General features: G+C 62.0%; 115 protein-coding genes and 1 other RNA gene (1 of these 116 running past the window's edge). 49 read left to right on the plus strand and 67 right to left on the minus strand.

The window, feature by feature from the left end; genetic code table 11:
• Both H147_RS0110235 and H147_RS0110240 read right to left on the minus strand, forming a co-directional pair.
• Window positions 1-139, minus strand: a 139-nt coding sequence (locus tag H147_RS0110235) for a helix-turn-helix domain-containing protein (protein ID WP_169379860.1), incomplete at its 3' end; no start/stop codon positions are given.
• Between the two features lie 81 nt (window positions 140-220).
• On the minus strand, window positions 221-2260 hold the full coding sequence (locus H147_RS0110240) for an AAA family ATPase (RefSeq protein ID WP_162561655.1): 2040 nt from the start codon (window positions 2258-2260) through the stop codon (window positions 221-223).
• Between the two features lie 392 nt (window positions 2261-2652).
• On the opposite strand from H147_RS0110240, the gene H147_RS0110250 reads away from it, so the two are divergent.
• Together H147_RS0110250 and H147_RS0110255 are read left to right on the plus strand one after the other, a co-directional pair.
• The gene (locus tag H147_RS0110250; protein ID WP_019955276.1) at window positions 2653-3081 is read left to right on the plus strand and encodes a VOC family protein; all 429 of its coding nucleotides are present in this window, start codon (window positions 2653-2655) and stop codon (window positions 3079-3081) included.
• The gene (locus H147_RS0110255; RefSeq protein WP_026352426.1) at window positions 3075-3800 is read left to right on the plus strand and encodes a DUF1194 domain-containing protein; all 726 of its coding nucleotides are present in this window, start codon (window positions 3075-3077) and stop codon (window positions 3798-3800) included. The genes H147_RS0110250 and H147_RS0110255 overlap by 7 nt, the downstream gene beginning before the upstream one ends.
• Here the strand turns inward: H147_RS0110255 and H147_RS0110260 are convergent.
• The 3 genes from H147_RS0110260 to H147_RS0110270 all read right to left on the minus strand — a co-directional run bounded on the left by H147_RS0110260 (window position 3794) and on the right by H147_RS0110270 (window position 5046).
• Window positions 3794-4315: a MarR family winged helix-turn-helix transcriptional regulator gene (locus H147_RS0110260; RefSeq protein ID WP_019955278.1), complete on the minus strand. Its 522-nt coding sequence runs from the start codon at window positions 4313-4315 to the stop codon at window positions 3794-3796. The genes H147_RS0110255 and H147_RS0110260 overlap by 7 nt on opposite strands.
• Before the next feature lie 66 nt (window positions 4316-4381).
• Window positions 4382-4654 (minus strand): succinate dehydrogenase assembly factor 2, encoded by a 273-nt coding sequence (locus H147_RS0110265; RefSeq protein WP_019955279.1) that lies wholly within the window; start codon window positions 4652-4654, stop codon window positions 4382-4384.
• Window positions 4651-5046, minus strand: coding sequence for a helix-turn-helix domain-containing protein (locus H147_RS0110270; protein WP_019955280.1), 396 nt, complete (start codon window positions 5044-5046; stop codon window positions 4651-4653). Before H147_RS0110270 ends, H147_RS0110265 begins: the two co-directional genes overlap by 4 nt.
• Before the next feature lie 81 nt (window positions 5047-5127).
• Between H147_RS0110270 and H147_RS0110275 the strand changes: the two genes are divergently transcribed.
• Genes H147_RS0110275 through H147_RS0110285 form a run of 3 tightly spaced genes read left to right on the plus strand, consistent with a single transcriptional unit; the run spans window position 5128 to window position 7163 of the window.
• Complete coding sequence (locus tag H147_RS0110275; RefSeq protein WP_019955281.1) at window positions 5128-6330, plus strand: pyridoxal phosphate-dependent aminotransferase; 1203 nt, start codon at window positions 5128-5130, stop codon at window positions 6328-6330.
• Window positions 6327-6752, plus strand: coding sequence for a hypothetical protein (locus tag H147_RS0110280; RefSeq protein ID WP_019955282.1), 426 nt, complete (start codon window positions 6327-6329; stop codon window positions 6750-6752). Before H147_RS0110275 ends, H147_RS0110280 begins: the two co-directional genes overlap by 4 nt.
• A 36-nt stretch (window positions 6753-6788) precedes the next feature.
• On the plus strand, window positions 6789-7163 hold the full coding sequence (locus tag H147_RS0110285) for a hypothetical protein (RefSeq protein ID WP_211216552.1): 375 nt from the start codon (window positions 6789-6791) through the stop codon (window positions 7161-7163).
• On the opposite strand, the gene H147_RS0110290 is transcribed toward H147_RS0110285, so the two are convergent.
• From H147_RS0110290 to H147_RS0110305, 4 genes are all read right to left on the minus strand, one after another.
• Window positions 7160-8107, minus strand: a complete 948-nt coding sequence (locus H147_RS0110290) for a 2-hydroxyacid dehydrogenase (RefSeq protein ID WP_019955284.1) — start codon at window positions 8105-8107, stop codon at window positions 7160-7162. The genes H147_RS0110285 and H147_RS0110290 overlap by 4 nt on opposite strands.
• On the minus strand, window positions 8104-8442 hold the full coding sequence (locus H147_RS0110295; RefSeq protein WP_019955285.1) for a tRNA-binding protein: 339 nt from the start codon (window positions 8440-8442) through the stop codon (window positions 8104-8106). The genes H147_RS0110290 and H147_RS0110295 overlap by 4 nt, the downstream gene beginning before the upstream one ends.
• Window positions 8435-9250, minus strand: coding sequence for a pyrroline-5-carboxylate reductase (gene proC / locus H147_RS0110300; RefSeq protein WP_019955286.1), 816 nt, complete (start codon window positions 9248-9250; stop codon window positions 8435-8437). Before proC ends, H147_RS0110295 begins: the two co-directional genes overlap by 8 nt.
• Before the next feature lie 75 nt (window positions 9251-9325).
• Window positions 9326-9829 carry a type III secretion system chaperone family protein gene (locus tag H147_RS0110305; protein ID WP_019955287.1) on the minus strand — a complete coding sequence of 168 codons (504 nt, stop codon included), beginning with the start codon at window positions 9827-9829 and terminating at the stop codon, window positions 9326-9328.
• A 230-nt stretch (window positions 9830-10059) separates the two neighbouring features.
• On the opposite strand from H147_RS0110305, the gene H147_RS0110310 reads away from it, so the two are divergent.
• Window positions 10060-11091, plus strand: a complete 1032-nt coding sequence (locus tag H147_RS0110310) for a M42 family metallopeptidase (RefSeq protein WP_019955288.1) — start codon at window positions 10060-10062, stop codon at window positions 11089-11091.
• 41 nt (window positions 11092-11132) lie between these two features.
• Here the strand turns inward: H147_RS0110310 and H147_RS0110315 are convergent, their stop codons facing one another.
• Window positions 11133-11357: a hypothetical protein gene (locus H147_RS0110315; RefSeq protein WP_019955289.1), complete on the minus strand. Its 225-nt coding sequence runs from the start codon at window positions 11355-11357 to the stop codon at window positions 11133-11135.
• Window positions 11358-11487: 130 nt separating this feature from the next.
• Here H147_RS0110315 and H147_RS21000 point away from each other — a divergent pair, with 130 nt between their 5' ends.
• Window positions 11488-11739 (plus strand): hypothetical protein, encoded by a 252-nt coding sequence (locus tag H147_RS21000; RefSeq protein WP_211216554.1) that lies wholly within the window; start codon window positions 11488-11490, stop codon window positions 11737-11739.
• A 163-nt stretch (window positions 11740-11902) separates the two neighbouring features.
• Here H147_RS21000 and H147_RS0110320 read toward each other — a convergent pair whose 3' ends face one another.
• Entirely contained in the window at window positions 11903-12145 is a 243-nt protein-coding gene (locus H147_RS0110320) for an accessory factor UbiK family protein (RefSeq protein ID WP_019955290.1), read from the minus strand.
• Between the two features lie 104 nt (window positions 12146-12249).
• Here H147_RS0110320 and lgt point away from each other — a divergent pair, with 104 nt between their 5' ends.
• The 4 genes from lgt (at window position 12250) to H147_RS0110340 (ending at window position 16180) form a co-directional block, all read left to right on the plus strand.
• A complete protein-coding gene (lgt, locus tag H147_RS0110325; protein WP_019955291.1) occupies window positions 12250-13131 on the plus strand; it encodes a prolipoprotein diacylglyceryl transferase in 882 nt (293 codons plus the stop codon).
• Window positions 13128-14186 carry a class I SAM-dependent methyltransferase gene (locus H147_RS0110330; protein ID WP_019955292.1) on the plus strand — a complete coding sequence of 353 codons (1059 nt, stop codon included), beginning with the start codon at window positions 13128-13130 and terminating at the stop codon, window positions 14184-14186. The genes lgt and H147_RS0110330 overlap by 4 nt, the downstream gene beginning before the upstream one ends.
• Window positions 14183-14938 (plus strand): peptidoglycan editing factor PgeF, encoded by a 756-nt coding sequence (gene pgeF / locus H147_RS0110335; RefSeq protein WP_019955293.1) that lies wholly within the window; start codon window positions 14183-14185, stop codon window positions 14936-14938. The genes H147_RS0110330 and pgeF overlap by 4 nt, the downstream gene beginning before the upstream one ends.
• Before the next feature lie 468 nt (window positions 14939-15406).
• On the plus strand, window positions 15407-16180 hold the full coding sequence (locus H147_RS0110340; RefSeq protein ID WP_019955294.1) for a Hint domain-containing protein: 774 nt from the start codon (window positions 15407-15409) through the stop codon (window positions 16178-16180).
• Here H147_RS0110340 and H147_RS0110345 read toward each other — a convergent pair.
• From H147_RS0110345 to H147_RS0110380, 8 genes are all read right to left on the minus strand, one after another.
• The gene (locus tag H147_RS0110345) at window positions 16177-17490 is read right to left on the minus strand and encodes an MATE family efflux transporter (protein ID WP_311135594.1); all 1314 of its coding nucleotides are present in this window, start codon (window positions 17488-17490) and stop codon (window positions 16177-16179) included. The two genes, H147_RS0110340 and H147_RS0110345, sit on opposite strands and share 4 nt — an antisense overlap.
• Before the next feature lie 93 nt (window positions 17491-17583).
• Window positions 17584-18468: a nickel/cobalt transporter gene (locus H147_RS0110350; RefSeq protein WP_019955296.1), complete on the minus strand. Its 885-nt coding sequence runs from the start codon at window positions 18466-18468 to the stop codon at window positions 17584-17586.
• Window positions 18450-19097: a DUF1007 family protein gene (locus H147_RS0110355; protein WP_019955297.1), complete on the minus strand. Its 648-nt coding sequence runs from the start codon at window positions 19095-19097 to the stop codon at window positions 18450-18452. The genes H147_RS0110350 and H147_RS0110355 overlap by 19 nt, the downstream gene beginning before the upstream one ends.
• A gap of 68 nt (window positions 19098-19165) precedes the next feature.
• A complete protein-coding gene (locus tag H147_RS0110360; RefSeq protein ID WP_019955298.1) occupies window positions 19166-19690 on the minus strand; it encodes a DUF4166 domain-containing protein in 525 nt (174 codons plus the stop codon).
• Window positions 19687-20091 carry a thiol-disulfide oxidoreductase DCC family protein gene (locus H147_RS0110365; protein WP_019955299.1) on the minus strand — a complete coding sequence of 135 codons (405 nt, stop codon included), beginning with the start codon at window positions 20089-20091 and terminating at the stop codon, window positions 19687-19689. The genes H147_RS0110360 and H147_RS0110365 overlap by 4 nt, the downstream gene beginning before the upstream one ends.
• 73 nt (window positions 20092-20164) lie before the next feature.
• Window positions 20165-21121, minus strand: a complete 957-nt coding sequence (locus H147_RS0110370; RefSeq protein WP_019955300.1) for an isopenicillin N synthase family dioxygenase — start codon at window positions 21119-21121, stop codon at window positions 20165-20167.
• Complete coding sequence (locus tag H147_RS0110375) at window positions 21100-21984, minus strand: NAD-dependent epimerase/dehydratase family protein (protein ID WP_019955301.1); 885 nt, start codon at window positions 21982-21984, stop codon at window positions 21100-21102. Before H147_RS0110375 ends, H147_RS0110370 begins: the two co-directional genes overlap by 22 nt.
• A 33-nt stretch (window positions 21985-22017) precedes the next feature.
• A complete protein-coding gene (locus H147_RS0110380) occupies window positions 22018-22680 on the minus strand; it encodes a dimethylsulfonioproprionate lyase family protein (RefSeq protein WP_019955302.1) in 663 nt (220 codons plus the stop codon).
• A 131-nt stretch (window positions 22681-22811) separates the two neighbouring features.
• Between H147_RS0110380 and H147_RS0110385 the strand changes: the two genes are divergently transcribed.
• From H147_RS0110385 to H147_RS0110395, 4 genes are all read left to right on the plus strand, one after another.
• The gene (locus tag H147_RS0110385; protein ID WP_162561657.1) at window positions 22812-23906 is read left to right on the plus strand and encodes a Hint domain-containing protein; all 1095 of its coding nucleotides are present in this window, start codon (window positions 22812-22814) and stop codon (window positions 23904-23906) included.
• Between the two features lie 81 nt (window positions 23907-23987).
• Complete coding sequence (gene parE, locus H147_RS0110390; RefSeq protein ID WP_019955304.1) at window positions 23988-25946, plus strand: DNA topoisomerase IV subunit B; 1959 nt, start codon at window positions 23988-23990, stop codon at window positions 25944-25946.
• 174 nt (window positions 25947-26120) lie between these two features.
• A complete protein-coding gene (locus tag H147_RS21005; protein ID WP_162561658.1) occupies window positions 26121-26723 on the plus strand; it encodes a hypothetical protein in 603 nt (200 codons plus the stop codon).
• A gap of 87 nt (window positions 26724-26810) precedes the next feature.
• A complete protein-coding gene (locus tag H147_RS0110395) occupies window positions 26811-27527 on the plus strand; it encodes a DUF1194 domain-containing protein (protein WP_019955305.1) in 717 nt (238 codons plus the stop codon).
• 6 nt (window positions 27528-27533) lie between these two features.
• On the opposite strand, the gene H147_RS0110400 is transcribed toward H147_RS0110395, so the two are convergent.
• Together H147_RS0110400 and H147_RS0110405 are read right to left on the minus strand one after the other, a co-directional pair.
• Window positions 27534-28175: a DUF3047 domain-containing protein gene (locus H147_RS0110400; protein ID WP_019955306.1), complete on the minus strand. Its 642-nt coding sequence runs from the start codon at window positions 28173-28175 to the stop codon at window positions 27534-27536.
• A 92-nt stretch (window positions 28176-28267) separates the two neighbouring features.
• Entirely contained in the window at window positions 28268-28654 is a 387-nt protein-coding gene (locus H147_RS0110405; protein WP_019955307.1) for a c-type cytochrome, read from the minus strand.
• 98 nt (window positions 28655-28752) lie between these two features.
• On the opposite strand from H147_RS0110405, the gene H147_RS0110410 reads away from it, so the two are divergent.
• A complete protein-coding gene (locus H147_RS0110410) occupies window positions 28753-29187 on the plus strand; it encodes a DMT family transporter (RefSeq protein ID WP_019955308.1) in 435 nt (144 codons plus the stop codon).
• Here the strand turns inward: H147_RS0110410 and H147_RS0110415 are convergent.
• The 4 genes from H147_RS0110415 to proS all read right to left on the minus strand — a co-directional run bounded on the left by H147_RS0110415 (window position 29184) and on the right by proS (window position 33218).
• Window positions 29184-29864 carry an ABC transporter ATP-binding protein gene (locus H147_RS0110415; protein WP_019955309.1) on the minus strand — a complete coding sequence of 227 codons (681 nt, stop codon included), beginning with the start codon at window positions 29862-29864 and terminating at the stop codon, window positions 29184-29186. The two genes, H147_RS0110410 and H147_RS0110415, sit on opposite strands and share 4 nt — an antisense overlap.
• Window positions 29857-31113, minus strand: a complete 1257-nt coding sequence (locus H147_RS0110420) for an ABC transporter permease (RefSeq protein WP_019955310.1) — start codon at window positions 31111-31113, stop codon at window positions 29857-29859. Before H147_RS0110420 ends, H147_RS0110415 begins: the two co-directional genes overlap by 8 nt.
• Window positions 31114-31154: 41 nt before the next feature.
• Window positions 31155-31766 (minus strand): DUF2937 family protein, encoded by a 612-nt coding sequence (locus tag H147_RS0110425; protein WP_019955311.1) that lies wholly within the window; start codon window positions 31764-31766, stop codon window positions 31155-31157.
• A gap of 111 nt (window positions 31767-31877) precedes the next feature.
• The gene (gene proS / locus H147_RS0110435) at window positions 31878-33218 is read right to left on the minus strand and encodes a proline--tRNA ligase (RefSeq protein WP_019955312.1); all 1341 of its coding nucleotides are present in this window, start codon (window positions 33216-33218) and stop codon (window positions 31878-31880) included.
• A 157-nt stretch (window positions 33219-33375) separates the two neighbouring features.
• On the opposite strand from proS, the gene H147_RS0110440 reads away from it, so the two are divergent.
• The 5 genes from H147_RS0110440 (at window position 33376) to H147_RS19610 (ending at window position 40054) form a co-directional block, all read left to right on the plus strand.
• Window positions 33376-34479: an AI-2E family transporter gene (locus tag H147_RS0110440; protein WP_019955313.1), complete on the plus strand. Its 1104-nt coding sequence runs from the start codon at window positions 33376-33378 to the stop codon at window positions 34477-34479.
• Window positions 34476-35138, plus strand: a complete 663-nt coding sequence (locus tag H147_RS0110445) for a P-loop NTPase family protein (RefSeq protein ID WP_019955314.1) — start codon at window positions 34476-34478, stop codon at window positions 35136-35138. Before H147_RS0110440 ends, H147_RS0110445 begins: the two co-directional genes overlap by 4 nt.
• Window positions 35139-35188: 50 nt before the next feature.
• The gene (locus H147_RS0110450; RefSeq protein ID WP_019955315.1) at window positions 35189-37357 is read left to right on the plus strand and encodes an RNA degradosome polyphosphate kinase; all 2169 of its coding nucleotides are present in this window, start codon (window positions 35189-35191) and stop codon (window positions 37355-37357) included.
• 34 nt (window positions 37358-37391) lie between these two features.
• A complete protein-coding gene (locus H147_RS0110455) occupies window positions 37392-38939 on the plus strand; it encodes a Ppx/GppA family phosphatase (RefSeq protein ID WP_019955316.1) in 1548 nt (515 codons plus the stop codon).
• Between the two features lie 155 nt (window positions 38940-39094).
• On the plus strand, window positions 39095-40054 hold the full coding sequence (locus tag H147_RS19610) for a PP2C family protein-serine/threonine phosphatase (RefSeq protein WP_019955317.1): 960 nt from the start codon (window positions 39095-39097) through the stop codon (window positions 40052-40054).
• A gap of 9 nt (window positions 40055-40063) precedes the next feature.
• Here the strand turns inward: H147_RS19610 and H147_RS0110465 are convergent, their stop codons facing one another.
• The 6 genes from H147_RS0110465 to scpA all read right to left on the minus strand — a co-directional run bounded on the left by H147_RS0110465 (window position 40064) and on the right by scpA (window position 45809).
• Window positions 40064-40444: a hypothetical protein gene (locus H147_RS0110465; RefSeq protein ID WP_019955318.1), complete on the minus strand. Its 381-nt coding sequence runs from the start codon at window positions 40442-40444 to the stop codon at window positions 40064-40066.
• A 45-nt stretch (window positions 40445-40489) separates the two neighbouring features.
• Window positions 40490-41488, minus strand: a complete 999-nt coding sequence (locus tag H147_RS0110470) for an endonuclease/exonuclease/phosphatase family protein (RefSeq protein WP_019955319.1) — start codon at window positions 41486-41488, stop codon at window positions 40490-40492.
• Window positions 41488-42165 (minus strand): molecular chaperone DjiA, encoded by a 678-nt coding sequence (locus H147_RS0110475; RefSeq protein ID WP_026352428.1) that lies wholly within the window; start codon window positions 42163-42165, stop codon window positions 41488-41490. The genes H147_RS0110470 and H147_RS0110475 overlap by 1 nt, the downstream gene beginning before the upstream one ends.
• Before the next feature lie 90 nt (window positions 42166-42255).
• Window positions 42256-42867, minus strand: coding sequence for a VOC family protein (locus H147_RS0110480; protein ID WP_019955321.1), 612 nt, complete (start codon window positions 42865-42867; stop codon window positions 42256-42258).
• A 102-nt stretch (window positions 42868-42969) separates the two neighbouring features.
• The gene (locus H147_RS21010) at window positions 42970-43599 is read right to left on the minus strand and encodes an imm11 family protein (RefSeq protein WP_162561659.1); all 630 of its coding nucleotides are present in this window, start codon (window positions 43597-43599) and stop codon (window positions 42970-42972) included.
• A gap of 83 nt (window positions 43600-43682) precedes the next feature.
• Window positions 43683-45809 carry a methylmalonyl-CoA mutase gene (gene scpA, locus H147_RS0110490; RefSeq protein WP_019955323.1) on the minus strand — a complete coding sequence of 709 codons (2127 nt, stop codon included), beginning with the start codon at window positions 45807-45809 and terminating at the stop codon, window positions 43683-43685.
• A 102-nt stretch (window positions 45810-45911) separates the two neighbouring features.
• Between scpA and H147_RS0110495 the strand changes: the two genes are divergently transcribed.
• Window positions 45912-46391 (plus strand): DUF4174 domain-containing protein, encoded by a 480-nt coding sequence (locus tag H147_RS0110495; protein WP_019955324.1) that lies wholly within the window; start codon window positions 45912-45914, stop codon window positions 46389-46391.
• A 4-nt stretch (window positions 46392-46395) separates the two neighbouring features.
• On the opposite strand, the gene H147_RS0110500 is transcribed toward H147_RS0110495, so the two are convergent.
• The 4 genes from H147_RS0110500 to H147_RS0110520 form a co-directional block, all read right to left on the minus strand.
• Window positions 46396-48393 (minus strand): acetyl-CoA carboxylase biotin carboxylase subunit, encoded by a 1998-nt coding sequence (locus H147_RS0110500; RefSeq protein ID WP_019955325.1) that lies wholly within the window; start codon window positions 48391-48393, stop codon window positions 46396-46398.
• Between the two features lie 90 nt (window positions 48394-48483).
• Entirely contained in the window at window positions 48484-48696 is a 213-nt protein-coding gene (locus H147_RS0110505) for a hypothetical protein (RefSeq protein ID WP_019955326.1), read from the minus strand.
• Window positions 48697-49021: 325 nt separating this feature from the next.
• The gene (locus H147_RS0110515) at window positions 49022-49375 is read right to left on the minus strand and encodes a hypothetical protein (RefSeq protein ID WP_026352429.1); all 354 of its coding nucleotides are present in this window, start codon (window positions 49373-49375) and stop codon (window positions 49022-49024) included.
• A 31-nt stretch (window positions 49376-49406) separates the two neighbouring features.
• The gene (locus H147_RS0110520; RefSeq protein ID WP_019955329.1) at window positions 49407-50930 is read right to left on the minus strand and encodes an acyl-CoA carboxylase subunit beta; all 1524 of its coding nucleotides are present in this window, start codon (window positions 50928-50930) and stop codon (window positions 49407-49409) included.
• Window positions 50931-51136: 206 nt separating this feature from the next.
• On the opposite strand from H147_RS0110520, the gene H147_RS0110525 reads away from it, so the two are divergent.
• From H147_RS0110525 to H147_RS0110535, 3 genes are all read left to right on the plus strand, one after another.
• Window positions 51137-52348, plus strand: a complete 1212-nt coding sequence (locus H147_RS0110525; protein WP_019955330.1) for a multidrug effflux MFS transporter — start codon at window positions 51137-51139, stop codon at window positions 52346-52348.
• 51 nt (window positions 52349-52399) lie between these two features.
• On the plus strand, window positions 52400-53800 hold the full coding sequence (locus tag H147_RS0110530; RefSeq protein ID WP_019955331.1) for a helix-turn-helix domain-containing protein: 1401 nt from the start codon (window positions 52400-52402) through the stop codon (window positions 53798-53800).
• Window positions 53801-53967: 167 nt separating this feature from the next.
• Window positions 53968-54417, plus strand: a complete 450-nt coding sequence (locus tag H147_RS0110535; protein ID WP_019955332.1) for an SRPBCC family protein — start codon at window positions 53968-53970, stop codon at window positions 54415-54417.
• On the opposite strand, the gene H147_RS0110540 is transcribed toward H147_RS0110535, so the two are convergent.
• From H147_RS0110540 to betI, 6 genes are all read right to left on the minus strand, one after another.
• Entirely contained in the window at window positions 54418-54657 is a 240-nt protein-coding gene (locus H147_RS0110540) for an HP1242/YdcH family protein (RefSeq protein ID WP_019955333.1), read from the minus strand.
• Between the two features lie 66 nt (window positions 54658-54723).
• Window positions 54724-55368, minus strand: a complete 645-nt coding sequence (locus tag H147_RS0110545; protein ID WP_019955334.1) for a thermonuclease family protein — start codon at window positions 55366-55368, stop codon at window positions 54724-54726.
• A gap of 72 nt (window positions 55369-55440) precedes the next feature.
• Window positions 55441-57099 (minus strand): choline dehydrogenase, encoded by a 1659-nt coding sequence (gene betA / locus H147_RS0110550; RefSeq protein WP_019955335.1) that lies wholly within the window; start codon window positions 57097-57099, stop codon window positions 55441-55443.
• Window positions 57099-58550 carry a betaine-aldehyde dehydrogenase gene (gene betB / locus H147_RS0110555; protein ID WP_019955336.1) on the minus strand — a complete coding sequence of 484 codons (1452 nt, stop codon included), beginning with the start codon at window positions 58548-58550 and terminating at the stop codon, window positions 57099-57101. Before betB ends, betA begins: the two co-directional genes overlap by 1 nt.
• A gap of 43 nt (window positions 58551-58593) precedes the next feature.
• Window positions 58594-60102, minus strand: a complete 1509-nt coding sequence (gene betC, locus H147_RS0110560; RefSeq protein ID WP_019955337.1) for a choline-sulfatase — start codon at window positions 60100-60102, stop codon at window positions 58594-58596.
• Complete coding sequence (gene betI, locus H147_RS0110565) at window positions 60099-60683, minus strand: choline-binding transcriptional repressor BetI (protein WP_110570956.1); 585 nt, start codon at window positions 60681-60683, stop codon at window positions 60099-60101. Before betI ends, betC begins: the two co-directional genes overlap by 4 nt.
• 83 nt (window positions 60684-60766) lie before the next feature.
• Here betI and H147_RS0110570 point away from each other — a divergent pair, with 83 nt between their 5' ends.
• From H147_RS0110570 to choV, 3 genes are read left to right on the plus strand one after another with little or no spacing between them, the layout of a single operon-like run.
• Window positions 60767-61690: a choline ABC transporter substrate-binding protein gene (locus H147_RS0110570; RefSeq protein ID WP_019955339.1), complete on the plus strand. Its 924-nt coding sequence runs from the start codon at window positions 60767-60769 to the stop codon at window positions 61688-61690.
• A 54-nt stretch (window positions 61691-61744) separates the two neighbouring features.
• Window positions 61745-62578, plus strand: coding sequence for a choline ABC transporter permease subunit (gene choW / locus H147_RS0110575; RefSeq protein WP_019955340.1), 834 nt, complete (start codon window positions 61745-61747; stop codon window positions 62576-62578).
• Entirely contained in the window at window positions 62575-63582 is a 1008-nt protein-coding gene (gene choV, locus H147_RS0110580) for a choline ABC transporter ATP-binding protein (protein ID WP_019955341.1), read from the plus strand. The genes choW and choV overlap by 4 nt, the downstream gene beginning before the upstream one ends.
• A 64-nt stretch (window positions 63583-63646) precedes the next feature.
• Here choV and H147_RS0110585 read toward each other — a convergent pair whose 3' ends face one another.
• Entirely contained in the window at window positions 63647-64561 is a 915-nt protein-coding gene (locus tag H147_RS0110585) for a DMT family transporter (protein WP_019955342.1), read from the minus strand.
• Between the two features lie 84 nt (window positions 64562-64645).
• Here H147_RS0110585 and H147_RS0110590 point away from each other — a divergent pair, with 84 nt between their 5' ends.
• The 4 genes from H147_RS0110590 (at window position 64646) to H147_RS0110605 (ending at window position 68975) form a co-directional block, all read left to right on the plus strand.
• Window positions 64646-65461 carry a TIGR00282 family metallophosphoesterase gene (locus H147_RS0110590; protein WP_019955343.1) on the plus strand — a complete coding sequence of 272 codons (816 nt, stop codon included), beginning with the start codon at window positions 64646-64648 and terminating at the stop codon, window positions 65459-65461.
• Window positions 65458-66378: a DMT family transporter gene (locus H147_RS19615; RefSeq protein ID WP_019955344.1), complete on the plus strand. Its 921-nt coding sequence runs from the start codon at window positions 65458-65460 to the stop codon at window positions 66376-66378. Before H147_RS0110590 ends, H147_RS19615 begins: the two co-directional genes overlap by 4 nt.
• Window positions 66371-68152 carry an SLC13 family permease gene (locus H147_RS0110600; RefSeq protein WP_019955345.1) on the plus strand — a complete coding sequence of 594 codons (1782 nt, stop codon included), beginning with the start codon at window positions 66371-66373 and terminating at the stop codon, window positions 68150-68152. Before H147_RS19615 ends, H147_RS0110600 begins: the two co-directional genes overlap by 8 nt.
• A 73-nt stretch (window positions 68153-68225) precedes the next feature.
• The gene (locus tag H147_RS0110605) at window positions 68226-68975 is read left to right on the plus strand and encodes a YebC/PmpR family DNA-binding transcriptional regulator (protein WP_019955346.1); all 750 of its coding nucleotides are present in this window, start codon (window positions 68226-68228) and stop codon (window positions 68973-68975) included.
• A gap of 64 nt (window positions 68976-69039) precedes the next feature.
• On the opposite strand, the gene H147_RS0110610 is transcribed toward H147_RS0110605, so the two are convergent.
• The 3 genes from H147_RS0110610 to mgtE are packed head-to-tail and all read right to left on the minus strand — an operon-like array spanning window position 69040 to window position 71403.
• Entirely contained in the window at window positions 69040-69453 is a 414-nt protein-coding gene (locus tag H147_RS0110610) for a VOC family protein (RefSeq protein ID WP_019955347.1), read from the minus strand.
• Between the two features lie 37 nt (window positions 69454-69490).
• Window positions 69491-70033: a 5-formyltetrahydrofolate cyclo-ligase gene (locus tag H147_RS0110615; protein WP_019955348.1), complete on the minus strand. Its 543-nt coding sequence runs from the start codon at window positions 70031-70033 to the stop codon at window positions 69491-69493.
• A complete protein-coding gene (gene mgtE, locus H147_RS0110620) occupies window positions 70030-71403 on the minus strand; it encodes a magnesium transporter (RefSeq protein WP_019955349.1) in 1374 nt (457 codons plus the stop codon). The genes H147_RS0110615 and mgtE overlap by 4 nt, the downstream gene beginning before the upstream one ends.
• Before the next feature lie 99 nt (window positions 71404-71502).
• On the opposite strand from mgtE, the gene guaD reads away from it, so the two are divergent.
• Complete coding sequence (guaD, locus tag H147_RS0110625; RefSeq protein ID WP_019955350.1) at window positions 71503-72798, plus strand: guanine deaminase; 1296 nt, start codon at window positions 71503-71505, stop codon at window positions 72796-72798.
• A gap of 14 nt (window positions 72799-72812) precedes the next feature.
• On the opposite strand, the gene H147_RS0110630 is transcribed toward guaD, so the two are convergent.
• On the minus strand, window positions 72813-73589 hold the full coding sequence (locus H147_RS0110630) for a hypothetical protein (RefSeq protein ID WP_019955351.1): 777 nt from the start codon (window positions 73587-73589) through the stop codon (window positions 72813-72815).
• 245 nt (window positions 73590-73834) lie between these two features.
• Here H147_RS0110630 and H147_RS0110635 point away from each other — a divergent pair, with 245 nt between their 5' ends.
• From H147_RS0110635 to H147_RS0110655, 5 genes are all read left to right on the plus strand, one after another.
• On the plus strand, window positions 73835-74137 hold the full coding sequence (locus H147_RS0110635; protein WP_019955352.1) for a hypothetical protein: 303 nt from the start codon (window positions 73835-73837) through the stop codon (window positions 74135-74137).
• A 6-nt stretch (window positions 74138-74143) separates the two neighbouring features.
• Window positions 74144-74281 (plus strand): HTH domain-containing protein, encoded by a 138-nt coding sequence (locus H147_RS21355; protein WP_019955353.1) that lies wholly within the window; start codon window positions 74144-74146, stop codon window positions 74279-74281.
• Between the two features lie 3 nt (window positions 74282-74284).
• Entirely contained in the window at window positions 74285-74845 is a 561-nt protein-coding gene (locus tag H147_RS19620) for a helix-turn-helix transcriptional regulator (protein ID WP_019955354.1), read from the plus strand.
• Window positions 74846-74857: 12 nt separating this feature from the next.
• Window positions 74858-75010, plus strand: a complete 153-nt coding sequence (locus H147_RS21255; protein WP_019955355.1) for a hypothetical protein — start codon at window positions 74858-74860, stop codon at window positions 75008-75010.
• A 474-nt stretch (window positions 75011-75484) separates the two neighbouring features.
• Window positions 75485-76990: a winged helix-turn-helix domain-containing tetratricopeptide repeat protein gene (locus tag H147_RS0110655; protein ID WP_019955357.1), complete on the plus strand. Its 1506-nt coding sequence runs from the start codon at window positions 75485-75487 to the stop codon at window positions 76988-76990.
• Between the two features lie 21 nt (window positions 76991-77011).
• Here H147_RS0110655 and H147_RS0110660 read toward each other — a convergent pair whose 3' ends face one another.
• The 3 genes from H147_RS0110660 to H147_RS0110670 all read right to left on the minus strand — a co-directional run bounded on the left by H147_RS0110660 (window position 77012) and on the right by H147_RS0110670 (window position 78823).
• Window positions 77012-77494, minus strand: coding sequence for a CAP domain-containing protein (locus tag H147_RS0110660; RefSeq protein ID WP_019955358.1), 483 nt, complete (start codon window positions 77492-77494; stop codon window positions 77012-77014).
• 90 nt (window positions 77495-77584) lie between these two features.
• On the minus strand, window positions 77585-78382 hold the full coding sequence (locus H147_RS0110665; protein ID WP_019955359.1) for an inositol monophosphatase family protein: 798 nt from the start codon (window positions 78380-78382) through the stop codon (window positions 77585-77587).
• Window positions 78383-78451: 69 nt separating this feature from the next.
• Window positions 78452-78823: a helix-turn-helix domain-containing protein gene (locus tag H147_RS0110670; protein ID WP_019955360.1), complete on the minus strand. Its 372-nt coding sequence runs from the start codon at window positions 78821-78823 to the stop codon at window positions 78452-78454.
• Between the two features lie 266 nt (window positions 78824-79089).
• Between H147_RS0110670 and H147_RS0110675 the strand changes: the two genes are divergently transcribed.
• Window positions 79090-80049, plus strand: coding sequence for an NADPH:quinone oxidoreductase family protein (locus H147_RS0110675; protein WP_026352431.1), 960 nt, complete (start codon window positions 79090-79092; stop codon window positions 80047-80049).
• On the opposite strand, the gene H147_RS0110680 is transcribed toward H147_RS0110675, so the two are convergent.
• Window positions 80036-80908: a LysR family transcriptional regulator gene (locus tag H147_RS0110680; RefSeq protein WP_019955362.1), complete on the minus strand. Its 873-nt coding sequence runs from the start codon at window positions 80906-80908 to the stop codon at window positions 80036-80038. The genes H147_RS0110675 and H147_RS0110680 overlap by 14 nt on opposite strands.
• Before the next feature lie 114 nt (window positions 80909-81022).
• On the opposite strand from H147_RS0110680, the gene H147_RS20525 reads away from it, so the two are divergent.
• The 3 genes from H147_RS20525 to H147_RS0110695 all read left to right on the plus strand — a co-directional run bounded on the left by H147_RS20525 (window position 81023) and on the right by H147_RS0110695 (window position 82699).
• Window positions 81023-81244 carry a DUF1127 domain-containing protein gene (locus H147_RS20525; protein WP_081625850.1) on the plus strand — a complete coding sequence of 74 codons (222 nt, stop codon included), beginning with the start codon at window positions 81023-81025 and terminating at the stop codon, window positions 81242-81244.
• A gap of 148 nt (window positions 81245-81392) precedes the next feature.
• Window positions 81393-82130, plus strand: coding sequence for a Bax inhibitor-1/YccA family protein (locus H147_RS0110690; protein ID WP_019955364.1), 738 nt, complete (start codon window positions 81393-81395; stop codon window positions 82128-82130).
• Between the two features lie 104 nt (window positions 82131-82234).
• Window positions 82235-82699 (plus strand): cupin domain-containing protein, encoded by a 465-nt coding sequence (locus tag H147_RS0110695; protein ID WP_043699767.1) that lies wholly within the window; start codon window positions 82235-82237, stop codon window positions 82697-82699.
• Window positions 82700-82771: 72 nt separating this feature from the next.
• Here the strand turns inward: H147_RS0110695 and H147_RS20350 are convergent, their stop codons facing one another.
• The 8 genes from H147_RS20350 to H147_RS0110735 form a co-directional block, all read right to left on the minus strand.
• A complete protein-coding gene (locus H147_RS20350; protein WP_019955366.1) occupies window positions 82772-84523 on the minus strand; it encodes a glycosyltransferase family 4 protein in 1752 nt (583 codons plus the stop codon).
• Complete coding sequence (locus H147_RS0110705) at window positions 84520-86118, minus strand: asparagine synthase-related protein (protein WP_019955367.1); 1599 nt, start codon at window positions 86116-86118, stop codon at window positions 84520-84522. The genes H147_RS20350 and H147_RS0110705 overlap by 4 nt, the downstream gene beginning before the upstream one ends.
• Window positions 86112-87185 carry a hypothetical protein gene (locus tag H147_RS0110710; RefSeq protein ID WP_162561661.1) on the minus strand — a complete coding sequence of 358 codons (1074 nt, stop codon included), beginning with the start codon at window positions 87183-87185 and terminating at the stop codon, window positions 86112-86114. Before H147_RS0110710 ends, H147_RS0110705 begins: the two co-directional genes overlap by 7 nt.
• 67 nt (window positions 87186-87252) lie before the next feature.
• On the minus strand, window positions 87253-89073 hold the full coding sequence (locus tag H147_RS0110715; protein ID WP_043699773.1) for a hypothetical protein: 1821 nt from the start codon (window positions 89071-89073) through the stop codon (window positions 87253-87255).
• 1 nt (window position 89074) lies between these two features.
• On the minus strand, window positions 89075-89653 hold the full coding sequence (locus H147_RS0110720) for a hypothetical protein (RefSeq protein ID WP_019955370.1): 579 nt from the start codon (window positions 89651-89653) through the stop codon (window positions 89075-89077).
• Complete coding sequence (locus H147_RS0110725; protein ID WP_019955371.1) at window positions 89653-95907, minus strand: LamG-like jellyroll fold domain-containing protein; 6255 nt, start codon at window positions 95905-95907, stop codon at window positions 89653-89655. The genes H147_RS0110720 and H147_RS0110725 overlap by 1 nt, the downstream gene beginning before the upstream one ends.
• A 263-nt stretch (window positions 95908-96170) precedes the next feature.
• Window positions 96171-97025 (minus strand): histidine decarboxylase, pyruvoyl type, encoded by an 855-nt coding sequence (locus H147_RS0110730; protein WP_019955372.1) that lies wholly within the window; start codon window positions 97023-97025, stop codon window positions 96171-96173.
• Between the two features lie 75 nt (window positions 97026-97100).
• Entirely contained in the window at window positions 97101-98342 is a 1242-nt protein-coding gene (locus H147_RS0110735; protein ID WP_019955373.1) for a TGL-type protein-glutamine gamma-glutamyltransferase, read from the minus strand.
• A 282-nt stretch (window positions 98343-98624) separates the two neighbouring features.
• Between H147_RS0110735 and H147_RS0110740 the strand changes: the two genes are divergently transcribed.
• Window positions 98625-102281 carry an ATP-binding protein gene (locus tag H147_RS0110740; RefSeq protein WP_162561663.1) on the plus strand — a complete coding sequence of 1219 codons (3657 nt, stop codon included), beginning with the start codon at window positions 98625-98627 and terminating at the stop codon, window positions 102279-102281.
• A 559-nt stretch (window positions 102282-102840) separates the two neighbouring features.
• Here H147_RS0110740 and rpmG read toward each other — a convergent pair.
• Window positions 102841-103008: a 50S ribosomal protein L33 gene (rpmG, locus tag H147_RS0110745; protein ID WP_007204264.1), complete on the minus strand. Its 168-nt coding sequence runs from the start codon at window positions 103006-103008 to the stop codon at window positions 102841-102843.
• A 249-nt stretch (window positions 103009-103257) separates the two neighbouring features.
• On the opposite strand from rpmG, the gene H147_RS0110750 reads away from it, so the two are divergent.
• The 3 genes from H147_RS0110750 to H147_RS0110760 all read left to right on the plus strand — a co-directional run bounded on the left by H147_RS0110750 (window position 103258) and on the right by H147_RS0110760 (window position 105535).
• Entirely contained in the window at window positions 103258-103674 is a 417-nt protein-coding gene (locus H147_RS0110750) for a BLUF domain-containing protein (protein ID WP_019955376.1), read from the plus strand.
• Window positions 103675-103803: 129 nt separating this feature from the next.
• Window positions 103804-105048, plus strand: a complete 1245-nt coding sequence (locus H147_RS0110755; protein WP_019955377.1) for an MFS transporter — start codon at window positions 103804-103806, stop codon at window positions 105046-105048.
• Between the two features lie 19 nt (window positions 105049-105067).
• Entirely contained in the window at window positions 105068-105535 is a 468-nt protein-coding gene (locus tag H147_RS0110760) for an AAC(3)-I family aminoglycoside N-acetyltransferase (protein WP_019955378.1), read from the plus strand.
• A 53-nt stretch (window positions 105536-105588) separates the two neighbouring features.
• Here the strand turns inward: H147_RS0110760 and H147_RS0110765 are convergent, their stop codons facing one another.
• The 8 genes from H147_RS0110765 to H147_RS0110795 form a co-directional block, all read right to left on the minus strand.
• On the minus strand, window positions 105589-105981 hold the full coding sequence (locus H147_RS0110765) for a GFA family protein (RefSeq protein ID WP_019955379.1): 393 nt from the start codon (window positions 105979-105981) through the stop codon (window positions 105589-105591).
• A gap of 72 nt (window positions 105982-106053) precedes the next feature.
• Window positions 106054-106454: RNase P RNA component class A (gene rnpB / locus H147_RS20355), an RNA gene on the minus strand.
• A gap of 10 nt (window positions 106455-106464) precedes the next feature.
• Window positions 106465-107082 (minus strand): N-acetylmuramoyl-L-alanine amidase, encoded by a 618-nt coding sequence (locus tag H147_RS0110770; RefSeq protein WP_019955380.1) that lies wholly within the window; start codon window positions 107080-107082, stop codon window positions 106465-106467.
• Between the two features lie 59 nt (window positions 107083-107141).
• Window positions 107142-107891, minus strand: coding sequence for a hypothetical protein (locus tag H147_RS0110775; RefSeq protein WP_019955381.1), 750 nt, complete (start codon window positions 107889-107891; stop codon window positions 107142-107144).
• Between the two features lie 40 nt (window positions 107892-107931).
• Window positions 107932-109413, minus strand: coding sequence for an Asp-tRNA(Asn)/Glu-tRNA(Gln) amidotransferase subunit GatA (gene gatA / locus H147_RS0110780; protein ID WP_019955382.1), 1482 nt, complete (start codon window positions 109411-109413; stop codon window positions 107932-107934).
• Entirely contained in the window at window positions 109413-109700 is a 288-nt protein-coding gene (gene gatC, locus H147_RS0110785) for an Asp-tRNA(Asn)/Glu-tRNA(Gln) amidotransferase subunit GatC (RefSeq protein WP_019955383.1), read from the minus strand. The genes gatA and gatC overlap by 1 nt, the downstream gene beginning before the upstream one ends.
• A gap of 34 nt (window positions 109701-109734) precedes the next feature.
• Window positions 109735-110388 carry a membrane protein gene (locus H147_RS0110790; RefSeq protein WP_019955384.1) on the minus strand — a complete coding sequence of 218 codons (654 nt, stop codon included), beginning with the start codon at window positions 110386-110388 and terminating at the stop codon, window positions 109735-109737.
• A 76-nt stretch (window positions 110389-110464) separates the two neighbouring features.
• Complete coding sequence (locus H147_RS0110795) at window positions 110465-110911, minus strand: nucleoside deaminase (protein ID WP_019955385.1); 447 nt, start codon at window positions 110909-110911, stop codon at window positions 110465-110467.
• Window positions 110912-110975: 64 nt separating this feature from the next.
• On the opposite strand from H147_RS0110795, the gene H147_RS0110800 reads away from it, so the two are divergent.
• The 3 genes from H147_RS0110800 to H147_RS0110810 form a co-directional block, all read left to right on the plus strand.
• Window positions 110976-111800 carry a pseudouridine synthase gene (locus H147_RS0110800; RefSeq protein ID WP_019955386.1) on the plus strand — a complete coding sequence of 275 codons (825 nt, stop codon included), beginning with the start codon at window positions 110976-110978 and terminating at the stop codon, window positions 111798-111800.
• Between the two features lie 90 nt (window positions 111801-111890).
• Window positions 111891-112094 carry a hypothetical protein gene (locus H147_RS0110805; RefSeq protein ID WP_019955387.1) on the plus strand — a complete coding sequence of 68 codons (204 nt, stop codon included), beginning with the start codon at window positions 111891-111893 and terminating at the stop codon, window positions 112092-112094.
• Window positions 112094-112151 carry the start of a 5-bromo-4-chloroindolyl phosphate hydrolysis family protein gene (locus H147_RS0110810; protein ID WP_019955388.1) on the plus strand. Its footprint extends 836 nt past the window's final position, so 58 of the gene's 894 nt are visible here — the first part of the coding sequence; its start codon is at window positions 112094-112096; the stop codon falls past the right edge of the window. Before H147_RS0110805 ends, H147_RS0110810 begins: the two co-directional genes overlap by 1 nt.

Genomic DNA, 112151 nt, shown 5'->3' on the forward strand with positions numbered 1-112151 from the left:
CAGGTTCAACAATCCCCTCCCGCAAATACTTCTTGATCGTGTTGCGAGACACGCCCGTCCGCCGCGCGATCTCGCGAATGGGCATCTTGTCACGCAGCGCCCATTTCCGGATAACTTTTAAAAATCCCATGTCTATCACTCCAAGTGCTCCCAGCTGATTCAAGCCGGGGTAAGGTTGCACATGGGTCAATTCTCGATGACAATTTCTGCTGCTGCCGGGTCAGTTCTCAGTGACAATCAACACACCCTTGTCGATCAGACCTCGCAAAGCATTGTCTAGCGTCCGACGCCGGCTGTCCGGATTGTCAGCGGATGACACGCCGCGCCCGTCTACGCAAACCTGTCGCAGTTCCCTTTCATCCGCTTCAAACCCGTCACCCGCCAGATCTTCAAAATGGGCCATGACAGCCTTTTCACTGCGACTGAGCTTTGGCGCTGCGCTTTCCACAAAGGCGCACGGCGCGGCATAGGGCAGCCGGATCGTGTCGCCGTCCTCATCGTGCCCCGCGTCGATCGTGCCGATGGTGAACGCTATTTCCAGATCACAAGGCCCGTTGCGGTTTTTCGTGAGTCGGCCTTTCACTACGCCGTTATCATCCCTCTTGATGTGCAACGCCACGTCCAGCGCACCATTCAAGAGGCTATGCCCGCGGGGCAGACCTTGCTGCCCGTCCTTGGTGTCGTGATGGATCAGGACAACAGCCGCGCCCCATTTAGTCAGTGATCGGGCAGCGGCGACAACGCGCCCCATGCCTTCGGCGGAGTTTTCCTCAAGTGCCGGAAACGCCATTGCCAGAGTGTCGATCACGATCAGAGTCGGGCGTTGCTGTTCCACCGCCTCAAGCAATGCGGCAAGGTCGGGTGACTGATCGATCAGCAGGTTTGACACGCCTTCCACCAGCCGGAAAGCCGGTGCATCGCCATACGTCGCCCGCAACGCCTTGATCCTGCCCCGCATGCCGTGCGGATCTTCAGCCGCGACATAGAGCACGCCGCCGGCTTTGGATCGCATGCTGAATGCTTCAGAGCCTTGCGCCACCATGTAGGCCAGGTACGGCGCCAGCAGCGACTTGCCTGCACCGGGTGCGCCCACGATGCATGCCACGTCGCCGGGTGCGACCATGCCCTTGAGGATGTATCCGCGTGCCGGGGCAGCCTCACAATCGGCAGGGCTCAGGAATGACAAGCGTGAGGGCTGCATTGGATCAGCGCCGGTCCAGCCTTCAGCCTTGGCGATATGGTAGAGGCTGCCAATCCCGATGACTTCGCCCTTGCGGCTGCCGAATGATGCCCAGGTGCGCAGCTGGTCGGACTCACTATACTTGGCTGAGCGTTTGGACCAAACAGACCACAACCGGAGTCCCTCGGGGCTGCCTTGTGAATCATGGTGCAAGGCCTGCCCTATCGTCAGCCATCTGTCGCGGTCATCTGCGTTCTTGATTGCCTTCAGCGCACCCTTGATCCTATCCCAATCCGGCTGCATCGCTGCAAACAGGTCATCGTCATCGGCCGGTGCGGGCGTAGCTGGTCCCAATAGATTGGCAAGCAAGTCACCTTGCGATGCAACTTTCCCAATGCGGGGCAGCTCGGGCGCCTTGTCGATCGGGCGCCCGTCGATCAGATGCACCTCGGAGGCAGCCGTGCCGACGCTGCCGTAGAAGTAGCAGCGGGCGGGATCGAATGACTCACGGCCTGCGATGCCACCCAATGCCCCGTTTACACGTTCCACCAGTACAGCTGACTCTGCCACGCTGATCGGCGCTGATGTCGGGACCAGGACACGCCAGCGGGGCGCGTCGGGTGCGTGACTGGAGCTGGTGACCACCACGGCCGCGACATTGGCAGCGCGGAGTCGGGCGGCCGCCTCAGCGGGCTGCACCTCGCCGGCGTCATAGTCGATCTCGATACCGTGGCGCGTGTGCAAGTGCTCAGCCTTGCGGCCGCCGGTGAACGTGCCCAGTTTGACCAATGGCAATGTGCCTTTGTCTGCAGCCGTCACCGATGCAGCCCGATCGACAAACTGGCGTAGGCTCAGTGTGTCATGGGTCGGGTGCGTGTCAGTTTTCGATCGGAACAGACTGATCGGCAACGGAAGGTCTAGCCAGCTGACGGCTTGATTCGCTTGGCCGGATGCGCTATCTTTCTTCACATAGTTCGTGGCTGTTCTATGTCTCTTTTCAACGCCGCTCAGGTCTGCATCCTGAGCGGCGTTTATTTTTTCAATTCCCAGTAATTCGTCTAGCGTCTGTTGAAGGCCCACGGGCTATTCCTCTTGCTGAGGCCCCGCAAAAGTTTGACGATATGACGGAATTTTCAGCAATTTCAGTGCAGTGAAACCGGCCTGTTTTACAGGCTAAGCGATTGTTTCCGCTTGTTTTCACTACATCCCTAGGGACTGCCATTGGTTTCCCCCGTTTTTTTTGGCATGACCCCGATGCGCGGGGCGTTCGAGCGAGGCGATTGCGCGCGCGGGCGCCAGAATGGCCAGATGTCGGGGGCGGATTTTTGCAAGATTGCCTGACAAGTGCCGCACCGCGACCTCTGCGTGGCAGGGTGGCAGCCGCAAATGTCGTCGATGTGATGGCTTCTGCCGTTTCGTCCGCGACTTTGGCAGGTTAGGCTGGCGTCGATCATGACAAAAGGATTTCAAGGATGACCCTGACCTACCTGCACACGATGGTGCGCGTCAAAGACCTCGAAAAATCGATGGCATTTTACGCATTGCTGGGCCTGCGCGAGACGCGGCGCATCGACAATGACAAGGGCCGGTTCTCGCTCGTGTTCATGGCGCCTCCGGGGCAGGAGGAATGTCCGGTCGAACTGACCTATAACTGGGATGGCGACGACGGCCTGCCGTCGGACAGCCGCCATTTCGGGCATCTGGCCTATCGCACCAGCGACATCTATGCGCTGTGCCAGCATCTGATGGACAATGGCGTGACGATCAACCGCCCGCCCCGCGACGGGCATATGGCCTTTGTGCGGTCGCCCGACAACATTTCCATCGAATTGCTACAGGAAGGCGACAACCTGCCGCCCGCTGAACCCTGGTCGAGCATGGAAAACACCGGCCATTGGTGAAGGCTGGGTTCATCGCAGCAGGCTGCCTTTTGGCGGCGTCACCGGCGCAGGCTTGCAGGCTTGCGCTGGTTCTGGCGATGGATGTGTCGTCTTCCGTCGACACGGATGAAGACCGGCTGCAACGCGGTGGGCTTGCCGCAGCGCTCATCGCGCCCGACGTGCAAGAGGCGTTTTTTGCAAGCCCCGATCCCGTCGCGCTGTTCGTGTTTGAATGGAGCGGGCGCTATAACCAGCATGACCTTGCGGGCTGGCGGATCATCAACTCGGCCGCGGACCTGTTTGACGTGGCCGAAACGATCGCGCAAAGCAGGCGCAGCCACAATGATTTCCCTACGGCAATGGGCTTTGCGCTTGGGTATGCGGCGGTCAAACTACAGGAAGGGCCGTCCTGCCTATACCGCACGATCGACGTTGCCGGTGACGGCGAAAACAACGAAGGATTCGGCCCGCAGGACGCCTATGCCGCGTTTCCGTTCGAGAATGTCACCGTCAATGGCCTTGTCGTCAACGCGGGCGAGTTCGAGGCCGAAACCGAGTTGATCCCCTATTTTCGCGATCAGGTGATCCGCGGGCCGGGTGCCTTTGTCGAGATCGCCAACGGGTTCGACGATTATGAAGACAGCATGCGCCGCAAGTTGATCCGCGAGCTTTCTTTGCCGGTCCTGGGTGCATCGACCGTCGCAGGCGCACCCCCACGGCTGACCCCGCAGCGTCAGTAGATATACCTGATCTGATCGCTCCAATACCGCTCCACCCGGCGCAGCGCGCCGGTGATTTCGTCCAGACCGGCATGGTCCAGCACTTGCCGGTCAATCAGACCGTCGGCATGCGTGGCGAAAAGTTTTGCCACGACCTGCCGCACATTGCGCCCCTTTTCGGTCAGGCGAACCCGCACGGACCGGCGGTCGATTTCACTGCGCTGATGGTGCATATAGCCAAGGTCGACCAGTTTCTTGAGATTGTAGGACACATTCGATCCCTGATAATACCCGCGCGATTTCAATTCGCCCGCCGTCACCTCGTTGTCGGCGACGTTGAACAAAAGCAGCGCCTGCACCGCGTTGATTTCTAGGATGCCGACACGTTCGAATTCATCCTTGATGACGTCAAGCAGCAGCCTGTGCAACCGTTCCACCAGGGTCAGCGCATCCAGATAGGATGCCATGAAAGAGGCGCTGCGCGCCGCCGACATGCCGGATTTGTCCCGCTTGCCAAGGTCCGTGTGGATGCTCATCCCGAAACTCCGTCTATTGTGGTGGGACGGGTCTAAGGCAAACAAGACAACATAGGGTTAAGGCGGTCAGGCCGGCCGCGTGACCCCATGCGCGCCTGCAGCGATCCTGCCGATCAGATCGGCATAGACATCGGGCACAGCGAATTGCCCGCCGACCCAGCCGTAAAGATCGTGGTCATTTTCCGACAAAAGCGCATCGTAAAGCGCCAGTTCCGCGTCGGTCATGCCTGCCAGATTGTCGGCGGCAAAGGCCGACAGGATCAGGTCCATTTCCTTGATCCCGCGCCGCATGGACCGCATGTGCAACCGCTTGCGGGTATGTTCGATCGTTTCTGTCATAGGGTCCTGCGCAATACTGTCTGAAGCTGTTTTTCGACCTGCCCCATCTTGTCGAGGGTCTGCACCATCTGCGCGCGCAAGCGCCGCAATTCCTGCATCAAGGCCGCGACATCGGCAGGCATTTCGGTCGCATCATCGGGGGCGGACAAACCGTCGCCCTGCCCCGTCATCAGCCAGCCCAGCGACACCCCCAGCATGCCTGCCAGCATCTGCAAACGGTTGGCGCGCGGCTCGCCGGTGTCGTTTTCCCACGACACCAGCGTCGCAAACTTGACGCCCAGCGCCTTGGCAAGGTCTTTCTGGCTCAGCCCCGCGGCTTCACGTGCGCCTGCCAGCCTGTCGCCAAAGGTTGCAGCCTCTGGGCTGTACCAATCACTGTCTGTTTCGGTCACGTGGGACTCCTTGGTTCTTGCCATGCTCGGTCGGGTCGTCTTATGTCACGGATAGTGCAATTTGACCACCGGACATCCTTGATGACTTTTCTGTCTGCGACGCTTGATCGCGTGAAACCCTCGCCCACCATCGCCGTGACCACCAAGGCCGCAGAGCTCAAGGCAGCGGGGCGCGACATCATCGGCCTCGGCGCGGGAGAGCCGGATTTCGACACGCCGGACAATATCAAGGCCGCCGCCGTGCAGGCGATTGCCGAGGGCAAGACGAAATACACCGCCGTCGATGGCATCCCCGAACTGAAACAGGCGATCTGCGCCAAGTTCAAACGCGACAACGCGCTGACCTATGAACCCGCGCAGATCACGGTCGGCACGGGTGGCAAGCAGGTGCTTTACAACGCCTTCATGGCGACGCTGAACGCGGGCGACGAGGTCATCATCCCCGCGCCCTATTGGGTCAGCTACCCTGACATGGTGCTGCTGGCAGGCGGCACGCCCGTCACGGTCGAGGCGACGCTGGAGGCGAATTTCAAGATCACCGCCGACCAGTTGGAGGCCGCGATCACGCCCAACACCAAATGGTTCCTGTTCAACTCGCCATCCAACCCCACCGGCGCGGGGTATTCTTGGGACGAGTTGAAGGCGCTGACCGATGTGCTTGTGCGCCACAGCCATGTCTGGGTGATGACGGACGACATGTACGAACATCTGGCTTACGGCAATTTCAAGTTCTGCACGCCCGCTCAGGTCGAACCGCGCCTTTATGACCGCACGCTGACTGTCAACGGGGTCAGTAAGGCCTATGCGATGACAGGCTGGCGGATCGGCTATGCGGCAGGGCCGGAGGTTCTGATCAAGGCGATGCGCAAGGTACAGTCGCAATCCACCTCGAACCCCTGTTCGGTCAGCCAGTATGCGGCGGTCGAGGCGTTGAACGGCACGCAGGATTTCCTTGCGCCCAACAACGCGCTCTTTGAACGCCGCCGCGATCTGGTCGTCGATATGCTCAATCAGGCACCCGGCGTGGTCTGCCCACGCCCCGAAGGCGCGTTCTATGTCTATCCCTCCATCGCGGGCTGTATCGGCAAGACCAGCGCGGGCGGTGTGCTGATCGACAATGACGAAACCTTTGCATCCGCCTTGCTGGAGGAAACCGGCGTTGCGGTCGTGTTCGGTGCGGCCTTTGGCCTGTCGCCCAATTTCCGCGTCAGCTATGCCACCTCGGATGCCGCGCTGAAAGAAGCCTGCCAGCGCATCATCACCTTCTGCAAAAGCCTGTCATGACCGCCCTGCCGCCCTATTATTTTCGCATCCGCGACAATGGGGCGGCGGTGTTTCGCGTCGACGTCGAAGACCGGCACCGCCGGATCGATATGGACCAGATCGCCGTGGTCAACATCAACCGGGGTGATTTCAAGGCGCATGGCGATCATGTCCTGACCCCAGCGGACGAGGCCGTGATCCGCGACTGGATCACCGATCGCAAGGCGCTGCTGGCGCGGCGCGATCTGGACGATATCCACCGCACCATCGACCATCTGAACCTGACCGCCCATTGGGTACAAGCCCGCGCAGGTGATGCCGAACTGGACGAGGTCACGGACAAGCTTTTGCTGGCCATGCATGATCTGCGCAGCGTTCTGGTGCGCAAGAAAGCCGACAGGCTTGCGCGCGACAACGACAGCGGGCACCTACCTGACAGGTAATTGCACCCCTTTGCCCCGCCGGTCTAGGACGGCGACATGCCAATGTCGAAAGGGCCGATGATGACCGCATTCCGTATTCTGCTTTCCCTGATGTTCGCGGTGATGGCCGCGTATACCGCCATCGTCGTGTCGCGCGAAGGCTGGGGGCTGGTGCCGGTCTTTATCGGGGATATCGCAGGGCTCACATGGCGCGGGCAGTTCAATCTGGACTTCGCGACCTATCTGATCCTTTCGGCGCTCTGGGTCTGCTGGCGCGGCGGGTTCACGCCTCTGGCGCTGGCTTTGGGTGCGGCGGCATCGGTCCTCGGGATCATGTTTCTGGCGCCCTATCTGCTGGTGGCGTTGCAGCGCAGCGGCGGCGATATCCGGCTGTGGCTGCTGGGTGTCCAGGCGCAACGCCGGGCGGATTAAACCGCCTGCGGCAGCGCGCGCCCTTCGTCCCAGGCGATGATATTGTCGAGCGCCATCTGCCCCATCGCCTCGCGCACTTCGAGGGCGGCAGTGCCCAGATGCGGCAGGATCACGACGTTTTCCAAAGCACGCAACGCCTCTGGCACAAAGGGTTCCTTGGCGAAAACATCCAAGCCCGCGCCTGCGATCCGCCCCTGTTGCAAGGCTGCAATCAACGCATCCTCATCCACCACATCGCCGCGCGCGATATTGACGAAAATGCCCGTCGGTTTCATTGCGGCCAAGGCAGCAGCGTCGATCAGCCCGGTGTTGGCACCGCCCCCCGGCACCGTCACCACGATGATATCCGCCTGTTCCATCAGGTCATGCAGGCTTTCCACCTGACGCGCTGGCATGTCCACCATCTTGGGCGAGCGGTTGAAATACAGAACCGGCATGTTGAAGCCGTAAAGACAGCGCCGCGCGACGGCCTGCCCGATCCGGCCCATGCCGACGATGCCGACAGTCTTGCCGGTGACATGGGTTCCAAGCATCTGCGTCGGCTGCCAGCCGGTCCATTTGCCCGCGCGCACCAGCCGTTCGCCTTCGCCCGCGCGGCGGCAGGCGGACAGGATCAGCGTCATGCCGATATCGGCGGTCGCGTCGGTCACGGCATCGGGCGTGTTGGACACAGCGACGCCGGCGGCACGGGCGGCGGCCACGTCGATATGGTTGTAGCCGACCCCGAAATTCGCCAGCACGCCACAGCGAATCTCGCCTTTGAAGGCTTCGGCGGTAAAGCCGTCGCCCAAGGTCGGCAGGATCGCGTCATAGTCCCGCAGGGCGGCGGCGGCCTCGGCCACGCTTAGCCCTGTTGTTTCCGCGCGCAGGGTCACGTCAAACCGCGCGCGGGCGGCGGCAAGGACAGCCTCTGGCAAGGCGCGGGTGATGAGGATCTTTTTCAATGCAATCGCCCTCCCAAAGGCACGTGCTGATCGGGGCCGACCAGCACAACCGCGCCATCCGCGTCGGGCATACCCAGCACCAGCACTTCGGACATGAATTTGCCGATCTGGCGGGGGGGAAAGTTCACGACCGCAAGCACCTGTTTGCCGACCAGCGTATCGGGCGCGTAATGCACGGTGATCTGGGCGGATGTCTTTTTCTCGCCGATCTCGGGGCCGAAATCGATCCAGAGCTTGATCGCGGGCTTGCGCGCCTCTGGGAAAGGTTCCGCGCGGATCACGGTGCCGACGCGCACATCGACTTTCATAAAATCGTCAAAGCTGATCTCACTCATTGGCCAGTTCCCGCGCGCGATTGGCGGCAGCGGCGACAGAGCGGCGCATCAGGTCGGGCAGGCCCTTGTCCTTGTCCATCAGAACGTCAAGTGCTGCCTGCGTCGTGCCATTGGGCGAGGTCACGTTGATGCGCAGTTGCGCGGGGTCCTCGTCCGCGGTTTCGGCCAACTCGCCTGCCCCGCCCACGGTGGCCTTGGCCAGATCCATCGCCATCTGCGGCGTCAGCCCTTCGGCGACACCGGCGGCGGCGAGCGCCTCGATCATGTGAAAGACGTAGGCCGGACCGGACCCCGACACGGCGGTGACCGCATCCATCTGGGATTCTTCATCCAGCCGCACGGTCTGACCCACCGCCCAGAGCAGCGCCTCGGCCATGTCGAGATCGGCGTCGGTCGTCTTGGCATTGCCGATCAGCGCGGTGATTCCCCGGCCAATCGCGGCGGGCGTGTTCGGCATCGCGCGGATGATGGGGGTGTCGGGGCCAAAGGCCGCCTCGAACGTCGCAATCGGCGTGCCTGCGGCGATGGAGATGACCAGCGTCTTGCCGGTGCCCAGCGCCTTCACATCGGGCAAGGCGGTCGTCATCATCTGCGGCTTGACGGCAACCACGACTATTGCGGGGCTTTCGGGCAAGGTGCCACCGACATTGACGCCCTGCTGCTTGACCCAGTCGGACGGCTTGGGGTCGATCACCCAGACCGAGGCGGGCGGCAGACCATTGCGGAGCCACCCCGCCAGCATCGCCGACCCCATCTTGCCGCAGCCCAACAATACAAGACCACGGACGGCAACTTCGTTCATATTCATTCAATGGTCCTCTTGACGTAATCTCAAGAGGTTACGCCACGCCAAGGCGACTGAAAAGCCACCTTGGCGAAATTTTCATGCGCGCCCGTAGGCGCCGGCGATCGCGACTTCCAGCGCCTGTTTCGGGGTCTTGTCGGCCCATGTGACCAACTGGATCGCGGGGTAATATTGTTCGCAGGCATTCACCGCCGCGCCGATCATCGTGTCGATCTGGTCGGGTCCCGCCACCTGATCCCCCGCAAGCACCAGCCCGTAACGGTAGACCATCAAATTCTGTTCGTCCCACCATGTGAGCGAGCCCGCCCAAAGCCTGTCGTTGATCGCGTTCAGCGCCTCGTAAAGCGCGGGTTTGCGCGTGGCGGGGGGTTCCATCTCGAAGGTGCAGATCAGACGCAGGGTTTCGTCATAGGCTGACCAGGCCAGCGTGATCGAATAGGTGCGCCACTGGCCTTCGACGGCCATCGCGATCTGATCGTCGTGGATACGGTCGAATTCCCAGTCATGGTGTTCGGCAATATGTTCGACAAGGTCGATCGGGTGCAGATCATCGGCATCAAGGTAATGTTCGGACAACGCCATATGCTTGGCCTCACTGTGTTGGCGCGGGGGACTTGGCATGACCCTAGCGCTAGCTGCCTGCTCTAGGGGCGGTAGAGTTCTCGTTTAGCCCCTACAACATATCGTGTGGCAGGATCGGCCACCTGTAAAGCAGTTTCTTGGGGATAACCCTGCCGTCACGAATATTTCACGCGCGCCGATTGCCAAGCGCTGCGGCGCGGCCCAGATTACGTCCAACAAAGGAGCATCCGATGAACCTCGATCTGTTGAAAAGACTTTGCGAAATGCCCGGTGTGCCCGGCCACGAACACCGCGTGCGCGACCTGATCACATCCGAGATCAAGGGGATGTTCGACGCGGTGACGACCGACCCGATGGGGTCGCTCTTGTGCCGCCGCGACGCCAAGAAGAAAGGCGCGCCGCGCATCATGCTGCTGTGCCATATGGACGAGATCGGCTTTCTGGTCAGCCATATCACCAAGGACGGCTATCTGTATCTGCAACCCGTAGGCGGGTTCGATCCGCGCAACCTGTTTTCGCGCCGTGTGCTGGTCTGCACAGATCAGGGCGATTTCAAGGGCGTGATGAACCCCGGCGGCAAGCCGATCCACATCTCCTCCGCCGAAGACCGCAAAAAGGTGCCCGAAGTGACCGAGTTTTTCGTCGATCTTGGCATGGGCAAGGCTGCCTGCGACAAGGTCAAGATCGGCGATTTCGTCGTGATGGACGAACCTTTCATCGAGATGGGCAACAAGGTCGTGTCCAAGGCGCTGGACAACCGCATCGCCTGCTGGCTGGGGATCGAGGCGATCCGCGCCTTGGGCAAGAAAGGGCGCGGCGCAGAAATCCACGTGGCCTTCACCTGTCAGGAAGAGGTCGGATTGCGCGGCGCGCGCACGGCGGCCTATGCGATCAAGCCCGATATCGGGCTCGGCATCGACACAACGCTGGCCTGCGACACTCCCGGCATCCCCGAAAAGGACGCGACCACGACGCAGGGTGCGGGATTCGGGCTGCATGTGCGGGATTCATCGTTCATCGCCGACAAGGCGTTGGTCGGGGAAATCGAGGCTTTGGCGATCCGCAAAAAGATCCCGTATCAGCGCACGATGCTGGCCGCAGGCGGACAGGACGGGGCCGCCGCCCAACAGGCCGCCGCAGGCGCGCGCGCTGTCGGGATCGTCGTCGGCACACGCTATATCCACACGGTCACCGAAATGATCGACAGGGGCGATCTGCAGGCGGCATTGGATATTCTGGTCGCGTATCTGTCGGAATATTGAGACAAACTGCGGCAGGGCTTCAGCGCTGCCGCGACATATCCTCACACCAGCGCAACCTTGAGAAGCACAAGCCCAAGCGCGAGCAGAGCGGCAAGCCGGGCCTTGACGTAAAGGACCAGCCAGATCCCGACCAGAATAAGTGCGAAATAATAGGTCTGGTTGATCGCGCGAGAATCGCCCAGCGGTTGAAACAACACAGTAATTGCGGGGTTTACATCAAAAGGCATCCCGGACAGGCCGATCACGCCGATACAGAAAAGTAGCAATCCAGCAATAGACGCACATATATACGCGCAATAATCCACAAGAAAACCGTCGCAATTGGGCCAAGTACGCACACCCGACTATTCAGCGGTAGGGCTTATAGCCTGTGACGTCAACCCGCAGCGCCGGTTATTGAATGACCTGCCGCAGCGGAAAGGTCACTGCACGACGCAGCGGGCTCTGATCATTTTCATCGCGTCAAGCGCGGCGCGTCGGCCGGATATTCTGGCCGACGACGTCGAAGAACCGCAAACAACAACACCAACCAACAAGGTGATCAACAAAACATCCAACATACTCGTAACCTTCAACTCACACTGGCTAAACACTCTTTACCTGCCGCTTTTTTGCACACGAAAAGTGAGCGGAAAAAGGCAGTCGTGAGGTAGCATCAAGAAGCCCGCCGCAGAAACCTTCCCTTAAGTACAGGTTCTGACGACGGGCGTAACAAACAGCCAAAAAGTGGGGCTTTCAGGACATTTTCAGTCGTGACAAAGCCAGCACAGCCAGCGCCGCTTTCACGGGCCGATGCGTGGCGGAATTTTTGCTATTTCTTCGCTTCCAGCGCGGCGATCCGCGCCGCCAGCGCGTCGTTTTCTTCACGGGCCTTTTGCGCCATCGCGCGGACGGCGTCGAATTCTTCACGGGTCACGAAATCGCGGTCGGCCAGCCAGCGGTCCATCATGGATTTCATGGCGGTCTGCGCCTCGTCCCGCGCGCCTTGGGCCACGCCCATGGCATTGGTCATCAACTGGCTCAGATCGTCGAAAATCTTGTTACGGTTCTGCATGGCTCTCTCCAAGGCTGTTCGCATCTATATGGGGGCAAGCCGGGTGACAGACAAGCGGGTTGGCCTGCTTGACATCGCCGCACGCGCGCATCACGACTTGCGCCATGTTCGCAGCGATCCCCTTTCCCGATATCTCGCCAGAGATTTTCAGCATCGACGTGTTCGGCATCACGCTGGCGCTGCGGTGGTATGCGATGGGCTATATCGTCGGCATCGCTTTTGGCTGGATGATCATCAAGGCCGCATTGCGCCGTCCGCATCTGTGGCGCAACGGCGCGCCGATGGACCCCGCAAAGCTGGAAGACCTGCTGACCTATATCGTGCTGGGCGTCATCGGCGGCGGGCGTCTGGGGTATGCCTTCTTCTATCAACCCGCCGCGTTTCTTGCCGATCCGGTCGGCATCATCCGGATCTGGGAAGGCGGGTTGTCGTTTCATGGCGGTTTCATCGGCGTCGTGCTGGCGGTGTGGCTGTTCAGTCGCCGGCAGGGCGTGCCGCTGCCCGATCTGGGGGATATAATCGCCGTGGCGGCCACCCCCGCCATCCTGCTAGTGCGGATCGCCAATTTCATCAACGCCGAATTATGGGGCCGTCCGACGGATGTGCCGTGGGGCGTCATCTTTCCGGGCGCTGCCGCGCAATCCTGCGCCACGGCGACGGACCCCTGCGTACGCCATCCGTCCCAGCTATATGAAGCGGGGCTCGAAGGGCTGTTGCTGGGCAGCATCCTGCTGTTGCTGGCGTTCCGCTTTGGCGGCTTGAAAAAACCGTGGTTGCTGTCCGGTATCTTTTTTGCAGGCTACGGCATCGCGCGGTTCATCGTCGAATTCGTCCGCCAGCCTGATGCGCAATTCGTCAGCCCCGGCAATCCACTGGGCTGGGCGCTGCAATTCGGCGAGTATGGCCTGACGATGGGACAATTGCTGACGCTGCCGATGATCCTGACAGGGCTTGTCGTCGTGGTGGCGACCAGTCGCCGCAGATGACCGCGCTGGCCGACCTGCTGCTGGCCCGGATCGCGCGCGACGGGCCGGTCAGTGTCGCGAGCTTCATGGCCGAGGCGCTGATGCATCCTGTCCACGGCTATTACGCGACACGCGACCCTTTTGGTGCCGCGGGCGATTTCACCACCGCCCCCGAGATCAGCCAGATGTTTGGCGAATTGATCGGGCTGGCGCTTGCGCAGGCGTGGCTGGACCAAGGCGCGCCCGACCCTGTGACATTGGCAGAGCTTGGCCCCGGTCGCGGCACGCTGATGGCCGACGTGTTGCGCTCGACGGCCGCCGTGCCGGGGTTTCATGCCGCAGCCCGCGTGCATTTTGTCGAAACCTCACCGCATCTGCGCGCCTTGCAGGCCGCGCGTGTGCCGCAGGCGACATGGCACGACAGGGTCGACACGCTGCCCGAGGCACCGCTGCTGCTGGTCGCGAACGAATTCTTCGACGCCTTGCCGATCCGGCAATTCGTGCGCGCAAGTGCGGGCTGGCGCGAAAGGATGGTGGGCGCGCAGGACGGGCAGCTCTGCTTTGGCCTGTCAGAGGCGACATCTTTGGCGATGCTGGCGGATCGGCTGGGCGGCACGCAGGATGGGGACATGGTGGAGCATTGCCCCGCCCTGCCGGGCATCATCGGTACCATCGCGGACCGGATTGCGCGGCACGGTGGCGCGGCGCTGATCATCGACTATGGCGACTGGCAGTCGCTGGGTGATACGTTGCAGGCGCTGGCGGGGCATGCGCCCGCCGACCCGCTGGCCGCCCCCGGCCATGCCGATCTGACGGCGCATGTCGATTTTGCCGCCATCGCCGCCCATATCGGCAACACACGCCACACACGGCTGACATCGCAGGGGGTGTTTCTGGAACGGCTCGGTATCACGGCACGTGCGCGAAAACTCGCCACGGGGCTGACCGGCGCCGCGCTTGATGCGCATGTCGCGGCACATCGCCGCTTGACCCACCCCGCCGAAATGGGTGACCTGTTCAAAGTGATGGCGCTTTACCCCGCGACTGCCATGCCCCCGCCCGGACTGGACCCATGACGCTTGAAATCATCACCGATCCTGCACTCGGCACTGCACGCCACGGGTTCTTTACCCGCAAGGGTGGTGCGTCGTCTGGTGTGTTCGCTGGGCTGAACTGCGGTTTTGGCAGTTCGGACCAATCGGATATCGTGGCGATCAACCGCGACCGCGTAGCAGGCGCGCTCGATCTGACGGCCGACAGGCTGGTCGGCGTGCATCAGGTCCATTCCGCCGATGTGGTCACGGTCGAGGACGCAGGCCCGCTGGTGCAAAAGGCCGATGCGCTGGTCACGCGCACCAAGGGCATCGCGCTGTCGGTGCTGACTGCCGATTGCCAGCCCGTACTGTTCTGTGACGATCAGGCCGGCGTTATCGGGGCGGCCCATGCAGGCTGGAAAGGTGCGCTTGCGGGTGTGCTGGAACAGACGGTCCACGCGATGGAGGAATTGGGCGCCGCGCGCCGCAACATCGCCGCCGTCATCGGCCCGTCGATCAGCCAGCGCAGCTATGAGGTCGGGGCCGATTTCCGTGACCGCTTTGTTGCTGTTGATCCCGCCTATGACTGGTTTTTCATGGCAGGCGCTGCGGGACGGTTCCAGTTCGATCTGCCGGGCTTTGGGCTGATGCGCCTGCGCAAATGCGGGGTCGGGCGGGCGCATTGGACGCGGCATTGCACCTATGCCGATCCGGTCCGGTTTTTCAGCTACCGGCGCAGCGTGCATTTGCAAGAGGCCGATTACGGCCGCCTGATCGCGGCGATCCGTCTTTAATCAGGGCAGCAATACGGCGATGGATGGACGGCGCGGTGGCACGTTCATTTCCAGTTCACTCCGAGAAATCCCGCGCCCACAGGAAACGTCCTGATTTCATCGCTTTACACAGCGCAGCGCCGAATGACGATTTTGTAACGTTCGGCCCGTCTGCCGTCAAAGTCCTGCCAGTTTGATCGCGCATACTGATCAGACAAGGCCCGCCATAAGGGCCCGCAAATAAGAGGTATCGCCATGAAAAACCGTTGGCAAAGATCGCTTGACGCGGCAGAGGCCGCGATCGAAACACCCATGCCCTGGGCACGGGGTTCGCGACGGAGCGCCATGATCTCGCGGCGGCGTGCGCGTCTGGCAAACGTCAGCGCATAGCATCGCCCGATCACAGACCGTCCGATCCGGCGCTGCGCCGACCATAGCGTTGGCCAGCGACTGACGGTGCCATCGTCACCTCGCCACGAAGGTTTTCGCATGACTGCCCAATCAAACGCCGTCCCGACCTATGCCGCCACGCAAAGCACCAGCGCGCCGTCGCGGTTTGCAGGCCACCCGGGCCGCACGACACCGCAACGCAAGTACACGATTACCTATCTGCGCCCCAACGGCGAGATCGACGAGGTGAGCAGTATCGCCCCCGCAACCCCCGCTTTTGAAGATGCATTCGGTGCCTTGGGGCGCGGCACGATCCTGCAATCGCAGCACGGGCCGGTCGCGGTAGAAGATCTGTTGCCCGGCGACAGGTTGCGGCTGTCCGACGGCAACTTTGCCCCGCTCTTGTGGCGGGGGATGATGACGATCACACCCTCGCCAACCGACACCGGCCCGTCCCGGCTCAGCCTGACGCGGATCACCGCCGATGCATTGGGCATCGGACGGCCAATGCAGGATCTGATCCTCGGACCGTCGGCGCGCCTTTACCATTGCACCAACGGTGTGATGAAGCTGACCGGGAAAAGCGCCGCCTATATTCCGGCCCGTGATTTCGTGGACGGCAACCAATTCATCGAACTGCGCCCCGCGGCGGCTGTCCATGTCTATCAACTGGGCTTTGCCACGCATGAGACGTTGATGGTCAACGGGATCGGCGTGGAAAGCCTGCACCCCGGCACCGCCTTCAGCCTCGGGCTGCGGGGCGAGACGCTGGCGCAATATCTGGCACTGTTTCCACATCTGCGACGCTTGGATGATGTCGGGCTGTTCAAACATCCGCGCCTGCGGCTGCATGATCTGGACATGATCGACTAGCCCAACGCCGGGGTGATCTGCACGGATCGCCCCCAGAAGCGCCACATCATCAGGACCGCCGCGACCAGCAATCCCAAGACCAGCCCCAGCCAGATACCGATCCCACCCCAACCCCAGTAGAATGCCAGCAGATAGCTTGCAGGCAGCCCGATCACCCAATAGCTGAATGCCGCCATCACCATCGGCACTGTGGTATCCTGTACACCGCGCAACAGGCCCAGCACGACGACCTGCAACCCGTCAACCAGCTGGAAAAGGCCTGCGATCATCACCAGCGTGATGCCAACGTCGAGCAGGCGCAGCCTTTCGGGTTCGCTCGGGTCGATGAACAACGACACCAGCGTGGCGGGAATCAGCAAAAAGACAGCCGATGTCGCCGCCGCATAGAACGCCGACAGACCAATCGCGGTGATCCCGCCGCGCCGGAGCCCCTGTTCGTCGCGCCGCCCCAAGGCACGGCCCGCCCGCACCGTCGCCGCCTGCGAAAAGCCGATATGCACCATGAAAGTCAGGCTGGCCAGCTGGATCGCGATCCCGTGGGCCGCCAGCTCGATCGGCCCGATCCAGCCCATCATGATGGCCGAGGCGCTGAACAGCCCGCCTTCGGCCAGTGACGTCAGCCCGATGGGCCAGCCCAGCATAAAGACCCGGCGCATGATCTCGCTATCGGGGCGGTGGAAATTGCGGAAAAGTTCATAGCGCGGCAGCTTGCGCAGGATGTAACCCACCAGCAGCGCCACGGTCAGCAAGTTGACCATGACGGACGCGATGGCCGCCCCTTCGATCCCCAGTTCCGGCGCGCCCCAATTGCCGAAGATCAACGCATAATTGACCAGCCCGTTGAGCGCCGCCGTTCCGACCGTCGCCCAGAGGATAAAGGCGGTATGTTCAAGCGCCACCAGAAAGGATTTCAGCGCCATCACCAGCAAGGTGGGGATCATTCCCCAGATCACGATCTGCAGATAAAGATGCGCCTCGGCGGCGACAATGGGCGCTTGGCCGATGGCGATCAGGATCTCCTCGGCCCAGAAAAAGGGCAGCATGACGATCGCCCCATAGATGATCGACAGCCACAGTCCCATCCGCGTCACGCGCCGGACCTGCACATGGTCACGCTGTTCATTCGCCGCAGCCACCAGAGGCGTGATTGCCTGCGCGAAACCCGCACCCACGATGAAGACGACGAAAAACAGCGATGTCGCGATGGTGGCCGCCGCCAGTGCCGTGACATCATACCAGCCCAGCATCAGCGTATCGGTCATATGGATCGCGAATTGCGCCATATTGCTCAGGATGAGGGGGATGCCCAGCTTTCAGATCGCGCGCGCGTGTTCAGGATATGTGGTGGCGGCCTGTTGCATCTGGCTAGCTTTAGGCGCGAAGCGACGGGCCGTAAAGCGCAATCAGATGCTGCGCTGGACCAACTGCAAGGCGAGCACGAGCACAACCGCACCCGCCGCGATTTCAGCGCTGGCCATCATCCGCGCGGTGCCGCGGTTGCTGACCAATTGCAGCGCACTTTCGCGGAAACCGACAGCGGCAAAGGCCACAAGCATTGTGATGCTGGCGGTGCCCAGCCCCATGACAAAGGCGCCGATGATCCCCGCCCAATCGAGCCCGAACCGCCACGTCAGGATCAGCAGGAACACCGCCCCCGTGCAGGGGCGCACGGCAATCGCCGCGATGATGGCAGCGGCATCGCGCCAAGACCGGACCTCGGCCGCCTGTTCCACGCTGGGGCCATGGGCGTGACCGCAGCTGGCGCAGACTTTGTCATGCGTGTGGACAGGCTTGCGCAGGCCGCGCAGATGACGCATGCCGCGCAGCACCAGCCACAGCCCGACCCCCGCGATCAGCGCATAGCTGACAGGTTCCAGCACGTCATCGGCCAGCCCCGTCATCTGTTCGCGGCCCCAGCCCAGCACCCAGACAGCGGTATAGACCAGCACCACCGCCGTCGCCGCCTGCGCCAGCGACGAGGCCAGCGCGAGGCCCGCCAACCGCCCCACAGGCACCCGTGCGCCAAGGCCATAGCCGCCGATCACAAGCTTGCCATGCCCCGGCCCTGCGGCATGCACAAAGCCGTAGGCGAAACACAGCCCCCACAGCGTCAAAACGGCACCCGGATTGCCCTGTTGAAGCGCGCGCAAGGCCCCCGCCATCGCGTTCTGGACCTGCAACTGCGTCGCGGCGGCAGCCCGGGCGATCTGGTCGGCCCCGCCAAAGCCCCACAGCCAGAGTGCTGCCGCCCCGATCACGGCGAGCAATCCTACAGCTGTGCGGCGCATGTCACGACCACGGTATCGGCAAAGGACCGGCCGACTTCGGGGAATTCCTCATCGGGACCCACGTCGCTGGCGGGGCGGCCGTAAAGCAGTTCCTCGACCAGCGAATAGGCGGCGTCCAGATTGGCGGGGATGATGTCGACCGTGCAATCGTCGCGGCCTTCGACGGTGACGGGTCCGGCGACCGTATAGGCCACGTAATAGGTCGGATCATAAGGCAGGATCGTCAGCGCTGCGCTGCGGTCCGCGACCTGCGCCAGCGGGCGCAGGTGGGTTTCGCGCATGATCCCGTCCTGATAGACCATCGCATGGTCGCGTTTCGGTGCGAGCGGCAGCACGGTTTCGCCCTGCACGACCTCCAGGTCGCCGTTGAAATCGGCGGGCCATGCGGCGATTTGTTCATCGAGCATCTGTTGTTCGTCCGGCGTCAATTTCAAATCGCCATCCATGTCGATCCCCAGATCGGAGGTGACGAGCATGGAGAAGTAGGCGTCATAAACCCAGTCGAGCCGCACGCCGACGCTGCCATCCGCGTCGAACACGACGGCCATTTCGACCTCCACAAAGACATGCGGATGGGCCAGTGCCGGCATGGGCAGCAAAAGCGGGATCAGTGTCAGATTGCGCAACATGCGCCTTGCTACCGCGAAGCGCTGCGTGCCGCAATCGGGCTGTGGCGCGGCTGGCCGTGATCTGCCCATCACGCGAGCCAGCCTTTGTAATGCACGATCGGCGCCCCCGTCAGCGGCGCATGGATCGCCACATCGAACCGGAACCGCCCGTCCGCCGCATATTCGCGCGCGATGCTGATCGGTAAGGCGCGGCGCGGCAGGGGGATGGGGCCGATCCGGCCAGCGGTCACGGGAAAATGCAGCGCGTCTGCCGCGACATGCAGGTTCAGATCGAATGTGAACGGCCCGAAGCGTTCAGTGATCCGGTCCCCGTTCAGCCGCAGATGGGAGCGGAACCGGCTGGTGCCGAATTGCCTGACCCACACTTCGCCATCTGGCTGGGGGGTCATAGTGACGGTAACAGGCGTTTCCGCCACCGCTTTGGGAAAGCGGAACAGCGCCGCGATCAGCCGCGCCCATGGGCTTGTGCCGCGTGTCACGCTGGCCGTGCCGCGCCATGTCACCGTGCCGTCGATCCGGTGCAACGCCTGCACCTCGCCCGGCAATGCCGCAAAATCCGCCCCCAGATAGCGCGGGAACAGCGCATCGGTCATGGCAGCAGCCGCGCGCGGAACGCAGGGTCCGGCAAGGCGCACATGTCGCCACGCCCGAACACCGCATAGCGGTTGCGCGCCACGCGCCGGTACAGCCAGTTGCGCGCAGGGCGCGGCAGGACCCGCAACAGCGCGAACACCCTGCCCCAGCCGCCGCTGCGCTGGCCCACGCGGATCAGCGCGTCGAAATCGCGCCAGACCGTGCCGTTCTCGATAAACAGCCACGTGTCGGGGTCAGCGGGGTCCAGCCCGTTGGCGCGCATCAGCGCCGCCCCCGTCGCCGACTGGATCGGCGCGATGCGGATATCGCCCTGGCGGTCAATCCGGTGGATCACCCGCGCGCCCCAGCTGCAAACAGCACATTCGGCGTCCATCACCGCTATCGGCGGGTCATTGGTCATTGCTTTGCCTCGCACACTTACCCCTCAAGCTAAAATTTCGCGACTTGCCCGCAAGGGGCGTCCTTGTCGCAGGTCAGGTGCCGGTAGACCGGAACTTGTCCATCAGATAAGGCCCTGATTTCACGGGCGGATAGGCGTCCGATCCATCCAGTGGCACAATCTGCGCATCCCAGTCAGGCTGGTGGAAAAACGCCAGCGACTGCCGCGCGGGCTGATCGGGTTTCGCAACGACCCGGTGCAGGGTGCTGACCCAAACATCCGCCGTCCAGCGCGCCATCAAATCGCCGATGTTGATCACAAACGCCCCGTCGGGTGCCGGCACATCGACCCAAGTCTCGCCGATGCGCACCTGCAGCCCCTGACTGCCGGGCTGAGGCAGCAGGATGGTGAGCGAACCGTAATCCGTATGCGCCCCCGCCCGCTGCTGTTTGTCGCGCGGCACTCCTTGCGTTGCGGGATAATGCAGCGCGCGCAGGGCAGAGATGGGGTTGGCGATGAACGGATCGAAATGATCCTCGGGCAGATGCAGGGCGGCAGCGAAGGCGCGCATGATGCGCGCGGCCAGATCCTCCATCGCGGCATAATACGTCTCCCACGCGGGGCGGAACCCCGGCAGGTCGGGCCAGAGCGTCGGCTGATAGCAAAACGCCATCGCGTCAGGTGACGCATCCGCTGGGACACGCAAAGGGCCGCCGTTGAAGCTTTCCTTCAGATCGGGCGGCGTATCCTCGCCTTTGGAGCGTGCCAGCGCCTCGGTATCGGGGCCAAGATAGCCGTAGGGATAGCCCTGATAGGGCGGGCTGACCGTTTGTTTTGTCGCAGCATCCTGCGCGAGGAACGCCTGCGCTACCGCCCAGACGGCGGCGATCACGGCAGAGTCCACACCATGCCCGTCCAGCACCAGAAAGCCCGTGTCGCGGCAGATCCGGTCAAGCTCTGCCGCCTGCGCCGCGCGGTCATCTGCCGTCGCCGCCTCGAATGCGGCCAGATCGAAGCGCGCGAAATCCATCAGCCCAGCACCGCGCGCCATGAATGTTGCGGGGCGAAACCGACCATGCGCTTGGCCTTGGCATTGCTATACATTGTTTCGTTTTCAGACAAAGTGCCACGTACCTCGACCCCTTGGTAGAAGCGGTCGATCACTTCCTGCGCGGTGATCCCGACGCTGAGGTCGTCATTGCAGACGTTGAACACCTGATAGCCCAGCCCGTCGGTTTTCAGGCAGCAATCGACCATATGCCCCAGATCGCGCGCGTCGATATAGGCAAAAATGTTGCGGCGGCGGGTCGCAGGATCGGCGATGAAGGCAGGAAAGTTCGCCGCATATTCATGTGGTTCAATGACATTATTGATCCGCAGGCCATAGATATCTGTGCCGGACCGCGCCTGAAAGCTGCGCGCCGTCGCCTCGTTGCAGACCTTGGACATGGCGTAACTGTCCTGCGGCACGGTGGGGTGCTCCTCGTCCACGGGCACATAATCGGGCTTCACCTCGCCATGGGCAAAGCAGACGCCATAGGTGGTCTCGGAGCTGGCAAAGATCACCTTGGGCACGCCCAGTTTCACCGCCGCCTCGATCACGTTGTAGGTGGATTGTGTGTTGATCCGGAAACATTCGGCATCGGTGCCGATCATCACCCGCGGCACGGCGGCGAAATGCACCACGGCATCGAAACGCGGCACGCCGTCGCCTTCGTCCAGTTCGTGGAAATCGGTGTATTGCGACATGGCCCCGATCACCTGCCCCGCATCGGTCAGGTCTACCAGCAATGCGGACACGTCCAGACCGGACGGCACAAGGTCGATGTTCACGACAATATGCCCCTGTGCCTGCAGATGCCGGATCGCGTGTTTGCCTGCCTTGCCGCTGCCGCCGGTAAAGAAAATGCGCATTGGTGATCCTTTCACATGTCTGTTTGCGGCACCCTATTTGCGCGGGCGGGAAAAGACCATCTTTTGCCCCGCCAGATCGCCTGCCTTGCCCAGCCATGCATAGGCCAGCAACGCGGGTTCGCGGTCGCCCACGGTGATCCGGTGCAGGTGGTCGGGCGGGTTGAAGATCATCGAGCCCGGCACATAGACGCCCTGATGATTCTCGGACACGGCCCCCGACAGGCAGACATAGCTTTCGGTGATCCCCTGATGGGCATGGGCAGGATAGGTGCAGCCCGGCGCGAACAGCACGACGCCAAGGATGATTTCGGTGGTGACGACAGGTCCCTGTGGACCCGCAATTTCGGCATAGGCATAGGTGCCGGTCAGACCGGGCGGGACCTTTTCATAGCCATATTGCCAGGACAGGCTGTCCGCCACGCAATCAAGGCTGCGAATGATCGACGCCATCGTCCCCGACCGCCCCTGATCCAGCGCGCGGCGCAGATGGGCGGTGACAGGCTTTTGCGCGGCCGTTTGCAGGCGCAGTTCCGCGCCCGCCTTGATCACGCGGCTGATCGCCTCGCGTGCCTGGCGCTGATGGCTGCGGATACGTGGGCTGCCACCGGCAGGGATCTGGCGGTACAGCTCATAGAACTCGGCCAGCAGATACCGCCAGTCGGGCTGCGTCTTGATCGTCTGTGACACCTCGTCCATCGGCGCTCCTGTCGGTTTTGCGGTCACGCTGCCACAGCGCCATGGCCGACACAAACGCGATCTTGGCTTTGCGCAGGCAGAAATTCGCAGTATCCTGCCGTGACAAGAGTTTTGTCAGTCAGGGCCGTGTTATGGCAATCACATTCACCGTGTTTTCGCTCGGCCAGCTGCCGATCTGGGACCCGCAAGAGGGCAACAACACCCTTGCGACCGGCGCCGTCAATGCGGCGCTGGGGACATATGGGTCCACGGGCGACCCGCTTTTCAATGAACGCGTCACCTTTGCCCCGGCTGGAAACGGTTTTGGGGGTGGCTCGCCCGATTCCTACGACCTGGACAACAATAACTCCAACGACCAGTTCAGCATCAACGGCGGACCTGTCCAGACCTTTGACGCGTCGATGATCTTCAACGCGACGATCACCTATATCGACGGGACCACCGCGAATATCACCGCCGTCGTTTTTCAGGACAGTGCCGGCAATACCTATTGGGCGCCCGAGTTCGAGGAAGACCCCGATCAGCTGGCCATCGAGGCAAAGGCGATACGGGCGCTGACGCTGATCTCGCCCATCTACACGAACGGATTCGGAACGGGTTATAACCTTGCGGCCAACCGGTTCGACAGCCAGCCGTTATGCTTTACCCCCGGCACGCTGATTGATTGCCCAGGCGGGCCGCGCGACATTGACACACTGGCCGTGGGCGATCTGGTGCTGACGCGCGATCATGGCGCGCAGCCCATCCGCTGGATCGGGCGGCGCAGCTTCGCGGCCGTGGGCCGGATGGCGCCGATCCGCATCAGGGCGGGCCTTCTGAACGCGGGGCGCGATGTAGAATTCAGCCCGCAGCACCGTATCCTGATCGCCGATGCCACGGCGGAGTTGCTGTTCGGCGAACCCGAGGTTTTCGCCGCCGCGAAATCGCTTGTGGATGGCGATGCGATCAGCATCCGCACCGGCGGCGAGGTGGAGTATATCCACCTGCTGTGCGACCGGCACGAGATCATCAGCGCCAACGGCCTTGCCGCCGAGACGCTGTTTCTGGGCGAGGTGACGACCCAGACGCTCGACCCCGACAGCATCGCGGAAATCGACACGATCTTTCCGGGTCGCCGCAACACGGTCATGCCGCTGCACCGCATGGCGCGCCCCGCGCTGCGGCATTTCGAGCCCGCACTTTGGGTGCAGGCCACGGCGTCGCGCGGTTTGGCGCGCACGGGATAATCCCGCGCGGGGCGATCGCCGATTGCCCCGCACCGGCTGTCTCTGCCATAAAGGCGCAAACCACCAAGAAAAGAGCAGCCAATGGCCGACGACCTTTTGTCCACGACAGGACCCGACGATTACAACGCCTCCAGCATCGAAGTGCTCGAAGGGCTGGAACCCGTCCGCAAACGCCCCGGCATGTATATCGGCGGCACGGATGAACGGGCGCTGCATCATCTGGTGGCCGAGGTGCTCGACAACTCCATGGACGAGGCTGTGGCAGGCCATGCCAACAGGATCGAGGTGGAATTGCACGCCGATTATTCCGTCACAATCCGCGACAACGGGCGCGGCATTCCGGTCGATCCGCATCCCAAATTCCCCGACAAATCGGCGCTGGAGGTGATCCTGTGCACCCTGCACGCAGGCGGCAAGTTTTCGGGCAAGGCCTATCAGACATCGGGCGGTCTGCACGGGGTCGGTGCGTCGGTGGTGAACGCGCTGTCGGATTCGATGATCGTGCAGGTGGCGCGCAACAAGGAACTGTTCGAACAGCGGTTTTCACGCGGCCTGCCTTTGGGGCCGATCCAGAAACTGGGGCCAACGCAGAACCGGCGCGGCACGACCGTCACATTCCACGCGGACGAACAGATTTTCGGGTCGCAGCGGTTCAAACCCTCGCGGCTTTACAAATCCATCCAGTCCAAGGCCTACCTTTTCTCGGGCGTCGAAATCCGCTGGAAATCGGAAATCAACGACGGCGAAACCCCGCTTGAGGCGACGTTCCATTTCCCCGGCGGTCTGGCCGATTATCTCAAGGAAACATTGGGCAAATCCGCGACCTATGCGGACAAGCCCTTTGCGGGCAGCGTCGATTTTGCGGACAAATTCAACGAGCCCGGCAAGGTGGAATGGGCGATCAACTGGACGCCGGTGCGCGACGGGTTCATCCAGTCCTATTGCAACACGGTCCCCACGCCTGAAGGAGGCACCCATGTCGCGGGCTTCTGGAACGCGATCCTGAAAGGGATCAAGGGCTATGGCGAGCTGGCAAACAATAAAAAAGCCGGACTGATCACGCGCGAGGACCTGATGTCGGGCGGCTGCGCGCTGGTCTCCTGCTTCATCCGCGAACCGGCCTTCGTGGGCCAGACCAAGGATAGGCTGTCGTCCGAAATCGCCGCGCGCATGACCGAAGGGGCCGTGCGCGACCACTTCGACAACTGGCTGGCGGCGGATACGAAATCGGCGGGCGCGATCCTCGATTTCCTCGTTCTGCGGGCAGAGGAACGGCTGAAACGCCGTCAGGAAAAGGAAACCGCCCGCAAATCCGCGACCAAGAAACTGCGCCTGCCCGGCAAGCTGACCGATTGCACGTCCAAGGACCGCAAGGGCACGGAACTCTTCATCGTCGAGGGGGATTCCGCGGGCGGGTCCGGCAAGGGCGCGCGCAACCGCGTCAATCAGGCGCTGTTGCCGCTGAAAGGCAAGATCCTGAACGTGCTGGGGGCGGCGTCCAACAAGCTGACCACCAATCAGGAAATCAACGATCTTTGCGAGGCTTTGGGCGTCGGCATGGGCACCAAGTTCAACGTAGATGACCTGCGTTATGAAAAGATCATCATCATGACCGACGCCGATGTGGACGGAGCGCATATCGCCAGCCTGCTGATGACGTTCTTTTTCACCCAGATGCGCCCGCTGATCGACCACGGGCATCTTTATCTGGCCTGCCCGCCGCTCTATCGGCTGACCCAAGGCGCGCGGCGCATCTATGTGGCGGATGACGCCGAAAAGGAGCGGGTGCTGGCCAAGGGTCTGGGCGGCAAAGGCAAGATCGACGTGCAACGATTTAAAGGCTTGGGCGAGATGGACGCGAAAGACCTCAAGGAAACCACGATGGACCCCGCCACCCGCAAACTGATCCGCGTGACCGTGCACGACGAGGTGCCCGGCGACACCGCCGATCTGGTCGAGCGGCTGATGGGGAAGAAACCGGAACTGCGGTTCCAGTATATCCAGGAGAACGCGCGGTTCGTGGAGGAGTTGGATGTTTGAATGAAGCTATTTAGACGGCTAGAAAATTGGCTCAATAACCCCTCAAGTCTATTCACGATTTGTCCAAACGCATACTTCGTAATATACAACTTCTCATGGGACAAATGGATTTTTATTTTTGAGAACAGAATTTCTCGTGTAGCCCTATTGTTTACGGGGATAGGCTACTTCATATTGCTAAATGATTATGTTACTAGTGAAATCGGGTTTAAAAACATCACCGATGGGAAAAACTCGGTTTTGACTATTTCAAATGATGCAAAGTTAAGGTTCCTTTACTTTGGCAGCTTACTCATTGCGCTAGGTCGCCTAATCTATCTTTGGAAGCGTCCCTCATCCATAAAATTTGGTCCCGATTTGTCTAGTTGGGTTCACTATGGCTTCACTGAGCTAACTTACTCTGATCTGCATGCAATGAATGATCAAATTGATACGAAGGGACATCGTACTTTATACGGAAAGTACTACACAGATGATTGGGAAGCTTTCGCTGAAGAGGCACGGTGGCAACAAAGCGGCAAGTCTGAAAAGCTATCTGGGCTAGAAAAAAGAAAGAATAGGCAATATGTGAATTTTCGCGCAGCAAAGGAATGCCATGAGAATTTAATTAGATCTATTTTAATTGATAGATATTTTGAATATGCGGCATCAAGAAAATTCACTTTGCTAGTTGCCATAACGCTTAGTTCATTCGGCTTCGTGTTGTTCTTTATTCCCGCTTTAGATCTTTTTCTTACTATCCTTGCTGGAACACTCTTCGCTACTAGCCAGCCGTAGGGTGCGCATCCTGCGCACCACCCCGACCGCATTGGTGCGCAAAATGCGCACCCTACCCTTGCGTCAATCCCGCCCTATCTTCCCCTCATGCGCCATCTGATCCTCGCCCTCTTCCTCGCCTCGCCCGCCTTGGCCCAGCAGATCGAGACGGACCTTGAACTGGTCCTGCTCGCCGATGCCTCGGGGTCCATCGACGCGGATGAACTGCTGTTCCAGCGGCAATCCTATGCGACCGCGATCACCGATCCGGCGGTTGTGGCGGCGATCCAGAACACGCTTTATGGTTCCATCGCAGTCACTTACGTCGAATGGGCCAGCAATCAGGCGACGGTCGTGGACTGGACCATCATCGCGGATATGGACAGCGCCACCGCCTTTGCCGACGCGCTGATCGGCCCGCCACGGCAGGCGAGCGGCAGCAATGCGATCGGGGCCGCGCTGCTTTACGGGATGGACCAGATCGAAGGGAACGACATCCGGGGCTTTCGCCGGGTGATCGATTTTTCCGGCGACACGATGGCCAATACCCTCGGCCCCGCGATCACGACGTCACGCGATCAGGTCGTTGCCGCGGGTATCACGATCAACGCCTTGCCGATCCTGCGCAACAACGATTTCCGCAGCAACAGCGGGCTGGTCAATCTCTATGAACAGAACATCATCGGCGGCCCGAACGCCTTTGTCATGCCCGCGATGGACGGCGCGGAATTCACCGATGCCGTCCGCCGCAAGCTGATCTTGGAGATTGCGGGCACCGTGCCGGACACCGCCATCGCGACAGCGCTACTGGACCAGATCCCGTAGGCCACCTTAGCGCAGCACCAGATTGCCCAGCGCCGCACGGATCACGCTGTCGGTGTCGTCGCTGTCGCCTGACACAGCCAGCCCCACCAGCGCCCCCGGCGCACCACCGAAGGCGCGCGCATAATCCGCCGCTAGGTCCACGTTTTCAGTGAAAGACCCCGTGCCCGCCTGCCGCAAGGCGATGGTCACCCCCTGCCCCGACGGTCCATAGGGTGAGGGGATCACCTGCCCCGCCGCATGGTTGCCGCCCCAGGCATATTGCATGATCCGCACGTCGCTGTTGCCCAGCAGGCTGCGGATATTCGCGCCTTCGAGGCCAGGGGCGAGCTCTTCCGGCACGAACACGAAATAGAGCGAGATGTTGCGGTCATCCCCGCCCTTGCGGGCAAGGTCTGTCGCAGGCACCGATTGTTCCACCGTCCAGGACCAGGACGCGCCGCGCGTGCCCCATTCGGCACGCGGCACGCGGGTCCAGGCGATGGACACCGACCCATCGGACACCAACCCCATGTTCTGGCCAAAGTTGTAATCGTTCGAACTGAACAGCGACAGCCGCTGTTCCTGCCAGCCCGTGGCGAAACTGACGGGGCCCGCCAGCGCGGGGATGGTCGATGCCAGAAAAAGGGCGAAAGTAAGCGCGAAACGCATGTCTGATCCTCGGGTTGTTGCACAAAGCCTAAGGCAGACACGTCACCGGCGCACCAATCAGTGCAGCCGGTCACGACAATGTCAGCACGATGTCATCGTTGCAGCGTTTCGAGGTAATCGGTCAGCATCAGAAGCTTCCACGGCACCGGCGTGCCCAGCCCGTCGTTTTCCACGATCACCGTATCGCCCATGTCGCCCGCGCCGAATTCGGGCATCGCGCCCGATAGGTGCTGGCCGCGTTCATAGCCGTCGATCGTGCTCATGACCGCGTCGCGCGGGAAGGTGCCGCCGTTGCGCGCGGAAATCTGTGTGAGGTCGGGTGCCACGACGCCCAATTCTCGGGCCATCGGCCCGTTGCCGGTCGCATCGGCTCCGTGACAGGCGGCGCAATTGTCCAGATAGGCGGTGCGCCCATCGACGGGCTGTTCGTCGACACAGGCGGCAAGCACCAATACCGCGCCAAGCATGAATTTCTGCATCTTCTGCCTCCTTGTTTTTTGTGAGACTAGCAAAGTCGCAGACAGCAAGCCATGATCCAGATCATATACAGGCAAAGAACACCACAAAGGGCCACCCCATGTTCCAATATGCGCTGATCATGCTGGTGGCCGGCATCGGCATTCCGGTGCTGGCGGCCATGAACGCGGCCTTGGGCCGTCAGATCGGATCACCGGCGATGGCCGCGACGGTCCTGTTCATCGTTGCCTTCAGTGTGGCCCTCATCGCAGCCTTGCTGACCCAGCCGCAGGCGGCAGGCAAGCTTGCCGCGGCGCCCAAATATCTGTTTCTGGCAGGCACGCTGGTCGCGTTCTACATCCTGTCGATCACATGGATCGCGCCGGTCATCGGGGTCGGCAATGCCGTGTTCTTCGTCTTGCTGGGGCAATTGATCTCGGCGGCCGCCATCGACCATTTCGGGCTGTTTTCCGCACAGGTCACGCCGTTGACGGGCACCCGTGCGGCTGGCATCGCCCTGATGGCGGCAGGCGTGTTGCTGACACAAAAGGTCTAAAGCGGGACGAGAACGCCCGCGGTCAGCCGCACCTGCCGGTCCATGCGCGCGGCAAGCTCAAGGTTGTGCGTGGCGATCACCGCCGCAAGGCCAGTGTCCCGCACCAGCCCGATCAGCGTTTCGAACACGCGGTTGGATGTGTCGGGGTCAAGGTTGCCGGTCGGTTCATCCGCCAGCAACAGGGCCGGTTCATTCGCGAGCGCACGGCAGAAGGCAACGCGCTGCTGTTCGCCGCCCGACAGGGCCGCTGGCCGGTGCGCCGCGCGATCCGCGATCCCCACGCGGTCAAGCAGGGCCATCGCGCGGGTGTGGGCTGCCTTTTCGCTGACACCGTTGGCAAGCTGCGGCAGCACGATGTTTTCCAGCGCCGAAAACTCGGGCAGCAGATGGTGGAACTGATAGATGAACCCGACCTGGCTCCGGCGCACGCCCGTGCGTTTACGATCCGACAGGCGCGTCATGTCGGTGCCCGCGATGCTGACCGTGCCGGTGTCGGGGGTATCGAGCAGCCCCGCGATATGCAGCAAGGTCGATTTGCCCGCCCCTGATGGCGCGACAAGGGCCACGATTTCCCCCGCCCCGACCGTCAGGTCGACGCCTTGCAGCACGCGCACCTCGTTGGGTTTGCCTGCGTTATAGGTCTTGCGCAGGTCGTGCAGCGACAAAACATCATTCATAGCGCAGCGCCTCGACCGGGTTCATCCGCGCGGCGCGGCGGGCGGGAAAGATCGTGATGATCCACGACAGGCCCAGCGACAGCGACACGGCTTTGAGCACATCCGACAGATGCAATTCGGCGGGCACGTTGTAGATGCCGCGGATCGACGGGTCCCAGACGCCGCCGCCCGCGACATAGTTCACAAGGCTGAAAATCTGGTCGATATAGATTGCAAAAAGACACCCGAGGATGACACCCAGCGCCGTCCCAATGGTCCCGATTCCCGCCCCGCAGATGAAGAAAATCCGCAGGATCGACCCTTCGGTCAGGCCCATGGTGCGCAGGATGCCCACATCGCGGCCTTTGTTTTTCACCAGCATGATCAGCCCGCTGATGATGTTCATGGACGCGACCAGCACAAGGATCGACAGGATGATGAACATCACATTGTCCTCGATCGTCAGTGCGCGCAGGAAACGGCCCACGCGGTCCTGCCAGCTATAGGCCCAGATATTGGGGCCAGCGGCATTGGCGATGTCCTGTTTCAGCGCCTCGGACTGGTTGATGTCGTCCAGCCGCACATCGAGTTCATCCGCCACACCGTCGCGGTTGAAGATCGTCTGCGCCACCTCGAAGGGCAGATAGGCGCGCACCTCGTCGATCTGATAGCGCCCGGTGGAGAAGATATAGACCACCTCATAGGCGTTGCGCCGCGTCGATTGCCCCATGGGCGTGGCAGCCCCCGACCGTGTCGTGATCTCGATCCGGTCGCCAAGGCCAAGGCCAAGGTTCGCCGCCAAGGCAGAGCCAAGCGCGATTCCGTTCGGCAGATCGTCGATATTGCCGATGGTGCGTTCGCTGTCGACGATGGCCTCGGACGCCTTGAGATCATCCAGCTGGATGCCATAGATATCGGCTAAAGCGATCTGCCCAAAGGCCCCCGCCATTGCCTGCCCGCGCACCAGTGGGGCGACACTGGCGACACCCGGCACTTCCATGATCCGGTCGGACATGGCGGCGTAATCCTCGATCACCTCGCGCGGGCGCACGACGGTGACATGGGCATTGGCGCCAACGATCGTGTCGATGAATTCGGCGCGAAAGCCTGACCGGACGGCGAGCGTGGCGATCAGGGCGAACACGGCCAGCGTGACGCCGATCAGGCTGATCCATGTCATGACGCTGACGCCGCCTTCGGCGCGCTTGGCGCGGATATAGCGCCAGGCGATCATCCATTCGAATTTGGCAAAGGGGCGCGTTGTGTTCATGGCGGTCTTCTAGCGGGCAGGGCCGCGCATGGCCAGCGCCATCAGCGCTTGACCCCCGACAGGCGGGGAATATGCGATGGCGTTTCCGCCACCAGACGCGGTTTGGCGATGGGCGGCTCGCCTTTGATCGCGGGCGGTTTACGTTTGAAGGGCTGCGCGCGGGGCTTTTTGGTGGCCTTGAACGGAACGGCAACAAGGGCGGCCAGCAAGGCCAGCAGCGCCCAGCCTGCTCCGAATCCCGCGCCTGCGGCCACAGCGCCCGCCGCCGACAGCGGCATCGCAGGCTGGAAATCGGCCCAGACCGCGCGGGCGATGTCTGTATCGGCCACACGCTGCGGCATCGTCAGCCGCGCGACGGGGGATGCATTGCGCAAGGCGTCCAGATCGTCGGACAGTTGCGCGTGCCGCAGGATCGTGCGCCGCCACATCGCCGCCTGCCCGTCCATCGGCGGGGTCTGCGCCATTTGCAGCAACATTTCCTCGCGGCCGAAACCAGCCTCAAGCGCGGTTGCGTCGAAATCGACAAGTTGCGCTGTCAACGCATCCACATGCCCGCCCAGCCGTTGCAGGTATTGCTGCGAGAATTCAGGGAATTGCGACAGGCCAGCGGCCCCCGCCAGCCCACCGGCAAGGCCGATCACACGCAGGATCATGGTGTCGTGGTCCGATAAGTCATGGCCTGCCTCTTGCCCATTTTGCGCAGATCATAGCAAATCAGGCCGCTGCCGCGCATCATATCTGCGCGATCAGCGGGCTTTTGCGCGTCACGCGATCCCTTGATAGATTTTCGCGATCCGCGCCACGGCATCCGCAGGCGGCAATTCCTCACTTTCGCCCGTCCGGCGGCTGGTCAGTTCGACCACGCCGTTCTTGAGCCCGCGCGGCCCGACCGTGATCCGCCATGGCAGGCCGATCATGTCCATCGTGCCGAATTTCGCACCCGCCCGTTCGTCGCGGTCGTCGTAAAGCGGCTCCAGCCCCAGCGCGGTCAGGCTGTCATAGATCGCCTCACAAGCCGCATCAGCCTCTGCATCGCCTTGCTTGAGGTTGACGATCCCGCAATGGAAAGGCGTCACACCTTCGGGCCAGATGATGCCCTTGTCGTCGTGGCTCGCCTCGATGATGGCGCCCAGCAGACGCGACACGCCGATCCCGTGGCTGCCCATATGGACGGGGACCTTGCCACCCTTGCCGTCATCGACAAGCGCGCCCATGGCGTCGGAATATTTGGTGCCGAAATAGAAGATCTGCCCGACCTCGATGCCGCGCGCGGTGCGGCGGCGTTCCTCGGGGATCTGGTTGAACAGCGCTTCGTCATGGGTTTCATCGGTGCGGGCATAGCGGCTGGTAAATTCTTCCAGCACAGCAGCACAGGCGGCGTGGTCGTCAAAATCAATCGCACGGTCACCGAATTTCAGATCGGTGATCTCGCCGTCATAAAACACCTCTGATTCGCCGGTTTCGGCCAGAACAAGGAATTCGTGGGTGTCATCGCCGCCGATCGGGCCTGAATCCGCACGCATCGGGATCGCCTGCAGGCCCATGCGTTCATAGGTGCGCAGATAGCTGACCAGATGGCGGTTGTAGGCATGCAGCGCGTCCTCTTTCGTCAGATCGAAGTTATAGCCGTCCTTCATCAGGAATTCGCGGCCGCGCATCACCCCGAAACGAGGGCGCATCTCGTCCCGGAACTTCCATTGGATGTGATAGAGCGTCAGCGGCAAGTCCTTGTAGCTGGTGACGTAGGACCGGAAAATATCCGTGATCATTTCCTCGTTCGTGGGGCCGTACAGCATGTCGCGGTCCTGCCGGTCGCGGATGCGCAGCATTTCGGGGCCATAGGCGTCATAGCGTCCGCTTTCACGCCACAGATCGGCCGATTGCAGCGTCGGCATCAGCATCGGGATATGGCCTGCGCGCTGCTGCTCCTGATGCACGATCTCTTCGATCTTGCGCAGCACCTTGAAGCCGAGCGGCAGCCAAGAATAGATGCCCGCGCTGGCCTGCTTGATCATACCCGCCTGCAACATATAGCGGTGCGACACGATCTGCGCCTCGCGCGGGGTTTCTTTCAGGACGGGCAGGAAATAGCGGCTCAGACGCATGGCAGGGACCTTTATGGACGGCGAAATTGGCTTTGACGTGTAGTCCGCCAACCCAGCCCCCGCAAGCATTGTGATCAAGGCGGTCCGAAAATGCGCACGACCCTTGCAAGCAAGGCCCAATTGCCGCATCACAGCCAAAACCAAAGCGGAGTGACCGATGGCCCTGCCTGTCAAGGACCAGTTAAGATATTGGGGGATCGCGGCGGCCGTCTTCCTCGTCCTGCTATGGGCGCTGGGGGATGTGATCCTGCCCTTCGTGCTGGGCGGTGCCATCGCCTATCTGCTGGACCCTGTCGCGGACAGGTTGCAGCGCGCGGGGCTCAGCCGCGTGGTGTCGGTCAGCATCATCACGCTGGTTGCGGTTCTGGTGTTCATCCTGCTGATCCTGCTGGTGATCCCGACGCTGGTGAAACAGACGATCGCGCTGATCGAAACCGCCCCTGCCCTGTTCGAGCGTTTGCAGGCCGGGCTGACCGCGCGTTTCCCCGAATTGATCGAACCCGAAAGCACGATCCGCCAGCAATTGCAGGCCATCGGCGAGACGATCCAGTCGCGCGGGGGGGAATTGATCAACGGGTTGCTGAGCTCGGCGATGGGGTTGCTCAATATCCTCGTGCTGCTCGTCATCGTTCCGGTCGTGGCGTTCTACCTGCTGCTGGATTGGGACAACATGATCGCCAAGATCGACAGCCTGTTGCCGCGCGATCATGTGGCGACCGTCCGGCATCTGGGCCGCGAGATCGACCGCACGCTTGCGTCCTTTATTCGGGGGCAAGGCACGGTCTGCCTCATCCTTGGCACCTATTATGCCGCAGGGCTGATGCTGGCGGGGCTGAATTTCGGGCTGATCGTGGGCTTCATCGCCGGGCTGATCACCTTTATCCCCTATGTCGGCGCCCTTGTGGGCGGATTTCTGGCGCTCGGTCTGGCGCTGTTTCAGTTCTGGGGCTCGGTCGAGATCGCCGATGGCGACACCGTCACCTATGCAACGAATTGGCTGCGGATCGGGATCGTCGGCGCTGTATTTGCGCTGGGGCAGTTTCTGGAAGGGAATGTGCTCACGCCGAAACTGGTCGGCACGTCCGTCGGGCTGCATCCGGTCTGGCTGATCTTTGCGCTCTCGGTGTTCGGGTCGCTGTTCGGCTTTGTCGGGATGCTGGTTGCCGTGCCGGTTGCGGCCGTGATCGGCGTGCTGACCCGCTATGCGATGGGGCGCTATCGCAGCAGTTCGCTGTACCAAGGACAATCCAAAGACCCATGACCGCCCGGCAACTCAGTTTCGACTGGCCCAACGGAGTGGCGCTGGGGCCGGATGACTTTTTCGTCTCGACCGCCAATGCGACGGCCTTTGGAATGGTCACGGACCCTGACCGCTGGCCTTTGCGCAAACTGGTGATCGCGGGGCCTGCGGGCTGCGGCAAAAGCCATCTTGCTCGGATTTTCGCAGGCGCGCAGCCCACGCAGATCATCGCAGCCGCCGATCTGACCGCCGATTTTCTGCCAGAGGCGGCGGCACTGGTCATCGAGGATATGGACAGCCTGCCGCAAGCCGCCCAAGAGGCGATGTTCCACCTGCACAACCACCTGCAACACAGCGGCGGGCTGTTGCTGATGACCGCGCGCCAGACGCCGGGGCATTGGCCTGTGACCCTGCCCGACCTTGCCAGCCGAATGCAGGGCAGCGCCGTCGTGCAGGTCGCAGACCCCGATGACGCGCTGTTGCAAGCGGTGATGATGAAACTTTTCGCCGACCGCCAGTTGCTGCCGCCGCCCGACCTTGCGGCCTATCTGGCCCCCCGGATCGAACGGTCCTTTGCCGCCGCCGCCGCCATCGTGGCCGCGCTTGACAGCGCCGCTTTGGCAAGCGGTCACAAGATCAGCCAAAGGCTGGCCGCACGGCTGCTGGACAAGCCCGACTAGGCGCTGCATCATCGTCACAAAACCGCAACCTTCGCGGGACAAAAGGCTGCATGCTCAACGCAAATTTCCTTACCGGCGACTTTCCGGCTGCCACCTCTCTTGATGCGGATCTCGCAAGCTGCGCACGTTTCGTGAACCGCGAACTCAGCTGGGTCGGGTTCAACTGGCGCGTGCTGGAAGAGGCCGAGAACCCCCGCGTCCCGCTGCTGGAACGGCTCCGGTTCCTGTCGATTTCCGCGACCAATCTGGACGAATTCTATACCGTTCGCGTGGCAGGCCTGCGCGAATTGTCGATTGCGGGCAATGTCACGCCCGCGCTGGACGGGCTGACGCCTGCCGAACAGCTGGTCGAGATCGACCGCGAGGCGCGCGCCCTGATGACGCGCCAACAGGTCGTGTTCAGCGCGTTGGAAGCGGAATTGAAGGACAACGGCATCGCCATCCTTTCGCGCAAGGACGTGACCGAGGATGACCGCGAATTTCTGGACAATTATTTCCTCGATCAGGTGTTTCCGGTCCTGTCGCCGCTCGCGATCGACCCTGCGCATCCGTTCCCGTTCCTGCCCAACGAAGGTTTCGCACTGGCGCTGCAACTGGAACGCAGCGCCGACAAGCGCAGCCTGCGCGCGCTGCTGCCGATCCCCGCGCAGATCGCGCGGTTCATTTCGGTGCCCAGTGCGACGGGGCACAGGTTCCTGCCGCTGGAAGAACTGCTTTTGTTGCATATCCCGCGCCTGTTTCCGGGCTATCACGTCAAAGGCAATTGCGGGTTTAAGGTGCTGCGCGACAGTGATCTGGAACTCGAAGAAGAGGCCGAAGACCTCGTGCGCGAGTTTGAAACCGCCCTCAAACGCCGTCGCCGGGGCGAGGTTGTCCGGCTCAAGATTTCGGCCAATGCCCCGCCCGCGCTGCAATCGCTGATCATGTCCGAACTGCATGTGTCCAGCGATGCCGTGGTCGAGGTGGACGGGCTGATCGGTATCTCCGACCTTGGCGAACTGGTGCTGGACAGCCGGCCCGATCTGCTCTGGCCCACATTCACGCCGCGCGTGCCGGAACGGGTGCAGGACCACGACGGCGACATGTTCGCCGCGATCCGGAAAAAGGACATGCTGCTGCACCACCCTTATGAAACCTTCGACATGGTGGTACGGTTTCTCAATCAGGCGGCGCATGATCCCGATGTGGTCGCGATCAAACAGACGCTTTATCGCACGTCGCAAAAATCGCCCATCGTCACAGCGCTTTGCGAGGCGGCAGAGAACGGCAAATCCGTCACCGCACTTGTCGAACTCAAGGCCCGCTTTGACGAGGCCGCCAATATCCGCCAGTCGCGCAGGTTGGAACGGGCGGGCGCGCATGTGGTTTACGGCTTTGTCAACTACAAGACCCATGCCAAGATCAGCACGGTGGTGCGCCGCGAAGGCGACAGGCTGGTGACCTATACCCATTTCGGCACCGGCAATTACCATCCCATCACGGCACGCATTTATACCGACCTGAGCTTTTTCACCTGCGATCAGGATCTGGGGCGCGATGCGACCAAGGTGTTCAACTACCTGTCCGGCTATGCCCAGCCCGAGGGGCTGAAGAACCTGTCGATCTCGCCCATATCACTGAAACAGACCTTGCTGGACCGCATCGAGACCGAGGCGGACAACGCCCGTGCGGGCAAACCCGCAATGATCTGGGCCAAGATGAATTCGCTCGTTGAACCCGATGTGATCGACGCGCTTTATGCGGCCTCTGGCGCGGGGGTGAAAATCAGCCTTGTGATCCGTGGCATCTGCGGGCTGCGCCCCGGTGTGAAGGGCCTGTCCGACAATATCCGCGTCAAATCCATCGTGGGGCGGTTTCTGGAGCATTCGCGCATCGTCTGTTTCGGCAATGGCGCGGCACTGCCGTCGAAAAAGGCCAAGGTCTATATCAGCTCTGCCGATTGGATGGGGCGCAACCTGAACCGGCGGGTCGAGACGCTGGTCGATATCCAGAACCCGACCGTCAAGGCGCAGATCGTCAGCCAGATCATGGCCGCCAACATGGCTGACGTCGCGCAAAGCTGGGTGATGGCGCCAGACGGGCATTTCACCCGCGCCACGGTGCCCGAGGGCGAATTCGCGTTCAATTGCCACCGCTTTTTCATGGAGAACCCCTCGCTTTCGGGGCGCGGGTCAGCGGGGGCGTCGGATGTTCCGCAATTGACCCACACGGACGATTGACCGATACCTGTCAGGCGTCACACACGGGGACAGAATGACACAACAATCCGAGCCTGACAGCATCGATTGGGGCCCTTTCGGCCGACCCTTGTTCGAAGACCCGGCCGCACAGGCGCTGGCGCGGGTCGGTGTGGTCGATGTGGGATCAAACTCTGTCCGGCTGGTGGTGTTCGACGGAGCGGCGCGGTCGCCCGCCTATTTTTACAACGAAAAGATCATGTGCGCCTTGGGTGCGGGCATGTCGCAGACCGGGCATCTGAACCCCGAAGGACGCAAAAGGGCCGTGTCAGCGATCCGCCGGTTCGCTGCATTGGCCAAGGGCATGGGCATCCCCCCGCTGACCGCCGTGGCCACCGCCGCCGTGCGCGAGGCAACCGACGGGCAGGATTTCCGCGACGAGGTGCTGCGCGAAACCGGCATCAAGCTGTGGGTCATCGACGGCAAGGAAGAGGCGCGGCTGTCCGCGCAAGGTGTGCTGCTGGGCTGGCCAGGCAGCTATGGCCTTGTCTGCGACATCGGCGGGTCGTCGATGGAACTGGCCGATTTGGCCGACGGGCGCGTGGGCCAGCGGGTGACGTCAGCGCTGGGTCCGCTGAAACTGCGCGAAATTCCGGGCGGCAAAAAGGCGATCAAGGCCTATGTCCGCGCCACGATGCAGGACCTGCACAGGGAAATGAACCATGAAACGGGGATGCGCCTGTTTCTGGTCGGCGGGTCGTGGCGCGCGATCGCGCGGATCGACATGGAACGGCGCGGCTATCCTTTGACGGTGCTGCACGAATACCGGATGTCATCGCGCCAGATCAGCATGACCGCCGAATATATCCGCAAATCCGACCTGAACGACCTGCGCAATCGCTGCAATATCTCTGACAGCCGGATGTCGTTGGTCCCGCTTGCGTCCATCGTGCTGAAGGAATTGATGCGCACCTTCAAGCCCAAGGATGTCGCGGTCTCGTCTTATGGGATCCGCGAAGGGATGCTGTACGAACAGATGCCGCGCGCGCTGCGCGAACGCGACCCGTTGATCGAAAGCTGCCGTTTCGCCGAGGCCAAGGACGCCCGCCTGCCCGGCTTCGGGCGCATCCTGTATGATTTCGTCAAGCCGCTGTTTCCCCGCGCCAACTGGCAGCGCAAGCGGATCATCAAGGCCGCCTGCTTGCTGCATGACGTGAGTTGGCGCGCGCATCCCGATTACCGCGCCGAAGTGACCTTCGACAACGCAACCCGCGCCAACCTCGGTGGGCTGAAACATTATGAACGTGTGCTGCTGGGGCTTGCGCTGATGAACCGCTATTCCAGCAAGACCGCGAGCAGCCGGTTCGACCCTCTTTTCGCGATGCTGACGCCTGACCAGATCAAGGAAGCCGAGATATTGGGCAAGGCCATGCGCCTTGGCGCGATGCTCTGGCTGACGGCCGATGAACAGCCCGGCACGCTGAAATGGAACCGCAAGGCCGGTGAGCTGACACTGCGGCTGACCGAACACGCCCGCCCGCTTTATGGCGAGGTCGCCGAAATCAGGTTCAACGCGCTTGCGGCGGCCCTGAATGCGACAGCAACGGTCAAGTTCAGCGGCTGACCCTGACGCGCCCATGGTCGTTCCAAACCAGTCTCGCAAAAATTGCTGCCATTCGTCCAAGATTTGTCTTAATCTTCGGTTCACGTTTGAGGCGTGTCCTGTGACGTGATGCAAGTATCTTGCGTTGTCATGACCAGACACAGGGGAGAAGGGCGATGCTGGATTTGCAATCCACCGGTGGTGATGCCGTGCGGCTTGATGTCGCCATAGCGGCGATCAAAGGCAGCAGGGACTATCAGGAAGACACTGTCTTGTCGGGGTTCGCGCTGGGGCAATCGTCAGGCTTCGCGGTTGTGGCCGACGGTGTCGGCGGACACAGCGCGGGTGATGTGGCAAGCGCCATCGTCGCGACAGAGATGTTCTGCCAGATCAAACTGCACGAAAGCGCCCTGAACGTGGGCCTTGCACGGGCGGGCACGGTGCTGCGCGACGCCGCCGAGGCAGCGAACCGCAGGCTTGCCGCGCATGTGGCCGCGCATGAAGACACATTCGGCATGGCCTCCACCGTGCTGGTGCCGATGATCCGCAATCACAAGCTGACATGGCTGTCCATTGGCGATTCGCCCCTGTTCCTGTTCCGCGCCGGTGCGCTGCGGCAGTTGAACAAGGACCATTCGATGGCCCCGCAGATCGACATGATGGTCAAGGTCGGGTCTATGTCAGCAGAGGTCGGGCGCAATCATCCAGACCGCAACATGCTGACATCGGTTCTTGACGGCACAACAATCGCGGCCATCGATTGCCCGCAAGCGCCGCTGTCCCTGCTGCCCGGCGACACGATCATCGCGGCAACGGATGGTTTGCAATCGCTGCCCAACAGGACCATCGCAAATACGCTGATGCCGCTTCAGGACGCCAGCAGCGTAGAGGTCGGGGTGGCCTTGCTTGATGCGCTGACGACCATCGCGGACCCCGAACAGGACAATACCGCATTCGTTGTGATCAAGCTGCAACTGGTTGATGCAGAACCTGCGGCATTGGACGCCGACGCCCTGCCCATTCTGGCGATGGCGGATGACGGCCAAGACAGCATCGCTGACACCGAAGACCAAGCCGCCGCGCCGGACCAACGCAAAGCCTATTGGTATCGCGGCCAGAAATATTTTCGCGACTGAGGACGCGCGCTAAAGCTCGATTTCGCCGCCGTCGGTGTCGAGGTCAGGCACGAACAGCGGCGCATCGGGCTTGCGCCGCAGGATGATGTCGCCGTTAGGCAGGAATTCGGGCAATTCGTAATGCCGCACGTCATCGACGCGGTTCAGGAACGTGGCCAGGCCGGGGCCCATTTCGCGCAGGAAATCGCCAACGACCGGCCCCATCTCTTCCAATGTGTCGCGCAGGCTGTCGATCGTGGGCGACATTTCCTCCATCAGGCCACGCATGATCATGCGCGCCCCTTCCTCGACAAGGTTGAACCCGCCGGATGGCGCCTCCTCACCGCTTTGGGCAGACGCAGGGCCCGCCATCAGGGCGGTCAGGGCAAAGGCGGTCAGAGTGGCTTTCATACCGTTACCATATGCCTTTCCACCCCGATTTTCAATGTGGCCGGGTCAGATCCCCAGATCGAGCACGACCGGAAAATGATCCGACGCCAATAGCAGCGCATCGCGCAGAACCGGATCGTGGTAACAGGTCGGGTGGTCGAACGGGTGCCAGATCTGCCATTGCGGGGCCTTCACCCGCAACCCCGGCGACACCATGACATAATCCAGGAGCGCCTGCAGATACGGCTGATCCTTGCGCTTGAAACGCGCGGTCGTAGGCAGCGCGCCCACCTTGCGGCCCAAAGCCATGCGCCCGTGCGGATCATAAAGGCCCAAAGGCCCATCCTCGCCCAGCACGATCTCGACCCCGGACCGGCCGAACAGCTTTTCATATTCGTCCAGACCCGGCCCGTCGTTGAAATCGCCGAGCACGATCAGGTCGTCCCCCGCCGCCAGATGCGCATCCACGCGTTTGCGCAGCCAGACGCATTGCGCCAGCTGTTTGCGCCGGTTCTCGATCGCGATGCGCACGGCGGCGGCGCCGTCCTCGGCCCCATGCGGCGCTTTGGATTTGGCATGCACGCCGATCATCCGCAAAGGGCCCGCCGCCGTGATCACCGCCACCTCCAGCGGCGGTTTGGACCAGCGGATCGTTTCCGGTTGCGCATCGACATCCAGATCGACGCGGTATTTGCCGTCAAATGCGGGCGCATCGGGGCTGGATTTCGGGTCATGTCCGGCCTGCATCACAGCGGGGTCGAACATCAGCGCGATCTGCTGTTGGGTCTCGTTGGGAAATCCGGTCCGCACCGCCCGCGCCCGCAGGTCGAAATCCCGCGCGAATTGCGTCAGGGCGCGCACCGTGCTGCGCCTGCGATTGGTGTCGGGGGCTTCGATCACCATGACCGCATCGGCATCAAGGCTGCGAAACACATGGCCCAGCGCCGCCGTCTGCTGGCGCTTGGTCACATTCCAGCGCGACGACCAGCTGTCGTCATCAATCAACCGCCCCGCATCGTCGAACAGCGTATTGAACCATTCAACGTTATAGGTGACGATGCGCATCAGCGTTTCGCCCTGATCTCTTCCCAAGCGCGGTTGATCGCGACCATGCGCCGTTCGGCGAGCTTGACCGCCTCAGGCGGGACACCGCGCGCGATCATCCGGTCGGGGTGCGTGTCGCGGACAAGCTGCGCCCATGCAGCGCGCACCTGATCCATCGGCGCTTCGGCATCCACGCCCAGCACCGCATAGGGATCACGTTCTGCATCGGGAACGAATTGCGCGCGGATGCGCTGGAATCGGCGTTCGTCGAACCCGAAGATCGCGGCCACCTCTTGCAGGAACGCATCTTCGGTCTGGTGATAGCTGCCATCGGCCAGCGCGATATGGAACAACCCTTCGAGCAGGTCGCAAAGCGGGCCTTCGTGATCGCCGAACATCGCCTTGATGCGGCGCGCATAGATGTCGTAACCCGCAACATCCTGCCGCGCGAGATCGAAGACGCGGGCGGCGTTTTCCTCTTCTTCGGGCGCAATGACGAACACGTCGCGAAAGGCGCGGACCTCGTTGCGCGACACATGGCCGTCCGCCTTGGCCATCTTGGCCCCCAGCGCGATCACGGCGATGGTAAAGGCGACACTGCGGTCAGGCGGCGTGCGCAAGCGGTCAAAGACCGCAAGCAGGCCTTCGCCTTTCGCAAGTGCGGCCAGCGCCTCGCCGATGCGGGTCCAGATCGACATGGGGGTCCTTTGATCAAAACATTGCCCGATCTTGAACCCGACCTGTGCGGATGTTGCAACCTTTCGCTGCACCTGCACGGATGAAAAAGCCTAGCCGAGGCTGCGCCGTCCCTGTGGCGTGTCGAAAACGGCGGCAAATCCCGCAGGCCCCGTGTGGAACAGGACCCTGTCATCGGCCAGCGGCAGCATGGCGCGCAGATCATCCGCCTGCGGATGGCTGACATTCAGTTCCACCAGACGACACCCGCTGTCGGCCAGACGGCGCGCAGGGTGATGCGTGCCCGTCGCCCATTGGATCAGCGTCGGATAGGCCCCGTCATAAGGCTTGCTGCCATCACTCGGCACCGTAATCCGCCACGCCAGATCGCCGCGTGACAGATCGCGTGGCAATCCCACCGCAGCGGGCGCATCGCGCAACACGGCGTCCAGATCGTCCGTCTGGCAAATCCAGTTGCCCAGACGTGGCGCGCCGCTGAAATGATCCAGCCCGAACCATGTCGGCCCGTCATAGGGCGCGGCACCCGGATCCTTGGTGATGACCTCCAGATACAGATCATCCCCCAAGCCCAGCAGCGTGTTATGCGTGCCATAGCGGACATGCTTGCCGCCGGGCTGCATGGTGACGCCAAGTGCGGCCTCGACAAAGGCGGTCCCCGTGGCCAGATCCTCCGCCACAACGGCAAGATGGTCGAGTGTCAGCATGGTCTTTCCTTCATCGTTCGAGCCCAAATATCCCCGCCGGAGGCATCCGGTCCCGCAGGGGCCGGATCGGCATGGGTGCAAGCACCCATCCTACGCGGATAATCAATCGGCAATCCGGCAACGGACAAGCCCAAACGCCTTGGCCAAGTTTTCTTTTTTCAGGATTTGATACAGGCGGTCACTGACGAAATACGTCTTGCGCGGCAGCTTTGGGTCCACCCAGATATCAGGTCCCTCTGCTGCGTTCCGTTTCAAAACAACATCATCTGCCTTGATTGTGGACTTTATCGTGTAAGTGTAGGGCCGCGAAAATGGACGAAGCATGGTTGTCTGTTCATCATCCAGCGCCTCTTTGCAGACACCGATATTCAGGATGAAAACGGACTGATCGAAGGTGATATTCTTATCCCGCTGGTAAAGCGTGACCGGATAAAGGTTGGATGGCCCAAGATCAGCCTGGCGCAAGGCATCAGCCAGACGTTCGGATACCACAGGGCATATCCAACGGACGTAATCGCCAAGAACTTTTGGTACCCTATAAGGTTTTCCCTGTGTTTCCAGAACTCTGGGAAACCGCGAGCCCGGCAGGCTTTGCCCCGTTTCATTGTCAAGAATGAGTGCGTTGTCTCTCGCCACAAGTTCTTTCAGCTCTAGCCCGTCGTCAGGAAAACCAAACCCGTATTCATCGCCCGGACGTTTACCATCAATACTCACCCATGCATGCTTACTCATGCCGCATCTCCCTTACTCATCTTACGCCCCTCATCTTCTCCAACGTCGCCGCATCTACCAGCCGAGTCACGATGGGGTGCGGATCAGCCACGCGCGGCCCTGATCAGGTGCAGGATGTCTTCCGCTGCCTTGGGGATATTGGTGCCGGGGCCAAAGATCGCCTTGACGCCGCTGTCATAGAGAAACTGGTAATCCTGCTGCGGGATCACGCCGCCGCAGATGACGATGATGTCGTCGGCCCCCGCATCTTTCAGCGCCTGCACCAGTTTGGGGGCCAACGTCTTGTGTCCTGCGGCCTGCGACGAAATCCCGATCACATGCACGTCGTTGTCGATGGCGTCCTGTGCGGCCTCGGCGGGGGTCTGGAACAGGGGGCCGACATCCACGTCGAACCCGATATCGGCAAAGGCGGTGGCGATGACCTTGGCGCCGCGGTCATGCCCGTCCTGCCCCATCTTAACGACGAGCATGCGGGGGCGGCGCCCGTCTTCCTTGGCGAAGGCCTCCACACTGGCCTGAATGGCCGCGAAACCGGCATCGCCTTCGTAGGCGGCACCGTAAACCCCCGCGAGCGTCTTGACCTCGGCGCGGTGGCGGCCGAACACTTTTTCCATCGCCATGCTGATTTCCCCCACGGTGGCGCGTGCGCGCGCGGCGGTCACGGCCGCCTCCAACAGATTGCCGCCCTCGCCTGCGCGGCGGGTCAGTTCAGCCAGCGCCGCATTGCAGGCTGTGGCATCACGGGCGGCCTTGGTGCGTTCGATCCGCGCGATCTGCGACAGGCGCACGGCCTCGTTGTCGATATCAAGGATGTCGATCGGGTCCTCGTTGTCCTTGCGGTATTTGTTGACGCCGACGACGACCTCGGTGCCACGGTCGATGGCGGCCTGCCGTTTGGCGGCTGTTTCCTCGATCCGCAGTTTGGGCATGCCGGAGGCGACGGCCTTGGTCATGCCGCCCATTTCCTCGACCTCCTGGATCAATTCCCACGCCTTCTCGGCCAGCTCATGCGTCAGGCTTTCGACGTAATAGGACCCCGCCAATGGATCGACGACTTTCGTCACGCCGGTTTCTTCCTGCAAGATCAACTGGGTATTGCGCGCGATCCGCGCCGAAAACTCGGTCGGCAAGGCAATCGCCTCGTCGAGCGCATTGGTGTGCAAGGATTGCGTCCCGCCCAGCACCGCCGACATCGCCTCGTAGGCGGTGCGGATCACGTTGTTATAGGGATCCTGTTCCTGCAAGGACACGCCCGAGGTTTGGCAATGGGTGCGCAGCATGGACGATTTGGGGTCCTTGGGGTCGAATTCCGCCATGATCCGCGACCACAGCAGGCGTGCCGCGCGCAATTTGGCGGCCTCCATAAAGAAATTCATCCCGATGGCGAAGAAAAACGACAGCCGCCCTGCGAACTGGTCCACATCCATGCCGCGTGCGATGGCCGCACGCACATATTCGCGCCCATCGGCCAAAGTATAGGCCAGTTCCTGCACAAGGTTCGCGCCGGCCTCTTGCATGTGATAGCCGCTGATGCTGATCGAATTGAACTTCGGCATCTCGGCTGTGGTGTATTCGATGATATCCGCGATGATCCGCATCGAGGGTTCGGGCGGATAGACGTAAGTGTTCCGCACCATGAATTCCTTGAGGATGTCGTTCTGGATGGTGCCGGACAGCACATTGCGCGGATGGCCCTGTTCCTCGCCCGCGACGATGAAATTGGCCAAAATCGGGATTACCGCACCGTTCATCGTCATGGATACAGACACTTTGTCCAGCGGGATGCCGTCGAACAGGATCTTCATATCCTCGACAGAATCAGTGGCGACACCGGCCTTGCCCACGTCCCCTTCCACCCGTGGATGGTCGCTGTCATAGCCGCGATGCGTGGCCAGATCGAACGCGACAGAGACACCCTGCTGCCCTGCGGCCAGCGCCTTGCGGTAGAAATTGTTGGATTCCTCCGCCGTCGAAAACCCCGCATATTGCCGGATCGTCCAGGGGCGTCCCGCATACATCGTGGCCTTGACGCCGCGCGTATAGGGCGCCGCGCCGGGGATGCCGCCCAGATGCGGCAGGTCGGCGGTATCCTCGGCAGTATAAAGCGGCAGGACGGGGATGCCTTCCAGCGTGTGCCATGTCAGCGCATCCAGTGGCTTGCCGCGCAACTCGCTGGTGGCCAGCTTTTCCCATGTTTTCTTGTCGGTCATCGCAGGCTCCTGTTGGCTGTGTGACATCCCGTCGCAAAAAAGGTGTTGTCCTTGTGGCATTGGGACTTAGCTTTGCGGCATGGTCGGACTATATCGGTAAGTATGAAAAGATTATTAGCCATCGCGCTTGGCGCGCTTGTTGCCACCACCAGCCTGTCGGCTGATGAGGCGGCTGTCGAACAATCCGTAATCGAACGGTGGGAAACAGACCGGACGCAGGTTTTCGATGCGTCCGAGGTCACTTTGGCAGAACTGCAATGGCTGGCCCGCGCGGTCGTCGTTTTCGCGGACACGCCCAACGATCCAAGGTTCCGCCAGCAGATGGACATGTTGCTGGCCGATATCGACCGGCTTGTCGAACGCGACGTGATCCTGATCACCGACACAGATCCGGCGGCGCGCACATCGGTCAGGCTTGAACTGCGTCCGCGCGGATATGCGCTGACTGTCGTGGACAAGGACGGGCGCGTCCTGCAACGCAAGCCCGAACCATGGAGCGTGCGGGAACTGACGGGGTCCATCGACCGCACCCCGCTGCGCGCGCAGGAAATCGAGGACCGGCGCGGCGAAAGTATCCGCTGACCGGTCATTCGAATTCCATGATCACGTCATCGACGGCAAGGCTGTCACCGGCACTGGCGTTGTTCTTGGAAACCACGCCCTTGCGTTCGGCGCGCAGGATGTTTTCCATCTTCATCGCTTCGACGGTGCACAAAGCCTGACCTTCCTGCACGGTATCGCCCACGGCGACATCGACCTTGACGATCAGGCCGGGCATCGGACACAACAGCACCTTGGACGTATCGGGCGGCAATTTTTCCGGCATCAGCGCCGCCAGTTCCGCCTGACGCGGGCTGCGCACATGCACCTTCAGGTCCGCACCGCGATACCGCACGCGGAACCCCCCGGATATCTTGCCGATCTTCAACACCAAGGGCGCGCCATCAACGTCAAGCCGCGCAAGCGGTTGTCCCGGTGTCCAGTCGCTTGTCACGCGCAGCGTGTTGCCTGCGATCGTCACATCGGCACCTTTCTTGTCGGCGGCGATATGCACGCGGTGATGTGTGCCCTGGATCGAGACGACCCAATCCTCGCCCACGTGCCGTTCATGGTTGCCCATCCGCCCGCTGATCCGCGCACGCCGGATTTCCGACACGCGGTGCATCGCGGCAGCAGAGGCGGCAATTTGCAGACAGGTGGCATCAGGCAAGGTCGTGCCGTGGAACCCGTCGGGGAATTCCTCGGCGATGAAGGCGGTGGTCATATTGCCGCTGGTAAACTTCTCGTGGTCATAGACCGCCGCCAGAAACGGCAGGTTATGCCCGATGCCTTCGACCTCGAACGCGTCCAGCGCCAGTCGCATTTCTGCAATGGCCGACGCGCGGTCCGGCCCCCAGGTGCAGAGCTTGGCGATCATCGGGTCGTAATACATGCTGATCTCGCCGCCCTCGAACACGCCGGTGTCGTTGCGCACTGCGCGTGTCGGCGTCGCCTCTTCGACAGGCGGGCGATAGCGCGTCAGCCGCCCGATGGACGGCAGGAACCCGCGGTACGGGTCCTCGGCATAAAGGCGGCTTTCCATCGCCCAGCCGTTGATCTTGAGATCACTTTGCGCAAAGGGTAAGTGTTCGCCCGCAGCCACACGGATCATCTGTTCGACCAGATCAATGCCGGTGATCAGTTCGGTCACAGGATGTTCAACCTGCAAGCGTGTGTTCATTTCCAGGAAATAGAAATTCCGGTCGCCATCGACGATGAATTCCACCGTGCCCGCGCTGGTATAGCCCACCGCCTGCGCCAGCGCGACAGATTGTTCGCCCATCGCCTTGCGGGTGGCCTCGTCCAGAAACGGGCTGGGGGCTTCTTCGATGACCTTCTGGTTGCGGCGCTGGATCGAACATTCTCGTTCATGCAGATAGACCGCATTGCCATGCTGGTCGGCCAATACCTGAATTTCGATATGGCGCGGTTGTGTGACGAATTTCTCGATGAAAATCCGGTCGTCGCCGAAACTGCTGGCGGCTTCGTTCTTGGACGACTGGAACCCTTCGCGGGCTTCCTGATCATTCCAGGCGATGCGCATGCCCTTGCCACCGCCACCGGCACTGGCCTTGATCATCACAGGATAACCGACCTGATTGGCGATCTTCACCGCGTCATCGGCGTCTTCGATCAGCCCCATGTAGCCCGGCACGGTCGAGACATTCGCCTCCTGCGCCAGTTTCTTGGAGGTGATCTTGTCGCCCATCGCCTCGATCGCACGCTTGGGCGGGCCGATAAAGGCGACGCCCGCAGCCTCCAGCGCCTCGGCGAATTTGGCGTTTTCGGACAGAAAGCCGTAACCGGGATGTACGGCCTCGGCCCCTGTCGCCTTGATCGCGGCCATGACCTTGTCGATCACGATATAGGATTGGTTGGCGGGGGCAGGCCCGATATGCACCGCCTCATCCGCCATCTTGACGTGGAGCGCGTGACGGTCGGCGTCGGAATAAATCGCGACCGTCTTGATGCCCATCTTGCGGGCTGTCTTGATGACGCGACAGGCGATCTCGCCACGGTTGGCGATCAGAATTTTCTTGAACATCAAAGGTCCCCCCGGAAACGGAAAACCGCCGCCGGGGTCATCCCCCGACGGCGGCCAACAACAATATGATCGCGCCGAAGCGCTGCGGTGTTAGCGGCGCACCGGACGGCAGACGCCGACGTCGTCACAGAACACGCCTGCGGCTGCGCCTGCCAAAACGGTGCCCGTGCGATCGGTGCCGAGGATTTCAGCCGCGACCAGACCTGCGCCAGCGCCAGCGACGGCACGTTCGGTGTCGCTTTCCAGGCAAGCGGAAAGTGCGAAGGCTGCGAAGGCCGCGAGGATGATTGATTTTTTCTGCATGGTGTTCTGCCTTTATTCGGTTTCTCGAAGATAGCGTCAAAATCGACGTTATTGCCCGTCAACTCAATAGCGGTTTTGCCGTGATATCCAATATCAGCCGGAATTCCGCCGATTGCACGGTCAAAAAGGGAAACCGGCCCGCCTGTGCGACAGGCAGACCGGTGAGGGGAAGGGTAAACATGGTCAGACGATACGGAGGCACGCATGCCAATCCGCGCCGCCATGTCTGTGATCATGACGCAGGCCCGCGATAGCGCAAAGCGCGCAATCCGCGCAGCCCCGAAATCGGCGGTTTCCTGCCCCACCGCATGCGCGACCGATATGGTCATTCGTTCAATCCGGGGATGTCGGGGAAACTCTGGCGCGCGACCTTGACGTCGATCCGCAGCATCGCCTCGTAACTGGCGGGATCGAACGGGTCTTCGGCGGGGATGACCTCGCGCCCGAAAAGCCAGCTCAAACGGCCCGCGTCCAGATTGCCGCGCACAAAGGGTTCCTCGCCGAACGCCTCCCACAGGGCCTGCATGAATCCGGCGTCCGCGCGTTTGTCGGCGGGTCGGCGGTCGGGATAGCGGATACGCTCGGACAGGGGCGTCGCCCCGTCCTTGTTCGCACGGCGGATCACAAACTGGAAATCCGTCCCCGGCAGGCGGCCCGGAAAGCCGCGGTGTTTGTCCATATATGGCAGCGCCATCAGTCTGACCTTTGGTTCAAAGCGGAATGTTGTCGTGTTTCTTCCACGGCATCTGCGTTTTCTTGCTCCGCAGCGATGCAAAGGCGCGGCAGATCCGCTTGCGCGTGGAATGGGGCATGATCACCTCGTCGATGAACCCTTTTTCAGCGGCGACGAAAGGATTCGCGAACCGCGCCTCGTATTCGGCGGTGCGCGCGGCGATTTCCTCGGCGGATTTGCCGCGATGGATGATCTCGGTCGCGCCCTTTGCGCCCATCACGGCGATCTCGGATGTGGGCCAGGCATAGTTGAAATCGGCCTGAAGGTGTTTAGACGCCATCACGACATAGGCCCCGCCATAGGCTTTGCGGGTGATGACCGTGACCTTGGGCACGGTCGCCTCGCCATAGGCGTAAAGCAGTTTCGCGCCGTGCTTGATGACGCCGCCGTATTCCTGTGACGTGCCCGGCAGGAAGCCCGGCACATCGACCAGCGTCAGCACTGGAATTTCGAACGCATCGCAGAACCGCACGAACCGTGCGGCCTTGCGGCTGCTGTCGATATCCAGACACCCCGCCAGCACCATCGGCTGATTGGCGACAACGCCCACGGTGGACCCTTCCAGACGGATGAAGCCCGTGAGGATATTTTTCGCAAACTCGGCCTGAATCTCGTAAAAATCGCCTTCATCCGCGATTTTCAGGATCAGTTCCTTCATGTCGTAAGGCGTGTTCGGATTGGCGGGCACCAGCGTATCAAGGCTTTCCTCGATACGGTTCACATCGTCAAAGAACGGGCGCACAGGCGGCTGTTCGCGGTTGTTGAGCGGCAGAAAGTCGAACAGGCGACGGGTTTCGGCCAAAGCCTCCACATCATTTTCGAACGCACCATCGGCGACCGATGATTTGCGGGTATGGGTGGTGGCCCCGCCCAATTCCTCGGCCGTGACGATTTCATTGGTCACCGTCTTGGCCACATCGGGGCCGGTCACGAACATATAGCTGGACTCCTTCACCATGAAGATGAAGTCGGTCATCGCAGGGCTGTAAACCGCGCCACCGGCACACGGCCCCATGATCAGGCTGATCTGCGGGACGACACCCGATGCGGTGATATTGCGCTGGAACACGTCGCCATAAGCGGCAAGGCTGGCCACACCTTCCTGAATCCGCGCGCCACCGGAATCGTTGATCCCGATCACGGGCGCGCCGTTCTGCATCGCCAAATCCATGATCTTGCAGATTTTCTTGCCGTGGGTTTCCGACACCGACCCGCCCATGACGGTGAAATCCTGGCTGAACACATAGACCATGCGGCCATTGATCGTGCCCCAGCCCGTCACCACGCCGTCACCCGCAGGCCGGTCCTGTTCCATCCCGAAATCGGTGCAGCGATGCGCGACGAACATGTCGAATTCCTCGAAAGACCCTTCGTCCAGCAGCAGGTCGATCCTTTCGCGCGCGGTCAGCTTGCCTTTGCTGTGCTGCGCCGCGATCCGCTTTTCGCCACCGCCAAGACGTGCGTCAGCGCGCCGGTCTTCGAGTTCCTGCAGAATGTCCATGCCAGCCCCTCCCCTTCAGGTTTCAACCTGCATAGCATGTTCAGGGCACGAATGAAGCGGGATTGAGAAAATTTGCAAATAACGCATTTCGCAAAGTCATGTTTCTGCAAATCAGCAAATAGCACGCGACGTCGGTTCATGAATGCACAGACCGGTGGGCGGTCTTGCGCATGGACTTCCCCCGCAGCCAGTCCTAACTAATCGCAATGACAACCATGCCCGATATCCGGTTTCTGGACCGGACGACCCCGCCCCATATATTGACGCTGATCCTGATCACAGGCATCTCGGCGTTGAACATGTCGATCTTCCTGCCTTCGCTGGCGGCGATGACGGCCTATTTCGAGACCGAATACGCCGTCATGCAGGTGTCGCTGTCGGGCTATCTGGCGGCCACGGCCATCCTGCAAATCTTTGTCGGCCCTCTGTCCGACAGGTTCGGGCGGCGGCCGATCCTGATCGGGTCGCTGTCGATCTTCATCCTTGCCACCATCGGCGCGCTGTTCTCGACCACGGTCGAGATGTTCCTGTTCTTCCGCATCCTGCAAGCGGCCGTCGCCACCTGCATGGTGCTGGGCCGCGCCATCGTGCGCGATATCGTACCGGATGCAGAAGCCGCGTCGATGATCGGCTATGTCACGATGGGCATGGCGCTGGTGCCGATGGTCGGCCCGATGATCGGCGGCACATTGGAACAGGCCTTCGACTGGCACGCGACTTTCGTGTTTCTGGTGCTGGCCGGGATGGGCACGCTGGCGCTGGTGCATTACGATCTGGGCGAGACCCTGGCCCAAGGCGGCATCGGGTTTCGCGCGCAGGTGAAATCCTATCCCGAATTGCTGAAATCGCCCCGCTTCTGGGGTTATGTGATGTGCGCAGCCTTCGGGTCGGGGGCGTTCTTTGCGCTGCTGGGTGGTGCGTCCTTCGTCGGCACGACGATCTTCGGTCTCTCGCCGGTGTGGAACGGCGTCGCCCTTGGCGCACCCGCGATCGGCTACGCAATGGGCAATTTTCTGTCGGGGCGGTTTTCGGTCAGGCTGGGAATCAACAAGATGGCGCTGATCGGGACAGGTGTCACGATTGTCGGCCTTGGCATCTCTGTGCTGCTGACGCTTGCAGGGATCATCCATCCCCTGGTGTTCTTCGGGTTCTGCACCTTTCTGGGGCTGGGCAACGGGCTGACCTTGCCCAACGTCATGGCAGGCTCGATCTCTGTGCGCCCGCATCTGGCGGGCACGGCCAGCGGGCTGGGCGGTGCGATCATGATCGGCGGTGGGGCTGCCCTGTCGCAATTCGCAGGCAGCATCCTGACCGTGGAATCAGGCACCCTGCCCTTGCAGCTGATCATGCTCGGAACGTCCATTCTGGCCTTCCTGTCGGTCGTCTTTGTCGTGTGGCGGGAAAAGCGCATCGCTTGACGCAGGCTTTGCAGCGGCTAATCATGGGCCGCAAATTTGCAAAGGTGCGTCATGGCGATCCAGAAACTCTATGCCGGGGCCAAGCTGCGCGAATTGCGCGGACGGCTGGCGATGACGCAAAAGGCCTTTGCCGATAAACTCGGCGTCTCGCTGCCCTATCTCAACCAGATGGAAAACAACAACCGCCCCGTGTCGACGGCGGTGGTGTTGGGGCTGGCGCAGGAATTCGGCTTTGACGTCACCGAGCTGCAATCGGGCGACGAGGCGCGCCTTGTCGGTGACCTGCGCGAGGCGCTGGCCGATCCGGTATTCACCGGCAGCGCCCCCGCCTTGGCCGATCTGCGGCTGGTGGCGGCCAATGCCCCCACCCTCGCCCGCGCCTTTCTGGACCTGCACCGCGGATACCGGCAAACCCATGAACGGCTTGCGTCCCTCGACGAGGCATTAGGCCGCGAAGACGCGCGCCTGCGCCCCAGCCCGTGGGAAGAAGTGCGCGATTTCTTCCATTATTGCGACAATTACATCGATGCCGTGGACCGCAGCGCCGAGCGCATGGCGGGCCAGTGCCAGCCGGACGAGAGCATCGCGCAGGCCGCGATCCGGCTGCTCGCCAATGCGGGCATCGGCGTGCGCTATGCGCCCAGCGACACGCTCCGCGCCTTCGACCCCGCGACACGGCAGCTGACGCTGTCGGCTTCGGCCCATCCGGCGACGCAGACCTTTCAGCTTCTCTTGCAACTGGCGCTGGTCACACATGCCCCCTTGCTCGACGCCACGCTCGACCTTGCGCGGTTCCAGTCGGACGAGGCGCGCAGTATCGCCAAGGTCGGTCTGGCGAATTACTTCGCGGGGGCGGCGCTGATGCCCTATCACGCGTTCTTACAGGCCGCCCAAGACACGCGGCACGATCTGGAACTGCTCGCAGCGCGGTTCGGCGCGTCGCTGGAACAGGTGGCGCACCGGCTGTCCACCCTGCAACGCCCCGGTGCCAAGGGCATCCCGTTCTTCTTTGTCCGCGTCGATCAGGCGGGCACGATCACCAAACGCCATTCCGCGACGACCCTGCAATTCGCCCGCTTCGGGGGGGCCTGCCCGCTCTGGAACGTACATCAGGCGTTTGAACTGCCGGGGCAATTCCTGCGGCAGCTGGCCGAAACACCTGACGGTGCGCGCTATTTCTGTCTGGCCCGCGATGTCAGCAAATCGGGCGGGTCCTATCACGCGCCCACCCGCCGCTATGCGATCGGGCTGGGCTGCGAGGTGCGCCATGCAGGCGCCATCGTCTATGCCGATCACATGGATATCGCAGCACCTGACGCCTATGCGCCGATCGGGATTTCCTGCCGGATCTGCGAAAGGCGCAATTGCCACCAACGCTCGGTCCCGCCTTTGGAACGGCATCTGCGCGTCGATCCGAACACCCGCGGACTGCTGCCCTATCAGCTCGACTGAACACGACTTCTTATTTCCAAAAATACTCCGGTGCGAGGGGCAGCGCCCCTTTTTGCGGCAAAGCCGCAAACGCTCCGCGGGGGATATTTGGGCTCGGAAGATGCGAAAGATGGGGATTGCAAAATATGTGCCGCCCCCCGAAGATCGACCCAAACGGGAGGACCACCATGGAATTATCGGGCAGCCGCGTGATCGCGGCGGATATCGATGCCGTCTGGGCACATCTGAACAACCCGGACACCCTGCGCGCCTGCATTCCGGGCTGCGAGGATCTGACCGGATCGCCCGAAGACGGCTTCGCAGCGACCGTCAAGCAAAAGGTCGGTCCTGTTTCGGCCACCTTCAAAGGCGAGGTGACGTTGGAAAACGTCATCCCCGGCCAGAGCTATACCATCGTGGGCGAAGGCAAGGGCGGTGTCGCAGGTTTCGCCAAAGGCAGCGCCGATGTGGTGCTTGCCACCGTCGAAGGCGGCACGGAACTGACCTATAACGCGACGGCCAAGGTGGGCGGCAAGCTCGCGCAACTGGGCAACCGGATCATCGGCGGTTTCGCCAAGAAAATGGCCGACCAGTTTTTCGAACGGTTTCAGCAAACCGTCGAAGGCACGGACGCCTGATCAGGCGGCGCGCAGGGCTGCGGCGATCGCGTCTTTCAGCCCCAGACGGGTCTTGCGCATCGCGGTCATATGCGCGTCGTCGGTCGGTTCCAGATCGGTTTCGGCGCGGTGGATGGCACGGTTGATGTCGTGATAATCGTCGCAAAGCTTTGCAAAATGCACGTCGGATGTCTTGAGATCATGCAAGGCTTCGGTCTGGTCGGGAAATTCCTCGTGCAGTTCATGCGGGGTATGGGTCATGGGGCGTCCTTTCACTGTGACTGCCCCGACCATAGGCGCGCGGGCTGGCCCGCGCCTTGATCCCGATCAATTCCGCGCGGCGCGCCAGCCTGCGGCGCGGGCTTCGGCCTCGAAACAGAACCAGCGTTCACCGCTGCCTTCGTTGATCACGGTGCGGTCGTAGTCGCGGTTGCCGGGGCGGTGGTAAATCCGCCCGCTGTTGGAGATATTGCCCTTGATGTTGCAGGCGGCATCGGGGGCGGCGGGGCCCGCATTGCTGGTGGCGCGGAAGGATTCAGGGTTTTCCATCGTCGCGGACCAGAGCCCCCGCGCGGCAACGGCGGCGGCCTTTTCATCCAGATCATAAAGCATGGAATAGCGGCGATATGCGGTGGCCCAGCCTTCCGCGACGATCACCTGCCCCAGATCGACGCCACCGACATCGCAGGTCGCAACCTGCCGGCCATAGCGGTCCACGTCGCGGGTGGTGCAACGGGCGCGCTGCCCGTCGAAGCGCGCACGCACCTGATCGGCGGCCCAGCGCCCGCAGTCGATGGTCTGCCGACCGATTGTGCAGGGTTGCCCCAGTTCCGGCGCATCCACCCCGAACAGGCGCACCCGGTCGCCGCCGACATCGAACGTATCGGCGTCGATCACGCGGATCGCGCCGCTGGGGTTGGCATGGGCGGCACCCGCGAAAGCGAGGCCAAGCACGAGGACGATTTTCAACATATCCCCGACCTAGCGGCGGACGGGGGGACGGATCAATAGACTTTCTTAACCAAGGTTAAGATTTCGTTAAGATCACCTCTGGCTGGTCTGCCAATCGGGGTGAATCCACGGCTGGTCATTGGCAGGCGGCAGCGGATTGCGCCGCAGGATATGGTCCGCCGCCTTTTCGCCGACCATGATCGAGGGCGCGTTCAGGTTGCCGTTGGTGATGCGCGGAAAGATCGAACTGTCCGCGACGCGCAACCCGTCCACGCCGATCACGCGGGTTTGGGGGTCGACAACGGCCATCGGGTCATCGACCGCCCCCATCTTGCAGGTGCCGCAGGGATGATAGGCGCTTTCGGCATGGTCGCGGATGAAGGCGTCGAGGTCTTCGTCGGACTGCGCCGCCTCACCGGGCTGGATCTCGTGCCCGCGGTAATCATCAAAAGCCGGCTGTGCGAAAATCTCGCGCGTCAGCCGGATGCATTGGCGAAAATCGACCCAATCCTGCGGGTCGGACATATAGTTGAACGCGATGCGCGGATTGTCGTCGGGATTGGCCGACCGCAGCGTAACCTGCCCGCGTGACGCCGACCGCATCGGGCCGACATGGGCCTGAAAACCGTGGCCTTCCGGCGCGATCTTGCCATCGTAGCTGACGGCGATGGGCAGGAAATGGAACTGGATGTCGGGGTAGTCGACGCCCGCGCGCGAGCGGATGAAGCCCGCGCTTTCGAACTGGTTTGACGACCCCAGACCGGTTTTCCAAAGCAGCCATTCCGCCCCGATCCGCGCCTTGCCGCGCAGGTTCCAATAGGCGAAGAGCGTGACAGGCTTGGTTGCGGCCTGCTGGATGTAAAGCTCCAGATGGTCCTGCAGGTTCTGGCCCACGCCGGGGCGGTCGGCCACGACGGGAATACCATGTTCGGCCAGATGCGCGGCGGGGCCTATGCCGGACAGCATCAGCAGTTTGGGTGAATTCAGAGGCGAGGCGGCGATGATGACCTCGACATTGGCGCGGATGACCTCGATCTTCTTGCCGCGCGATACCTCGACGCCGACGACGCGGCCGTTCTCGATCACGATGCGGCGGGCAAAGGCGCGGGTCAGCGTGCAATTGGGCCGTGTCAGCGCGGGCCGCAGATAGGCGCTGGCGGCGGACCAGCGATGGCCTTTGTAGATCGTAGCGTCGAACGGGCCAAAGCCTTCCTGCTGTTCGCCGTTGTAATCGGCGGTCAGCGGATAACCTGCCTGCGCTCCTGCCTCGACAAAGGCGCGGGTCAGCGGGTTCTTGCGCGGACCACGGGTGATGTGCAGCGGGCCGTCCTTGCCGCGCCAGTCGGGATCGCCGCCATGGCCGCCGTCGTGCCAGTGTTCCATCCGTTTGAAATAGGGCAGCACATCGGCATAGCCCCAGCCCTGCGCGCCTGTCTCGGCCCAATAGTCGAAATCGCGGGCATGGCCGCGCACATAGATCATCCCGTTGATCGAGGACGACCCGCCGATCACCTTGCCGCGCGGCGTCACCAGTTGCCGCCCGCCCAGATGCGGTTCGGGTTCGGACTTCAGCCCCCAGTCGTACATTTTCATGTTCATCGGATAGGACAAAGCCGCGGGCATCTGGATGAACGGCCCACGATCCGACCCGCCATGTTCGATGACCAGAACGTTTTTGCCCGCCTCGGCCAGACGGTAGGCGATGGCACATCCGGCAGACCCGGCGCCGACGATGACGTAATCAGCCTGCATCAGAACGGTGCCTCAAGCTTGTCCATGCGCACATAGACGCTTTTGATCTGGCTGTAGTGGTTGATCGCCGCCTTGGAGTTTTCGCGTCCCACGCCGGACAGTTTCATGCCGCCGAAAGGGGCCTCGACCGGCGCGTCGTTGTAGGTGTTGATGTAACAGGTGCCTGCCTCGAACCCCGCCGCCATGCGATGCGCGCGGGCGAGGTCCGCGGTGAACACGCCAGCGGCGAGGCCATAGGGCGTGTCATTGGCGCGGGCCAGTGCTTCTTCCTCGGTGTCGAAATCGAGCACGGACATGACGGGGCCAAAGATTTCCTCTCGCGCGATGGTCATGTCGTCGGTGACATCGGCAAAGACCGTGGGGGTGAGGAAAAAGCCCGCCTTGTCCGGGATCGTGCCGCCGGTGACCAGCCGCGCGCCTTCGGCCTGCCCCTTGGCGATGAAGCCTGTGACGATGTCGCGCTGGCGGGCGCTGACCATCGGGCCGTAGTTTGTGGCGGGGTCCTGCGGGTCGCCCATGACGACGCCTTGCAGACGGTCGGTCAGGCGGGCCAGAAACGCCGCCTTGATGCCCTTTTGCACGAAGACCCGCGTGCCGTTGGAACAAACCTGCCCCGACGAATAGAAATTCCCGAGGATCGCGCCCGAGACGGCGGCATCCAGATCGGCATCATCAAAAATGACGAGCGGGGATTTGCCCCCCAGTTCCATCGTGACATGGCGCATCCCTTCGGCGGCGGCAGCATAGACCTTGCGCCCTGTTGCGACCGAGCCTGTCAGCGATACCTTGTCAACGCGGGCATCCGTGATCAGCGACGCGCCAACGGCGCCATAGCCTTGGATCACGTTATAGACGCCTGCGGGCGCGCCTGCCTCGTGCAATATCTCCGCGACTTTCAGCGCGCAAAGCGGGGTGACCTCGGACGGTTTGAACACCAGCGCATTTCCGCAGGCCAGCGCAGGCGCGCCTTTCCAGCAGGCGATCTGGGTGGGGTAGTTCCACGCGCCGATGCCCACGCAGACGCCCAAAGGTTCGCGGCGGGTATAGACGAAATTGTCACCCAAGGGGATATGTTCGCCGGTGATGCTGCCCGCCAAACCGCCGAAATATTCAAACGCATCGGCACCGGATGTGGCATCGGCGACGGATGTTTCCTGATAGGGTTTGCCGGTGTCATAGGTTTCCAGCACCGACAGTTCGTGGTTGCGATCCCGCATGATATCGGCGGCGCGGCGGAGCACGCGGCCACGCTGCGTGCCGGTCCAGCTGGCCCATTCCTTTTGCGCGCGCTTGGCGGCAGTCAGCGCTTGATCGACAATGGCGGGGGTTGCGGCGTGGAGCGTCGCGATCACCTTGCCCGTGTAGGGGTAGACCACCTCGATCACGTCACCGGCGGTGTCTTCGACGTAGGCGCCATCGATGAAATGGCTGGCTTTGGGTTGGGTTATCATGACTTTTATGCCTCCGGCGGGGATATTTTTACTCGGAAGATGATCATTCACCGCGCGGAAATCGCTGGTTATCTTCGAGCACGTTGATGTCCATATGGTTGCGCATGTAGCGTTCGGATGCCTTTTGCAGCGGCTGGTAGTCCCACGGGTAATAGCTGCCGTTGCGCAAAGCCTCGTAGACGACCCAGCGGCAGGCCTGAGACTGGCGCACATCGGCGTCGAAACGGGCGAGGTCCCAGCGGGCGTCAGCCTTGACGCGCAGTTGTGTCAGCGTGCCTTGGTGGGCGGGGTGGTCCGCCAGATTGGTCAGTTCCTGCGGGTCCGCGTCCATGTCGAAGAGCTGGTCAGGGTCCAGCGTGCAGCGATTGTATTTCCATTTGCCGTAGCGCAGGCTGACCAGCGGGGCCTGGCTCGCCTCGGCGGCATATTCCATCGCGACGGGGGTGTCGCGGGTGCCGCCCTGCCCCAAAGGCACAAGGCTTTCGCCGCTGGTCCATGGCATGACCTCGGACATATCCACGCCCGCCAGATCGCAGAGCGTCGGCGTCACGTCGATCGTGCTGACGGGGATGCTGTGCAGGCCAGGTGCCATCGCGGGGCTTGCGATCATCAGCGGCACGCGGGAGGACCCGTCGTAGAAACACATCTTGAACCAGAGGCCGCGTTCGCCCAGCATATCGCCATGGTCGGAGACAAAGACGATCGTGGCCTCTTGGCGCGTGTCGTCGAGCACTTGCAGGATGTCCCCGATCTTGTCGTCCAGATAGCTGATATTGGCGAAATAGGCGCGGCGCGACCGGCGGATATCGTCATCGGTGATGTTGAAATTGTCGCGGTCGTTGGCGTCCAGAATGCGCTGGCTGTGCGGGTCCTGATCGGCGTAAGGGATCGGGCCTGTCTGCGGCATCAGGTGATCGCAGTCTTCGTACAGATCCCAGTATTTGCGGCGCGCCACATAGGGGTCATGCGGATGGGTGAAACTGACCGTCAGGCACCAGGGCCGCGCGTCATGGCCGCGCCCCAGATCATAGAGCTTTCGGGTCGCGTGATAGGCGACCTCGTCGTCATATTCCATCTGGTTGGTGATCTCGGCCACGCCGGACCCCGTGACAGATCCCATGTTGTGATACCACCAGTCGATCCGTTCGCCCGGTTTGCGATAGTCCGGCGTCCAGCCGAAATCGGCGGGGTAGATATCGGTGGTCAGCCGTTCCTCGAAGCCGTGCATCTGATCTGGGCCGACGAAATGCATCTTGCCCGCAAGGCAGGTTTGATAACCCGCACGCCGCAGGTGATGCGCGTAAGTTGGAATGCTCGATGCGAATTCGGCGGCGTTGTCGTAGACACCATTGCGCGACGGCAACTGGCCCGACATGAACGCCGCCCGCGCGGGCGCACAAAGCGGCGACGCCGTGTAGCTGTTGGCGAAACGGGTGGATCGCGCCGCCAGCGCCTTGAGGTTGGGCGCGTGCAGCCATTCGACAGGGCCGTCTGGGAACAGCGTGCCGTTCAGCTGGTCGACCATGATAATCAGCATGTTCGGTTTCGTCATTGCGCGATCTCTTTCAATTCCATGGCAAGCAGCGCCAGCACCTGTTCCGTCGCATCCGAAGGGACCACCTGCCCGCGTGCCAGCCCCTGCCGCAGGTAAGACCCGTCGATCAGCCCCGCGATCCGCACGGCGGCATCGTCTGCGCGCGCGCCGATCAGGGGTCGCAGGTCATGCACCAGATTGCTGTGCAGCCGCCGCTGATAGACCCGCAACAGCCGGTTCGCATCTTCGGAGGTCTGGGCGAGGACGTAGAAATTCAGCCAGGCGGCGATCACATCGGTCTGGAAGTTCGTGGAACTGAACCCCGCCCGGATCACCGCCTCGACCCGGGCACGGGGGCCGCGCGCAGAGCGCAGCGCCGCACGGACCTCGGTTCCATAGACCCGCAGGACGTGCCGCATCGCCGCCAGAAAGATCTGTTCCTTGCCGCCGAAGTAATGATGCGCCAGCGCCGACGACATACCTGCCCTTTTGGCAATGGCACTGACGGTCACATCGAGGTTGCCCACAGCGCCGATTTCGTCAATCGTAGCCTGCAATAGTGCAGCGCGACGGATCGGTTCCATTCCTAGCTTGGGCATGTCATCCTCTTTCGGGTTGCGCGAGACACTTAATTCGTTCTTTATTGACTCGTCAATCAAGAAAAAACCACAGGGAGTTATCCATGAAACTGAAATCAAGCCTGTCGGCACTTGCAATCTTTGCCGCGATGCCGGCCTTCGCCGAATGCGAACTCGTCACTTTTTCGGACGTCGGCTGGACCGACATCACCGCCACCACCGCCGCGACGACCGTCGTGCTCGAGGCGCTGGGCTACGAGACGGAAACCAAGATCCTGTCGGTGCCGGTCACATACATTTCCTTGGCCGAAGGCGACATCGACGTCTTTCTCGGCAACTGGATGCCCACAATGGAGGCCGACATCGCCCCCTACCGTGAAGCGGGCACCGTCGAGACCGTGCGTACCAATCTGGAAGGCGCGAAATATACGCTGGCCGTGAACCGTGCCGCCGCCGAGCTGGGCATCGACAGCTTCGACGACATCGCCGCCAATGCCGACGCTTTGGACAACCGGATCTATGGGATCGAACCGGGCAATGACGGCAACCGCCTGATCATCGACATGATCGCCGCTGACGCCTTCGGCCTGTCCGGATTCGAAGTGCTCGAAAGCTCCGAACAGGGAATGCTGGCACAGGTGGACCGCGCGTCAAGCCGGGACGAACCCATCGTTTTTCTCGGCTGGGAACCGCATCCGATGAACGCCAACTTCGACATGGAATACCTCGAAGGCGGTGATGACTGGTTCGGCCCGAACCTCGGCGGCGCGACCGTCGCGACCAATACCCGTGCGGGTTACGTGGAAAGCTGCCCGAATGTGGGCCAGTTCCTGCAGAACCTCGAATTCACGCTGGCCATGGAAAACGAGATCATGGGCGCGATCCTGGATGACGGAGCCGATCCGGCAGAGGCGGCGACCGCATGGCTGACCGCCAACCCCGAGATCCTGACCGGCTGGCTGGACGGCGTCACAACGCGCGACGGTGGCGATGCAACAGCCGCCGTGAATGCGGCGCTGGGTCTTTGATCTGACGGGTGAGGCCCGCATCAGGGCCTCGCCCACCAAGCCGAAGGAAGCAGCGTGAACTGGCTGACCGACAACAAGATTCCGATCGGACCATGGGCGAAATCCGTGTTCGACTGGCTGAACGCCAACCTGGGCTTTGTGTTCGACCGGATTGCGGCGGCCCTCGAATGGTTGATCGACAGCATTCTGTGGGCGCTGGAAACACCGCATCCGCTGGTGGTGGTCGCGGTTTTCGCCGCACTCACCTGGGCCTTGCAGCGCAGCTGGAAAACCACATTGCTGATCATTCTGGGCTTCTTCTTCATTCTCAACCAAGGCTACTGGCGCGAGACGATGCAATCGCTGACGCTGGTGCTGTCGGCCTGCGTCGTCTGCATGGGGATCGGCGTGCCGATCGGCATCGCCGCTGCCCACCGCCCCCGGCTTTACCGCGCGATGGTGCCGGTGCTCGACCTGATGCAGACGCTGCCGACCTTCGTCTATCTGATCCCGGCCATCGTGTTCTTCGGCATCGGCATGGTGCCGGGGCTGATCGCCACGGTGATCTTCGTTCTGCCCGCGCCGATCCGGCTGACCTATCTGGGTGTGGCGTCCACGCCCACCGCCCTGCTCGAGGCGGCACAGGCCTTCGGCGCGACGAAACGGCAGGTCCTGATCAAGGTCGAACTGCCCTCGGCCATGCCGCAGATCATGGCGGGGCTGAACCAGACGATCATGCTGTCGCTGTCGATGGTGGTGATCGCGGCTCTTGTGGGGGCCAGCGGGCTGGGCGTGCCGGTGATCCGCGCACTGAATTCGGTGAATACCTCGCTGGGGTTTGAATCCGGCTTCGTCATCGTCGTCGTGGCGATCATGCTCGACCGGATGTTGCGGGTGAAACAGAAATGAATGCGGTCGAATTCGACAATGTCAGCATCGTCTTCGGATCGAAACCGCAAACGGCGCTCTCCCTGATGGACGAAGGTCTGGACCGGGCCGAGATCATGACCCGGACCGATCAGGTGCTGGGCGTGCATGATTGTTCGCTGAACGTGGCGCAGGGTGAAATCCTGGTGCTGATGGGGCTGTCAGGGTCGGGCAAATCGACGCTGCTGCGCGCGGTCAACGGGCTGAACCCTGTCGTGCGCGGCGCGGTGCGCGTCCATGACGGCGACCACAGCTATGACGTCACTCATTGCAGCGCGACCGATCTGCGGCGGCTGCGGCAGAAATCGGTATCGATGGTGTTCCAGCAATTCGGCCTGCTGCCATGGCGGACGGTGCGCGACAATGTGGGGCTGGGGCTGGAACTGGCCGGGATGGACAAAGGCAAATTGCACGCCCGCGTCGATCAGGAACTGGCCATGGTGGGCCTGTCCGAGCGCGCGGATGCGCTGGTGGGCGAGCTTTCGGGCGGCATGCAGCAGCGCGTGGGCCTTGCCCGCGCCTTCGCCACCGACGCGCCGATCCTGCTGATGGACGAACCCTTTTCGGCGCTTGACCCGCTGATCCGCACCAAGCTGCAGGACGAACTGCTCGACCTGCAAAAACAGCGCGGCCGCACGATCATCTTCGTCAGCCACGATCTGGACGAGGCGTTCAAGATCGGCAACCGCATCGCCATCATGGAAGGCGGGCGGATCGTGCAATGCGGCACGCCGCGCGACATCTACACCAACCCCGCGAACGGCTATGTGGCCGATTTCGTGGCCCACATGAACCCGCTCGGCGTGCTGACCGCGCGCGACGTGATGATCGCAGGTACCGCCGACGGGCCGCAGATCGACGTGGACACACCGGTGCAGGCGATCCTGCAAAAGATCGGCACACAGGCGCTGCAAGTCGTGGAAAACGGCCAGCCCGTCGGCCAGATTACCCAAAGTTCGCTGATCACGCGGCTCGCCCCCGCCTGACCCACCTCGTCCGACTTCTTTTTTCCAAAAATACTCCCGCCGGAGGCGCGCCGTCAGGCGCTCTCTAAACCTTGGTCTGCGTCACGACCGGCGTCACCTGCCTGCGCGCCACCGCCTCGCGCCATGTGATGAAACTGACAGAGGCCATGATGACCAGCCCGCCGAACACGACCCAGCCATCGACCGCCTCGCCAAAGACCACCGCGCCCAAGACCACCGCCCAGACCAGCTGCAAAAACGTCACCGGCTGCGTGACCGTCAGCGGTGCCGCGGCGAAGGCCAGCGTCATGGTGTAATGGCCGGCCGTGGCGAAACAGGCGACGAGAAACAGCCAGCCGACCTGCGCCAGCGTTGGTGTGACCCAGACAGCGTAGGCAAAGGGGGCCAGCCCGATCGTGACCGTGATCGACAGCATCCCCACAACGACCGCCGCCGATACCTCGCCCGACAGCCGCTTGGCCAGAAGATAGCCCACCGCGAACAGCACAGCCGTGCCCAGCATCGCGATATGGCCGCTTTCCACCGCCTTCACGCCGGGGCGCAGGATGATCGCCGCCCCCACGAGCGCCAGCAGCACCGCGATCAGGCGGCGCGGCGGCAGCTTTTCGCCCAGAAACAGCGCCGCCCCGATCGAGACATAGACCGGCGAAAGATAATTCATCGCCGTCACCTCTGCGATGGGAATGCGCGCCATCGCGTAGAACCACAAGATCACCGCCAGCGAATGCACGACGCCGCGCAGGCCGAACATCTTCATCTGCCGCGCTGTCAGGCGGGCCGACAGGATCGGCCGGATCATCGGCAACAGGAACACAAGCCCCAGAACGTAACGCAGGAACGCGGCCTGCGCGGCAGGAACATCATCGCCCACGTGTTTCACGATGGCCGTGACGGCGACAAACATGACGCCGGTCAGAACCATCCACAAGACACCCGCCACGGGGTTTGACGCAGGACGCATGGGCTGCAAATCACTCATGCCTTTGGGTCGCACCAATAAACGCCGGATGCCAGCGACATTTTCGCACTGGCACAGGCCGCGATCCGCCCTTACCAAAGGGGCATGAAGATACTTTTCCTCGGCGATGTCATGGGCCGCTCGGGCCGGACCGCGATCACCACCCACCTGCCCCGCCTGCGCGCCGACTGGCGGCTCGATTTCATCGTGGTCAACGGCGAGAACGCGACATCCGGCATGGGCCTGTCCGCGCCGCATGCAAAACTGCTGCTGGAAGCAGGCGCCGATGTCATCACGCTGGGCGATCACGCTTTCGATCAAAAGGACATGCTGGCCTTTGCCGCAGCAGAGCCGCGCATCATCCGGCCGCTGAACTTTTCCAAGGCCGCCCCCGGCGTCGGCGCGCGGGTGTTCAATGCCACCAATGGGCGCAAGGTTCTGGTCGCACAGGCGCTGGGTCAGGTGTTCATGAAACGTCCCTTCGACGATCCGTTCTCGGCGCTCGACACAGTGCTGCGACAATATCCGATGGGGGGGCAGGTGCAGGCCAGCCTGCTCGACATCCATTGCGAGGCGACATCCGAAAAGATGGCGCTGGGGCATTTCTGCGACGGGCGCGCCAGCATCGTCGTCGGCACCCATACCCACGTGCCCACGGGTGATGCGATGATCCTTGGCGGCGGCACCGCCTACCAGACCGATGCAGGCATGTGCGGCGACTACAATTCGGTCATCGGCATGGACAAGGCCGAACCCCTGCGCCGCTTCATCACCGGCATGCCCAAGGACCGCTTCACCCCTGCGGAATCCGAGGCGACGCTGTCGGGGCTTTACGTCGAAACCGACGACCGCACCGGCCGTGCCACCCGCGTCGTGATGGTCCGCCAAGGCGGCAAACTCGCGCAGAGCGGGCCCGCATGACGCGCGATCACGCGCTGCTGACGCTGGCGCTGGTGGCCCTTGGGGCAGGATGGGGGCTGACGCAACCGCTGACCAAGATTACCGTGACGGGCGGCTATGAACCGCTGGGCATGATCTTTTGGCAGATGCTGATCGGCATGGTGTTGCTGGGGGCCTGGCGCTGGCGGACATTGGGGCGCTTGCCTGTCACGCCGCGCACGATTGCCTTTTGGCTGATGATCGCGACGCTGGGCACGCTGATCCCCAATTCCGCCAGCTATCGCGCGGCTTTTGATCTGCCTGCGGGGGTCATGTCCATCGTGATCTCGACCATCCCGCTGATCGCATTTCCCATTGCACTGGCGCTGGGAAACGACCGGTTTTCGTGGCGGCGCATGGCGGGGCTGGCGCTCGGTCTGACAGGCGTCGCCCTGATCGCCCTGCCCGAAGCGAGCCTGCCGGACCGCGCGATGGTGGCCTTCCTGCCTTTGGCGCTGATCGCCCCGTTCTGCTATGCGCTTGAGGGCAATATCGTCGCGAAATGGGGGACGGCGGGGCTTGATCCGGTACAGGTGCTGTTCGGAGCCTCGGCCATCGGGGTTGTGATCGCGCTGCCCATGGCGCTGGCGACGGACCAATTGCGCGTGCCCGCAGCGCCTTTCATCCTTGCCGATCTGACGATGCTGCTGGGTGCGGTCATCCATGTCGTGGTCTATACCGGCTATATCTGGCTGGTCCGGCGCGGCGGGGCGGTTTTTGCCGGGCAGATCAGCTATCTTGTCACAGGATTCGGAGTCATCTGGGCCATGCTGCTTTTGCGCGAAAACTATAGCCTGTGGGTCTGGGCGGCCCTTGCGGCGATGGCCGTCGGCCTGACGCTGGTGCGACCGCGCGTTGCCGAAGAGCCCGCGCCGGCCCAGGCTTTGGCGCATGACTGAGCTGTTCGCGCTGACCCAGACCCAACAGGCGTGGCTGACCCTTGCCGTGCTTGTCGGCATGTTTGTGCTGTTCCTGCGCGAAATCTACCCGACCGAAGTCGTCGCGATGTGCGGTGTCAGCATCCTGCTTGTGACGGGCGTTCTGCCCTATCAGGCGGCGGTCGATGCGTTTTCCAACCCTGCGCCATGGACGATTGCGGCGATGTTCATCATCGTCGGTGCGCTTGTGCGCACGGGTGCGCTTGATGCAATGACACGGCTCGCGGAACGGCAGGCCAAGGTCAGCCCCGCACGGGCCATCGGCGGCGGGTTGCTGTTCGTGGCGCTGGCCAGTGCGATCATGAACAACACGCCGCTGGTCGTGGTGATGATCCCGGTCTTTATCCAGATGTCGCGGTCCTTGGGTGTCTCGGCCTCCAAGCTGCTGATCCCGCTCAGCTATGCCGCCATTGTGGGCGGCACGCTGACGCTGATCGGGACCTCGACGAACCTGTTGGTAGATGGTGTCGCGCGAGCGTCCGGCATGGAACCTTTCGGGATACTGGAGATCATGCCGGTCGGTCTCGTCGTCGTGGCATGGACCTTTACCTATATGTATTTCATGGCCCCGCGCCTGCTGCCCGACCGGCAAAGCATGGCGGGCATGCTGTCGGACAGGTCGAAGAAAAAGTTTTTCTCCGAAGCCGTGATCCCCCCCGACAGCAACCTGATCGGGCGTGATGTGACCGGCGTGCAATTGTTCAAGCGCGACGGCGTGCGCCTGATCGACGTGGTGCGCGGCGACCAATCGCTGCGGCGCGATCTGAAGAACGTGAGCTTGCAGGTCGGCGACCGCGTTGTGCTGCGCACCGAGATGACAGAGCTTTTGTCCCTGCAGGCCAACAAGGAACTGCGCCGCGTGGATCAGGTTTCCGCGGTTGAGACAACGACAGTCGAGGTGCTGATCACCCCCAATTGCAAGATGGCCGACCGCCGGTTGGGGTCGCTGCGGCTGCGGCGGCGCTATGCGGTCTATCCGCTGGCGGTCCACCGGCGCGACGCCAATATCAGCCAGCAGATCGACGATATGACCGTGCGCGTCGGCGATACATTGCTGCTGGAAGGTGCGCCTGCCGATATCGCGCGTCTGGCCGAGGATATGAACCTTGGCGATGTGTCCGCCCCATCGCAACGCGCCTACCGGCGGGGCCATGCACCGATAGCGATCGGAGTCCTGTTGGCCATCGTCGGACTTGCCGCGCTGAACGTGGCCCCGATCCTGATGCTGGCGATGATCGGGGTGACGGTGGTGCTGATGACCGGCTGCATCGACGCGGACGAGGCGTTTTCCTTTATCGAAGGCCGGTTGCTGGCGCTGATCTTTGCCATGCTGGGGATCGGATCTGCGCTGCAATCCTCGGGCGCGGTGGAGATGATCGCGACGGCGGCGGCCCCTTACATGATGGCGCTGCCCCCGTTTCTGGTCGTTCTCGCCGTCTACGCGCTGGCAAGCCTGCTGACGGAAGTGGTGTCCAACAATGCCGTCGCGGTCGTGATGACGCCCATCGCGATTGGCCTTGCCACAGCGCTGGGGGTGGACCCGCGCCCGCTGGTCGTGGCGGTGATGATCGCCGCCAGCGCCAGTTTCGCGACCCCCATCGGGTATCAGACCAACACGCTGGTGTTTGGGCCGGGCGGCTACAAGTTCGCGGATTTCCTGCGCTTCGGCATCCCGTTGAACATCACGCTGGCCCCCATCGTGTCTTTCGTGATCCCGCTGATCTGGCCTTTGTGAGCGGGCTTGCCCCTGCCCGTGCGCTTGTCTTATAGAGGCGCAGATTTACACTGGACATGACAAGAGGTTTCCCATGGCGGGCCATTCCAAATGGGCGAATATCCAGCACCGCAAGGGCCGGCAGGACAAGCTGCGCTCCAAGCTGTTTTCCAAGCTGGCCAAGGAAATCACCGTGGCCGCCAAGATGGGCGACCCCGACCCCGACAAGAACCCCCGCCTGCGGCTGGCCGTGAAAGAGGCCAAGTCGAATTCTGTCCCCAAGGACGTGATCGACCGCGCGATCAAGAAATCGCAAGGCGGCGATGCTGAAAATTACGACGAAATCCGCTATGAAGGTTACGGCCCCGGCGGGATCGCCGTGATCGTCGAGGCGATGACCGACAACCGCAACCGCACCGCATCGACCGTGCGCTCCACCTTTACCAAGAACGGCGGCAATCTGGGTGAGACCGGATCGGTCGCCTTCATGTTCGACCGCAAGGGCGAGATCGTCTATCCCGCATCCGTCGCGGATGCCGATGCGGTGATGATGGCCGCCATCGAAGCCGGTGCCGAGGATGTGCAAAGCGACGACGACAACCACGTCATCTATTGCGCGGATGTGGACCTTGCCGAAGTGTCGAACGCGCTGGAACCGGCCTTGGGCGAATCGATCTCGACCAAGCTGATCTGGAAGCCCAACATGACCACCGAGGTCGATGCCGAGGGTCTGGCCAAGCTGATGAAACTGCTCGACACGCTGGAAGACGACGACGACGTGCAGCGCGTGACCGCGAATTTCGAGGCGTCCGACGCCGTGATGGCGGCGTTTTCGGAAAGCTGAGGGTCGAAAGAACTTTCAGGCCTCCGGCGGGGATATTTGGGCTCGGAAGATGATCAGGGCGCGTTCACTCGGGACGCGTTTCATCGGGGTGAGTTGAGAACAGGGCGATCTTGTTGCCCTGCGGATCGCGTAGGTAGCCGACATAGAAATCCGGCCCGTAGGCCGCGCGAAACCCCGGCTGGCCTTCGTCGGTGCCGCCTGCGCCAAGGGCTGCGGCGTGCAGGTCGCGGACCTGTTTTTGGTTGCGCAGTTCGAACGCGACCATCGTGCCATTGCCTGCCGAGGCGGGACGCCCGTCGAACGTCGGCTTGACGTAAAAATCCGGTGGGGCGAAGGGCTGGCCCAGAGTGACGGGCAAAATATAGCTCAGCCCCTCGGGGCCTTCTTGGACGGTGTAGCCGATGGCCGACAGGAAGGCTGCGTAAAACCGTTCGACAGCCGCCATATCGTCAGCGCCGACTGTGACATAAGCGATCATGGGGCGTGGTCCTTTCGGGTTGGTGTGGCGATGATAGCTATGGGGTGATGATCCCCTGTTCGGTGACGATCAGGTCCAGCGGCTGGTCGGTGGGTTCAAGCGGCAGGGCGGGGTCTTCCTGCGCGGCATAGGCAAAGCCAATGGCCAGCACAGGGCCCTGTGCGCGCAGCTGTTCCAGCGTCCGGTCATAGAACCCGCCACCATAGCCCAGCCGCCCGCCCTTTCGGCTGAACGCCACCAGCGGCACGATCAGGATTTGCGGGGTCATCCAGTCCCCTGTGGCAGGGACCTGTGCGCCGAACGGGCCTGCGATGAGCGCGCAATCGGGGTCCCATAGACGGAATTGCAACGGCTGGCCTTTGGCAGAGATCACAGGCACGCCGACGGGGCCATGGGCGGACGCCTCGGCCATGGCGGGGGTCGGGTCGATTTCGGTGCGCATCGCCATGTAGCCAGCGAGTGGCACGCCACGGTAACCCGCCAGAACCTGGCTCAGATAGCCGGCACTGGCCGCATCGGGCCGGTGCGCAGCAGCGCGGCGGGCAAAGGCTGCGGTGCGGGCGGCGGATTTGTCGATCACAGCAGCATGATCGAGGCGAGCCCGAGGAAGGCGAAGAACCCCACGACGTCGGTGACGGTGGTCACAAACGTGCCCGAGGCCAGCGCGGGGTCGATCCCGAAACGGTCCATCACGACCGGCACGCCAATACCCGCCAGGCCCGCGACCAGCAGGTTGACCACCATCGCTGCGGCGATCACGACCCCCAGCATCGGCGCATCGAACCAGACCGTGCCCACTACGCCCATCACGACCGCAAAGGCCAGCCCGTTCAAAAGGCCGACCATCGCCTCGCGCCGGATCACCCGCCAGACGTTGGAAGGTGTGAGGTCACGTGTCGCCAGCGCGCGCACCGCCACGGTCAGCGATTGCGTGCCCGCATTGCCGCCCATGGACGCCACGATCGGCATCAGCACGGCCAAGGCCACCAGCCCCGCGATGGTTTCCTCGAACAGGGAAATGACCAGCGAGGCGAGGATCGCCGTCAACAGGTTGACCGCAAGCCACGGAAACCGCTGTTTCGTTGTCTCAATCACATTGTCCGACAGGCTGCCTTCGCCCACACCGGCAAGGCGCAGGATATCCTCCTCGGCCTCTTCTTCGAGGAAGGCCATCGCATCGTCGATGGTGATGACACCGACGACACGGTCGTCGTCATCGACCACGGGGGCGGTGATCAGGTGATAATGATTGATGGCCTGCGCCACCTCTTCCACGCCTTGCGCGACGTGGAAGGTGCGGAATGTCTCCTCGGTCAGATCGCGCAGGGGGGTGGTGCGCGGATGGCTCAGGATGCGCCCCAGCGTGACATAGCCCACCGCCTTGAGCCGCGGATCGACAAGGATGATGTGATAGAACTGGTCCGGCAGCACCACGTCCGAGCGCAGATAGTCGATGGCATCGCCCACGGTCCAGTGTTCGGGCGCGCGCACCAGTTCGGACTGCATGTGGCGGCCTGCCGATTCCTCGGGGTAGGACAGCGCCTGTTCCACCACGACCCGGTCGCTGGCGTCGAGCGCGTCGAGCACGGCCTCCTGCTGGTCCTCGCCCAGATATTCGACCAGATCGACCACGTCGTCGCTGTCTAGATCACGCAGGGCGGTGGCCAGTTCGGCGGGTGCCAGCTGCTGGATGATCTCTTCGCGCAGGTTTTCGTCCAACTCGGACAGGATGTCGCCGTCGATCCCGCCTTGCCACAGCGTCAGCAGGTCGCGCCGTTCCTTGCTGTCGATCAATTCGATCAGATGCGCGATATCGGCAGGGTGCAACGGGTCAAGAAGCGCATCAACCGCCGCCGCGTCGCCCTGCATCACGGCGTTCAGCACCTCGGCCACGGTCCGGTCTGTGATGCCGAAGGCCTCTGCGTCAACCTCGTCGTCGATATCCGCCATCTGGCACCTCCGTTGTCGCGCGCAGCATAGTCAAAGCGTCCACGGGGACAACGCCATTCCCCGATTTACGCAGGCTTTTGCGCAGCCTATAGGGGTCGGATGACAAAACATCTTCTTCTTGGCCAGACGCTTGGATTTTCCGGCAATCCCCTTAATGGCGACTGGGCCGATGCGGTGCGATACGATTCCGCAGGCGGTGTGCTGGTGGATGCAGGCCGGATCGTCGCCGTGGGTGACGGGGCGGCGTTGCGCAGCGCCCATCCCGATGCACAGGTCGTGGATTACGCGGGCAAGCTGATCAGCGCGGGCTTTATCGATGCGCATATGCATTATCCCCAGACCGCCATCATCGCGAGCTGGGGCAAGCAGCTGATCGACTGGCTGAACACCTATACGTTCCCCGAAGAGGCGCGCCTTGCCGACCCCGCCTATGCCGCCGAGATCGCGGTGCGCACGATCGATCTGGCCGTGGCCTATGGCACCACCACGCTGACGAGCTTCTGCACGATCCACCCTGCGAGCGTGGAGGCATTCTTTACCGCCGCCGCCGCGCGCGACATGGCCGTGGTCGCAGGCAAGACCTGCATGGACCGCAACGCGCCCGACAATCTGCGTGACACGGCGCAGGCGGCTTATGACGACAGCAAGGCGCTGATCGCGCGCTGGCACCGCAAGGGCCGCGCGACCTATGCGATCACGCCGCGGTTCTCGCCCACCTCGACGCCGGACCAGCTGGCCGCCCTTGGCGCGCTGTGGGCCGAGAACCCGACCTGCCTGATGCAGACCCATCTGAGCGAGCAATTGCCCGAAATCGCCTGGGTCCGCGATCTGTTTCCGGATGCCCGCGACTATCTGGATACCTACGAGACCTTTGGCCTGCTGGGCGCGCGCGGTCTTTACGGCCATGCGATCCATCTTGAGCCGCGCGAGATTGCGCGGCTGGCCGAAGTGGGCGCCGCCGTCGTGCATTGCCCGACGTCGAACACCTTCATCGGGTCGGGGCTGTTCGACCTGATGGGGCTGGCGCGCGCGGGGCTGACCATCGGGCTGGCCACGGACACAGGCGGCGGGTCGTCGTTTTCGATGCTGCGCACGATGGCTGCGGCCTATGAGATCGGGCAATTGCGCGGCGTGGCCCTGCATCCCGCGCAGCTGATGTGGCTGGCGACCGAAGGATCGGCGCAGGCGCTCCACATGACAGGCGAGATCGGGCATCTGGGCGTGGGGGCTGCGGCGGATATCACCGTGCTCGACCTTGCCGCGACCCCCGCCATCGCGCAGCGCAGCGCGCGGGCCGATGATATCTGGGACGCGCTGTTCCCGACGATCATGATGGGTGACGACCGCGCGATTGCCGATGTCTGGATCGCGGGGGTGCGGCAGGGCCGCGGATAGACCGGCGAACGAAGCTAAAGGCAATGATACGCCAGATACGACCCGGCACGGACCGTAAGGTCCGTGGTGGCGACCGGCACCGCGAAGGGCGCGACAAAGAACCGTTCCTCGCTGATCGCCGGGGCCAGCCTATGGTCCCTGATGCCAAGGGCGGCTTTTGCGAAAGGCCGCTTGCGTTGGGTTTGCGCTGGCGCGCTACGGACAACCCATGCATTCTCGTCCAGATCGACGGGTTCCGCAAAGTAAGTCCACAACCGCGAGCTGCGCACCGCCCACCACAGCAGATAATCCGCGCATGGCGGCAGAATGGCCTTCAGCCCGAAGGCGCGGTCGCGCCGGGGCTCATCACCAAGATTGGAAATTGCCAGCACGGCATCCGGAAAATCCTGGTTGATCAGGATGATCGTGCGCTCTTTGGACTGCCCAAAGTGTTTTTGATCGAGGCTTTTCAGAAAAAATGCAGCCTCGAATTCCGATAGCCCGGTGATCGGCCCCTGCGGCGCGATCAGCGCAAGATCATGATATTGCGCAAAAAGGTCCGGCGATGTACCGGAATCAATGTGCCACCCGTTTTCTGCAAAGACTTTCACCGCATCATCGCGGTCGATCTTGCGGGCAATCTTTCGCATGATGACGTCGATGATCAATGCCACAGCGCGGTCCGCCTGCGCCGCAAGATCAGGCCCGTATTCGCGCATGGTGCGATCACGCAAGGTAGCGTAGTCGCGTTTGATATGCGAGCGGACCAAGGAAAGGTCACGGTGCGACAAGACGGTTTGTTCGATGGTCATGGACCCACGCTGCGCCAAACCCGGTGAGAAGCGCAAGGCGTTCGTGCTGGTTGGTGCCGCAGAGACCCACGATTTCAGCGCACGAACGCTTTGCCTGACGCAGCCCAAAGGCGTGAACGTCCGCGCCAATCCCGTCAGCGGGCGATTGACAAAAGAGCGTAATCGGCAATTCTCAACTGACACGTTCTGTCAGTTGCGGGGGGCTATCCAGAGAAGGCTCAATCAACCGGCTTCAGGAGTATCCCATGCCCAACGTCATCGAAACCGTCACCTTCAAGATCAACGACACCACCAGCCCTGCCGCATTCGTCCGGCTTGCAGCCGCGATGAACAGCTATCTGACCACCTGTCCGGGCTTTCTGTCCCGCCGCCTGTCCGTTTCGGAAACCGGCGTCTGGATCGACCATGTCGCTTGGGCGGATATGGACGCCGCCAAGGCTGCCGCGGCCAGCATTGAAACAGCGCCGGAGGCTGCGGCCTTCATGGGTGCCATCGACGGGCCAAGTGTCACGATGCTGCACGGCACCGTCGCAGTCGCGGTGAACTGACTGCCCATGCCGCGCAGCGCGCGACTGGCGGACATTGTGGAGATCATCCGTGACGGACGGCTTCACCTTGCGCGCGACATCGCGGCTGCGCTGGATGTATCGGTGCGCACAATCTATCGCGACATCGACACGCTTGTCGCGTAAGGAGTGCCGATCGACGGCGAACGCGGGGTCGGTTATCTGCTGCGCGACCCCGTGTTCCTGCCACCGATGGCGCTGTCGCTGACGGAACTGGAGGCGCTGAATCTTGGCATGGCCATCGTGCGCGAGGTCGCGGACGCGGAATTGCAGGTGGCCGCGAAGACCCTGCTGGCAAAGGTGGGCGAACATGCGTCCAACAGACGCCGCGCACCGAAATCATGGGGCTTTGGCGTCTACGAATTCAAGCCCGCCCGCGCAGGGTTCCGGCACATGCCGCTGTTGCGCCGCGCGATCCGCGACAGGCTCAAACTGCGCATCACCTATCTGTCACTGGATGACATCCCGTCCACGCGGATCATCCGCCCGTTGCAGACCGAATACTGGGGGCAGGTCTGGACCGCTACGGCGTGGTGCGAATGGCGCGGGGATTTCCGCGCTTTTCGCATCGACCGCATCGAGGTCTGCGAAGCGACCGACAAAACGTTTCATCCCGAAACCGGCAAGACCTTGGATGATTATCTGGCGCTGGTCGCGGAGCGGATGGCAAAGGACGCCGGACAACCGTGACTATTGGTGCCAATGGACGATCTTGGTCGCGCGGCCGGATGTTTCCGGGCCAAACGGCGGATCAACATTTTCCACATCGCGCAGGACAGCACGACGCCGTCCGAAGGTGCGACAGACGCTTTCAAGCAGGCGGATGCAATCGCTTGCAAAATCAGTTCCGGTTGACATGGTTTCCACCTCTCTCGTGGCCATGAAATGCGCGGTGGGGGGTCATAAAATCTGCGGCCGGGGCGAAAACGCCGATCGCAGGCAGCTGATGCACGAGGCTGTCAGCCAAGGGGGGAATTGATGCGCTGACGACGCGCCTGCTGTCGGCCTGATCTTGCTGCCGCGTGTGCTTTGCGGTGATGACGCAAGCCGCGCTGATCGCCCGAAACGGCACCGGTGGCCTTGCCCAAACGTCGGATGCAATCGCGTTCTGGATGAAATGCATTCTTGTCCCTCCGGCAGGTCACAGGATATGCTGTGCCTGTGATCAGCCTTTCACAGGGGCACATCGTCGTCGTGGACGGTTGTCTGAAATTTTGCTGAATCTTGTGAAAGCCGGATGATTGTTCCGGATTAATGTGTGCTGTGGTTCATCGTTAGTTCGACTATCATTCAATAGGCTTGTTTTTGACACTTGGCTCTCCCAGGTTCGTGCTGAACGACACGGTTCTCGACGTGAATGCCGGTACGCTCACGCGGGCTGCAAAACTTGTTGCACTGCGGCAAAAGTCTTTTCTGCTGCTGGGTCTGTTGGCTGGAAAGGCCGGACAGGTGGTCACCAAGGACGAATTGCTCGACGCGATCTGGCCTGATGTCACCGTCACCGAAGATTCCCTGACGCAAGCCATCCGCGATGTCCGCACCGCGCTCGCGGACACCGATGCGACGCTGATCCGCACGATACGCGGTCGTGGTTACCTGATGGACCTGCCACCGGACAGCGCCGTCCAGGATGGGAACCAACCCAGCGCCCTTCCCCGCGTTCTCGTGATGCCGTTTTTGCAGCGGCCCTATGACGCCAAAATGGCGCTGCGCATCGATGCCCTGGCCGAGGATGTCGCATCGGGGTTGACACGATACCGGACCTTGCGGGTCGTCTCGACAGTATCGGCACGCGGCGCGCTTCTCGATGGGCGCGACGCGGTCGGCGTCGCACAGCTTTTGCGCGCCGACTACGTGATCGAAGGCACCGCTTTCTATCAGGATGACAAACTGACCTTGCGACTTTCGCTGACGGAAATCGCTTCGTTCGAACAGGTCTGGCGCGAAACGCTGGATTGCACGGGCGATGCGATTCTGTCGGCATGGGACCGGATCGTGGCACGGGTCGTCGGCCATATCGTCAACGGCATAGAGGTCGAGGGCCATCGGCACGGGTCATCGGCGCAAACCAGCAATCTGACAGCATATGACCATCGGGCGCGCGGTCTTGCCTTATGGACCAGCGATGATGTCGAGACGGCGCAGGTATGCCTTGGACACTTTAAGGCGGCCGTCAAGGCCGACCCGGGTTTCGCCTTGGCATGGACCCATATGGCCTGGGCGGAATTGACCGTACATGAATATGCGTTGGCACCCGCTGACGTGCGCGAACGGACGCTGGAATATGCACGCCACGCGGTCACACTTGCCCCCTTCGACGGCCGGACGCATTCCGGTCTTGGGTACATCCAAGTCATCTGCGGTCATTTCGCGCAGGCAGAGGCGAACGCCCGCTTTGGTCTGCAACTGAACCCGTCCAGTGTCGAATGTCTGTTCGACTATGCCGTCATCGTCATGAACAGAGGCCGTGCTATCGAGGTGATCGGCATATTGGACGAGGTGGCGGATCTGTGTCCCTTGCGGATTGCATATGACGCGCCTTTGCGCGGTCAGGCGCTTTTCATGGCTGGCCGCTACTGCGAAGCGGTTGACGCTTTCCTGCAAATTCCGAAACTCTCGCTCCGCAGGCGGGTCTTTCTGGGCGCGATGCTGGCCAAGGCAGGCCGGACCGACGACGCGAAGGCCATCATTCAGGCCGTGGTGGCCGAACAGCCCGATATGGACCACATCGACATCATGCGACGCGGCTACACGTTGGAACATGCGCACGACCGGCAGCACCTGATGGACGCGGTGGCCTTGGCGTTTGACCTTGCCGGCGTGGCGCGACCCTAGACCGCGCGCTTAACGGCCCGGTCAACACCCGTCCGCAAAGTTCAGCACCCAGATGTCGCCCGACCGACCCAGGCCGTAGCTGCGATAACGCGGGCCAAGCATGTTTGTCAGATGGCCCGGCGAGGCGGCCCACGCGGCGAGCACTTCTGCTTCGGATCGCTGGCCCTTGGCGATGTTTTCGGCCATCGCGCCTGCGCTGCATCCGGCAACCCTGATCCTTTCTGACATGTTGTTGCCGTTCGGGCCACCCGGCGACTGGTGCGAAAAATAGCCCGCCTGCGCCATATGGTCCGCATGGGCCTGCGCCGCACGCGTCAGGCGCGGGTCCTGTCCAAGGCCGGACAACCCCCGGCTTGCGCGCAGGTCGTTCAGCCCGCCGCCAAAACCCGCCGTGGCGATTGTCGCAGGGACCGAGCGTGTCACGGCCTGCTGCTGGGGGATTGGCACGATCACGAAACACCCCGACAATGCAACGGACGCCACCAGGGCGAATACGATTTTCATGCCACGTGACCCTTTGGTTTCTCTGTCTTCCTGAACCAGAGAGTTGCGGCAAAGCCAAGGCAGTATTCGGGCATTCGCAGGATCAGGCCATCACCGAACCGTGTGCAGGATCGCAAGCGCCGCGGCATGGATCTGGCGATTGGCCGCGGCAAGCACCTGTCCGCCCTCGTGTACGGGTCCGCCTGACCAATCGGTGACGATCCCGCCTGCCGCCTGGATCACGGCGATCGGGGCCTGTACGTCATAAGCGTTCAATCCTGCCTCGATCACCAGATCGACCTGCCCGGCCGCCAAAAGCGCGTAACCATAGCAGTCCATGCCATAGCGTGTCAGCCGCACCCGCCGTGCCACAGCCTGAAACGCCTGCATCTCGGAGGCGGTGCCGATTTCGGGAAAGGTGGACAACAGGATCGCCTGATCCAGCCCGCGCGGTGCGCGGGTGGCCAAGGGTGCGGTCCCCATCGGTCCGGTCACCGTCGCCTGCCCGAAACCACCGGCGAACCGTTCGCCGATATAAGGCTGGTCGACGATCCCATATACAGGGCCATCTGCGTCACCGACGGCGATCAACACACCCCATGTCGGCGTCCCGCTGATATAGCCGCGCGTGCCGTCAATCGGGTCGAGCACCCATGTCAGGCCGCTGGTGCCGCCGGTCTGGCCGTATTCCTCGCCAAAAATCCCGTCATCGGGACGTTCGCGTGCCAGCACGTCGCGCATTGCGCGTTCGGCGGCACGGTCAGCGACGGTGACGGGATCGAAATGGGCATCGGCCTTGTTGTCTGCGACCAGACCAGAGGTGCGGAAATGCGCCAGTGTCACAGGGCGCGCGGCATCGGCCAACAGGTGAGCGACGCGGATCAGGTCCGCCTGCGTTGCTTGATCCATGGGCCTGTCCCTTGCGCTGCGTTCACCAGGTTGCGGTAACGCAGCGCAGTTTCACAGGCAAGAGCGTGTTCAGGCGGCTTCGCTCAGCACGCGGGCCAGATCGAAAAGGCGGCGGCGCTGGTTTTCGGGAATAGCATAGTAGGATCGCAGCAATTCCAGCGCTTCCTTGTCGGTCAGGATATCGCCCGGCATATCGCTGCCGGGCGCTTCTGCCGCAGGTTGCGCGTCGTAGCCTTCGAAAAAGAACGAGACCGGCACGCCAAGGACATGCGCGATGTCCCACAGACGGGATGCGCTGACGCGGTTCATGCCGGTTTCATATTTCTGGATCTGCTGAAACTTGATGCCGACGTTTTCCGCAAGCTGCTGTTGCGTCGTCCCATTCATCCAGCGGCGATGCCTGATCCGCTTGCCCACATAGACGTCGACCGGATGTTTCATGGTGTTTCCTTATCAGAAAGGGCCCGCTTGTTCTTGTTGGGGGGGGCCGGATTTACATATCAAAAACGGAAACGTCCACACGTTTCCTTCATGACTGCAAAGATGCCACCTTTCCCGCCTGACACGCAACGGTTGCAGTCCTTGTCCTGACCTTAAAGACAGGTAATGCGCGAAAAGTGGCCCACGCGGTCGCTCAAAGGGTGGTCGCGCCTGGCCTTTGCCAGATGCTACAGCTTGGGCCACACCACCAGAAGGGATTCGATCCGATGCGCGCATTTCAGGTTTCGTCATTCACCAACCCGCCCGCCTTGGCCGAAGTCGCCGTACCGGTCCCGGCGCCGGGCGAGGTTTTGCTCGACATCGCGGCCTGCGGGTTGAATTTTGCCGATCTGTTGATGGCCAAGGGGACGTATCAGGATACACCTGCGCCACCCTTTACGCTGGGGATGGAAGTGTGCGGCAAGGTCGTGGCCTTGGGCGAAGGTGTGACCACGCCCGCCATCGGCACCCGCGTCGCGGTTTTCGGCGGTCAAGGCGGCATGGCGGAAAAGGGCGTGTTTCCCGCCGCCTTGTGCCGGCCCGTTCCCGACACCATGACCGCCGAGGTCGCGGCCGGTTTCATGGTCGCCTATGGCACGTCGCATCTGGCGCTGACGCAGCGCGCGCAATTGCAACAGGGCGAAACCTTGCTGGTGTTCGGGGCCGCTGGCGGCGTCGGGCTGACGGCGGTGGAAATCGGCAAGGCGCTGGGCGCGCGCGTGGTCGCGGTGGCGCGCGGTGCGGACAAGCTCGCCGTCGCAAGCGCCGCCGGGGCGGATCACGTGATCGACAGCGATACGCAGGACATCAAGGCCGCGGTCAAGGCGCTGGGTGGTGCCGACGTCGTCTATGACCCGGTCGGCGGTGCGGCGTTCAAGGCCGCCCTTGGCGCGTGCAAACCGATGGCGCGCTATATCGTCATCGGCTTTGCCAGCGGCGACGTCCCGCAGGTGCCTGCCAATATCCTGCTGGTCAAGAATATCGACCTGATCGGATTTTACTGGGGCGGCTATCTCAAGGTCCGACCTGACCTATTGTCCGATTCGCTGGCCGAATTGCTGGGCTGGCTGGCCGAAGGGTGCCTGACCCCGCATATCAGCCATGTGCTGCCGCTCGAACAGGCGGCGGAGGCGCTGGAACTGATGCGCAGCCGCGCCTCGACAGGCAAGGTCGTCATTGTGCCATGACGGGGGCTTTCAACGTGTAGAACCCGTCGCGGATGAACCCCGCCAGATCGCGGATCACCGGATTGTCGACATCGGCGTGATAGAGGTTGATGTTGAAATCGCGCAGATCGGGCAGCGCGCCGCCATGCGCGATCCGTTCGAAATGCCGCGGTTCAGCCCCCGCCAACATCGTATGCACAGCCAGATCGGCGCTGACGGTGGCTTCGATCGTGCGGCTGGAATGGCTTTCGACGGCCATCTCCCACGGGATGCCCGCCTCGTCCAGACGGCGCTGCACGAAGCCGCGAAAGATGCAGCGGTGTTCATAGGCCAGCCGCAGCGGCCGTTCCTTCCAGATCTGCCCGCCCGGCGCGCCAAGCCAGATCAACGGGATCGCGGTCAGTGTCTCGCCGTCCTGTCCCACACGGTCCTCGGTCGTCAGGATCATGTCGAGCGCGCCACGGCGATATTCTTCCAGCAGGTTGCTGGTGAAAGATGACGACAATTGCACCCGCATCCGCGGATAGGCGGCGGCGAAACGCCGCAAAACCTGCGGGATCACCGGATAGATGATGTCATGCGGCACGCCCAGCGTCACCTCGCCTTCATAGGCGATGGAGGTGAGCTTGCCATAGATTTCATCGTTCAGGATCAGCATCCGCCGCGCATAGCTGAGCAGTTGTTCCCCCTGCGACGTCAGCGCGATGCCCCGGCCTGTCCGGTCGAGCAATTCTGCATCAAGCGATTCCTCCAACCGCTTGAGCTGCATCGACACTGCCGATTGGGTCAGATGCAGCAGGCCCGCCGCCTTTGTCACGCCACCGGTGTCGGCCACCGCCACGAAGGACCGCAGGGCGGTCAGGTCAAGATTGCGCGCCATATCAATATCCCTGATACTTTAGCTATCAAACATTCATTTCTCTTATGACGCCTCCGTCGCTACATATCAAGCATCAAGATGCAAATCACACCATTGATCAGGAAAGGGAATATCATGACCATTGCTACGCACACGCAATGCGGCTTGGAGACCGGGCAGCGCGCAAGATTGTCCATTGTCGCGCGGATCCGGCACGCATGGGGGCTGGCGCGACAGCGGCGGACCTTGCGCCGGCTTGATGCGCATATGCTCCGGGATATCGGAATCACACCGGAAGCAGCCCAGCAAGAAGCCGCAAGGCCCATCTGGGATGTTCCACGGCATTGGCGCCAATAGCGACGCGTCCCCAGGGTGCGACATTGTTGCGCAAATCGGTCGGAATAGCGGTTAACGGTCCGGGAAAGTCTTGAATAACGGGGTCAGCCTGCCAATATAGCCTTCAAGGATGCCGTACCGGCGCCGCTGTCTTATTCTGGAGGAAAACATGGCTCAATTCGAGACAATTCGCACGGCCGGTGGGGTTCGCACGGCCGCAATCGACGAGGGTCTTCGCGCCCATATGAACAAAGTCTACGGCACGATGTCCGTGGGCATGCTGATCACCTTTGCCGTGGCCTGGGCTGTCGGTACTGCCCCTGCTTTGCTGGGGATGTTCCGTGACCCGATCACGCTGCAACCCAACATTCTGGGCTGGATCGTGATGTTCGCACCTCTGGCGATGATCTTCGGCTTCGGTGCGATGATCAACCGCTTCTCGGCTGCCGCCGCGCAGACGTTCTTTTATGCTTTCGCGGCTGTCATGGGCCTGTCGATCGCATGGATTTTCGTGGCCTTCACCGGCATGTCGATCGCGCAGATCTTCCTCATCACCTCGATCGCCTTCGCGGGTCTGAGCCTGTACGGCTACACCACGAAAAAGGACCTGTCCGGCTGGGGCACGTTCCTGATGATGGGTGTGATCGGCATCGTGGTCGCGATGATCATCAACCTTTTCCTGCAGTCGCCCGCGATCATGTTCGCGATCTCGATCCTCGGCGTGCTGATCTTTGCAGGTCTGACCGCCTATGACACGCAGCGCATCAAGTCCGAATACGTTGCACATGCCGCCCACGGCGACAGCGAATGGCTGGGCAAATCCGCCATCATGGGCGCGCTGAGCCTCTACCTGAACTTCATCAACATGTTCATGTTCCTGCTGCAATTGTTCGGCAACCGCGAATAAGCGCAGGCAACACAATGACGGGGGGCCGGTGGAAACACCGGCCCTTTTTCGTTGCGGACAGCACCGTGTGGGTGAATGATGACGCCGTTATCGAAAGGATCACCATGCCCGTTATCAAGGCGCAGGACGCGATACTGGATCAACCGACCGACACCCACCCGGTCATCGGCACCTACACCGCGCGCCTGTTCAGCGACACCGGCGGGTTGACGCAATTCGGTGCGTTCACCGAAACCCTGCCGCCCGGATCACGGTCATCGCTGCGCCATTGGCACCAGCAAGAGGATGAGATGATCTTTATGCTGGCTGGCGAGGTCGTGGTTCATGAGGGGCCCGACCAGACAAAACTGCTGCCGGGGGATGCGGCCTGTTTCAAAGCCGGCTCTCCGCGCGGGCATTTCCTCGAGAACGCGTCGCAGGCCGATGCAACCTATCTGGTGATCGGCACCCGCGCACCCCGCGATCAGGTCACCTACCCTGACCATGACAGGATACTGCACCTCGACCGGACCGATGATACCCGCTGCTACACCACCTTTGCGGGGGCAACCGCAACGACCCCCTACTGACGCAAAGGACCGCGCGCAAAGACCTGGTTCGACCAGATCACCCGACCGAGGGCGCAAGGTGGTTTCACCTGGCTAAAGGACCACAGCACCACATCGCGACAGCGCAGGGCCGGACGCGGTCGCAAGCCGGGTATCCGGTCGCGCATCATCCGCCTGTGGGCGACAATAGCCCATCTTCAAAAGCCACATGATATGGGCGATCGCGGTTTCTTGGGTGCAGCCGCTTTGGGCGCAGGTCAATGCAGTCAGGTCCACCATGCTCCGGGGTCCGCTTTGCAAGGCCTGCAACAGCACCCGGAGCACCGGCACGGAATGCAGGCCAGCGGTCGCGAAATACGCCGGCACAGGCCGCTTTTCCAATCGGGCGGCGCGGGCCTTTTCGGTCAAGGCGATCACAGTGTCGCGCGGCAAAACGCGGCTGGCGTAATGGGCGAAAATGCGGCTCAGGTTCTGACCGTCATAATCGGCACATTTGTGCCATGTGGTCACTGCGGCGATACCGGACAGTTCGGTCCAAAGTTCGAAATATTGCGCGACGACCACTGACCAGTCATAGGTCGTCACCGCCCGCGTGCGTGCCGCCTCACCCATTTGTCGGCGCAGCTCCGGATTGTCGACCAGCAGGTCCAGACATTGCCGCATGGCATCGGGATCGACAACAACCTGCTGTCCAAAGGCAAGATGTTCGAACATGTCAAATCCATCATAGACACCTGCAGCAGCGCTCAGAAATTCATCCGCTTGGACGATATAGGTCGGAATACGAAATCCGGTGACGCCGTGGATGACGGTTTCCCGATAGCCGTCCCAGTCAGATACGATTTGTGGCACACCACAGGCCATCGCCTCGATAGGGGTGATGCCAAAGGTTTCCTGAACACTGTCAACCAGCGAGACAAAGATATCAGATGCGGCATGAAACAGATGCCGGTCGCGCGCCGGCACGGCGCGGAACAGGATCTGGTCGCCCACCCCCGAAGCAGCGGCATGTCCACAAAGCGCCTGACGGGTAAAGGCATTGCCCGACCCTCCAATCAAAAGCCGCAAGGACGGGCGCCCTGGAGCACGGCACATATCGGCAAAGACGTCGATCAGCGGCAAAAGATCCGCCTTGTCCATTGCAGACAGGCGTCCGATCCATGTGATCAAAAGCACGTCCTCTGGCAGCCCCAGTTGGCGGCGCAGCGCGGTCTTGTCACGCGGCCGAAACCGGTTGGTATCCACACCAAGCGGAATGACAGGCGTTTGTGGCTTGAACGCCAGATCAAGCCCGTGGCTTTGACGCAGTGCATCTGCCACCGCCCCGGTCAGGTTGAGAAAGGCCTTTCGGGCCGATTGCGTCGGACAGATCATCGCATCGCAGGGGAAACCCGGACGCAGCAGCATTCTGGCGATCCAACTGTGCGCCATCTGCGGATAGCTGAAAACATGCGGCGTAGCGGTGATCGGGATCAGGCGGTCGGCAAAGCGATCCCGCAGATCATGGGCCGATTGCAGGTTTCCATCCAGATCGTGAAAATGGGTCAGCCGCCACTGCGCAAAGTTCTGTTTGAGCGCGCGTATATCTGCATGTTCGAGCCGGTGGCCAGCCTGAGGATTGCGGGACATTCGTGAACAGAGCGGACCAAAATCCACGGTTTTGGGGGCAAGAAACGGGCTGTTGTAAAACAGGCAAAGATCCGATGGCGGGGCCATGCCAGCCACCGCATCCAAAACGCCATCTACGGCGATGTCGCGTCCGAACACACCATCAGGGTCCGGTTCTGGCTCGGGCATATCCACGAACATGCCGATGCGCATGCGGTCGTCGTGACAGTCCTTCATGTTCCAAGCCCCGCACGCTGCAAGCTCAATTCAAGGCACGCGGCGCTGTAATAGGGCAGAACCGCATCATCATGCCCGCCGTTCCGCCATGCCGCAAAACCGTTTTGCAATCGGTCTTGATCCACAAGTCCGATCCGCACGATGCGCGCATCCGCAAAAAGAGCCTGAATCCGGTCGAAAGACCCGGTGCGAAATCCTGTCGCGAGGGCGGGCAGAAAGCTGTCGACATGTCGGCAACCCGCCAACAGGTCAGGACAATCAAGCGCGCGCAGCATTTCGCGCTCGATCCGGCGCCCGACGCGCCAGTCCCATGGTAACATGGCGCAAAAGCGGACGAGTTCGCGGCTGCAAAGCGGATGCACAGGCCAAATTCCATGGCGCATGTAGACCGCTGCCCCGAATGCCACCGTTTCCAGCGCAGAGGAGTCCAGTGCCGCGCGGGGCGCAACCACGGGCCGGTGGCGATCCAAGGCTTGCTGCGCCGATGGCGTCAGGAAATCAGGCATGCATGGCGTTTCCGATGCGGGTTCAAGCGGGGCCAGATGCGGAGGCGGGGGCGCTTCGCCTGGGTATAAACTGCACAATTCGTCGCCGCCGAACCCGGTCAGCATCGCCCGTATACCCAGATCGGCAGCCTGTGCCAAAAGGGTCCCGACGGCTTCGTCATAGGTTTCCTCCCACGGCGCGCCGCCCGCCCCTTGCCAACGGGGCGATCCCGGGAAAAGAGGTGTCGCCATGGCAAGATCGCGCGTGTGGTCCTTGAGCCCGAACCGCGCGATCACGGCGTCGCGCCGCTCGGACTGGCCGGGCATGCCGGGCAAATTCAGACCGAAACTTTGTAGGCCGGGTTGTTTCCGCGAGGCGATGATCGACACAAGCGCGGAATCCAGACCGCCGCTCAGTTCTGTCCCGACCAACACATCCGCTGGCAAAGACCGCGCAAGGGCGCTGGACAGGATATCAAGGGCGATCTCCACCGGATCGGCCGCAGGATCAAGCGCGGCTGACCGGGGTTGCGGGTGCGGCTTTGGGGGAACCGCGCGCAGCCCGCGCCCGGGCCGCCAATCCAGCGTGCTTTCTTCGGTCAGCACGTGCAAATCAGGATAAAACGTCTGCGGCCCGTAGGGCATATCGAAGTCACGCAAGAACCGGGCAGCCGAGCCGATGTCGATCTTGCGCACCTCGGGGATCAAATGCTGGGGGTCCCAATGGCCCAGCAGCACATCGCCTTTTTCCAGCAGATAAACAGGGGCATTGCCGCCCTGCCCCGCGAATAGCCGCACCGACCCGGTGCGATGATCCACCAGCAGCAGCGTCAATTGCAGCGGCCAGCGCAGATACCGTGATACAACGCGGTGCAGATCGGCATCGTTGATCCGAATCTCGGCCGGGGCGGCCTTGGGCGCGTTGCCGGCCCCCCGTTCGCGCACGATCAGACAGGTGGTGTGCGGGCTCAGGATCAGCAGGTGTTGCAACATCGGGTTCGCAAACGGAATAATTTCGCTCTGGGCCGCGACGAGCCTGTCGCCTGTATGCCGCCAATCGACGCCCCATTTTCCGCGCAGATCGCCTGCATCCAGCCGAAAACTCAGCATGATGACCGGTCCTCGATCAGGGCATGCACAAGCGCCGGAACGGCGGCTTCGTCGTTCCGGGCCAGCCCGCCGGTGATCAGCACATTGCATTCCGCATCATCGCGCCAAAGATATACGTCCTCATCATGGCTGTACCAATCCAGTATGAAGTTCACGGCGGGATACCAGCCGCGAAACACATGCGCGATCAGGTGCTCGACCCGGTGCAGCGATGACTGGTCCTCGATGGTTGCCACGCTCCCGCCGACCCGCGCGTGTCGTGTACCGCGTGCGGCCACCGCATTGACAGGGATATCGGTCGTCGCAAAAGCGGCTGGAAAAAACGTACCGTTGGGCAAATCCATCGGGGCCACAGCGCTGACACCTTGCCCGTCGGCGCCGTTGATACGGTCCCAATCGTCGCTCCCGACCAAGGCGCGCGTCTTTGGCGGGGTACCGAACCCGCCCGAGACAACACGATGGATCTGCAACGCGAAATCACCCACGACGATCCCGTCCCGGACGAGGAAACGCCCGCTCAGGTCCGGACCCTGCGGCGACAGATCGGTGGCAATATCGAAATATACCCCCTCGTATGCGCCCCAGACCGCACCGAGGACCGGAACGGAATTGCCGTTGACGTCGACCAGTTCATCCGTCAATGCGACCCGGCTCGCCGCAACCATGCCGCCGTCATATTGCATGAGCAGCGCATCCATTGGCAGGACCTGCGTCACATCCAGACCACTTGCGCGATAGCGCAGACAAATCATGTTATCATGCCGATCTGCCCGGCGCTGCCGCACGAAATCCAGCGATACCGTCTGCGAACCACCTGTCCGATCAACGGCCAGAACCGGCTGGCTGCATGCAAGAGCGATCGGGATCAGCGCGTTGTCGGGCGCGGCGAGCACCCCGGCCCCAAGCGCGCCAGAGGGACAAGGGCACGAACATAATTTTCCATCAACCGAGACCATGACCGGCTGGCCGGGCCGTTTGCCGAGGTCGTGGCAAGCCGACGTCAAAAGCGCTTCAATTTCGGCACAGGTTGCGCTGCCGCAATATTGGGGGGAGATCTGGCTGTTCATGGCAAACTCGTTGCTTTTCGGGTGGCGGTGAGGCAATGCGCTGCCTCACCGTTTCAGGGTGACCGCGTCAGCGCTTCTTGCGACGCTGGCGGTCCCGTGCACCGCTGGCTTTGGCCAGTGTGGCATTCTCGGCGCCGCTGTCATCCGTGGTGCTTGCTTCGATCAGGCGATACTTCTTTTTGCGCTGCCGGTCGCGCGCGCCATTGATCTTGGCATAGGCACCGTCCACCGTCCCAAGATCGTTCTCGGGCTCTGCGCTGAGCTTCTTGCGCCTTTGGCGATCCCGCGCCCCAGAGCTTTTGGCAAGCGTTGCCTCTGTTTGCGGGTCAGCAGGGAGACGCTGCTTTTTGCGACGCTGACGATCGCGTGCCCCGGATACCTTGGCCATCGGCAGCGGATCATCGCCGTCGTCCTGGACGAAAATCCAACCTCCATCGTCGACAAGAAGGCTTTCCTCGTTGTCATCGTCGTCCGAAAAATCCGATCCGACGGGTTCCGCGCATAATGCGCATTCAGGCGGTGTCGGAGACAGCTTTGCCGTCTCGAACGTCAACAGACGGCAGGCATTCGACGGATAGGGCTGGCCGGTTGCATCCTCTTCGGGTGGTGTGACGTCCAGATCGAGATCGTCCTTGGGCCGCCGTCGCAGATAACGGTAAAGCACCTCCATCTGCGCTATCGCCATATCCATCTTTCGGAAATACTCCTCTCCGAACCAGACGGAACGCAGCACAATGGACGCACCGTACCAATCGGCCTGACCTTCGCAGGTGACACCGTTTTCAAACGTCGGCCGGCCCATCAGATGCCCGATTTCATGGGCGATCGCGAGGGTCAGCCCCTCGATTTCGAAGCCTTCCATACGGGCAAGACCGCCAGACAGATAGATCGTCGGCTCACCTGTCAGCGTATCAACCCAAGAATAGGAATTGATCGTGTCATCGTACCAGTTGAATTCGTAATTCAGGTCCGGATAGACCGACATGAAGATGTTCTTGATCACGAATTCGGACATATCAAGGCGATACTGATCGGACAGCGGCAGTTTCTTGGCCTTGTACCGCAGGGCGATGGCCTGCGCGCCCGGCAGGAATGCGCTGGCATGATCCGGGATATCGACCGTAAAGTGATCTGCCGGGATAAAGACTCCACCGTTCATTTGACGCATCCCCAGCATGGCGCAGCCGGGGTTGACGCCATTCTGCTCGCGCCATTCCGCGCTGCCGACGAAGGGGCGGCCATTCTCGGCCAGGGTCTTCGTCTCATCGGCATTGACAGGAAAATCGACATAGATCGAGACGGCGTAATCGCCGGTCACCACACCATCGGTCAACACAAGATGTCCGTCGAGATTCTGGTTTGGCGGGTCGAGCGATATCGCCAGTTCAAAAAACTGTCCGACATAGGTGCCCCAGCGGATTTCGTCGATCTGGACCGCATCGCCGTTGTCGTCGACCAATTCGTCCTTGACCTGGAGGACACCCGCCCCGACCAGCGTGCCGTTCTTGAGAAGGAACGGGTGGTCCATCGTCACAACCCGTTCCAGCGGCACGCCGTTCATGGTGTATTTCAGATAGATCGTGTTCTGAGTTTCACCTTTGCTCGTCCCGACCATGGATTCAACCAGTTTGGGTTTGAAATCAAGGCTCCGACCGGCAGCAAGCACGGTCGTCTTGCCGATCTCGACGGTCTCGATGGGGATTTCAGCGCCGTCTCCGGCGGCGATTAACGTGCCTTCGCCGACGCAGCTGCAGATACAGTAGCAAAGGCTCTTGCCTTTCTCATACATGATCCACTTTCCGGCTTCCTTGCCCAGATCGTGGCAGGCGATGTCCATGCTTTGCTTTTTGGGCACACAGAAGGCGTCTCCGCAGTACTCAACAGTCATCTCAAGTCTCCTTTGGTTGGTGAATGATGGGGTCGGACCAGCGGGTCAGGCCCGGATGCGCCGGATTCTCGTCCGGGCAGCGCTCGTGCGGGACGGCAGTCTTGGCCCGCAGGTTGCAGCCGCACAGGCCACAGGTTTTGGTGCTTCTGACCACAGCTGCTGTCATCTTGTGCAATGGGCCGGGGGCACTGTCGCGCTGGTGCGGGCATTGCATGCAAGCCTCCCAGCGGCGGGCGCGGGTCTCGTCATCCACATTGCGCAATCCGTTGCGCAACCACGTCAGGGCAGACCGGCCAAGACTGTGGTCCGCGTGGCCGGAACCGTCAGCGTCGCGGTCATCCCGCCCTTTACGGCCAAAGTGGTCGAGCACCGACACAGGAGCCGCCGGAGGATTGGCCAGCAGGTGACGTAACGCTTCGGGTGATTGCCGGACCGCCATCAGCTTTTGGGCGAACCAGTGGCTGGTCATCACAGCGGCAAGCGCGCGGTCGCTGACGGGCGCGTCCAGACCAAGCTGGGCTTGCAGACGGGCGTGCAATTCGTCGCGGCTGCCATGGCCGAGGGTTTCGATCAGATCCATCACCCGGCAATCCCGTAGAATGATCGCATATATTTCATGATGTCCTCCTTGTAATCGGCTGATTTTGTAACCAAATCCGCGCCCCAGACCGGGTTCTGGGACAGCTGCGCCAAAAGCGCGTCGGCCGCGACGCTGACTTGTGCCATCGGGTTTGGTGCGGTGGGGTTGATCGGCAGTTCGGCGATCATGATCGCGTTTGACTGCACGCTTTCTTCGTCAGGGCGGCGCACGTTCGGCGTCAGCGACTGGCCCGCATTCTGGGTCGTCGGCGGCGTGCGGTTGACATAGGTGACGCGGTGCATGACCCGCCACACTTCGTTGGGATTTGTCAGGGCTTGCCGCAGCGACAGCGCGTCTGGATCGAACTTGCCGGCGTAGTCGCCCTGCCCCATCAACCAGTCCCGGTCGACAATCCCGTCCTTGAAGTTTTCGAAATTGCGCTTGCTGGGTGCGCGGTAAAAGCTCATGAACCGGTACGACCGCACCTTGCCGGGCGATTGTTTGCGGCTATAGACCAGTTCGCCCTCTTCGTCCTGCTCGACCAGCCCGATGTAACGCTGGTCACCGTTCAGATCGACCTGTAGCGAGAAAAGCGCGGAATCGTGGTCCGCCTTCTGTGCCATGGTCGTGATCGTGGTGCCGAACATCGCATCAAGGTTGAAGATCGGACCGGGCGACATGGAAAATTCGGTGAAAATTCCGGCCTGCGCGGTCATGGAGAAAGAGCCGCCGCTGGTTTCTTCGCGCAGCGCCATGAATTGCTGCTGTTCGGAATAGAGGCCACCATCGGCGGTCCACACATAGGTGTTGACCATGCTGCGCCGCGCCATTTTCGCGCGCCAGCTGTCGATGCTGAGCGACGCCTTGTCCTTGACCCCGATCAGCGCATTGACCAGACTTTGCCCGCTGTCCGCGATATCGGTGGCATCAGGGTCCAGGACGTCGACGCGCTGCCCCAGTTCCGCCGCGTTGAAGTTTTCGAAATACGCCTGCCGCTGCTTTTGCTCGCGGTCGATGGTCGCTTTGATGGCATATGCTTCAAGTGGTTTGAAGTAACTGGATTTTTCACCGGGTTGGAGGTTCGGATAGGCGATGTCCGGTTCGAACCCGATCCAGCCGTCCAGCGTGCCATTCTTGACGTATTGATCGTCGATCTTGAACATGAGTATGTTCATGTCTTCGGGGATGTCAGGATTGGCTTGCGCCGTATATCCGACCAAGGCCCCGCTGCCTTCAAGGCGCATGGCGAACAGGTCGGCCGTGGCCGAGCGGACCAGCGCATAGCCGATGTTGTCAGGATAAAAGATATCGCCGACGCCCGCATCGATCGCATAGCTGTTGGGATACCAGCCACCCCGCGATTCAAGGTATTTCTGCGCGATGACGCTTAATTCCTCGGTCGCCAGTCCTTCGCCGGTGACGTCGATCTGCGAATTGCTTTGCACGGCCAGTCCGCCAGACCCGGCGACGGAATAGGTTTTGGCCTGGACACCAAGGCCGACGCTGAATTCGGAATCCGCGCCGAACCCGATCTGCATGTTCACATCGGTGGTGGTCCCGACCGTGCGCGAGGCCGTATAGCTGTAGGATTTTGTGTTGGTTTCATCAAGAAAGATGGTCGATGCGCCGATATAGGACAGCGGATCGCCCGGATAAAGCTTGAGGTTTTCCGCAGGAAGCGGCGGCGCACCCTCGATGTAGCCGATCAACGTCGGATCGACCTGCACCTGTCCCACGAATTGCAGGATCAGGTCGCCCAGCTGAAAATCACCGCCTTGCACGAGCAGGCCGCTATCCGCATCGATCATTGCGAGGCTTTGCATCAGGCTGGCATAAAGTTCACCGCGCGCATCGCGCCGGGTCGCACCATATTGTCCCGCCGCGCCTGCGTAGCAGGATTTGATGTTCTGCGGCTTGGCCACGTCGCCTGCCGCACTGCGCACTTGCGGCGGCTCCAGTCCGACCGGCACCTCGGAGACGATCCACGTGATATCGTCACCGCTGCCGATCCATTGGCCGGTGTTGCCGTTGCCGGTCTGGTCAGCGATCAGGCAGTCGGACCCTTCGTCAAAGCCCCAGAAGGCCGCCAGCTTTGGCTCTTTTCCCGTCAGCAGAGTATGCATCGGACCGCGAATTTGCGCGCCGCTGCGCTGCGACGCCCAGACCCGCAATTGCGATATCTGGCCGGTGAAAAAGCGGCTGAACGTATCTTTCAGGGCAAAGGCACCGATCGTTGCCTGCGCATCGCCATATCCGCCGGCTGGCAGACTGCCGGCAACGCTGCCGCATGCGACACCGTTGATCAAGAAACGCCACCCGGCCATGAAATCCGCCACGACCCACATGGCGTCCACGATCGTCTCGGTCAGATCGATACGGCCATCAAGGATACGCGCGTTGTTGTCGCTTTTCCGGTCAAAGACGACGCCGCCCCTGCCAGCATCGAAATCCCAGGCCGACACGAGCCCGCGTGCGTTCGACGGAATCTCGCGGCGCATGAAATAGTCGATCTGCCAGTTCATCTGGCCGACATTCCACAACCGCGACATCGAGATGACACCTTGCAGGTAATTCGTGAAATAGCCCGCGCCAAGCGTGACCCGCGCGTCTGACAGCGCGATCGGATCAGTGACGCGGTCAAAGGCTTCCATCTTGCCATCGACAAAAATCTTGTGCGCGAAGGCCCCCTTGTCGATCCGCAGGAAATTACCGCCTTCGAGCACCCCGTTTGCGGTGCCCGCCACATCCATGACGGTCGTGCCGAACAGGTCGTTGAATTTCCAATACCCCACCAACCCACGTTCGGTGCTGGCAAGCGGCTGAAGGATCTTTTGACGGATTTCGTCCAGATCAAGCCCGCGGTTCCAGAGGCTGACTTCGTTGATCGCGCCGATAAAGGTGTTCTGCTGGGTAAAACCACCCACCGTGTAATTGTAACTGGTGGCGCCGACGACCTGCGCACGCCCGTCCTGCGGCATAGCCATGCGCGGATAGACCTGCGCGTTGCTTTGTGGTTCTGGCACGCCGTCGATAACCAGCGAAATGCCACGTGTCGCGTCATAAGCGGCCGCGATATGCACCCAGTCGTCACGACGCAACGCGCTGCTGGCGCTGATCGTGAATTGTTGCCCGCCGTGGGCCGCAGCGAACCCGACGACGCCGTTGACGATCTGTAGGTTGAATAAAAGCTCGCGCTCCGCATCCACAGAGATGAAAAGGGTCTGTTGGGTCCCGTTGTCCTGGGCCGCCCGTCTGACCCACATCATGACCGTCACGCCATCCTTGGGTGGGCTGTCGACCTCGGGCAGTTTGACATAATCACCCTGATCAAAGGCGATGGCGACCTCGCGGGTATAGGCGACGTCATAGACGCCACTGACATGATGCCATTTGCCAATGTCCAGCACGCTTTGTGAGGTGACACTGCGCAGGACGGAGCCGGTCTGGGTTGCCTGCTCCACGCTGAATTCAAGTTTACCGTCCGGATTGACCGCCAAGATCCAGCTGGTGCCGTTGTTGGGCTCGGTCTTGGCCAGAACAATCTGCTTGCCGCCAAGGCCGTCAAGCTTGATCCAGCTTTCCAACGTCACGGCATCGGTCGTCTTGGTGTTTTCGTTGGCACCGGCGTCCAGATACCGCTGCCCCCCCAACTGGATACCGAACTGGGTCCGGAAGGAGGCCGCAAGATGGGTCCAGCCCGCCCCCATCGGGATGGCGGTGTCAGCAACGTTCACGATGCTGCCCTTACCGGCATAGGGCACGCCGTTGCGCAGACCAAGAAGATAGCTGACCGTGCTGTCCGGCGTCTGGCCGGGTTTGTGGAACGCAAAGAGCGTTTGCTCGTCGCTTGCGGGGTTGGCGACAGGCGCAAGCCAGCCCTCGATGGTGACGTCGCCATCAAGAACCAGAGATCCCGCATAATCGTCCATCGCGGCGGTCGGCACGATCTGTACCAGTTGCCCGAGATCGCCCATGTCGATGCCCAGTTCCGGCGGATAGGGCAGCCAGCGCATCCCGGCACCCGCGCGCAGGCGCACGGGCGGTTTCGCCGTGCTGACAATCTGCACAAGCGCGACTTCCCCATTCGAGGGCAAAGGCCCGGTTATCACCGAAAAAACAGAGCTTCCGCTGCCTTCCGTGGGCGGCGGTCGATCCTGACCGTCACCCGCAGTGATCATGACCTTGGTGTAATCATAGACCGGACCTTCGGCTTCTTCCTGTGCCGGATCATCGGTTTTTTGCTGCGCGCGGCCGTTCAGGACCTTTGCGAAATCGACAAGGTCCGCAGGAACGGCCGGCCAGACCTCCTTGTAGCCTGTGTAGCTTTGCAAGGTGACCTGACAGGTCGCGTTCTTTTGCGGCTTGATGGCGATCAGCGTCTTGGTCGGATCCGGATTGCCCATCGCGGACCCCGCAACGCGGGCGGCGAAACGCAGATAGCCCGTTTCCGCGTCACCGCTGACAGCAGTGGCAAGCCACGGCACGCCATAGCTTGCGCGCGCCACGATCGGCGAATATTGCGCCGCCATCGCCGCCCCGGTCGCCTTGTCGCTGAAATAGACATGGATCAGGGAATCCCCGCCTTCGTGCAGGCAGACCCGCGCAGTCGTGGCGACATATCCGACGAGACCGGAACAGACGGTCAGACCGTTGGCGTCGAAAAGAACCGGTTTACCCGTGATCGTCACCGGCGCCGTGGACGAAACCCATTTCGCGCCGCGCAATGTGCCATCGGCGGCGGCCCCTGTCGCGGCGGCATTGGCCAGTGTGGTGAAACGCGTCGCATCGTCGGGTTCGTTGCAGGGCCATAGCCCGACTAGATCGCCCCAATCGGGGTCATCCGGCCCCGGCACCCGGTTCATCCCGGACAGGACCTGCGCCTGATCTCGGGCCGTCTTCCAAAGCCGCAGCGCACAGATGTCGCCGGTGAAACCTTGCGAACCACCCAAGGTCAGCCCTGTCGCGGGCGGATCGACGCGGCTGCCGGTCACGCCGTTGGCCGCACTGAACACCTGTCCGTTGACCACAAGAGACGCCTTCGTGCCATCCCAGACGGCCGCCAGATACGTCCAATCCGTTACGCTGAGCGCGCCATCCGCTGCGACCACCACGCCACCCGGACCAAAAAGATAAGGCACGCCACCCTCTAGCCCAAGCGTGAAGGGAACATCGGCATCATCGGCGCTGGCGACAACCTGAACCCAGTCATCGGCGAGCGTGGTGGGCTTGATCCACGCGGCGATGGTCATCGTCGCGCCGGTCGCGATGGCGGGAAACGCGACCCGGGCGGCAATCGAGGGATCAAGCCGAAGCGCGGATTGCAGCACGGCATCCTGCGCGACCGGGATCGCATCCCCCACTCCCGTCAGCCGGCCATCACGGCCGATCCCGAAATCGACAAATGCCAGTTGGCTGTCAGGGCCGACCGGAACGGCCAACAAGGCGCGGATCTCACGTTTTTGCAGCGTGACCTTGCCGTATTCATCTTCCTGCCATTCCTGCTGATCATAGCGGATCAGATCGGCAGGCGCCTGAAGCGAGAGCGCGCTTTGCGCCTTGTCGTGCAAGGCAAAGACCGCGCTTGGCGAAATGACGCCCGTGTCGGGGTCCAGGCAATCCTCAAGATCAAAGCCGCCATCGGCGCTGCGCAGGATCGAATAGCCGGTCAAACTGTCACTGCCGGTATGCTGGACGAAGAATTGCCAGCGGGTCTGACCCGTCAATTCGGTCGGCAGGATGGCCACCGTAAACCGGCCCGCCATGACATCGCTGAGAAAGCTCAGTTCGACCGTCGGTTCAAGGAACAGCCGGTCATTCATGTCCTTGTGGCCGAACGTGTCCTTGCGATCGACCGGGATGTCCGCCTTGCGGCTGCGGCGATAACGGACTTGGGTCGCATTCACGATCTGGCCTGTCAGGCCATCGTAAACAAACTTGTCACAATAGATTGTCCCGGTCGGCGCAGCGCGGAACACATAGATAAAGGCATTGTCGCTGACCACGCAGAAATCCGCATCGGCCAGTGGGACGCTTTGCGCCATCCGCACGGTCAGAACTTCGCGCCCGACGGTGTACACCTCGTTGGGAAACGTGATGCGGACCGGGTCGCGCCAGGACGAATCCGTTGATGGGTTATCACTCATCGTGGAATGGGCTGAATAGAAAATCGCCGGATCAGCCGGATCGCTGACATCCATGAAGAACGTGATTGCCACCCCAGTGAAATCGATTGTCTTGGTGTATTTGCGGCTCATCGTGATTTCGCTACGAAACGCAGCCCTCTTCCTGACCATGCAGTTGCGGTCCGACGCCGGCTTTCATGAAACCATCGCGGACCTTGACCACCAATCGACAGGACCGTCGCAATCACTGCGCAAAAAAATCGCGGGGATTGTCGCAAGAAAAACGCAAAAGGGACGGATCTGCGCTTCTTGCGCAAAGTTTATGTCGCAGGCACGACTGAACGGAAAACGGGCGCCGAGGCGCCCGCGTTCAATGCCGGTCGATGATATGTGGATCAGCCTGGATAGGCAGGAAGCGGCGTCAGACCAAGGCTGTTTTCCCACTGCGAGAGCGTCATGTCGGTCAAGTCCGCCGGAACATGACCAGCCGGAATCGCAGCCGGCGGAAGCGTGACATAAGGCGCACAGGCAAGAGCGCATCCAACAATGCCATGCGGGATCGTCAGTTGCTTGGACCCAATGTAGATACTTTGATAGGCAACGCCCTGATCCTGGCCACACCGCAGGATCGACAGGGCGATGTTGCGTTCAAGCTGCTCGAGGGGCTGTTCGCCCGTTGCTTCTGTGTCCGACGCATCTTCGATGAACAGATTGGCCGTCGTGCTGCGGTCTTCGGCGATCGCAAGGGCCAGCGCACACCAGACCGTCGTGGATTTGGTTGGATTGACCGTGCGCGATTTGTTGGCGCAGACAACCATGGCCCCAGGCAACGGGTTGAACCGGCGCTGATCGCGGCTGCCGAACAGCCGATAGGCGGCATCCAAAAGCGGCGTCAGCGGCAGGATCGGCACAGGCTGGCCGTCATGGCGCGGCAAGGTCATCTTCGGCAGGATCAGCCCCCCGGCAAGACCATCATGACGGGCCAGATCGTGACCCCACACTGCACCGTTCACCCCGCAGAACGACGACGCGGTCAGCATGTTGATCTGCCCGATATAAGCGTCTTCGCATTCCGCCCGGTCATAAGAAACGATGCCGTCCAGCCCGTCATCCATATCCGCCTGCACCGTGCCGATCGAAAGCTTGAGCGCCGCGATATAGCCATAGCCAGCGGCCGGCGGATTCATGTAGCCGGCACAATTATTGGGAAATGGGCCAATCGCGTTGTTCACGACGTCCTTGATGTTCATGCGTTTCGACCTTTTGGTGTGGATCGATGGGTCGCGGCACGCGACCCATCAGGCAAGATATTTGGTGAGACGCGGTCAGTTCGGCGATCTGAGCGTGACGTGAGCCGACACAAGCGCGCCCGGATCGGCCCGGTCTGCATGCCCGTCGGCAAATGTCACCAAGATGGTTCCGTGATCCACATCGGCCCGATAGAACGGTCTGTCCATGCCAGAACTGCGATGTTGCCTGAACGCATCTGGCGCAATGCCAAACAATGCGCTGACATCCCCCAATGTGGTGGTCTCATGCGCGTACCGCGCCGCGTCACGTTGGACATATCCTTGTGCAAGAAGGGTCTTTGTCGGCGGAACCGTACCCTGCCCGGTGCTTTTTGTTGGGGATCCGTGCGATTTGGTCATGTCCAGGGTCCCCGGTATTGTCAGGATGTTGCGCTGGGTAAACCGCACCTCGGTCATCGGATCACTGATCGTATGCGGGCAACAATCGTGGTAATAGGCGTTCGACAGGGCCATGCGCAGGTTGGCCTCGGTTTGCCAGCTTGCACCCATCCCGGAATAATGCCCGGTGCCCAGCATGTCCTTGCCCATGTACATACAATTAAGGCCCATCCAGAACCCGTTCGGTGCCAGCGTGGCGTAATCGTCCTTGTTGTGGAAATACAGGTAGTCACCCGGAATCGGTGGATCCTGCAAAGAGGCAGCCTGCATGTAGAGCGTGGCAGGGTTAGGTGTTTTGCCGATCCGCCAAGGGCCGACATACATGGTGCCGAATTTTGCGGCCATCGTATCGAACCGTGCGGCACCCAACCCGTTCAGCAGCCCCCAGTAGACACACAGCTGAACCGCACCGGCGCATTCCCCCCGAAACGGAAAGATCGCCCCCTCGGCCGGTTGCATCACCGCGCTGGGGACCGTGCCGTCGACCTGCTGCCATTCGGCATCCCAGTCATCCTGTGGATTCATGAACGCCCAGAACGCAGAGACGCGGCTTGGCCCGGTGGTTCCGATCCGGGTTTTCAATCCGATATCCGGGTTGAAATAGTCGCAATCATTCGCGCCGATGTTCAGGTCGGCCATGGCCGCGATGGCCGCGAGACGAAACAGGATATTGTCCAGCAATCCCGTGATATCGCCAAACTGCAACTCGACCGAGGACGCCTGCATCGCCGCGATCATTTCCTGTACCAGCGGACGATCAAGTGCGGCGCCAACAGCAGACGGAGCCACCTCTTTCAACGATGTCAGCACGATCGCAGGATCTGTCAGAGGCGCGCCGTCAACGACGAGCCCCTTCATAGCGGCCTTGTCGAGAGCCATTTCGGTTCCTCCTTGAAATATATGGACTATTGGCAACAATATCACATCATGACACGCGCCGGACCTTGTGCTGTCGCCCTTCCTGTCACGGCTGAGAAATCTGTACCGCGGTCCCATAAAAAAATCGCAAAAGATGTTATGCCCCTGTAGAGTGTGGGCAGAGAACCTATCACAACTTTAAGATTGGGGCCTTCTTTGGCAGGCGAATCAAGTCAAGCCGTGCTTCGATTGTCCATTTTAGGTGGTTTTGCGCTGGGGCCGCGAAATGGCCCGGACATCACATTGCCAACCCGGAAATCATGGGCACTGCTCGGGTTCGTCGCGCAGAATGCCACCAAAGTCGTATCGCGCGAAGAGGTGGCGGCCCTTTTGTGGCCCAACAGCGGCGAAGAACAGTCCCGAGCCAGCCTGCGACAAGAGTTGTCGGTCATCCGAAGGGCATTGGCACCGTTAGGTGTCGACCCGGTTCATGCGACCAAGGAAAGCCTGCAATTCAACGACCACGAAATCGCGGTGGACAGCCTTGCTTTTCTTAGCGCGGCGCGCACCGACCCGCGACTGGCCACGCAAGCCTATACCGGACCACTTTTGGCCGGTTTGCGAACGCCCTCCGCCCCGTTCGAGGATTGGCTCAACATGGAGCGGATCCGGCTGCAGGACACCGCGCTGACCTGTGCGAACAAGGTTCTGGAGGAACAGATCGCGCAGGACGACGCGCCATCCATCATCGCGGCGGCCAATGCCGTTCTGGCGATCGACCCCACAGTCGAAGAGGCGCATCGTGCGCTGATGTCGGGGCTGTTCCGGTCCGGCCGACGGGCAGAGGCGCTGCGGCAATTCGAGCGTTGCACGACAGCGTTGAGCCGCGATCTTGATTTGGCGCCATCCGCCGAGACACGCAAACTGGCGGAATACATTCGCAATGCCACAAAGTCCGGCGCGAAAGTACCACCGCCGGCTGTGCTGCCGGCCCGCGCGACCCAACAAAAACGGCATGTCACCGTCACCGTGATTGGCGCACGACCGATTGGAACGGACAACGACGACATCGAAGGGTTCGCCGGTCGCATGGACAGCCTGCATGCTGCCTTGGACGCGATCCTGACCCGCCACGGGGGGCGGATCGTTCAGCGCGTGAATGACCGTATCTTCGCCGTTTTCGGCTATCCGAAGGCCTCGGAATACGATCTGGACCGGGCCATTCGCGCCTGTCTGGATGCCCGCGCGACGATCATGGCGTCGGGTGACACGCCGGCAGCAATGCACGCGGAACAGGACATCCGCTGTGGCATCGCGCAAGGCGAGGTACTGATCGGGGCCGATACGGCAGCCCCATCGCCGAGTCACAAGGTGACTGGCCCGCCGATGGGCCGGGCGCTGGAACTTCAGGCGGCGGCCAATGCGGGCGATATCCTGATCGCGACCGAAGCAGCAGCGCTGGCCGCGACGGGGTTCGTTCTGGAAGACGTCCCAGCTGGTGCCGGCCTTCCGGCGCGGCGCGTACTTCGTGCGCGGAATTTCCAAAATCGGTTCGACACCAGCCTCGCGGACAAGACGCTGTCCGAGTTCGTATCAAGAGAGTCCGAGCTGACCGCGCTGTGCGACGCGTGGTATCGCACCAAAGGCGGTGCAACAACGGTCGCCCTGATTTCCGGTGATCCGGGTGTCGGCAAGTCCCGCCTGCTGTACGAAACGCTGAACAGGATCGGCGGGCACACGTCGAATACGACCCGGATCAACGGATCGCCTCATCACATGGAAACGGCATGGGGCCCGTTTCTGGCCTGCCTGCGACAAGTGCTGCGGCTGGATGACCATGACAACCCCGAAACGCGGCGTGATGCAGTCGCCCGGTGGTGGGCGACAACCGCCGACCCCGCGCCTGAACAGGACCATCTCGGCCATATTCTTGGTGATCTGCTTGTCCCCGCGCGCGCGTATCGCCACAAGGCCTCTCCAGAGCCGGATCAGCGGACCATCCATGACGCCATCGTCGAGGCGCTCATGCGACAGGCATCAACCCGGCCCAAGCTGTTCATCCTCGAAGACCTCCACTGGTTCGATCCCTCCAGCCAAGATACGTGGCGCCACCTGCTTGCCCGGCTGACCGACACCTCGGCCTTTGTGCTGATGTCCCATCGGGACGGGGCAGCCTTGAACGATCGCGCCATTCCCGGCCTGATGCGGATCGAACTGGCGCCGCTGTCCAAACATCACGCCATGCGCCTTGCCAAATCCATCGAGCAGGCGACGCTGCCCGCCAAGGTAATCGAGGACACGGTGCGCAGGTCGTCCGGTATTCCACTTTATGTCGAAGAACTTGTTCAATCGACTTACGGACGGAACGCGGTGCCCGACAGTTTGCACGCGTCCTTGATGGCGCGCATCGACCGCCACCCGGAATGTCGTGACATCCTGCAAAAGGCGTCAGCGATCGGGATGACATTCGGATTCGCGCTGCTCAAGCAGACGCTTGATATCGACGACGCCGAGCTGGAACAAAAGCTGCGGCAACTCCAGGCGTCGCAACTGATTTTTCGTGTCGGGCTTCCACCCTATGCGCATTATGAATTCAAGCACGTCCTATTACAGGAAATGGTCTATGACACGATGCTGCGCGCGGACCGGCAGCGCTGTCATCTGCAGATCGCGCACCAGCTTGACCGGCCGCACCACCATGACCTGACGGTGTCACCTGAAATCATTGCACGACACTTTGAACTGGGCGGGGAAACGGACAAGGCCCTTGAATTTTTCGAACGGGCCGGTCGTCACGCCGCTAGCATATCAGCCCATAGCGAAGCGGCAGAGCATTTCCGCAAGGCCATGTCACTCGCCGCGGGCGCGGACCCGGCAGTCAGGCAGCGGCTGCTCTTGCAACTGGGGGCGCAATTGCTTGCGACAAACGGGTTCGCCGCAGACGAAGTGTCGCGGGTCTACGACGGCGTTCAAGAACTAGGCAACACGGATGCATTGAAGGTCGATGTTCTGCAACTCTTGTGGGGACGCTGGAGCCATTGCATCGTGCGGGCCGAAGTGTCCAAGGCCGATGCCATCGCCGACCAATTCGATCTTCATGCCCAGCGCGAGAAAGCCGGGGTCGCGTCTGCCGCATCGCATTATATCGCAGGCGTTTCGTCATATTACAAAGGGGCGATCCGAAATGCGATCGACAGCCTGCGCGCCGCACAACAACAGACCAATGCATTCGATGCGCAAGATCAGGTGCGCCGTTTCGGCCTGGATCTGTCCGTTGCCAGCCACGCCTATCTTTGCTGGGCGCTGACGCTCGCCGGGCGACACAGCGATGCAGATGACGCAGCGCAGATCGCGGTCCAGTCATCGGAAGAATGCCGGCACGAATTCACCAAGGCATTCGCCATGGTGTTCGTGGCGCGCATGCACGCGCTCAAGCGCGATTTCGAAGCGACGCGACAGCATGCCTTGGCAGCATTGCACCTGTCCGAAGGTCAGGGGTTCGCGCAATGGCAGGCGCAGGCACAGATGCTGCTGGGGCGCGCGCTTGATCAACTCGGAGACGGCAACGGTCTGCCGTTGATCCAGCGCGGATTGAGCGGATATCTGGCAACCGGCGCACAGCTTGCGCGCCCGATCGGCCTGTCATGGCTGGCAGATTGCGCGCAGGCTGGCGGCGATTTCAGTCAGGCACAGGACCTCATCGAAAGGGCGACGACATTTTGCCATGAGAGGCAAGTGCATTACTACCTGCCGGAACTGGCGCGGATGAAAATCAAGATATCTGCCAGCGCCGACGGAATTTCTGATCACATCGTCGAAACCGAACTGAGCCGCATCATCACCCTGACCCGTGAAAAGGGCAATTTGATCGTGGCGCATAGGGCGGCGCGCGATCTTGCCGCGCTCTATACGCGCCAAGGGCGGCCTGAGGCTGCCAAGAATTTACTGATCAGCATCTGATATCGCCGGACCTTGCGTCAGACCGCGGCACCCGCGCTTGGCAGTCAGATTGATGCTGTGTCGCAAAAAGGGAAATAGCCCGCGCGCACTGGCAGGTCATCCAGCGCCGTAGAGGTGGACACCGGCAAGGCGTCGCAGGACAGGCACCCTTTGAGGCATCTCGACAATCCGCAAAAAGCGCGATGCCCGGATGACAGCCTTGGATCGCGATGCAGACCCAGCGTCGGAACGGCAACCGCCGGAAATCTGTGCGTGAAAAGGGAAGTTGTATAGTAGCGATCGGATGTTGAGACGCGCTTCATCCGCAGGCCCGGACCGAAAAACTGGTACCGGACAGCGTTTTCGTTTTGGACAGCGTCGAACAGAAATGAGGGCGGCGAATATGTCATCTTGCGATGCGCCGCTGACCGATCCTGTCAGTCAGCAGCAAATGCGCTAGCTTTGGAAAAACTGCTTTGTGTCTCGTGTCGCCGCAAACGAACGGCGACTGGCGACTTATCGATGCAGGTTCAGGTCATCGCGGTCAGCGAATGTTACCGTCCCCGGCGAGGCAGGATCATTACTTGATCTTGCCTTCCTTGTATTCGACATGCTTGCGCACAACGGGATCGTATTTCTTGATCGCCATTTTTTCGGTCATCGTGCGTGCGTTTTTCTTGGTCACATAGAAATGCCCGGTCCCCGCGGTGGAGTTCAGGCGGATCTTGATCGTGGTTGGCTTCGCCATGTTCACTTCTCCGGCTTCGCGGGGCTGGGCCCACGGTGATATGATTGAAGCTGCCTTTTACCGCGAAGCAGGGCCGAGTCAACCGCAAAGGGCGGATTTGCAGCGCGAAACTGGCGGTGTCCGCCGCATCCCACAGGGCGGGGCAAGCCCCGGCCGATGTCACCCGGCATTGTATCGCGCCGGTGCGGCGGGTAGTGTGCCCATGCATGATGACCCATCAGCATCGGTCACACGAGGAAAGACGCCACCATGAGTGTATTTCGCGCCATCTACACGTCGCAGCCCTTTGGCTATGACGAAGCCATCCTCAGCAGCATCCTGATGCAGGCGCGCAAGGCGAATGCGCGTGACGACATCACCGGGGCGCTGATCTGCCGGGCGGATATCTATCTGCAATGGCTCGAAGGCCCCGAAGACAAGGTGCGTGACGCGATCCGCAGGATCAGCCGCGACGACCGCCATCTCGATGTGCAGCTCCTTGTCGCCGAACCAGCGGAGGCCCGCGTCTTTGGCGATTGGGCCATGCTGCACGATCCGGCGAAGACATGGATCTGGTCGCAGGCCGAAATCGCCGATGGCGCATTGGACCGGGCGACGCCGGAGGAGATCACGGGTTTCTTCCTGCATCTAGCCGAGGCCAGCGACGCCGAACCTTCCGGCACCTGATCCGACGACAGCGTCATCCGCCGCGCTGTCCGTCGCAAAACGCCACAGATGCGGCGTTGCAGCGAAGGCAATCCACCCCGTCCTGTGACCAACCTGATGTAAAGGGTTTTTCGCGCGAAAGGGTGCCGCATGATCAAGGTTCTGTCAGGCGTCTGGGCGCTTTTGCTGGGCATCGTGCTGATCATGCTGGGCAACGGGATGCATTTCACCCTGATCGGCCTGCGCGGCGGGATCGAAGGATTTTCGCCCGCGGCGCTCGCGATCGTGACCTCCGGCTATTTCATGGGCTTTCTATCGGGGGCACGCCTGACGCCGCTGCTGATCCGCCGGGTCGGGCATGTGCGCGTCTTTGCTGCTCTTGGCAGCTTCATGTCCGCAGGGCTGATCGCCTTTCCGTTGCTGGCGGATCCGTGGTTCTGGACCATCCTGCGGATCGTCATCGGGTTCTGCATGTCGGGCATCTATGTCGCCGCTGAAAGCTGGCTGAACAACGCCGCCACGAACGACACACGCGGCAAGCTTTTGTCAGCCTATATGATTGCACAGACATTGGGTATCATCGGGGCGCAAGGTCTGCTGACATTGGGCGATGCGGGCACATCGGTCCTGTTCATCGCGGCGTCTATTCTGGTGTCCGTCTCCTTTGCGCCGATCCTGCTGTCGGTTGCCCCCGCCCCCGCAATCGCGGTGGCGCGCCCGATGCCGTTGCGCGCGCTTTTCAGCGGCTCGCCGCTGGGAACGGTCGGCATTTTCCTGCTGGGCAGCGTCTATGCGACCCAATCGGGGATGGGTGCGGTTTTCGGAACGCAGATCGGGCTGACGGCAAACGAGATCGCTTTGTTCATCGCGATGCTGTTCGCGGGGGCCTTGGTTCTGCAATACCCGATCGGCTGGCTGTCGGATCAAATGGACCGCCGCAAGCTGATCTTCGGCGCCGCCGCCCTTGGCGCGGCATCCTGCACCATCGGCTGGATGACAGGCGGCGGGCTCATACCGCTGATCGCTGCGGCGTTTTTTGCAGGCGGGGTGACGACGCCGCTTTACGCCTTGTTTCTGGCCTATACGAACGATTCGCTTGCGGCCGAGGATATGCCCGCAGCGTCAGGCGGGCTGGTGTTCACCTTCGGCCTTGGCGCGATCATCGGGCCGTTGGTCACCGGGTTCGCCATGGAGACGCTGGGTCCATACGCATTCTGGTTGGTCCTTGGCGTGACTTTCGCCGCGATCGCGGGCTATGCGCTCTACCGTATGACGCAAAGGGCGCCTGTCGCGGTGGACAAGACCGAAAGCTACCTTAACGTATTGCCAAGCAGTTCCACCGTCGCCGTCGAAGCCGCCGTGGAATGGGCAGAAGCAACAGCGCAATCAAAGTGACGTCCGACGGACCTGACACATGACACAGACGCAATCCGATCTTGCCATCCACAGGCTGCGCCCTGGTGACGATGCACGTTTCGACGCGATGCTCGACCTTTTCGCAGAGGCGTTCGATGATCCTGACAACTATGCGGCCGCGCGCCCCGGGCAGGCCTATCGGAACGATCTTCTGGCGCGCGGTGATGTCGTGGCACTGGTGGCGGTGACGGGGGCGGATGTCGTTGGCGCGCTCGTGGCCTACGAATTGCGCAAGTTCGAGCAGGAACGCAGCGAATTCTACATCTACGATCTGGCCGTCGCAGAAGCATGGCGGCGGTGCGGCATCGCGACAGCGATCATCACAGCGCTGAAAGAGATCGCCACAGCCCGTGGTGGTGCGGTCATCTATGTCCAGGCGGACCATGGCGACGACCCCGCCATTGCGCTTTATACCAAGCTTGGCACGCGCGAGGATGTGATGCATTTCGATTTGCCGCTGGACTGACGCAGGTTCCGTCACCCGCCTTGCCCCGACGACAGCGGGCGGGATGTGCTGGATCAGTCATCGCGCGCATTGACCGGCGCTCGGTTCCGGTCAGATCGTTTCAAGCCCGCAAATACGGGCAACCAGCTTTCTCGGCGCACCACCCAACCTTCGTAATCGGGACTGAACTGGTCAATCTCATCTAGGCTGCCCAGATGGATCTCGATCTCATTTTCGCTGCGCGCAAAGACGGATGACCCGCACTGCGGGCAGAAAAAGCGACCCTGATAGGACGCGGTGTCCCCGTCGATCTGCACAGCGCTTTGGTGAAAAATCGCCGCCGCGTAGAACAGCGCGCCGTGATGCTTGCGGCAGTCCAGACAATGGCAGATGCCGGCCCGCAGGGGCCGCCCCGTCGCGCTGAAACGCACCTTGCCGCACAGGCACCCGCCGGTGAAATGTTCCATATCACCTTGCTCCCCCAAATCTGTAGTCCGCAGAAAGAATGGCTGCACGTCGTCAGCAATCAAAGCTCAAAGTTGCGCGGATGGCCTGTAAGCCGGATTCTGTCCGGGTGGCGAACCACCCTGGATGACCATTCATCTGGAGCGCCTGTTGCCAGACGCCCTCTAGCTGCCAACCCGGACCGCTCGGGTTCAAGCCTCCCTGCGGCTGATATCCCTTGCAGGATCAACACCGCACGCGGTCCCTATTTGGCATTGCTCCCGGTGGGGCTTGCCTTGCCGCTCTGGTTGCCCATCGCGCGGTGGGCTCTTACCCCACCGTTTCACCTTTTCCCCCGTGTAGAGGGTAGTCTGTTCTCTGTGGCGCTTTCCCTGGGGTTGCCCCCGCCGGGCGTTACCCGGCACCGTGCTTTGTGGAGTCCGGACTTTCCTCGAACCCGGATCAAGTCCGGGACCGCAGCCATCCAACCATCCGCGCAAGCGCAGTTAGGCAGCCTGCCCGCCCGCGTCAACGGGGAAACGGCGGGCAAGGTCCGCGATCAGGCCTGCATCAGTGGCATCCAGCGGCCCTTGCGCCCAGGGGCGGAACCGCAGGCGGAAGATCTGCAGCAGCAGATCGGGGTCATCCGTGGCAGTATAGCCAAAGGTGCGCATGGCAGCGGCGAAACCTGCGGGGTCAGCCTGCCCCGCCTCCGGCCAGACCGACAGGCCCTGCAAGGCCAGCCTGCGCCAGTCAAAGCGCGGGCCGGGGTCGATCTTGCGGCCGGGGGCCATGTCGGAATGGCCGATGATCCGCTCTGGCGGCATATCCCAGCGCCGCATGATCCCGCGCAAAAGATCCTCCAGCGCGTCCATCAAGGGGGCGGCGAAGGGGCTTTTGCCGTCGTTGGCAAGCTCGATCCCGATGGAATGGCTGTTCACATCCGTGACCGCCCCCCAGCGCCCTGCCCCCGCATGCCAGGCGCGCAGGTCCTCGGGGACAAGCGACAGCACCGTGCCATCCTCGGCGATCAGGTAATGGGCGGACACCTGCGTGTCAGGGTTGCACAGCGTGTCGCAGGCGGCAGCAGCGCTGGCCATAGCGGTGTAATGGATCACCACCATATCAGTGCGCGCACCATCACGGCGCGGCCCGCAATTGGGGGATTTGCGTTCCGCGCGGATCAGTTGCGCACGGCCGCGCGGAAGGGTTCGGGGTCCCAGCCGCAGGCAAAGCCGTCCCCATCAGGGTCGATTCCCAGCCGGTCACGGTCCGGGCCGCCCCGCGCAAGGAAATCCCGCTGCGCGTCATCAGCCGTCGCATAGGCGGCGCAATTGCGCTGGAACCGCGCCTGACCGGACAACAGCGACCGGCTGTACCATTCCTGCCCGCGCGCATTGGGCGCGTTCAGCGCGTATTCGACGATATTCGGCCCGGTGCCTGTCGGGCGTTCCGGCAAGGGCTGCGGGGCGATCTGTTCCTGTGCGGCAATTGCCGCCTGACGGCGCTGCGCATCACTTTCGATGGTCTCGCGGCCCGACACGGCGTCAAAGTTCTGTTCGTCGGAAATGCCCGTATTGCTGCGCGCAAGCGGTGCCGGCACCGGCGTCATCGGCGGCTGCAAGGCAGGTTGCACCGGCGTGGCCGCCGGCTGTGCAGGCAGAGGTTGGCCAATCTGCGCCTGACCGATGCCCGCGGCCGCGAGTTCGCTGGCAGGGATGAAACCGCCAACCGGACCCACCGGGGCAGTCTGCACGGGTGGCGGTGGTGCAAAGGGATCGGGCGCACCGGCAAGCGCTGCCTCGCGGCGGGCGCGTTCGATCTCGAACATGGACCGGTCATCAAAGCCAACGCCACGCGGACGGTCGAATTCGCGCGGTGTGCAGGCAGCCAAGACAAGCGCACCAGCCAGTATCAAGATCCCTGTTTTCATTCCTTGCACACCCCTATCACCTGCAATCATCCGCTTGAAACTACCACCACTTCACTGGCTTGGCTACAAAGCCCGCAGCCGTTTCCAGCCGGTAGGCGATGTTCAACAATTCCGCCTCTTCCCACGGCTTGCCGATCAGTTGCAGACCAAGCGGAAGACCTTGCGCGTCGCGCCCGGTGGGCACCGCGATGCCGGGCAGACCGGCAAGGTTCACCGTCACGGTGAACACGTCGTTGAGATACATCTTGATCGGGTCGGCATCCGCCATTTCGCCGATGCCGAAGGCGGCCGATGGCGTCGCGGGCGTCAGGATCGCGTCAACACCGGCGGCGAAGGCGTCGTCAAAGTCGCGCTTGATCAGGGTCCGCACCTTGCGGGCGCGGTTGTAATAGGCGTCATAGAACCCCGCCGACAGCACATAGGTGCCGACCATGACACGGCGCTGCACCTCGGGGCCGAAGCCTTCGGCGCGGGTCTTTTCATACATCTGCGTGATGCCGTCGCCCGCCGCCAGTTTCGCGCGATGGCCGAAACGTACGCCATCATAGCGCGCAAGGTTCGACGAGGCTTCGGCGGGGGCGATGACGTAATAAGCGGGCAACGCATATTTTGTATGCGGCAGGCTGATATCGACGATCTTGGCACCGGCGTCGCGCAGCATCGCTGTGCCGTCTTCCCAGAGCTTTTCGATCTCGCCGGGCATGCCGTCCATACGGTATTCGCGCGGAATGCCGATGGTCTTGCCCTTGATGTCGCCGGTCAGGGCCGCCTCGAAATCGGGCACGGGCAGATCGGCGCTGGTGCTGTCCTTGGGGTCATGGCCGCACATCGCCTGCAACATGATGGCGCAATCGCGCACATCCTTGGTCATCGGCCCCGCCTGATCCAGCGACGAGGCGAACGCCACGATCCCCCAGCGCGACACGCGGCCATAGGTGGGTTTCAGGCCGGTGATACCGGTAAAGGCCGCAGGCTGGCGGATCGACCCGCCGGTATCGGTGCCTGTGGCGGCAAGGCAGAGATCAGCGGCAACAGCACTGGCCGAGCCGCCGGACGAGCCGCCGGGGGTCAGGTTCCGGTTGTCGACCTTCCACGGGTTGATCGCAGGGCCGTAGGTCGAGGTTTCATTGGACGAGCCCATGGCGAATTCGTCCATGTTCAGCTTGCCCAGCATCACGGCGCCTGCATCGAACAGCTTGCCGGTGACGGTCGATTCGTATTCCGGCTTGAAGCCTTGCAGGATGCCGGACGCGGCCTGCGACGGCACACCCTTGGTGCAGAACAGATCCTTGATGCCCAAGGGGATGCCGCACATCGCGGGCGCGTCGCCCGCCTTGATCCGCGCATCGGCGGCGCGCGCTTGCGCCAGTGCGATTTCGGGGGTCTTGTGGACGAAAGCGCCCAGCGCGTCCGCGCTGTCGATGGCGGTCAGGCAGGCCTGCGTGATCTCGGTGCTGGTGACGTCACCCTTGCGCAGCGCGTCGCGGGCGGCGGCAATCGTCAGTTTGGTCAGATCGGACATTATTCCACCACCTTCGGCACGGCAAAAAACCCTTCGCGCGCATCGGGCGCGTTTTTCAGCACGGCGGCCTGCTGGTTGCCGTCTGTGACCACATCGGCGCGGCGTTTCAGCCGCTGCGGGGTGACCGAAGTCATCGGCTCCACGCCGTCCACATCCACTTCGTTCAATTGTTCGATGAACCCGAGGATCGCGTTGAATTCGGCGGCGAGCGCCGGCAGCGCGTCCTCGGCGACCGCGATGCGGGCGAGCTTGGCCACGCGGCGGGCGGTTTCGGTATCAATCGACATGGGCAGAATTCTCCGGTGCAATCTTCATGCGCGTTTAGCGGTCTCGGGGCGCGCCCGCAAGCATATGGCGGCGGTAAACGAGGATCATCCATGCGAGCATGCCAGCGTTGAGGATATGCCAGAGGAAATGCGTCCCGAAAGGGATGACATTGCACAGGATTTCATCAACCGAGCGCGCGGTGATCGACAGCGCCAGCAGCGCCGCCCCTGTCAGGAACCCCCGCGTGATATGGGGCGTTTTGTGCAAGGCCAGCCCGTAGACCACCAAGAGGATCGGCACGGTCCAGTAGAAGGCCGAAATGCCGAAGAACGGCAGCATCCCCAAAAGCGGCACCGTGATCGCAGCGAAGGGCAAAAACAGCGCCGTCGCCCCCAAGGCAGGCCAGACCCCCTGCCCGATCACATCCCGGTGCACCGCGAATAGATAAAGCAGGATGAAAGCTCCAATCGGGACCACATCCATCAGCGCGGACCAAGGGGTTGCGAAGGTGTGGAACAGGAAACTGCCCATCCCGATGGCGAAAAGGATCGCAGCAAGCGCGCGCGCCAGCGGCAGCCCTGCGGTGCGTGGCCAGACCCAAAGGGCGGCGATGAGGAAGGCGAGATTGGTCAGCGCATTGATCGGTTCGGACCAGAAGCCGGGGTCGATGCGTTCGCAATAGGCGTCGATATGGCTGTGCCAGTCCATGCGTGGCCTCTTGAGGATGGGGTCGAAAGACTCTTATGCCTCCGGCGGGAGTATTTGTGGAAAAAAGAAGTTGTGATCAGCGTTTTGCAGCGAAGAAATCGCGCAAGAGCTGTTCGGCCTCGGCGGTGCTGATGCCGTCATAGATTTCGGGCCGGTGGTGGCATTGCGGATGAGTGAAGATGCGCGGGCCTTGTGCCACGCCGCCAGATTTGGGGTCGGCGGCGGCATAATAAAGCCGCGCGATGCGCGCATTGCTGATGGCGGCGGCGCACATCGGGCAGGGTTCGAGTGTGACGTAAAGATCGCAGCCGGTCAGCCGTTCCTGCCCCAGCGCGGCACAGGCGGCGCGGATCGCGAGCATTTCGGCATGGGCGGTGGGGTCGTTCAGTTCGCGCGTCCGGTTGCCCGCCTGCGCGATGATTGCACCGTCACGTGCGATCACGGCCCCGACCGGCACCTCGCCGCGGACAGCGGCGGCGCGCGCCTCGGCCAGCGCGAGATCCATATGCGAGCGGAAAACCATTGCTGAGTGATGCCCGCGCGCGCAATCTCTGGCAAGGGCCGATCAAAGCGGCTAAGGGTCAGCCATGAGCAATGATACACCCCAGGGCGACCGGATCGCCAAAGTCCTTTCACGCGCGGGTGTCGCCAGCCGCCGCGACGCCGAACGCATGATCGGTGAAGGCCGCGTCAGCGTGAACGGCAAGGTCATCACCAGCCCCGCGCTGAATGTGACGGATGCCGACCGGATCGTGGTGGATGGCAAAGCCATGCGCGCGCCCGAGGCACCGCGCCTGTGGCTGTATCACAAGCCTGCGGGATTGGTGACGACCGAGCGCGACGAAAAGGACCGGCCCACGGTGTTCGCATCCTTGCACGCGGAGATGCCACGGGTGATGTCGGTAGGGCGGCTCGATCTCAATTCCGAAGGGCTGTTGCTGTTGACCAATGACGGCGGCGTCAAGCGGCGGCTGGAACTGCCCAGCACGGGCTGGCTGCGCCGTTACCGCGTGCGCATCAACGGGTCGGTCAGCGAGGCGCGGCTGGAGCAATTGCGCGCAGGCATCACGGTGGACGGCATCCGCTATCAGCCGATGATCGTGACCTTCGACCGCCAGCAAGGTGCCAATGCCTGGCTGACGGTCAGCCTGCGCGAAGGCAAGAACCGCGAGATCCGCCGCGCGATGGACGCCATCGGCGTGACGGTGAACCGCCTGATCCGTGTCAGCTACGGCCCGTTCCAGTTGGGCAATCTGGAGGCGGGTGCCGTCGAGGAGGTTAAAGGCCGTGTCGTGCGCGACCAACTGGGGCTGACCGACAAGGATCTGGGCAAGGACAGTGCCAAACCCGCCCCCACACGGGTGCGCAAGCCGGTCAACCGGCCGGTAGCCGGAAAAAAGCGGTCAGGCTGACCCTTTCGCCGCAGGAATCGACGCAAAACTCTCGCATTATCGCGCAAGGCTCCTTATCTGGGGAACGACCATGACCGGAGTATCTGCCCCATGTTGCGTCTGATCCTGCTGCTGAGCTTTGTCGCCGTTCTGGCGATCGGCTTTCTGGCTGTGCTGGGGGCAGTGCGCGTCATGGCGGGCGGTGCCGCAGAAAAGGACCCAGACCCCATGCCCGCCCCCTTTCGACGGATTTCCTATATCGTGCTGGTCGTGCTGATGTTCGGCGTGGCGTCCGGCTGGCTGGGATCGGCCTGATGGCAAAACGGTTCGGCGGCAAGTTCAGCCCTGACGGGGCCACAACAGATCCACGCG

It is taken from the genome of Yoonia vestfoldensis DSM 16212 (genome assembly GCF_000382265.1).
GTDB lineage: Bacteria > Pseudomonadota > Alphaproteobacteria > Rhodobacterales > Rhodobacteraceae > Yoonia > Yoonia vestfoldensis.

What these genes read in the sequence shown, in the direction of transcription:
- H147_RS0110250 (WP_019955276.1), top strand. Translation starts at nt 2,653, where the DNA reads ATGACCCTGACCTACCTGCACACGATGGTGCGCGTCAAAGACCTCGAA.
- H147_RS0110260 (WP_019955278.1), bottom strand. Translation starts at nt 4,315, where the DNA reads ATGAGCATCCACACGGACCTTGGCAAGCGGGACAAATCCGGCATGTCG.
- H147_RS0110265 (WP_019955279.1), bottom strand. Translation starts at nt 4,654, where the DNA reads ATGACAGAAACGATCGAACATACCCGCAAGCGGTTGCACATGCGGTCC.
- H147_RS0110275 (WP_019955281.1), top strand. Translation starts at nt 5,128, where the DNA reads ATGACTTTTCTGTCTGCGACGCTTGATCGCGTGAAACCCTCGCCCACC.
- H147_RS0110280 (WP_019955282.1), top strand. Translation starts at nt 6,327, where the DNA reads ATGACCGCCCTGCCGCCCTATTATTTTCGCATCCGCGACAATGGGGCG.
- H147_RS0110285 (WP_211216552.1), top strand. Translation starts at nt 6,789, where the DNA reads ATGCCAATGTCGAAAGGGCCGATGATGACCGCATTCCGTATTCTGCTT.
- H147_RS0110295 (WP_019955285.1), bottom strand. Translation starts at nt 8,442, where the DNA reads ATGAGTGAGATCAGCTTTGACGATTTTATGAAAGTCGATGTGCGCGTC.
- proC (WP_019955286.1), bottom strand. Translation starts at nt 9,250, where the DNA reads ATGAATATGAACGAAGTTGCCGTCCGTGGTCTTGTATTGTTGGGCTGC.
- H147_RS0110305 (WP_019955287.1), bottom strand. Translation starts at nt 9,829, where the DNA reads ATGGCGTTGTCCGAACATTACCTTGATGCCGATGATCTGCACCCGATC.
- H147_RS0110310 (WP_019955288.1), top strand. Translation starts at nt 10,060, where the DNA reads ATGAACCTCGATCTGTTGAAAAGACTTTGCGAAATGCCCGGTGTGCCC.
- H147_RS0110320 (WP_019955290.1), bottom strand. Translation starts at nt 12,145, where the DNA reads ATGCAGAACCGTAACAAGATTTTCGACGATCTGAGCCAGTTGATGACC.
- lgt (WP_019955291.1), top strand. Translation starts at nt 12,250, where the DNA reads ATGTTCGCAGCGATCCCCTTTCCCGATATCTCGCCAGAGATTTTCAGC.
- H147_RS0110330 (WP_019955292.1), top strand. Translation starts at nt 13,128, where the DNA reads ATGACCGCGCTGGCCGACCTGCTGCTGGCCCGGATCGCGCGCGACGGG.
- pgeF (WP_019955293.1), top strand. Translation starts at nt 14,183, where the DNA reads ATGACGCTTGAAATCATCACCGATCCTGCACTCGGCACTGCACGCCAC.
- H147_RS0110340 (WP_019955294.1), top strand. Translation starts at nt 15,407, where the DNA reads ATGACTGCCCAATCAAACGCCGTCCCGACCTATGCCGCCACGCAAAGC.
- H147_RS0110350 (WP_019955296.1), bottom strand. Translation starts at nt 18,468, where the DNA reads ATGCGCCGCACAGCTGTAGGATTGCTCGCCGTGATCGGGGCGGCAGCA.
- H147_RS0110355 (WP_019955297.1), bottom strand. Translation starts at nt 19,097, where the DNA reads ATGTTGCGCAATCTGACACTGATCCCGCTTTTGCTGCCCATGCCGGCA.
- H147_RS0110360 (WP_019955298.1), bottom strand. Translation starts at nt 19,690, where the DNA reads ATGACCGATGCGCTGTTCCCGCGCTATCTGGGGGCGGATTTTGCGGCA.
- H147_RS0110365 (WP_019955299.1), bottom strand. Translation starts at nt 20,091, where the DNA reads ATGACCAATGACCCGCCGATAGCGGTGATGGACGCCGAATGTGCTGTT.
- H147_RS0110370 (WP_019955300.1), bottom strand. Translation starts at nt 21,121, where the DNA reads ATGGCGCGCGGTGCTGGGCTGATGGATTTCGCGCGCTTCGATCTGGCC.
- H147_RS0110375 (WP_019955301.1), bottom strand. Translation starts at nt 21,984, where the DNA reads ATGCGCATTTTCTTTACCGGCGGCAGCGGCAAGGCAGGCAAACACGCG.
- H147_RS0110380 (WP_019955302.1), bottom strand. Translation starts at nt 22,680, where the DNA reads ATGGACGAGGTGTCACAGACGATCAAGACGCAGCCCGACTGGCGGTAT.
- H147_RS0110385 (WP_162561657.1), top strand. Translation starts at nt 22,812, where the DNA reads ATGGCAATCACATTCACCGTGTTTTCGCTCGGCCAGCTGCCGATCTGG.
- parE (WP_019955304.1), top strand. Translation starts at nt 23,988, where the DNA reads ATGGCCGACGACCTTTTGTCCACGACAGGACCCGACGATTACAACGCC.
- H147_RS0110395 (WP_019955305.1), top strand. Translation starts at nt 26,811, where the DNA reads ATGCGCCATCTGATCCTCGCCCTCTTCCTCGCCTCGCCCGCCTTGGCC.
- H147_RS0110400 (WP_019955306.1), bottom strand. Translation starts at nt 28,175, where the DNA reads ATGCGTTTCGCGCTTACTTTCGCCCTTTTTCTGGCATCGACCATCCCC.
- H147_RS0110405 (WP_019955307.1), bottom strand. Translation starts at nt 28,654, where the DNA reads ATGCAGAAATTCATGCTTGGCGCGGTATTGGTGCTTGCCGCCTGTGTC.
- H147_RS0110410 (WP_019955308.1), top strand. Translation starts at nt 28,753, where the DNA reads ATGTTCCAATATGCGCTGATCATGCTGGTGGCCGGCATCGGCATTCCG.
- H147_RS0110415 (WP_019955309.1), bottom strand. Translation starts at nt 29,864, where the DNA reads ATGAATGATGTTTTGTCGCTGCACGACCTGCGCAAGACCTATAACGCA.
- H147_RS0110420 (WP_019955310.1), bottom strand. Translation starts at nt 31,113, where the DNA reads ATGAACACAACGCGCCCCTTTGCCAAATTCGAATGGATGATCGCCTGG.
- H147_RS0110425 (WP_019955311.1), bottom strand. Translation starts at nt 31,766, where the DNA reads ATGATCCTGCGTGTGATCGGCCTTGCCGGTGGGCTGGCGGGGGCCGCT.
- proS (WP_019955312.1), bottom strand. Translation starts at nt 33,218, where the DNA reads ATGCGTCTGAGCCGCTATTTCCTGCCCGTCCTGAAAGAAACCCCGCGC.
- H147_RS0110440 (WP_019955313.1), top strand. Translation starts at nt 33,376, where the DNA reads ATGGCCCTGCCTGTCAAGGACCAGTTAAGATATTGGGGGATCGCGGCG.
- H147_RS0110445 (WP_019955314.1), top strand. Translation starts at nt 34,476, where the DNA reads ATGACCGCCCGGCAACTCAGTTTCGACTGGCCCAACGGAGTGGCGCTG.
- H147_RS0110450 (WP_019955315.1), top strand. Translation starts at nt 35,189, where the DNA reads ATGCTCAACGCAAATTTCCTTACCGGCGACTTTCCGGCTGCCACCTCT.
- H147_RS0110455 (WP_019955316.1), top strand. Translation starts at nt 37,392, where the DNA reads ATGACACAACAATCCGAGCCTGACAGCATCGATTGGGGCCCTTTCGGC.
- H147_RS19610 (WP_019955317.1), top strand. Translation starts at nt 39,095, where the DNA reads ATGCTGGATTTGCAATCCACCGGTGGTGATGCCGTGCGGCTTGATGTC.
- H147_RS0110465 (WP_019955318.1), bottom strand. Translation starts at nt 40,444, where the DNA reads ATGAAAGCCACTCTGACCGCCTTTGCCCTGACCGCCCTGATGGCGGGC.
- H147_RS0110470 (WP_019955319.1), bottom strand. Translation starts at nt 41,488, where the DNA reads ATGCGCATCGTCACCTATAACGTTGAATGGTTCAATACGCTGTTCGAC.
- H147_RS0110475 (WP_026352428.1), bottom strand. Translation starts at nt 42,165, where the DNA reads ATGTCGATCTGGACCCGCATCGGCGAGGCGCTGGCCGCACTTGCGAAA.
- H147_RS0110480 (WP_019955321.1), bottom strand. Translation starts at nt 42,867, where the DNA reads ATGCTGACACTCGACCATCTTGCCGTTGTGGCGGAGGATCTGGCCACG.
- H147_RS21010 (WP_162561659.1), bottom strand. Translation starts at nt 43,599, where the DNA reads ATGAGTAAGCATGCATGGGTGAGTATTGATGGTAAACGTCCGGGCGAT.
- scpA (WP_019955323.1), bottom strand. Translation starts at nt 45,809, where the DNA reads ATGACCGACAAGAAAACATGGGAAAAGCTGGCCACCAGCGAGTTGCGC.
- H147_RS0110495 (WP_019955324.1), top strand. Translation starts at nt 45,912, where the DNA reads ATGAAAAGATTATTAGCCATCGCGCTTGGCGCGCTTGTTGCCACCACC.
- H147_RS0110500 (WP_019955325.1), bottom strand. Translation starts at nt 48,393, where the DNA reads ATGTTCAAGAAAATTCTGATCGCCAACCGTGGCGAGATCGCCTGTCGC.
- H147_RS0110505 (WP_019955326.1), bottom strand. Translation starts at nt 48,696, where the DNA reads ATGCAGAAAAAATCAATCATCCTCGCGGCCTTCGCAGCCTTCGCACTT.
- H147_RS0110515 (WP_026352429.1), bottom strand. Translation starts at nt 49,375, where the DNA reads ATGGACAAACACCGCGGCTTTCCGGGCCGCCTGCCGGGGACGGATTTC.
- H147_RS0110520 (WP_019955329.1), bottom strand. Translation starts at nt 50,930, where the DNA reads ATGGACATTCTGCAGGAACTCGAAGACCGGCGCGCTGACGCACGTCTT.
- H147_RS0110525 (WP_019955330.1), top strand. Translation starts at nt 51,137, where the DNA reads ATGACAACCATGCCCGATATCCGGTTTCTGGACCGGACGACCCCGCCC.
- H147_RS0110530 (WP_019955331.1), top strand. Translation starts at nt 52,400, where the DNA reads ATGGCGATCCAGAAACTCTATGCCGGGGCCAAGCTGCGCGAATTGCGC.
- H147_RS0110535 (WP_019955332.1), top strand. Translation starts at nt 53,968, where the DNA reads ATGGAATTATCGGGCAGCCGCGTGATCGCGGCGGATATCGATGCCGTC.
- H147_RS0110540 (WP_019955333.1), bottom strand. Translation starts at nt 54,657, where the DNA reads ATGACCCATACCCCGCATGAACTGCACGAGGAATTTCCCGACCAGACC.
- H147_RS0110545 (WP_019955334.1), bottom strand. Translation starts at nt 55,368, where the DNA reads ATGTTGAAAATCGTCCTCGTGCTTGGCCTCGCTTTCGCGGGTGCCGCC.
- betA (WP_019955335.1), bottom strand. Translation starts at nt 57,099, where the DNA reads ATGCAGGCTGATTACGTCATCGTCGGCGCCGGGTCTGCCGGATGTGCC.
- betB (WP_019955336.1), bottom strand. Translation starts at nt 58,550, where the DNA reads ATGATAACCCAACCCAAAGCCAGCCATTTCATCGATGGCGCCTACGTC.
- betC (WP_019955337.1), bottom strand. Translation starts at nt 60,102, where the DNA reads ATGACGAAACCGAACATGCTGATTATCATGGTCGACCAGCTGAACGGC.
- betI (WP_110570956.1), bottom strand. Translation starts at nt 60,683, where the DNA reads ATGCCCAAGCTAGGAATGGAACCGATCCGTCGCGCTGCACTATTGCAG.
- H147_RS0110570 (WP_019955339.1), top strand. Translation starts at nt 60,767, where the DNA reads ATGAAACTGAAATCAAGCCTGTCGGCACTTGCAATCTTTGCCGCGATG.
- choV (WP_019955341.1), top strand. Translation starts at nt 62,575, where the DNA reads ATGAATGCGGTCGAATTCGACAATGTCAGCATCGTCTTCGGATCGAAA.
- H147_RS0110585 (WP_019955342.1), bottom strand. Translation starts at nt 64,561, where the DNA reads ATGAGTGATTTGCAGCCCATGCGTCCTGCGTCAAACCCCGTGGCGGGT.
- H147_RS0110590 (WP_019955343.1), top strand. Translation starts at nt 64,646, where the DNA reads ATGAAGATACTTTTCCTCGGCGATGTCATGGGCCGCTCGGGCCGGACC.
- H147_RS19615 (WP_019955344.1), top strand. Translation starts at nt 65,458, where the DNA reads ATGACGCGCGATCACGCGCTGCTGACGCTGGCGCTGGTGGCCCTTGGG.
- H147_RS0110600 (WP_019955345.1), top strand. Translation starts at nt 66,371, where the DNA reads ATGACTGAGCTGTTCGCGCTGACCCAGACCCAACAGGCGTGGCTGACC.
- H147_RS0110605 (WP_019955346.1), top strand. Translation starts at nt 68,226, where the DNA reads ATGGCGGGCCATTCCAAATGGGCGAATATCCAGCACCGCAAGGGCCGG.
- H147_RS0110610 (WP_019955347.1), bottom strand. Translation starts at nt 69,453, where the DNA reads ATGATCGCTTATGTCACAGTCGGCGCTGACGATATGGCGGCTGTCGAA.
- mgtE (WP_019955349.1), bottom strand. Translation starts at nt 71,403, where the DNA reads ATGGCGGATATCGACGACGAGGTTGACGCAGAGGCCTTCGGCATCACA.
- guaD (WP_019955350.1), top strand. Translation starts at nt 71,503, where the DNA reads ATGACAAAACATCTTCTTCTTGGCCAGACGCTTGGATTTTCCGGCAAT.
- H147_RS0110630 (WP_019955351.1), bottom strand. Translation starts at nt 73,589, where the DNA reads ATGACCATCGAACAAACCGTCTTGTCGCACCGTGACCTTTCCTTGGTC.
- H147_RS0110635 (WP_019955352.1), top strand. Translation starts at nt 73,835, where the DNA reads ATGCCCAACGTCATCGAAACCGTCACCTTCAAGATCAACGACACCACC.
- H147_RS21355 (WP_019955353.1), top strand. Translation starts at nt 74,144, where the DNA reads ATGCCGCGCAGCGCGCGACTGGCGGACATTGTGGAGATCATCCGTGAC.
- H147_RS21255 (WP_019955355.1), top strand. Translation starts at nt 74,858, where the DNA reads ATGGACGATCTTGGTCGCGCGGCCGGATGTTTCCGGGCCAAACGGCGG.
- H147_RS0110660 (WP_019955358.1), bottom strand. Translation starts at nt 77,494, where the DNA reads ATGAAAATCGTATTCGCCCTGGTGGCGTCCGTTGCATTGTCGGGGTGT.
- H147_RS0110665 (WP_019955359.1), bottom strand. Translation starts at nt 78,382, where the DNA reads ATGGATCAAGCAACGCAGGCGGACCTGATCCGCGTCGCTCACCTGTTG.
- H147_RS0110670 (WP_019955360.1), bottom strand. Translation starts at nt 78,823, where the DNA reads ATGAAACATCCGGTCGACGTCTATGTGGGCAAGCGGATCAGGCATCGC.
- H147_RS0110675 (WP_026352431.1), top strand. Translation starts at nt 79,090, where the DNA reads ATGCGCGCATTTCAGGTTTCGTCATTCACCAACCCGCCCGCCTTGGCC.
- H147_RS0110680 (WP_019955362.1), bottom strand. Translation starts at nt 80,908, where the DNA reads ATGGCGCGCAATCTTGACCTGACCGCCCTGCGGTCCTTCGTGGCGGTG.
- H147_RS20525 (WP_081625850.1), top strand. Translation starts at nt 81,023, where the DNA reads ATGACCATTGCTACGCACACGCAATGCGGCTTGGAGACCGGGCAGCGC.
- H147_RS0110690 (WP_019955364.1), top strand. Translation starts at nt 81,393, where the DNA reads ATGGCTCAATTCGAGACAATTCGCACGGCCGGTGGGGTTCGCACGGCC.
- H147_RS0110695 (WP_043699767.1), top strand. Translation starts at nt 82,235, where the DNA reads ATGCCCGTTATCAAGGCGCAGGACGCGATACTGGATCAACCGACCGAC.
- H147_RS20350 (WP_019955366.1), bottom strand. Translation starts at nt 84,523, where the DNA reads ATGAAGGACTGTCACGACGACCGCATGCGCATCGGCATGTTCGTGGAT.
- H147_RS0110705 (WP_019955367.1), bottom strand. Translation starts at nt 86,118, where the DNA reads ATGCTGAGTTTTCGGCTGGATGCAGGCGATCTGCGCGGAAAATGGGGC.
- H147_RS0110710 (WP_162561661.1), bottom strand. Translation starts at nt 87,185, where the DNA reads ATGAACAGCCAGATCTCCCCCCAATATTGCGGCAGCGCAACCTGTGCC.
- H147_RS0110715 (WP_043699773.1), bottom strand. Translation starts at nt 89,073, where the DNA reads ATGACTGTTGAGTACTGCGGAGACGCCTTCTGTGTGCCCAAAAAGCAA.
- H147_RS0110720 (WP_019955370.1), bottom strand. Translation starts at nt 89,653, where the DNA reads ATGGATCTGATCGAAACCCTCGGCCATGGCAGCCGCGACGAATTGCAC.
- H147_RS0110725 (WP_019955371.1), bottom strand. Translation starts at nt 95,907, where the DNA reads ATGAGCCGCAAATACACCAAGACAATCGATTTCACTGGGGTGGCAATC.
- H147_RS0110730 (WP_019955372.1), bottom strand. Translation starts at nt 97,025, where the DNA reads ATGAACATCAAGGACGTCGTGAACAACGCGATTGGCCCATTTCCCAAT.
- H147_RS0110735 (WP_019955373.1), bottom strand. Translation starts at nt 98,342, where the DNA reads ATGGCTCTCGACAAGGCCGCTATGAAGGGGCTCGTCGTTGACGGCGCG.
- rpmG (WP_007204264.1), bottom strand. Translation starts at nt 103,008, where the DNA reads ATGGCGAAGCCAACCACGATCAAGATCCGCCTGAACTCCACCGCGGGG.
- H147_RS0110750 (WP_019955376.1), top strand. Translation starts at nt 103,258, where the DNA reads ATGAGTGTATTTCGCGCCATCTACACGTCGCAGCCCTTTGGCTATGAC.
- H147_RS0110755 (WP_019955377.1), top strand. Translation starts at nt 103,804, where the DNA reads ATGATCAAGGTTCTGTCAGGCGTCTGGGCGCTTTTGCTGGGCATCGTG.
- H147_RS0110760 (WP_019955378.1), top strand. Translation starts at nt 105,068, where the DNA reads ATGACACAGACGCAATCCGATCTTGCCATCCACAGGCTGCGCCCTGGT.
- H147_RS0110765 (WP_019955379.1), bottom strand. Translation starts at nt 105,981, where the DNA reads ATGGAACATTTCACCGGCGGGTGCCTGTGCGGCAAGGTGCGTTTCAGC.
- H147_RS0110770 (WP_019955380.1), bottom strand. Translation starts at nt 107,082, where the DNA reads ATGGTGGTGATCCATTACACCGCTATGGCCAGCGCTGCTGCCGCCTGC.
- H147_RS0110775 (WP_019955381.1), bottom strand. Translation starts at nt 107,891, where the DNA reads ATGAAAACAGGGATCTTGATACTGGCTGGTGCGCTTGTCTTGGCTGCC.
- gatA (WP_019955382.1), bottom strand. Translation starts at nt 109,413, where the DNA reads ATGTCCGATCTGACCAAACTGACGATTGCCGCCGCCCGCGACGCGCTG.
- gatC (WP_019955383.1), bottom strand. Translation starts at nt 109,700, where the DNA reads ATGTCGATTGATACCGAAACCGCCCGCCGCGTGGCCAAGCTCGCCCGC.
- H147_RS0110790 (WP_019955384.1), bottom strand. Translation starts at nt 110,388, where the DNA reads ATGGACTGGCACAGCCATATCGACGCCTATTGCGAACGCATCGACCCC.
- H147_RS0110795 (WP_019955385.1), bottom strand. Translation starts at nt 110,911, where the DNA reads ATGGTTTTCCGCTCGCATATGGATCTCGCGCTGGCCGAGGCGCGCGCC.
- H147_RS0110800 (WP_019955386.1), top strand. Translation starts at nt 110,976, where the DNA reads ATGAGCAATGATACACCCCAGGGCGACCGGATCGCCAAAGTCCTTTCA.
- H147_RS0110805 (WP_019955387.1), top strand. Translation starts at nt 111,891, where the DNA reads ATGTTGCGTCTGATCCTGCTGCTGAGCTTTGTCGCCGTTCTGGCGATC.